At 47.4% G+C, this 115,343-nt stretch carries 101 protein-coding genes, 11 tRNA genes, 6 rRNA genes, 1 other RNA gene and 1 riboswitch (2 of these 120 only partly in view); of the genes, 14 read left to right on the plus strand and 105 right to left on the minus strand.

Translation table 11 applies throughout. The features are described from left to right. From ppaX to rpoE, 32 genes are all read right to left on the minus strand, one after another. Positions 1 to 496, minus strand: the 5' portion of a protein-coding gene (ppaX, locus tag MKY28_RS25365) for a pyrophosphatase PpaX (protein ID WP_340937351.1). Its footprint begins 161 nt before the window's first position; the window shows 496 of its 657 coding nt (coding positions 1-496); the start codon lies at positions 494 to 496; the stop codon falls past the left edge of the window. A gap of 6 nt (positions 497 to 502) precedes the next feature. Next, positions 503 to 1,528 carry a prolipoprotein diacylglyceryl transferase gene (lgt, locus tag MKY28_RS25370; protein WP_076320055.1) on the minus strand — a complete coding sequence of 342 codons (1,026 nt, stop codon included), beginning with the start codon at positions 1,526 to 1,528 and terminating at the stop codon, positions 503 to 505. A gap of 121 nt (positions 1,529 to 1,649) precedes the next feature. Next, on the minus strand, positions 1,650 to 2,588 hold the full coding sequence (gene hprK, locus MKY28_RS25375) for an HPr(Ser) kinase/phosphatase (protein WP_017691278.1): 939 nt from the start codon (positions 2,586 to 2,588) through the stop codon (positions 1,650 to 1,652). A gap of 418 nt (positions 2,589 to 3,006) precedes the next feature. After that, entirely contained in the window at positions 3,007 to 4,134 is a 1,128-nt protein-coding gene (locus MKY28_RS25380; protein ID WP_017691279.1) for an ABC transporter ATP-binding protein, read from the minus strand. 103 nt (positions 4,135 to 4,237) lie between these two features. Continuing rightward, positions 4,238 to 5,431, minus strand: coding sequence for a PucR family transcriptional regulator (locus MKY28_RS25385; RefSeq protein ID WP_340937352.1), 1,194 nt, complete (start codon positions 5,429 to 5,431; stop codon positions 4,238 to 4,240). A 144-nt stretch (positions 5,432 to 5,575) separates the two neighbouring features. Further along, positions 5,576 to 5,648: transfer RNA gene (locus MKY28_RS25390), tRNA-Lys, on the minus strand. A 7-nt stretch (positions 5,649 to 5,655) separates the two neighbouring features. After that, a tRNA-Tyr gene (locus tag MKY28_RS25395) sits at positions 5,656 to 5,741 on the minus strand. Between the two features lie 12 nt (positions 5,742 to 5,753). Beyond that, positions 5,754 to 5,826, minus strand: a tRNA-Phe gene (locus tag MKY28_RS25400). 21 nt (positions 5,827 to 5,847) lie between these two features. Further along, positions 5,848 to 5,925: transfer RNA gene (locus tag MKY28_RS25405), tRNA-Asp, on the minus strand. A 9-nt stretch (positions 5,926 to 5,934) separates the two neighbouring features. After that, positions 5,935 to 6,010: transfer RNA gene (locus MKY28_RS25410), tRNA-Thr, on the minus strand. 5 nt (positions 6,011 to 6,015) lie between these two features. Then, positions 6,016 to 6,091: transfer RNA gene (locus MKY28_RS25415), tRNA-Val, on the minus strand. 9 nt (positions 6,092 to 6,100) lie between these two features. Further along, positions 6,101 to 6,177: transfer RNA gene (locus tag MKY28_RS25420), tRNA-Met, on the minus strand. A 43-nt stretch (positions 6,178 to 6,220) separates the two neighbouring features. Continuing rightward, a tRNA-Ser gene (locus MKY28_RS25425) sits at positions 6,221 to 6,312 on the minus strand. An 81-nt stretch (positions 6,313 to 6,393) separates the two neighbouring features. Next, positions 6,394 to 9,319 (minus strand): 23S ribosomal RNA (locus tag MKY28_RS25430). A 207-nt stretch (positions 9,320 to 9,526) separates the two neighbouring features. After that, positions 9,527 to 9,602: transfer RNA gene (locus MKY28_RS25435), tRNA-Ala, on the minus strand. 22 nt (positions 9,603 to 9,624) lie between these two features. Next, a tRNA-Ile gene (locus tag MKY28_RS25440) sits at positions 9,625 to 9,701 on the minus strand. Positions 9,702 to 9,737: 36 nt separating this feature from the next. Next, positions 9,738 to 9,854: ribosomal RNA gene (gene rrf, locus MKY28_RS25445) — 5S ribosomal RNA — on the minus strand. Between the two features lie 105 nt (positions 9,855 to 9,959). Next, positions 9,960 to 11,512: ribosomal RNA gene (locus MKY28_RS25450) — 16S ribosomal RNA — on the minus strand. The 16S, 23S and 5S rRNA genes sit together here with 10 tRNA genes alongside, the layout of an rRNA operon. Before the next feature lie 348 nt (positions 11,513 to 11,860). Beyond that, a complete protein-coding gene (locus tag MKY28_RS25455; protein WP_036607241.1) occupies positions 11,861 to 12,130 on the minus strand; it encodes a pro-sigmaK processing inhibitor BofA family protein in 270 nt (89 codons plus the stop codon). A gap of 34 nt (positions 12,131 to 12,164) precedes the next feature. After that, positions 12,165 to 12,392 (minus strand): DUF2508 family protein, encoded by a 228-nt coding sequence (locus MKY28_RS25460; RefSeq protein WP_051447031.1) that lies wholly within the window; start codon positions 12,390 to 12,392, stop codon positions 12,165 to 12,167. Between the two features lie 233 nt (positions 12,393 to 12,625). Continuing rightward, positions 12,626 to 13,225, minus strand: coding sequence for a recombination mediator RecR (gene recR, locus MKY28_RS25465; RefSeq protein ID WP_036607246.1), 600 nt, complete (start codon positions 13,223 to 13,225; stop codon positions 12,626 to 12,628). 36 nt (positions 13,226 to 13,261) lie between these two features. Beyond that, positions 13,262 to 13,573 carry a YbaB/EbfC family nucleoid-associated protein gene (locus MKY28_RS25470; protein WP_036607248.1) on the minus strand — a complete coding sequence of 104 codons (312 nt, stop codon included), beginning with the start codon at positions 13,571 to 13,573 and terminating at the stop codon, positions 13,262 to 13,264. A 41-nt stretch (positions 13,574 to 13,614) separates the two neighbouring features. Next, entirely contained in the window at positions 13,615 to 15,360 is a 1,746-nt protein-coding gene (gene dnaX / locus MKY28_RS25475; RefSeq protein WP_036607251.1) for a DNA polymerase III subunit gamma/tau, read from the minus strand. A gap of 174 nt (positions 15,361 to 15,534) precedes the next feature. Further along, an RNA gene (ffs, locus tag MKY28_RS25480) (signal recognition particle sRNA large type) lies at positions 15,535 to 15,802 on the minus strand. A gap of 147 nt (positions 15,803 to 15,949) precedes the next feature. Then, complete coding sequence (gene rpmE, locus MKY28_RS25485) at positions 15,950 to 16,147, minus strand: 50S ribosomal protein L31 (RefSeq protein ID WP_036607255.1); 198 nt, start codon at positions 16,145 to 16,147, stop codon at positions 15,950 to 15,952. Between the two features lie 102 nt (positions 16,148 to 16,249). Then, positions 16,250 to 17,524 carry a radical SAM protein gene (locus tag MKY28_RS25490; protein WP_036607256.1) on the minus strand — a complete coding sequence of 425 codons (1,275 nt, stop codon included), beginning with the start codon at positions 17,522 to 17,524 and terminating at the stop codon, positions 16,250 to 16,252. 97 nt (positions 17,525 to 17,621) lie between these two features. Continuing rightward, on the minus strand, positions 17,622 to 18,947 hold the full coding sequence (rho, locus tag MKY28_RS25495; protein WP_036607258.1) for a transcription termination factor Rho: 1,326 nt from the start codon (positions 18,945 to 18,947) through the stop codon (positions 17,622 to 17,624). Positions 18,948 to 19,412: 465 nt separating this feature from the next. Further along, the gene (locus tag MKY28_RS25500; RefSeq protein WP_036607261.1) at positions 19,413 to 20,666 is read right to left on the minus strand and encodes a UDP-N-acetylglucosamine 1-carboxyvinyltransferase; all 1,254 of its coding nucleotides are present in this window, start codon (positions 20,664 to 20,666) and stop codon (positions 19,413 to 19,415) included. A 147-nt stretch (positions 20,667 to 20,813) separates the two neighbouring features. Continuing rightward, the gene (gene fba / locus MKY28_RS25505) at positions 20,814 to 21,668 is read right to left on the minus strand and encodes a class II fructose-1,6-bisphosphate aldolase (protein WP_036607263.1); all 855 of its coding nucleotides are present in this window, start codon (positions 21,666 to 21,668) and stop codon (positions 20,814 to 20,816) included. A gap of 260 nt (positions 21,669 to 21,928) precedes the next feature. Then, entirely contained in the window at positions 21,929 to 22,315 is a 387-nt protein-coding gene (locus MKY28_RS25510; protein WP_017691292.1) for a response regulator, read from the minus strand. A 228-nt stretch (positions 22,316 to 22,543) separates the two neighbouring features. Then, complete coding sequence (locus tag MKY28_RS25515) at positions 22,544 to 24,148, minus strand: CTP synthase (RefSeq protein WP_036607266.1); 1,605 nt, start codon at positions 24,146 to 24,148, stop codon at positions 22,544 to 22,546. 453 nt (positions 24,149 to 24,601) lie between these two features. Further along, positions 24,602 to 25,171, minus strand: coding sequence for a DNA-directed RNA polymerase subunit delta (gene rpoE, locus MKY28_RS25520; RefSeq protein ID WP_036607268.1), 570 nt, complete (start codon positions 25,169 to 25,171; stop codon positions 24,602 to 24,604). A 461-nt stretch (positions 25,172 to 25,632) separates the two neighbouring features. Between rpoE and MKY28_RS25525 the strand changes: the two genes are divergently transcribed. Continuing rightward, positions 25,633 to 26,787, plus strand: coding sequence for a S8 family peptidase (locus MKY28_RS25525; RefSeq protein ID WP_036667694.1), 1,155 nt, complete (start codon positions 25,633 to 25,635; stop codon positions 26,785 to 26,787). 289 nt (positions 26,788 to 27,076) lie between these two features. Here the strand turns inward: MKY28_RS25525 and argS are convergent, their stop codons facing one another. The 5 genes from argS to MKY28_RS25550 form a co-directional block, all read right to left on the minus strand. Beyond that, positions 27,077 to 28,756 (minus strand): arginine--tRNA ligase, encoded by a 1,680-nt coding sequence (gene argS / locus MKY28_RS25530; protein ID WP_036667693.1) that lies wholly within the window; start codon positions 28,754 to 28,756, stop codon positions 27,077 to 27,079. Beyond that, complete coding sequence (locus MKY28_RS25535) at positions 28,753 to 29,178, minus strand: DUF1934 domain-containing protein (RefSeq protein ID WP_017691299.1); 426 nt, start codon at positions 29,176 to 29,178, stop codon at positions 28,753 to 28,755. The genes argS and MKY28_RS25535 overlap by 4 nt, the downstream gene beginning before the upstream one ends. A gap of 266 nt (positions 29,179 to 29,444) precedes the next feature. Continuing rightward, positions 29,445 to 29,711, minus strand: a complete 267-nt coding sequence (locus MKY28_RS25540; RefSeq protein WP_036667692.1) for a DUF6171 family protein — start codon at positions 29,709 to 29,711, stop codon at positions 29,445 to 29,447. A gap of 3 nt (positions 29,712 to 29,714) precedes the next feature. Next, positions 29,715 to 31,196, minus strand: a complete 1,482-nt coding sequence (locus tag MKY28_RS25545) for an alpha-N-arabinofuranosidase (RefSeq protein ID WP_036667691.1) — start codon at positions 31,194 to 31,196, stop codon at positions 29,715 to 29,717. Between the two features lie 218 nt (positions 31,197 to 31,414). After that, on the minus strand, positions 31,415 to 32,602 hold the full coding sequence (locus MKY28_RS25550) for a WD40/YVTN/BNR-like repeat-containing protein (RefSeq protein WP_340031590.1): 1,188 nt from the start codon (positions 32,600 to 32,602) through the stop codon (positions 31,415 to 31,417). Positions 32,603 to 33,230: 628 nt separating this feature from the next. Between MKY28_RS25550 and MKY28_RS25555 the strand changes: the two genes are divergently transcribed. Beyond that, positions 33,231 to 33,362, plus strand: coding sequence for a hypothetical protein (locus MKY28_RS25555; protein WP_017691304.1), 132 nt, complete (start codon positions 33,231 to 33,233; stop codon positions 33,360 to 33,362). Positions 33,363 to 33,670: 308 nt separating this feature from the next. Here the strand turns inward: MKY28_RS25555 and speB are convergent, their stop codons facing one another. Together speB and speE are read right to left on the minus strand one after the other, a co-directional pair. Further along, complete coding sequence (gene speB, locus MKY28_RS25560; RefSeq protein ID WP_036607280.1) at positions 33,671 to 34,540, minus strand: agmatinase; 870 nt, start codon at positions 34,538 to 34,540, stop codon at positions 33,671 to 33,673. Positions 34,541 to 34,555: 15 nt separating this feature from the next. After that, entirely contained in the window at positions 34,556 to 35,383 is an 828-nt protein-coding gene (speE, locus tag MKY28_RS25565) for a polyamine aminopropyltransferase (RefSeq protein WP_036667687.1), read from the minus strand. 421 nt (positions 35,384 to 35,804) lie between these two features. Between speE and MKY28_RS25570 the strand changes: the two genes are divergently transcribed. Continuing rightward, the gene (locus MKY28_RS25570; protein ID WP_036667686.1) at positions 35,805 to 37,883 is read left to right on the plus strand and encodes a transglycosylase domain-containing protein; all 2,079 of its coding nucleotides are present in this window, start codon (positions 35,805 to 35,807) and stop codon (positions 37,881 to 37,883) included. A 196-nt stretch (positions 37,884 to 38,079) separates the two neighbouring features. Here MKY28_RS25570 and MKY28_RS25575 read toward each other — a convergent pair whose 3' ends face one another. Then, the gene (locus MKY28_RS25575) at positions 38,080 to 38,583 is read right to left on the minus strand and encodes a YwhD family protein (RefSeq protein ID WP_017691308.1); all 504 of its coding nucleotides are present in this window, start codon (positions 38,581 to 38,583) and stop codon (positions 38,080 to 38,082) included. A 101-nt stretch (positions 38,584 to 38,684) separates the two neighbouring features. Between MKY28_RS25575 and MKY28_RS25580 the strand changes: the two genes are divergently transcribed. The 5 genes from MKY28_RS25580 to MKY28_RS25600 all read left to right on the plus strand — a co-directional run bounded on the left by MKY28_RS25580 (position 38,685) and on the right by MKY28_RS25600 (position 43,751). After that, entirely contained in the window at positions 38,685 to 40,676 is a 1,992-nt protein-coding gene (locus MKY28_RS25580; RefSeq protein WP_340937358.1) for a M1 family metallopeptidase, read from the plus strand. Positions 40,677 to 40,686: 10 nt separating this feature from the next. Then, positions 40,687 to 41,538 (plus strand): hypothetical protein, encoded by an 852-nt coding sequence (locus MKY28_RS25585; RefSeq protein ID WP_340018861.1) that lies wholly within the window; start codon positions 40,687 to 40,689, stop codon positions 41,536 to 41,538. Positions 41,539 to 41,783: 245 nt separating this feature from the next. Then, positions 41,784 to 41,921: riboswitch (cyclic di-AMP (ydaO/yuaA leader) on the plus strand. A 3-nt stretch (positions 41,922 to 41,924) separates the two neighbouring features. Further along, entirely contained in the window at positions 41,925 to 42,395 is a 471-nt protein-coding gene (locus tag MKY28_RS25590; RefSeq protein ID WP_017691311.1) for a C40 family peptidase, read from the plus strand. Positions 42,396 to 42,749: 354 nt separating this feature from the next. Beyond that, the gene (locus MKY28_RS25595; protein WP_100528569.1) at positions 42,750 to 43,244 is read left to right on the plus strand and encodes a GNAT family N-acetyltransferase; all 495 of its coding nucleotides are present in this window, start codon (positions 42,750 to 42,752) and stop codon (positions 43,242 to 43,244) included. Positions 43,245 to 43,394: 150 nt separating this feature from the next. Beyond that, complete coding sequence (locus MKY28_RS25600; RefSeq protein ID WP_036607288.1) at positions 43,395 to 43,751, plus strand: c-type cytochrome; 357 nt, start codon at positions 43,395 to 43,397, stop codon at positions 43,749 to 43,751. A gap of 74 nt (positions 43,752 to 43,825) precedes the next feature. Here MKY28_RS25600 and rbsK read toward each other — a convergent pair whose 3' ends face one another. Genes rbsK through MKY28_RS25620 form a run of 4 tightly spaced genes read right to left on the minus strand, consistent with a single transcriptional unit; the run spans position 43,826 to position 45,695 of the window. Next, a complete protein-coding gene (gene rbsK, locus MKY28_RS25605) occupies positions 43,826 to 44,821 on the minus strand; it encodes a ribokinase (RefSeq protein ID WP_445670910.1) in 996 nt (331 codons plus the stop codon). A 33-nt stretch (positions 44,822 to 44,854) separates the two neighbouring features. After that, on the minus strand, positions 44,855 to 45,151 hold the full coding sequence (locus MKY28_RS25610) for a 4a-hydroxytetrahydrobiopterin dehydratase (protein ID WP_017691315.1): 297 nt from the start codon (positions 45,149 to 45,151) through the stop codon (positions 44,855 to 44,857). A 30-nt stretch (positions 45,152 to 45,181) separates the two neighbouring features. Further along, complete coding sequence (locus tag MKY28_RS25615; protein WP_340937359.1) at positions 45,182 to 45,400, minus strand: hypothetical protein; 219 nt, start codon at positions 45,398 to 45,400, stop codon at positions 45,182 to 45,184. 1 nt (position 45,401) lies between these two features. Continuing rightward, positions 45,402 to 45,695, minus strand: a complete 294-nt coding sequence (locus MKY28_RS25620; RefSeq protein ID WP_036607290.1) for a hypothetical protein — start codon at positions 45,693 to 45,695, stop codon at positions 45,402 to 45,404. Between the two features lie 233 nt (positions 45,696 to 45,928). Between MKY28_RS25620 and motA the strand changes: the two genes are divergently transcribed. After that, positions 45,929 to 46,729, plus strand: a complete 801-nt coding sequence (gene motA, locus MKY28_RS25625; RefSeq protein ID WP_036607291.1) for a flagellar motor stator protein MotA — start codon at positions 45,929 to 45,931, stop codon at positions 46,727 to 46,729. Then, positions 46,716 to 47,534 carry a flagellar motor protein MotB gene (motB, locus tag MKY28_RS25630; RefSeq protein WP_036607292.1) on the plus strand — a complete coding sequence of 273 codons (819 nt, stop codon included), beginning with the start codon at positions 46,716 to 46,718 and terminating at the stop codon, positions 47,532 to 47,534. The genes motA and motB overlap by 14 nt, the downstream gene beginning before the upstream one ends. A gap of 211 nt (positions 47,535 to 47,745) precedes the next feature. On the opposite strand, the gene MKY28_RS25635 is transcribed toward motB, so the two are convergent. Together MKY28_RS25635 and MKY28_RS25640 are read right to left on the minus strand one after the other, a co-directional pair. After that, positions 47,746 to 48,447, minus strand: coding sequence for a pseudouridine synthase (locus tag MKY28_RS25635; RefSeq protein ID WP_340937361.1), 702 nt, complete (start codon positions 48,445 to 48,447; stop codon positions 47,746 to 47,748). Positions 48,448 to 48,465: 18 nt separating this feature from the next. Beyond that, entirely contained in the window at positions 48,466 to 50,805 is a 2,340-nt protein-coding gene (locus tag MKY28_RS25640; protein WP_340937362.1) for an ATP-binding protein, read from the minus strand. 332 nt (positions 50,806 to 51,137) lie between these two features. Here MKY28_RS25640 and tadA point away from each other — a divergent pair, with 332 nt between their 5' ends. Continuing rightward, entirely contained in the window at positions 51,138 to 51,644 is a 507-nt protein-coding gene (gene tadA / locus MKY28_RS25645; protein ID WP_051449508.1) for a tRNA adenosine(34) deaminase TadA, read from the plus strand. Between the two features lie 43 nt (positions 51,645 to 51,687). Further along, positions 51,688 to 52,257, plus strand: coding sequence for a GNAT family N-acetyltransferase (locus tag MKY28_RS25650; protein ID WP_036667681.1), 570 nt, complete (start codon positions 51,688 to 51,690; stop codon positions 52,255 to 52,257). Between the two features lie 261 nt (positions 52,258 to 52,518). Here the strand turns inward: MKY28_RS25650 and MKY28_RS25655 are convergent, their stop codons facing one another. From MKY28_RS25655 to MKY28_RS25715, 13 genes are all read right to left on the minus strand, one after another. Beyond that, entirely contained in the window at positions 52,519 to 53,613 is a 1,095-nt protein-coding gene (locus MKY28_RS25655; RefSeq protein WP_036607295.1) for a hypothetical protein, read from the minus strand. Between the two features lie 235 nt (positions 53,614 to 53,848). Next, complete coding sequence (locus tag MKY28_RS25660; RefSeq protein WP_036607296.1) at positions 53,849 to 54,001, minus strand: small acid-soluble spore protein P; 153 nt, start codon at positions 53,999 to 54,001, stop codon at positions 53,849 to 53,851. A 21-nt stretch (positions 54,002 to 54,022) separates the two neighbouring features. Next, complete coding sequence (locus MKY28_RS25665) at positions 54,023 to 54,199, minus strand: hypothetical protein (protein ID WP_017691325.1); 177 nt, start codon at positions 54,197 to 54,199, stop codon at positions 54,023 to 54,025. Positions 54,200 to 54,228: 29 nt separating this feature from the next. Next, positions 54,229 to 54,567, minus strand: a complete 339-nt coding sequence (locus MKY28_RS25670) for a hypothetical protein (RefSeq protein ID WP_036607297.1) — start codon at positions 54,565 to 54,567, stop codon at positions 54,229 to 54,231. 192 nt (positions 54,568 to 54,759) lie between these two features. After that, a tRNA-Ser gene (locus tag MKY28_RS25675) sits at positions 54,760 to 54,848 on the minus strand. Between the two features lie 198 nt (positions 54,849 to 55,046). Then, positions 55,047 to 56,330 carry a serine--tRNA ligase gene (gene serS / locus MKY28_RS25680; protein ID WP_340937364.1) on the minus strand — a complete coding sequence of 428 codons (1,284 nt, stop codon included), beginning with the start codon at positions 56,328 to 56,330 and terminating at the stop codon, positions 55,047 to 55,049. 273 nt (positions 56,331 to 56,603) lie between these two features. Next, positions 56,604 to 57,194: a pyridoxal 5'-phosphate synthase glutaminase subunit PdxT gene (gene pdxT, locus MKY28_RS25685; protein ID WP_036671585.1), complete on the minus strand. Its 591-nt coding sequence runs from the start codon at positions 57,192 to 57,194 to the stop codon at positions 56,604 to 56,606. Between the two features lie 217 nt (positions 57,195 to 57,411). Continuing rightward, positions 57,412 to 58,800 (minus strand): D-alanyl-D-alanine carboxypeptidase family protein, encoded by a 1,389-nt coding sequence (locus MKY28_RS25690; protein ID WP_036671584.1) that lies wholly within the window; start codon positions 58,798 to 58,800, stop codon positions 57,412 to 57,414. 416 nt (positions 58,801 to 59,216) lie between these two features. Next, entirely contained in the window at positions 59,217 to 60,674 is a 1,458-nt protein-coding gene (gene guaB / locus MKY28_RS25695; RefSeq protein WP_036607306.1) for an IMP dehydrogenase, read from the minus strand. 367 nt (positions 60,675 to 61,041) lie between these two features. Next, a 5S ribosomal RNA gene (rrf, locus tag MKY28_RS25700) occupies positions 61,042 to 61,158 on the minus strand. Positions 61,159 to 61,231: 73 nt separating this feature from the next. Next, positions 61,232 to 64,157: ribosomal RNA gene (locus MKY28_RS25705) — 23S ribosomal RNA — on the minus strand. Positions 64,158 to 64,467: 310 nt separating this feature from the next. Further along, positions 64,468 to 66,020, minus strand: a 16S ribosomal RNA gene (locus tag MKY28_RS25710). 438 nt (positions 66,021 to 66,458) lie between these two features. Continuing rightward, entirely contained in the window at positions 66,459 to 67,010 is a 552-nt protein-coding gene (locus MKY28_RS25715; protein ID WP_036606096.1) for a hypothetical protein, read from the minus strand. Positions 67,011 to 67,090: 80 nt separating this feature from the next. Here MKY28_RS25715 and MKY28_RS25720 point away from each other — a divergent pair, with 80 nt between their 5' ends. Further along, complete coding sequence (locus MKY28_RS25720) at positions 67,091 to 67,687, plus strand: TetR/AcrR family transcriptional regulator (RefSeq protein WP_340937366.1); 597 nt, start codon at positions 67,091 to 67,093, stop codon at positions 67,685 to 67,687. A gap of 85 nt (positions 67,688 to 67,772) precedes the next feature. On the opposite strand, the gene MKY28_RS25725 is transcribed toward MKY28_RS25720, so the two are convergent. The 37 genes from MKY28_RS25725 to pth form a co-directional block, all read right to left on the minus strand. Then, on the minus strand, positions 67,773 to 69,110 hold the full coding sequence (locus tag MKY28_RS25725; RefSeq protein WP_036606097.1) for a TrkH family potassium uptake protein: 1,338 nt from the start codon (positions 69,108 to 69,110) through the stop codon (positions 67,773 to 67,775). Between the two features lie 204 nt (positions 69,111 to 69,314). Next, on the minus strand, positions 69,315 to 70,826 hold the full coding sequence (gene lysS / locus MKY28_RS25730; protein ID WP_036606098.1) for a lysine--tRNA ligase: 1,512 nt from the start codon (positions 70,824 to 70,826) through the stop codon (positions 69,315 to 69,317). Between the two features lie 116 nt (positions 70,827 to 70,942). Next, a complete protein-coding gene (gene greA, locus MKY28_RS25735; RefSeq protein ID WP_036606099.1) occupies positions 70,943 to 71,422 on the minus strand; it encodes a transcription elongation factor GreA in 480 nt (159 codons plus the stop codon). Positions 71,423 to 71,673: 251 nt separating this feature from the next. Further along, positions 71,674 to 72,693: a tRNA dihydrouridine synthase DusB gene (gene dusB, locus MKY28_RS25740; protein WP_036606100.1), complete on the minus strand. Its 1,020-nt coding sequence runs from the start codon at positions 72,691 to 72,693 to the stop codon at positions 71,674 to 71,676. 96 nt (positions 72,694 to 72,789) lie between these two features. Next, complete coding sequence (locus tag MKY28_RS25745) at positions 72,790 to 72,984, minus strand: helix-turn-helix domain-containing protein (RefSeq protein ID WP_036668438.1); 195 nt, start codon at positions 72,982 to 72,984, stop codon at positions 72,790 to 72,792. Next, on the minus strand, positions 72,945 to 73,493 hold the full coding sequence (gene folK, locus MKY28_RS25750) for a 2-amino-4-hydroxy-6-hydroxymethyldihydropteridine diphosphokinase (protein WP_047844503.1): 549 nt from the start codon (positions 73,491 to 73,493) through the stop codon (positions 72,945 to 72,947). Before folK ends, MKY28_RS25745 begins: the two co-directional genes overlap by 40 nt. Before the next feature lie 9 nt (positions 73,494 to 73,502). After that, positions 73,503 to 73,865: a dihydroneopterin aldolase gene (gene folB / locus MKY28_RS25755; protein ID WP_036606103.1), complete on the minus strand. Its 363-nt coding sequence runs from the start codon at positions 73,863 to 73,865 to the stop codon at positions 73,503 to 73,505. Between the two features lie 117 nt (positions 73,866 to 73,982). Then, positions 73,983 to 74,846 carry a dihydropteroate synthase gene (gene folP, locus MKY28_RS25760; protein WP_340937367.1) on the minus strand — a complete coding sequence of 288 codons (864 nt, stop codon included), beginning with the start codon at positions 74,844 to 74,846 and terminating at the stop codon, positions 73,983 to 73,985. Further along, the gene (locus MKY28_RS25765) at positions 74,843 to 75,727 is read right to left on the minus strand and encodes an aminotransferase class IV (RefSeq protein ID WP_340937369.1); all 885 of its coding nucleotides are present in this window, start codon (positions 75,725 to 75,727) and stop codon (positions 74,843 to 74,845) included. Before MKY28_RS25765 ends, folP begins: the two co-directional genes overlap by 4 nt. 1 nt (position 75,728) lies before the next feature. Beyond that, positions 75,729 to 76,304, minus strand: coding sequence for an aminodeoxychorismate/anthranilate synthase component II (gene pabA / locus MKY28_RS25770; protein WP_222215853.1), 576 nt, complete (start codon positions 76,302 to 76,304; stop codon positions 75,729 to 75,731). A gap of 60 nt (positions 76,305 to 76,364) precedes the next feature. After that, entirely contained in the window at positions 76,365 to 77,978 is a 1,614-nt protein-coding gene (locus tag MKY28_RS25775; RefSeq protein WP_340937370.1) for an anthranilate synthase component I family protein, read from the minus strand. 139 nt (positions 77,979 to 78,117) lie between these two features. Then, positions 78,118 to 79,056, minus strand: coding sequence for a cysteine synthase A (gene cysK / locus MKY28_RS25780; protein ID WP_036606108.1), 939 nt, complete (start codon positions 79,054 to 79,056; stop codon positions 78,118 to 78,120). 344 nt (positions 79,057 to 79,400) lie between these two features. After that, entirely contained in the window at positions 79,401 to 80,351 is a 951-nt protein-coding gene (locus tag MKY28_RS25785; RefSeq protein ID WP_339284954.1) for a peptidyl-prolyl cis-trans isomerase, read from the minus strand. Positions 80,352 to 80,374: 23 nt separating this feature from the next. Next, complete coding sequence (hslO, locus tag MKY28_RS25790; RefSeq protein WP_340937371.1) at positions 80,375 to 81,265, minus strand: Hsp33 family molecular chaperone HslO; 891 nt, start codon at positions 81,263 to 81,265, stop codon at positions 80,375 to 80,377. Between the two features lie 103 nt (positions 81,266 to 81,368). Then, a complete protein-coding gene (locus MKY28_RS25795; RefSeq protein WP_026081372.1) occupies positions 81,369 to 82,139 on the minus strand; it encodes a type III pantothenate kinase in 771 nt (256 codons plus the stop codon). 6 nt (positions 82,140 to 82,145) lie between these two features. Beyond that, the gene (nadC, locus tag MKY28_RS25800; RefSeq protein WP_340937372.1) at positions 82,146 to 83,012 is read right to left on the minus strand and encodes a carboxylating nicotinate-nucleotide diphosphorylase; all 867 of its coding nucleotides are present in this window, start codon (positions 83,010 to 83,012) and stop codon (positions 82,146 to 82,148) included. Then, on the minus strand, positions 83,009 to 84,649 hold the full coding sequence (nadB, locus tag MKY28_RS25805) for an L-aspartate oxidase (protein WP_340938048.1): 1,641 nt from the start codon (positions 84,647 to 84,649) through the stop codon (positions 83,009 to 83,011). Before nadB ends, nadC begins: the two co-directional genes overlap by 4 nt. A gap of 35 nt (positions 84,650 to 84,684) precedes the next feature. Beyond that, positions 84,685 to 85,623 carry a quinolinate synthase NadA gene (gene nadA, locus MKY28_RS25810; protein WP_017691350.1) on the minus strand — a complete coding sequence of 313 codons (939 nt, stop codon included), beginning with the start codon at positions 85,621 to 85,623 and terminating at the stop codon, positions 84,685 to 84,687. A gap of 299 nt (positions 85,624 to 85,922) precedes the next feature. Beyond that, a complete protein-coding gene (gene ftsH / locus MKY28_RS25815) occupies positions 85,923 to 87,968 on the minus strand; it encodes an ATP-dependent zinc metalloprotease FtsH (protein ID WP_100528131.1) in 2,046 nt (681 codons plus the stop codon). Between the two features lie 100 nt (positions 87,969 to 88,068). Beyond that, positions 88,069 to 88,608 carry a hypoxanthine phosphoribosyltransferase gene (gene hpt, locus MKY28_RS25820; RefSeq protein WP_017691352.1) on the minus strand — a complete coding sequence of 180 codons (540 nt, stop codon included), beginning with the start codon at positions 88,606 to 88,608 and terminating at the stop codon, positions 88,069 to 88,071. A 52-nt stretch (positions 88,609 to 88,660) separates the two neighbouring features. Then, positions 88,661 to 90,100, minus strand: coding sequence for a tRNA lysidine(34) synthetase TilS (gene tilS, locus MKY28_RS25825; RefSeq protein ID WP_340937373.1), 1,440 nt, complete (start codon positions 90,098 to 90,100; stop codon positions 88,661 to 88,663). A 44-nt stretch (positions 90,101 to 90,144) separates the two neighbouring features. Beyond that, positions 90,145 to 91,092, minus strand: a complete 948-nt coding sequence (locus tag MKY28_RS25830; protein WP_036668459.1) for a serine/threonine protein kinase — start codon at positions 91,090 to 91,092, stop codon at positions 90,145 to 90,147. Beyond that, the gene (locus tag MKY28_RS25835) at positions 91,076 to 91,828 is read right to left on the minus strand and encodes a VWA domain-containing protein (protein WP_036668461.1); all 753 of its coding nucleotides are present in this window, start codon (positions 91,826 to 91,828) and stop codon (positions 91,076 to 91,078) included. Before MKY28_RS25835 ends, MKY28_RS25830 begins: the two co-directional genes overlap by 17 nt. 85 nt (positions 91,829 to 91,913) lie before the next feature. Further along, entirely contained in the window at positions 91,914 to 94,421 is a 2,508-nt protein-coding gene (gene spoIIE / locus MKY28_RS25840; protein ID WP_340937376.1) for a stage II sporulation protein E, read from the minus strand. A 473-nt stretch (positions 94,422 to 94,894) separates the two neighbouring features. Next, a complete protein-coding gene (locus tag MKY28_RS25845) occupies positions 94,895 to 95,425 on the minus strand; it encodes a S1 domain-containing RNA-binding protein (RefSeq protein ID WP_017691357.1) in 531 nt (176 codons plus the stop codon). A gap of 198 nt (positions 95,426 to 95,623) precedes the next feature. After that, positions 95,624 to 95,959 carry an FtsB family cell division protein gene (locus tag MKY28_RS25850; RefSeq protein ID WP_017691358.1) on the minus strand — a complete coding sequence of 112 codons (336 nt, stop codon included), beginning with the start codon at positions 95,957 to 95,959 and terminating at the stop codon, positions 95,624 to 95,626. A gap of 11 nt (positions 95,960 to 95,970) precedes the next feature. Next, entirely contained in the window at positions 95,971 to 96,540 is a 570-nt protein-coding gene (gene yabQ, locus MKY28_RS25855; RefSeq protein WP_017691359.1) for a spore cortex biosynthesis protein YabQ, read from the minus strand. Beyond that, complete coding sequence (gene yabP / locus MKY28_RS25860; protein ID WP_036606119.1) at positions 96,537 to 96,821, minus strand: sporulation protein YabP; 285 nt, start codon at positions 96,819 to 96,821, stop codon at positions 96,537 to 96,539. Before yabP ends, yabQ begins: the two co-directional genes overlap by 4 nt. Before the next feature lie 172 nt (positions 96,822 to 96,993). Then, complete coding sequence (locus tag MKY28_RS25865) at positions 96,994 to 97,272, minus strand: RNA-binding S4 domain-containing protein (RefSeq protein ID WP_017691361.1); 279 nt, start codon at positions 97,270 to 97,272, stop codon at positions 96,994 to 96,996. Continuing rightward, a complete protein-coding gene (locus MKY28_RS25870) occupies positions 97,272 to 97,544 on the minus strand; it encodes an HU family DNA-binding protein (protein WP_017691362.1) in 273 nt (90 codons plus the stop codon). The genes MKY28_RS25865 and MKY28_RS25870 overlap by 1 nt, the downstream gene beginning before the upstream one ends. Before the next feature lie 310 nt (positions 97,545 to 97,854). Beyond that, positions 97,855 to 99,348: a nucleoside triphosphate pyrophosphohydrolase gene (gene mazG, locus MKY28_RS25875; protein WP_340031569.1), complete on the minus strand. Its 1,494-nt coding sequence runs from the start codon at positions 99,346 to 99,348 to the stop codon at positions 97,855 to 97,857. 149 nt (positions 99,349 to 99,497) lie between these two features. After that, positions 99,498 to 101,246: a putative polysaccharide biosynthesis protein gene (locus tag MKY28_RS25880; protein WP_340937379.1), complete on the minus strand. Its 1,749-nt coding sequence runs from the start codon at positions 101,244 to 101,246 to the stop codon at positions 99,498 to 99,500. Positions 101,247 to 101,412: 166 nt separating this feature from the next. After that, on the minus strand, positions 101,413 to 101,955 hold the full coding sequence (gene spoVT, locus MKY28_RS25885; RefSeq protein WP_036606123.1) for a stage V sporulation protein T: 543 nt from the start codon (positions 101,953 to 101,955) through the stop codon (positions 101,413 to 101,415). Positions 101,956 to 102,285: 330 nt separating this feature from the next. Further along, on the minus strand, positions 102,286 to 103,446 hold the full coding sequence (locus MKY28_RS25890; protein WP_036668467.1) for a peptidylprolyl isomerase: 1,161 nt from the start codon (positions 103,444 to 103,446) through the stop codon (positions 102,286 to 102,288). After that, a complete protein-coding gene (gene mfd / locus MKY28_RS25895; protein ID WP_036606125.1) occupies positions 103,430 to 106,957 on the minus strand; it encodes a transcription-repair coupling factor in 3,528 nt (1,175 codons plus the stop codon). The genes MKY28_RS25890 and mfd overlap by 17 nt, the downstream gene beginning before the upstream one ends. A 272-nt stretch (positions 106,958 to 107,229) precedes the next feature. Next, on the minus strand, positions 107,230 to 107,460 hold the full coding sequence (locus MKY28_RS25900; protein ID WP_017691368.1) for an anti-sigma-F factor Fin family protein: 231 nt from the start codon (positions 107,458 to 107,460) through the stop codon (positions 107,230 to 107,232). Between the two features lie 97 nt (positions 107,461 to 107,557). Continuing rightward, on the minus strand, positions 107,558 to 108,118 hold the full coding sequence (pth, locus tag MKY28_RS25905; protein ID WP_036606126.1) for an aminoacyl-tRNA hydrolase: 561 nt from the start codon (positions 108,116 to 108,118) through the stop codon (positions 107,558 to 107,560). A gap of 139 nt (positions 108,119 to 108,257) precedes the next feature. On the opposite strand from pth, the gene MKY28_RS25910 reads away from it, so the two are divergent. Continuing rightward, the gene (locus MKY28_RS25910) at positions 108,258 to 108,458 is read left to right on the plus strand and encodes a hypothetical protein (protein WP_024633712.1); all 201 of its coding nucleotides are present in this window, start codon (positions 108,258 to 108,260) and stop codon (positions 108,456 to 108,458) included. A 105-nt stretch (positions 108,459 to 108,563) separates the two neighbouring features. Here MKY28_RS25910 and MKY28_RS25915 read toward each other — a convergent pair whose 3' ends face one another. The 9 genes from MKY28_RS25915 to yabG form a co-directional block, all read right to left on the minus strand. After that, the gene (locus MKY28_RS25915) at positions 108,564 to 109,517 is read right to left on the minus strand and encodes a ribose-phosphate diphosphokinase (RefSeq protein WP_017691370.1); all 954 of its coding nucleotides are present in this window, start codon (positions 109,515 to 109,517) and stop codon (positions 108,564 to 108,566) included. Positions 109,518 to 109,618: 101 nt separating this feature from the next. Beyond that, entirely contained in the window at positions 109,619 to 111,010 is a 1,392-nt protein-coding gene (glmU, locus tag MKY28_RS25920) for a bifunctional UDP-N-acetylglucosamine diphosphorylase/glucosamine-1-phosphate N-acetyltransferase GlmU (RefSeq protein WP_260633062.1), read from the minus strand. Positions 111,011 to 111,087: 77 nt separating this feature from the next. Then, positions 111,088 to 111,282: a hypothetical protein gene (locus MKY28_RS25925; protein ID WP_124118801.1), complete on the minus strand. Its 195-nt coding sequence runs from the start codon at positions 111,280 to 111,282 to the stop codon at positions 111,088 to 111,090. A gap of 83 nt (positions 111,283 to 111,365) precedes the next feature. Continuing rightward, on the minus strand, positions 111,366 to 111,650 hold the full coding sequence (gene spoVG, locus MKY28_RS25930; protein WP_017691372.1) for a septation regulator SpoVG: 285 nt from the start codon (positions 111,648 to 111,650) through the stop codon (positions 111,366 to 111,368). 188 nt (positions 111,651 to 111,838) lie between these two features. Next, positions 111,839 to 112,666 carry a pur operon repressor gene (gene purR, locus MKY28_RS25935; protein ID WP_017691373.1) on the minus strand — a complete coding sequence of 276 codons (828 nt, stop codon included), beginning with the start codon at positions 112,664 to 112,666 and terminating at the stop codon, positions 111,839 to 111,841. 97 nt (positions 112,667 to 112,763) lie between these two features. Continuing rightward, a complete protein-coding gene (gene ispE / locus MKY28_RS25940; RefSeq protein ID WP_026081373.1) occupies positions 112,764 to 113,618 on the minus strand; it encodes a 4-(cytidine 5'-diphospho)-2-C-methyl-D-erythritol kinase in 855 nt (284 codons plus the stop codon). A 149-nt stretch (positions 113,619 to 113,767) separates the two neighbouring features. Further along, positions 113,768 to 113,944: a small, acid-soluble spore protein, alpha/beta type gene (locus MKY28_RS25945; protein WP_017691375.1), complete on the minus strand. Its 177-nt coding sequence runs from the start codon at positions 113,942 to 113,944 to the stop codon at positions 113,768 to 113,770. Positions 113,945 to 114,201: 257 nt separating this feature from the next. Continuing rightward, positions 114,202 to 114,477 (minus strand): biofilm formation stimulator Veg, encoded by a 276-nt coding sequence (gene veg, locus MKY28_RS25950; protein ID WP_017691376.1) that lies wholly within the window; start codon positions 114,475 to 114,477, stop codon positions 114,202 to 114,204. 153 nt (positions 114,478 to 114,630) lie between these two features. After that, positions 114,631 to 115,343 carry the 3' portion of a sporulation peptidase YabG gene (yabG, locus tag MKY28_RS25955; protein ID WP_017691377.1) on the minus strand. Its footprint extends 184 nt past the window's final position, so only the last 713 of its 897 coding nucleotides appear in the window; the start codon falls outside the window, past its right edge — the gene reads right to left on this strand; the stop codon is at positions 114,631 to 114,633.

The following is a 115,343-nucleotide window of genomic DNA, read 5'->3' on the forward strand; positions in this document are numbered from 1 at the left end:
GACTGTCACCTATCATCAGCGTTTTGGCAGGGTCTGCACCCAGTTCCGTCATCGCTTTCAGTACAGGTTCAGCGTGCGGCTTCGGATTCGTCACATCGGTCACTGTTACAATTGTCTTCATATATTTCAGTAGGTCAAAACGTTCTAGCACCTTTAATGTAGATGGACGAATTTTGGTTGTGACCACACCCATCACAATGCCAGCCTGATGCAGCGCCTCTACTACCTCAATAACATGTGGAAATGGTCTAACCATCGCTTCATGATGGATATCATTATAAGCACGGTAACCTTTCACGTACTCGGAGACTTCCTCCTGGCCAGAGAAGGTACGCATTTGCTGCTCCAGTGTGCCACCCATATGTGGAATGATCTGTTCCCGAGTCCATGGAGCTGAATGCTTCCATTCCCCCATGACATGCTGGAATGAGCTGATAATCAACTCATTGGTATCAATAATCGTTCCATCCAGATCAAACAATACCGTGTCAATCATGTTGCATTACTCCTTTTTATCATCAACTTGCTTGGATTCATCTTTGGCTGGAGGTGTTACCTTATTCTCTTTGCCAGCAACTGTTCCCGTATGCTCCATATCATCTGAGGTAACTTTGGACGATACAATCGGATCACTGTAACGAACATCTGCTTTACCTGTCACTCTTCTCACCACAATGAATACAACAGCAACAATAATGATGCCAATCGCGAGCAGTTGCGAGATTCTTACGTTACCGTAAGCAGGATCAAGATATCCTTGTTCAAAGCCCATTGCAGTCATTGGAGACCACAACCCGTTCACTAGTGAAGCAACCCACTGCGGAGCCTGGAAGCCCAGACTGTCCGTACGCAAAGCTTCAATGAAGAAACGACCGATAGAGTACCAGATGAAATAAGACATGAACAGTTCACCAGAACGCAGAAACTTCTGACGACGCAGAACCAGCAGCAAGACCAGACCAACGAGACTCCACATCGATTCATACAAAAATGCAGGATGGTGGAATACGCCTTCTACGTTCATTTGATTCACAATAAAGTCCGGCAGATGAAGCTTGTCTCTCAAAAATGATTCTTCTACAGGTCCGCCGTAGGCTTCCTGATTCACAAAGTTCCCCCAGCGTCCGATCAACTGTCCAACGAGCAGTCCAGGCGCACAGATATCGGCCATACGCCAGAAGTTATATCCTTTACGACGGAAGAAAATAACTGCACAGATAATAGCACCAATAAGGGCACCATAGATGGCTATACCGCCATTCCATATTTTAAAGACATCCCAGAAATTATCCTTATAATCTTCCCACTTAAATGCGACGTAGTAGATGCGGGCACCAATGATGGCAGAAGGCACGCCCAGCAAGACCATGTCCATGAACACTTCCTGTGGAATATTGTATCGTTTGCCCTCCCGGATCACGAGCAGGAGTCCTATAAGTGCCGCGGCACCAAGAATAAGCCCGTACCAGTGAACCTTTAACGCTCCAATAGAGAACGCAATCGGGTTCAACAGTAATAATGTATCCATTCATTCACACTCCTATTTATTCAATCAATCGCACGCATGACGAATGGTTGGCATACACTGCGCCTTAAGAGAAGCAGTACATGTCAACCATTTATCTTCATTTCCTTGTATAAAATGTTTCTTAATCCATGTCTTCCATATCTTCCGAGATGGTTGCTGTCAGCTTGTTCGTGAATTGCAGTGCAGCATTCAGACCCATCTGTTTCAGGCGATAGTTCATACCTGCCACTTCAATAATAACCGCCAAGTTCCGTCCCGGACGAACAGGAATCGTAACGAGAGGTACATCCGTATCAATGATACGTGTAGTCTCCTCATCCAGACCCAGACGATCATATTGTTTATCCTGCTGCCATGCTTCCAGACGTACAACCAAAGTAATCCGTTTGTTATTCCGAACCGCACCAGCCCCGAATAATGTCATGACGTTGATAATACCGACACCTCGAATCTCGAGCAAGTGGCGGATCAATTCAGGTGCAGTACCGTGCAGCTGAAAATCTGACGTTTGGCGGATCTCTACCGCATCATCGGCAATCAATCGGTGTCCACGTTTCACCAGTTCAAGCGCTGTTTCACTCTTACCAATACCGCTGCTACCTGTGATCAGCATACCTACGCCATAGACATCACAAAGTACACCGTGAATGGTTGCTGTTGGTGCCAATTTCTTTTCCAGGAATCCCGTGATCCGGCTGGATAGAATCGTAGTAGCCATGTTGCTGCGAAGTACAGCCAGATTCTGCTCTTCACTGATATCAATCAGCTCTTGCGGAACTTCCAGTCCACGCGTGACAACGATACAAGGTGTCTCTTCCGTACAAAGACGTTGCATACGATCACGCCGCTCTTGCTCAGGTAACATTGCAAAGAAAGCTAACTCCGTTCTTCCAAGCAGCTGTACCCGTTCTTGTGGATGGTATTCAAAATAACCGGCCATTTCCAGACCAGGACGGTTCAGGTCATCTACCGTAATGACTCTTTTCAATCCGTGAGATCCAGAAACAACCTCCAACTGAAATTGCTGCACCAGTTCAGATACTTTCACTTTTTTCGCCATTTGTCTCTTCCTTTCAGCATTAGCTGTCCCTCTATGTACATCAGATCGTGTATCAGTTATTTCCATTATTAGCGCATTCACAACATGGGGTACAGAATGCATACCCTTCCAACAGTCGATTCTCTCAAATAAATGAAGACAGACCTTCAAATAATCTTAAATGAATTCCGGGATGAATGCAATCGCAGCCTCCGACAACCATTAGTAAGAAAAGTCTTCTGATCGAAGCACCTTCTAGGATACTACATTCGTAGTTCAAGGGGTGTTTTTCTTACGATTATTAATCCTTCAACTCTGCCGAAACTTATAAATTCATTAATCTTAAAAAAGCCCCTTCCAGCAATAACGGAAGGGGCTCTCATTACAATGTATAATTGCGTTAACTGTCAGGTTCCATCGTCACCGAGGAATCCCAGTATTATTTGTCTTGAAGAAGTACGTTCACTTCAGTCTCTTTGTCAAAGATATGAACTTTGTTCATGTCGATGGCCATTTTAACTGTGGAACCATCACGAGTGTTAGAACGTCCGTCTACACGTGCGATCGTTGTATCATTACCAACACCGCTCAAGTAGAGGAGCATTTCGTGACCCAGGTTCTCTGTAACATCTACGTGTGTAGAGAATACAGAGTTCGGGGATGCTTCCAGGAATACTGGCTCTTCGTGAATGTCTTCTGGACGAACACCCAGAATCACTTCTTTACCAATGTATCCTCTAGATTTCAACACTTGTGCTTTACCTTGCGGGATTTCAACATCCACACCAGGAGCTATGAAATGCATGCTAGTACCTTGCTCAGCGAGTTTACCCGAGATAAAGTTCATTGTCGGGGAACCGATGAAACCAGCTACGAACAGGTTAGCCGGCAGGTTGTACAACTCTTCCGGAGAAGCTGCTTGTTGGATGATACCATCCTTCATAACAACGATCCGATCACCCATCGTCATAGCTTCGATTTGGTCATGCGTTACGTAGATAACAGTTGTTTCCAAACGTTTCGCAAGTTTAGTGATCTCAGCACGCATTTGACCACGCAGTTTGGCATCCAAGTTGGAGAGAGGCTCATCCATCAAGAACACTTGTGGATCTCGGACAATCGCACGTCCCAAAGCGACACGTTGACGTTGACCACCGGACAATGCCTTAGGTTTACGCTCAAGCAAATGTTCGATATCCAGGATTTTAGCTGCTTCACGTACACGTTTGTCGATCTCATCTTTTTTAACCTTACGCAATTTCAAACCAAACGCCATGTTTTGATATACGCTCATATGCGGATACAAGGCATAGGATTGGAATACCATCGCGATATCGCGGTCTTTAGGTGCAACATCATTAACGACACGGTCACCGATATAGAGTTTACCTTCAGAAATTTCCTCAAGGCCTGCGATCATACGAAGTGTTGTTGATTTACCACAACCGGACGGACCTACCAGTACCAGAAATTCTTTATCTTTAATGTCCAGGTTAATGTCAACTACAGTTGCTTTATCAGAACCCGGGTATTTTTTGAAAATATGCTCTAAACGTACTCCAGCCATGATTGTTGCCTCCTCAGAGATCATTTTGTAATCGAATACAATTTGTATTTTTATAATACCCTATCTACGTGAGGTTTGACTATTCGCAAACTGCACAAAAATATCAATGCTTTTTCGTCACTTTGTACATTAGTAGTAAAAACTGCACTAGAACAGCACTTTCGAAGTGCCTCACATCGTAACCAATCTCCTGTTTTATCTTGTCCAGACGATAAACCAACGTATTACGATGAATGAAAAGTCGTTTCGCTGTCTCGCTGACATTACAGTCCAGGCTAAAAAAGGTCTCCAGCGTAGCAAGTGTCTCACTGTCATTGAAGATTATCGTGTCTTTACCAGTTTCCTTTATAAAACGTATACGTTGATCATCTGGAATGCTCGCTACCAACCGCTCCAGGTGAAGATCCCATGGGAGATGAATATGCTGCGTAACATGGAATGCTCTCCCTAAGTGAACACTTTCTTTAAGAAGAACTGTGACCGATACAAGTTGTTGCGCAGGAATGCATGGCAGAGATGCAGACAGATGGAACACTCCAGCCCACTCACTGGCAACCAATTCATGTAACCCCAGACAAAAAGCGTTCAGTGAATCCTTTTTGGCTTCCGTTGTATCTTCCTCGGCTTCTTCTGTAACAATTTCTTTATCACCCATGAAAATCCACTCTTGCTCCCCCAAAGGAATCAAGACTATCTCCTCGCCAAAGTAACTCTCAAGCAACTTGTTGAGTTCCTTGGATCGTAAACGATGTGCATCCGGTGTATCCCCTTGCAGCAAGAAGAGAATCTTCTCAGCATTTAATCCTGCGGGCACCACAAAGCGATCAGGAACCGCTTCAGATTCCTGCTTGGTTGGTTCTTCGATCTGCTCTTTAAGCCAGAGACCCAATTCAGTCAAATACTGCTCCCTATCATTCTCATATACAACAGGTTGTACCTCATCGGGTAGAGCCGTGTTAGTACGGATCAAAAGCTCAATCAATTGTCGTGTCTCCACGGTAATAGATTTTGCAGGGCATCCCCAACACACGACAGTCTCTTCTTGCTCATTCATCCGAACCTTAAAAAATATACGCTTTCCCGTATTCAAACTGATCACATCGGATGAAATTGGAGATGCAGATTGATCAGATAACTCCTGATGCTCACCCTCATCACCAAAGGTCTCTGAATTTTCATGTCGACCAACCAGATTCGCAACGGATTGCATCCATTCTTCTATTGTAATTTCATATTCGTCCAAATTTGTGCCTATAATGACTTCAATTTGCTGTTTTAGATCAGGTATGAGCTTCATATAATGAACGTCACCACTCTGCATGTTTTCTATTAGTTTATCATATCTTGCCCAGCATTAATAAATATCCATATTGAGCTAAAATTACATAACAAAAAAAGAGCAACTAATCAAATTAATGATTAATCACTCTTTTCTTAAAGATGAGTCATGAAGGGCTCGAACCTTCGACACCCTGATTAAAAGTCAGGTGCTCTACCAACTGAGCTAATGACTCATAAAACTGGTGGAGGATGATGGATTCGAACCACCGAACCCGTACGGGAGCAGATTTACAGTCTGATGCGTTTGGCCACTTCGCTAATCCTCCAGGGATTAAAGGTGGCTCGGGACGGAATCGAACCGCCGACACGAGGATTTTCAGTCCTCTGCTCTACCGACTGAGCTACCGAGCCATATTTAATTTTTAGGATTAATGGCGGAACCGACGGGATTCGAACCCGCGATCTCCTGCGTGACAGGCAGGCATGTTAGGCCAACTACACCACGGTTCCAGGCATTAATGGTGCCGGCGAGAGGACTTGAACCCCCAACCTACTGATTACAAGTCAGTTGCTCTACCAGTTGAGCTACACCGGCGTATATGGTGGAGGCTGAGGGGATCGAACCCCCGACCCTCTGCTTGTAAGGCAGATGCTCTCCCAGCTGAGCTAAGCCTCCTGGGTAATATGGTAGCGGCGGAGGGGATCGAACCCCCGACCTTACGGGTATGAACCGTACGCTCTAGCCAGCTGAGCTACACCGCCATATTAATTGTGTCTTGATTGCTTGTCCATCTTTAGGTAAAGATGGCGGAGAGAGAGGGATTCGAACCCTCGCACCGCTTACGCAGTCTAACCCCTTAGCAGAGGGTCCCCTTATAGCCACTTGGGTATCTCTCCAAATAACAATCATCAACATCATTCAAGGATTGCTCCCTGAAAACTAGATTCGAAACGAAACATGCGAATGACAACTTGCTATTGGATAAGCCCTCGACCGATTAGTACTGGTCAGCTCCATGCATTGCTGCACTTCCACCCCCAGCCTATCTACCTCGTCGTCTTCAAGGGGTCTTACATACTGGGAAATCTCATCTTGAGGGGGGCTTCACGCTTAGATGCTTTCAGCGTTTATCCCGTCCGTACATAGCTACCCAGCGGTGCTCCTGGCGGAACAACTGGTACACCAGCGGTACGTCCATCCCGGTCCTCTCGTACTAAGGACAGCTCCTCTCAAATTTCCTACGCCCACGACAGATAGGGACCGAACTGTCTCACGACGTTCTGAACCCAGCTCGCGTACCGCTTTAATGGGCGAACAGCCCAACCCTTGGGACCTACTTCAGCCCCAGGATGCGATGAGCCGACATCGAGGTGCCAAACCTCCCCGTCGATGTGGACTCTTGGGGGAGATAAGCCTGTTATCCCCAGGGTAGCTTTTATCCGTTGAGCGATGGCCCTTCCATGCGGTACCACCGGATCACTAAGCCCGACTTTCGTCCCTGCTCGACTTGTAGGTCTCGCAGTCAAGCTCCCTTATGCCTTTGCACTCTTCGAATGATTTCCAACCATTCTGAGGGAACCTTTGGGCGCCTCCGTTACTCTTTAGGAGGCGACCGCCCCAGTCAAACTGCCCACCTGACACTGTCCCCGCACCGGATTACGGTACCAGGTTAGAACCTAGATACGATCAGGGTGGTATCCCAACGTTGCCTCCACGCAAGCTGGCGCTCACGTTTCAAAGGCTCCCACCTATCCTGTACAGATCGTACCCAAATTCAATATCAAGCTGCAGTAAAGCTCCATGGGGTCTTTCCGTCTTGTCGCGGGTAACCTGCATCTTCACAGGTATTAAAATTTCACCGGATCTCTCGTTGAGACAGCGCCCAAGTCGTTACGCCATTCGTGCGGGTCAGAATTTACCTGACAAGGAATTTCGCTACCTTAGGACCGTTATAGTTACGGCCGCCGTTTACTGGGGCTTCGGTTCACAGCTTCGGATTGCTCCTAACCACTCCCCTTAACCTTCCAGCACCGGGCAGGCGTCAGCCCGTATACTTCGCCTTACGGCTTCGCACAGACCTGTGTTTTTGCTAAACAGTCGCTTGGGCCTTTTCACTGCGGCCCCCTCGTGCTATTCACACTACCGGGGCACCCCTTCTCCCGAAGTTACGGGGTCATTTTGCCGAGTTCCTTAACGAGAGTTCTTCCGCGCGCCTTAGAATACTCTTCTCGCCTACCTGTGTCGGTTTGCGGTACGGGCACCATCACCTGGCTAGAGGCTTTTCTTGGCAGTGTGAGATCATGACCTTCGCTACTATAATTTTCGCTCCCCATCACAGCTCAGCCTTACAATGTGCGGATTTGCCTACACATCAGCCTTACTGCTTAGACGGACATCCATCAGTCCGCGTCACTACCCTACTGCGTCCCCCCATTGCTCATAACGGCTTACGGTGGTACAGGAATTTCGACCTGTTGTCCTTCGACTACGCCTTTCGGCCTCGCCTTAGGTCCCGACTTACCCTGAGCGGACGAGCCTTCCTCAGGAACCCTTAGGCTTTCGGCGGATCAGATTCTCACTGATCTTTTCGTTACTCATACCGGCATTCTCACTTGTATAATGTCCAGCGCTCCTTACGGTACACCTTCAACCCTTATACAACGCTCCCCTACCCCTGATGCAAAGCATCAAGCCATAGCTTCGGTGGTGTGTTTAGCCCCGTTACATTTTCGGCGCAGAGTCACTCGACCAGTGAGCTATTACGCACTCTTTCAATGGTGGCTGCTTCTAAGCCAACATCCTGGTTGTCTGTGCAACTCCACATCCTTTCCCACTTAACACACACTTGGGGACCTTAGCTGATGGTCTGGGCTGTTTCCCTTTTGACAATGGATCTTAGCACTCACTGTCTGACTCCCGGAAGTAAGTCTATGGCATTCGGAGTTTGACTGAGCTTGGTAACCCTTGCGGGCCCCGCACCCAATCAGTGCTCTACCTCCACGACTCTGTTTTCCGAGGCTAGCCCTAAAGCTATTTCGGGGAGAACCAGCTATCTCCGAGTTCGATTGGAATTTCTCCGCTACCCCCACCTCATCCCCGCATTTTTCAACATGCGTGGGTTCGGGCCTCCAGTGCGTGTTACCGCACCTTCACCCTGGACAGGGGTAGATCACCCGGTTTCGGGTCTACGTCCACGTACTACATCGCCCTATTCAGACTCGCTTTCGCTGCGGCTCCGGCTCTTCACCTTAACCTTGCACGGGAACGTAACTCGCCGGTTCATTCTACAAAAGGCACGCCATCACCCCTAAAACGGGCTCTGACTTTTTGTAAGCACACGGTTTCAGGTTCTATTTCACTCCCCTTCCGGGGTGCTTTTCACCTTTCCCTCACGGTACTGCTTCACTATCGGTCGCTAGGAAGTATTTAGCCTTGGCAGATGGTCCTGCCGGATTCATACGGGGTTTCACGTGCCCCGCACTACTCGGGATCCGTCTCGGAGGGAACAGACTTTCAACTACAGGGCTTTTACCTTCTTTGGCGGGCCTTTCCAGACCTCTTCGCTTAACCGGTTCCTTTGTAACTCCATGTGAGACGTCCCACAACCCCAAAGAGCAAGCTCTCTGGTTTGGGCTTCTCCGCGTTCGCTCGCCGCTACTGACGGAATCACTATTGTTTTCTCTTCCTCAGGGTACTTAGATGTTTCAGTTCCCCTGGTATGCCTCTACATAACCTATGTATTCAGTTATGAGTAACTGGAAATTACCCCAGCTGGGTTTCCCCATTCGGACACCCCCGGATCAAAGCTTGCTTACAGCTCCCCGAGGCAGTTTCGTTGTTCGCCACGTCCTTCATCGGCTCCTAGCGCCTAGGCATCCTCCGTGTGCTCTTAGTAGCTTAACCATTTTGTTCCGGTTTCGGTCGCTCGCTTCCCTTGTTTTGCTTGCGCAAAGCCAAAAGTCGCTCTCACCCGATACCATCACAAAAGCAATTTGACTACCGTTTTTATTGAAACTTGTTTAACACAAGTTCAGCTAAAAAGGAATGTTCTAATTCGCGTTTGTTTCGTTTCGATATCTAGTTTTCAAAGAACAAACTTGTAAATCATTTTGGTGGAGCCAAGCGGGATCGAACCGCTGACCTCCTGCTTGCAAGGCAGGCGCTCTCCCAGCTGAGCTATGGCCCCATATAAAGTTTAAAGGTATAGATGGTGGGCCCTGGTGGACTCGAACCACCGGCCTCACCCTTATCAGAGGTGCGCTCTAACCAACTGAGCTAAGGGCCCACATTACATATACTATTTGAACCCAAAATGGGTTACGCTTGGCGGCGTTCTACTCTCCCAGGACCCTGCGGTCCAAGTACCATCGACGCTGAAGGGCTTAACGGTCGTGTTCGGGATGGGAACGTGTGGAACCCCTTCGCTATCGCCACCAAACGTTTGAGAGTTTAAGCTCTCAAAACTGAGCAACGAGTGAGTAACTAGCCGACCTGGCTAGATTTTGTATTTGAATGTTTCCACTCGGGAAACGATTCTCCATAGAAAGGAGGTGATCCAGCCGCACCTTCCGATACGGCTACCTTGTTACGACTTCACCCCAATCATCTATCCCACCTTCGGCGGCTGGCTCCTTGCGGTTACCCCACCGACTTCGGGTGTTATAAACTCTCGTGGTGTGACGGGCGGTGTGTACAAGACCCGGGAACGTATTCACCGCGGCATGCTGATCCGCGATTACTAGCAATTCCGACTTCATGCAGGCGAGTTGCAGCCTGCAATCCGAACTGAGACCGGCTTTGTTGGGATTGGCTCCATCTCGCGATTTCGCAGCCCGTTGTACCGGCCATTGTAGTACGTGTGTAGCCCAGGTCATAAGGGGCATGATGATTTGACGTCATCCCCACCTTCCTCCGGTTTGTCACCGGCAGTCTATCTAGAGTGCCCACCCGAAGTGCTGGCAACTAAATATAAGGGTTGCGCTCGTTGCGGGACTTAACCCAACATCTCACGACACGAGCTGACGACAACCATGCACCACCTGTCTTGAATGTTCCGAAGAAAAGGTACATCTCTGCACCGGTCATTCAGATGTCAAGACCTGGTAAGGTTCTTCGCGTTGCTTCGAATTAAACCACATACTCCACTGCTTGTGCGGGTCCCCGTCAATTCCTTTGAGTTTCAGTCTTGCGACCGTACTCCCCAGGCGGAGTGCTTAATGTGTTAACTTCGGCACCAAGGGTATCGAAACCCCTAACACCTAGCACTCATCGTTTACGGCGTGGACTACCAGGGTATCTAATCCTGTTTGCTCCCCACGCTTTCGCGCCTCAGCGTCAGTTACAGCCCAGAGAGTCGCCTTCGCCACTGGTGTTCCTCCACATATCTACGCATTTCACCGCTACACGTGGAATTCCACTCTCCTCTTCTGCACTCAAGTCACCCAGTTTCCAGTGCGATCCGGGGTTGAGCCCCGGGATTAAACACCAGACTTAAATGACCGCCTGCGCGCGCTTTACGCCCAATAATTCCGGACAACGCTTGCCCCCTACGTATTACCGCGGCTGCTGGCACGTAGTTAGCCGGGGCTTTCTTCTCAGGTACCGTCACCTTGAGAGCAGTTACTCTCCCAAGCGTTCTTCCCTGGCAACAGAGCTTTACGATCCGAAAACCTTCATCACTCACGCGGCATTGCTCCGTCAGGCTTTCGCCCATTGCGGAAGATTCCCTACTGCTGCCTCCCGTAGGAGTCTGGGCCGTGTCTCAGTCCCAGTGTGGCCGATCACCCTCTCAGGTCGGCTACGCATCGTCGCCTTGGTGAGCCGTTACCTCACCAACTAGCTAATGCGCCGCAGGCCCATCCCCAAGTGACAGATTGCTCCGTCTTTCCAGTTTCCTTCAGGCGAAGAAAACAATTATTCGGTATTAGCTACCGTTTCCGGTAGTTGTCCCAAACTTGAGGGCAGGTTGCCTACGTGTTACTCACCCGTCCGCCGCTAACTATCAGAGAAGCAAGCTTCTCTTCAAGTCCGCTCGACTTGCATGTATTAGGCATGCCGCCAGCGTTCGTCCTGAGCCAGGATCAAACTCTCCAATAAAGTATTGAAAAGAGCGATAAGCTCATTTTGAATCTGACGAGATTAAAAATCTCAATTGTGCTCCAGTCGATTCAAGCCAAGGCTTGTCTCAAACTTTTGCGTTCATTCTGCAAGCAGAATGTTTACTCACTCGTTGTTCAGTTTTCAAAGATCAAACTCGTTTTTTCGTCACCATTTTCTCTCAGCGGCGACTTTTATAATATATCATACTTCGTTTGTTTTGGTCAAGTGTTTTTTTGAAATTATTTTTCGAAGTTCGTAATGAACTCCTTGATTTCATCTAAAGCATCTAACCAAGCAAGCAAAGCAACGAGATATAATGTACCATATAAATATCCTGCGAGTCAACTATCCGAACAAAGAAATTTTCAGCCCTAATAATAGCCCCACACCTGGCAATCCCAAAACAGTTACAGTCCCTATCGTTGCAGGGTTCAGCGGGATGTAGGTTCCTGTAATCCAGCCGGAATAATTCACGATATATATCCCTACTGCAGCCAGCACCAGATGAATTCCAAATGACGTGAAAAACGATAACCCTATCCGCTTTCTGAATAAAATAACGATAAGCCCCAGTAACGATATAACCAATACACTTCCCAGTATAATACTCTTCATATGTTTCACCTCCGTGTTTAATGTAAACGTGACTCTACATACTAACCCCTCGCTGTGATGTAACATCATCATTAGCTCTGGCTCGCTTTGCTCTTCTCAAGTGGATCTGGTACTTCCGCTCAGCTGCCTCCAATACATAAATAGCATAATCAATCTCATCCTGTCCCTGTGCATCTTCAAACTGTCTCATAGCCCGTTCCCATTCCTGCTTAGCCATCTGAATATCTGCATAGATCTGATCCGCCTCAAGTTCCTTCAACATTCTGTTGTGTTTCTCTACCGAGTTCCGTGTGTTTCGCCACAAAAACATAATCTCTCCCCCTCCTGATCAGCACAGCATATTCTCATACTTATCAGGGAAAGGACAAACTTAGAACTCGGGCATTCATTTTTTCCATAAAAAAAAGAGAGCCCTAAGGCTCTCTTTGCATATCGAAACTTATTTAGCATCCGAAGTTTCCAAGGAAGTCCGCTACGTAATACAAATCGATCACACTAACGCATCTCCCTGCGACCTTCCAACGCTTTGGAAAGGGTCACTTCATCCGCATACTCAAGATCGCCACCTACAGGCAATCCATGCGCAATACGAGTCACACTGATCTCAAACGGACGCACCAACCGGGAGATATACATCGCTGTAGCCTCACCCTCAATGTTGGGGTTCGTTGCCAAGATGATCTCTTTTATACGTTCATCACTTAATCGAACCAGGAGTTCCTTCAAACGAATATCGTCTGGGCCAATTCCCTCCATAGGTGAAATCGCGCCCTGTAACACATGATAGTACCCATCGAATTCCTTGGTGCGCTCCATGGCCACCAGATCTTTCGAATCCTGAACTACACAGATAACAGATACATCCCTGGACTTATCCTGACAGATGCGACATGGGTCCGTATCAGTAATATTACAACATACAGAACAGTAATGAAGATTACGCTTCACACTAACGAGCGCTTTGGCAAAATCGATAACGTCATCTTCCTTCATGTTAAGCACATGAAAAGCTAAACGCGCTGCCGTCTTGGGACCCACACCCGGCAACCGGGTGAAGGCATCAATCAGCTTGGCTATTGGTTCGGGATAATACAATCGATTGTGTCTCCTTTGACAGGATCAATTTTTTAATTAAAATAATCCCGGAATATTCATGCCGCCTGTGAACTTGCCCATATCCTTGTTGGCAATCTCATCGGCTTTGGCCATAGCATCATTAACAGCTGTCATAACGAGATCCTGCAACATTTCAACATCTTCCGGATCTACCGCTTCAGGTTTGATCGTGATAGCAAGCAATTTCTTGTGTCCGTTAACTTCAGCCGTCACTACACCGCCACCAGAAGTACCTTGGACTGTTTTGTCCGCCAGTTCCTCTTGTGCTTTCAGCATTTGCTCCTGCATTTTCTTCACTTGTTTCATCATTTGGTTCATGTTGTTCATAATTGTTCATCTCCTTTGTTATGGTTATCGCGCTATGCGCATTATTCTTTGATCACTACAAGATCCTCACCAAAGAGCTGGATGGCTTCATCAATCCAAGGCTGTTTGTTGCCTGAACCGCCGTCTTCATGCTCAGGTTCAAGCTTAAAGTCCTCCTTTGGCGCTTCAGAAGCTCCCTCCATTGCTCCGGTCCAATCTTTGAGCATCATCGTCACCAATCGTGCCGAACGCCCAAGATGTTCCGACAACACCCGCTCAATGACTTCGCGGTTAGCCTGCTTCTCCGTCGTTTCACGGTGAATATTGTTTTTAAAAGCAACCAACACATTGTCTTCAAGCAATGATACCGGCTCACCATCCACAAACCAGGCGTGAACGGTAACCCGCTCTTCCTTCACTCGTTGCAGGATCTGACTCCATTTTTTGCTGATCTCTGCGAACTCAGGGGCTCCCTTGCGCGCAACATACTGATCCAACTGTGCAGGAAGCTTCGCAGGTGAATTGCCTCTCGATACCGGCGCTCTTGTTGCCGGGCGAGATGGAGCACTCGATGAACCTTCTCCACCAGACAAACCACTTTTCAGTGCACGATCCAACTTCTTCTCCAACTCAGCAAGCTGCTGCTTCAAGCGGTTGATCTCTCCCCCATCAGCAGGTGCTGCATGAGCTGAAGCTCCCACCTGAACAGAAGCCTCACCTTGAGCTGGAATACTACACAGTTTAAGCAATGCAACTTCAAATAATGTCTGTGGTTGTACTGCATATTTCATTTCACTCTGGTACCGATTAAGGGTGTCAATCATGTGGAACAGTTGTTCCTTGGTGAATGACTCCGCCATATCACGGAAAGACTCCGGATTAAGTACCCGGTCCGTCAGTTTATCTGCATCAGGTACCATCTTAATCATAAGCAAATCACGGAAATAATACAGTAAATTCTCCATGCACTTGTCTGCACTCTTTCCTTCATGCATGAAACCTTCAATCATCTGCAAAATATGACCAACATCACCTTTGAGCAGCGAAGCAGCCAGTTTGGCAAATTGCTCTGAAGCAATTCCACCCGTCATGTCCATAACCTGCTGGTACGTTACTCGTCCATCCGTAAATGAAGAGATCTGATCCAGCACACTAAGTGCATCCCTCATTCCACCGTCCGATAAACGGGCAATGTATTGGAGCGCATCCTGGTCAGCTTCCATGCCTTCCTGTTCACAGATCAGTGTAAGTCTCGCTGTCTGCTCTTCCAGGGACACCCGACGAAAATCAAATCGCTGACAGCGCGATATAATGGTAGCCGGAAGGCGGTGCGGTTCCGTTGTTGCCAAAATAAACATCACATGTGGTGGTGGCTCTTCCAATGTTTTGAGCAAAGCATTGAATGCCTCCGTTGTCAGCATGTGCACTTCATCAATAATATAGACTTTCTGCCGGACTTCGGTTGGCGCATATTTAACCTTTTCCCGAAGATCACGTATTTCCTCAACGCCCCGATTGGATGCAGCATCAATCTCTTGCACATCCATCACAGCGCCAGTCGTAATTCTGCGGCAAGCTTCACACTCGTTACAAGGTTCAGGCGCAGGCCCACGTTCGCAGTTCACAGCTTTGGCCAAAATCTTGGCGGCACTTGTCTTTCCCGTTCCTCTGGGCCCGCTAAATAAGTAGGCATGGGAAGTCCGCTGTTCACGAATCGCGTTCTGCAAGGTCTGAATAATATGCTGTTGCCCCACCATATCTTGAAACGACTGGGGACGCCAAGCCCGGTATAACGCGATATGCTCCATGATGCGTTACCTTCCTTCCACTTCGCATTCGAGTCCTTTGTCGTTCCCCTATTATACTATATTCCAGGGTGAATCCAAACTTTATCTGACTCATTCATGCGTGGTTTATTAAGACATATCAAAAAGACCTCTGCATACATACAACTGCAAAGGTCTCTACATTTAAAAGGTAAGCCGTGCACCTGCTATCGATATTTGCGATCCAAGTGGCACCCCTGAACAATAGCTCGGGCTAGGCAACCCTCCGGCACAAGAGTGATCTCACTTATGGCTGCTTCCTTCCGGACCTGACCAGGTTCATGAGTACTCATTGCGGAGGACCCAACCGTCAACACCACGTTTAGGGACCAAACCTCACATCGGCAAAACCTCTAGCAGGAATTCAACCTCGCTATAGCGGATTGCGAGTTACAGGGCACCGCTACCTCCCCATCTAGCACGGTAAGAAATAGTATAACGTAAGGTTATCCAAATTGCAACCAGAGGAACGTGAATGCGATTATGCTTAACATATAACATATAAAAACCCCTGCCAGATCAGCAGGGGTGTGTTGGATGCAATTAGCAGACAACTCCAAGAATTGTCCAATTAGATTCCGTATTTCTTTTTGAAACGATCAACACGGCCGCCAGCATCGATAAACTTCTGTTTACCTGTGAAGAACGGGTGGCACGCGGAGCAAATCTCTACACGAAGTCCGTCTTTAACCGAACCTGTCTCAAAAGTATTCCCGCAAGCGCAAGATACTTGACCAATCGTGTAATTAGGATGAATTGCTTCTTTCATTACCTTTCACCTCTTTCCGCCCTGAGCCTCAAGCGGACCCAGAGTAAATGGCACAACCCTGAGATTATAACACGACCTTGCGCCTGTTGCAATCCATTATTGTTAAGAGGTAATCAACCGTTTTGGACGTGCCATTCCAGCGGGTGGAACATGAGTATACGATCCAATCACAACACCAGGCAACTCGTCTTCAAAGATCTCAATCATCTGCTTCATGCCCAAGATATCACCTTGAGCAGGAGGAATTAATTCCAGATAGCTCTCTGGATCAATATTGAGATTACGCATCTGAATCAAGCGTAGATCGGTTCTTCTTGCAAACTCAATCATCGCCTCAATCTCTTCTTCACGATCTGTTACGCCTGGGAAGATCAGATAGTTAATGGACGTGTATACACCCTGCTGCGCTGCGTATTTCATCGACTTCTCAACATTGGCTAAGGTATAACCACGTGGTTTATAGTAAGCGTTATAATGGTCATCCAGTGCACTAATTGTACTTACGCGCATCAGATCCAATCCAGCATCTACAATACCTCTAATGTGATCATTCAGACCGGCATTGGTATTAATGTTGATATACCCCATGTCCGTTACGGAACGCACTTCGCGAATCGCTTCAATAATCAGCTTGGCCTGCGTGGAAGGCTCCCCTTCACAACCTTGTCCAAAACTAATGATGGACTCCGGCGTCTTCAGGTGTTCCAGCATAACCTCCACAATCTCATCCACACGTGGTCGGAAGTTCATACGTGTCTGCGGGGAAACAAAGCCGCTATCATCCGGTTGCTCGGAGATACACCCGAAACAGCCCGCATTGCAAGAATAGGATACCGGCACTCCACCTTCCCAACGATTCAGGAACGTGTTTGATGAAGTTAGACATTCATATCCAAGCGCACAGTTGGATAGATGGGTGTAAAGACGGTTCTCGGGGTATTGCTCCGTCAATCGTTTGACCCCGGAACGCACATCGTCACGATCACAGTTGAGTGGATTCCATTTTTCAGGACTATCCGACTTCGAAGCGGTGACATAGAAACCGCCATCTTTCCAGACTACTGCGGAATAGCCGAATAACGGCAATTTATACTCTTTATCCGTCTTCACATAACCAGGGAGACACAAACGAGTGAATCCCTGTGGAAGCAATGCACCTACAGCCTGTGTGTCTGATGGCATCGGCAGCATCTCACCGGTGTCCGGGTCCATACCAATGGGCCGGGTACTCGGGAGTCCAACCAACGTTGCACCTTCTGGCAGAGGAATCAACTCATCCTCCATAATCTCCACGATCATATCTCCACTGCGGGCAAGCCCGTACAGGGAAGGATGATCAAATACATTACCTTTTTCATCTGCGTATACTAAATACATGATGTTCTCCTCACATCTAATGGGTTAAACCTAACGACGAGTGTATTGTAACATTCACAGCAATGCTGCAAAAAGAAAGTGATTAGTCGAACGACACTTACGTCGATGTACCTGACGTTGCTGTCTGTCTAGGTGAGCGACGAGTTGTTGTTGTACCCGAATTGCTTGTCGGGCTGTTACCAGCCGAATCAAATGCCGCCAAAAACTCTGCATTTGTCTTGCTGTTACGAAGTTTTTTCAGGAATCCTTCAACAAAGTCATGGGAATCATTCATGTTTTTACGAATTGCCCAGATTGTATCCAACTCTTCCTTGCTAAGCAACACTTCTTCACGACGTGTACCCGAACGACGAATGTCGATCGCCGGGAATATGCGGCGTTCTGCCAGACGACGGTCCAGATGGAGCTCCATGTTACCTGTACCCTTAAACTCTTCATAAATGACGTCATCCATACGTGAACCAGTATCAATTAATGCCGTTGCCAAGATAGTCAGGCTTCCGCCTTCTTCCACATTCCGAGCAGAACCAAAGAAACGTTTCGGACGATGGAATGCAGCTGGGTCAATACCACCACTAAGCGTACGACCGGATGGGGGAATAACCAGGTTATATGCACGGGCAAGACGTGTAATGCTATCCAGCAGGATAACGACATCCTTTTTGGCCTCAACCAGACGAAGCGCACGCTCAAGCACCAATTCCGCCACCTTGATATGATTCTCAGGCAGTTCATCAAATGTCGAAGCCACAACTTCCCCTTTTACCGAACGCGACATATCCGTTACTTCCTCTGGACGTTCATCAATCAACAGGACAAACAGTTCAATTTCAGGATTGTTAGTTGAGATGCTGTTGGCAATTTCTTTGAGGAGAAGCGTTTTACCCGCTTTGGGAGGTGCTACGATCAATCCGCGCTGTCCCAATCCTACCGGGGCGAGCACATCCATAATGCGTGTGGACAAATGGTTGGGGGATGTTTCGAGAACCAGTTTTTTCTGCGGATACAGTGGGGTTAGTGCCGGGAAGTGAAGTCGCTCTGCAGCCGCCGATGGATTCTCACCATTTACAGCGTTGACTTGCAACAAACCGAAGTATCTCTCGTTTTCCTTAGGCGTTCTACACTTACCAGATACGAGGTCACCTGTTCTTAGGTCAAACTTGCGAATCTGAGAAGCTGAGATGTAGATGTCTTCCGTACTTGGCAAGTAGTTGATAGGTCTTAAGAATCCGTAACCTTCAGGTAAAATCTCGAGTACGCCTTGCATGAACATCAGGCCACTCTGTTCAGCTTGTGCACGTAGTATAGCAAAGATTAATTCTTTCTTTTTTAACGTACCATAGTAAGGTATCTGATATTTTTTGGCCAGTTTGTAGAGGTCCGTTAGTTTCATTTCTTCCAAATCGGAAATTTGTAGATCCATATAATAACCACCTATTCAATTAATAAGTCCGTGTGAAATGGATAGTTTCGCTAGATGTTCCGGCTATAGAGAGTGGCGTCTGCCACAATCCCTTCTGTCCATTGTACGGAATGTAACCGTTATAATGCAAATACTTGTCTTTGAGTGTAAGTTTCCGGGTGGGATGGCCAACATTCGGCAAGATCCGCTATTGAGTGAACGATGCATTGAGGCGATCAATCCGGATAGACCGGCTATGGAGCGCAGTTCAAACAAAACCGGGGGTTGGGGATGAGAAATGATGTTCTTACAGCCATATGAAGTTTATTTCAAAAAAAGACCCTCCGGTAAAGGAAACAGAAACATTTCGTCTTATGCCGGAGAGACTGAGAACTCTATTAAAACAGGTTTACCTAATCATCAAAAAGATATGCAGTTCAGTTAAAATAAACATGTGTAGGACTGAATCATGCATAATGCTTCCTATTAATCAGTTTCCCGCCATACATCTGCACCGAGCAGGCGCAGATTAGTCACCAGATGATCATAACCGCGGTCGATATATTCGACCCCCGTTACTTCAGTCACACCTTCACTGACGGTGAGACCTGCAATCACCAGCGCTGCTCCAGCGCGAAGATCGGATGCTTTTACTTTGGCCGCGTTTAATGCACTGCCTTCAATAATCGCTGACCGTCCTTCTACTCGAATCTTTGCACCCATCCGCACTAACTCAGGCACATGCTTGAATCGATTACTGTATACAAAGTCGCTCAGGACGCTCACACCGGTTGCCTGTGTCAAAACACTGGTCATTGGTGACTGTAGATCCGTTGGGAAACCAGGATATACAAGTGCCTTCACGTCCACATGGTTATAGCTTGGTTTACCAATGACACGTATACTTTCATCCAATTCCTCAATGCCAACACCCATTTCTAGCAGCTTTGCCGTTAAAGCTTCCAGATGTTTGGGAATCACATTGTCAATCAGAACATCTCCGCGCGTCGCCGCTGCAGCGATCATATACGTACCTGCTTGGATACGGTCCGGAATGATGGAATGACGGCAGCCTTTAAGCTCCGAGACCCCTTCAATACGGATCGTTTCGGTACCTGCACCCTTGATGCTGGCACCCATGGAATTCAGAAGTGTTGCTACATCTATAATCTCAGGCTCTTTAGCCGCGTTTTCGATAATTGTAGAGCCTTTGGCACGAGTAGCCGCCAGCATGATATTAATGGTTGCGCCGACACTGCTTACATCAAGATAGATTTTTGCTCCCCGCAGCTCTTTGGCATGCAAATGGATGGAGCCATGTTCGTTTGTTACGGTTGCGCCAAGCGCTTCAAACCCTTTGATATGTTGATCAATTGGACGAGGCTCAAAATTACAGCCCCCTGGTAAACCTATGGTCGCTTCTTTGAAACGCCCTAGCAATGCACCCATCATATAATACGAAGCACGAAGCTTCTTCACGGGACCATTCGGCATAGGAATGGATTTGATGTCAGAAGGGTCAATCTTCATCTGACTGCCTTCCCAAGTCACGTGTGCTCCGAGTTCCTCCAAAATTTCTGCATAAACCGCCACGTCACTCAAAAGCGGCAGATTGTCCAACACGACTTCTGACTCGGCAAGCAATGCTGCAGGAATAAGCGCAATGGCGCTGTTCTTGGCGCCGCTTATAGTTACAGTTCCCTGTAACGGACGTCCGCCACTAATCATCAATTTTTCCATAAAGCTTAATGTCCCCCTACGTGTTTTGCAGCCGATGAACGGCAATACGTGCTGTTGGCTTCCGATGTAGAAATAAGGTGTGAAAATGGAAAGACACCGGCTAGGCGGTGTTTTTCCATTTCACAGTATGGAACTGGTAAAGATAAATTACGCTTTGTTGTTAGAACCAAACTCGCGGATTTTACCTTTAACGGTTTCTTTAATTGCTTCACGGCCTGGTACGATGAATGTACGTGGATCGTAAGCGTCTGGTTTAGCTGCAAGCACTTCACGAACCACTCTTGCAAAAGCAATTTGGTTCTCTGTGTTTACGTTGATTTTGGACGTACCCAGGGAAATGGCTTTGTCGATGTCGTGTTTAGGAATACCTGTACCACCGTGCAATACGAGTGGAACTTGTACCGCGTCACGAACTTCTTCCATTTCTTTGAAGCCCAGGTTAGGCTCGCCATGGTAAGGACCGTGTACGGAACCAAGAGCTGGTGCCAATGTATCGATACCTGTTTCTTTAACGATACGGATACACTCGTTCAGGTCAGCGTACATGATACCGCCAATAACGTCGTCTTCTTGTCCGCCTACAGTACCTACTTCAGCTTCTACAGAAACGCCTTTAGCGTGTGCATATTCAACAACTTTTTTAGTCATTTCGATGTTCTCATCGATAGAGTGGTGGGAACCGTCGATCATTACGGATGTGAATCCAGCGTCGATCGCTTCTTTACACTTGTCGAAGCTTGAACCGTGGTCCAGGTGAATTGCAACTGGAACAGTGATTTTCATGTCGTGGATAAGTCCTTCTACCATTTTAACTACAGTGTAGAAGCCACCAATGTGACGTGCTGCGCCTTCGGATACACCCAAGATTACTGGGGATTTCTCTTCTTCAGCAGCACCAAGAATCGCTTGAGTCCACTCAAGGTTATTGATGTTGTATTGACCAACTGCATATTTTCCTTCAAGTGCTTTGTTCAACATGTCTGTCATAGATACTAATGGCATGGTTTCAATCCTCCTAGGGGTTTGGGTTGTGTCTATGGTTTTTAGCCGAAATCACATACGGGCTTATTATACCACATCCCATGTCAAATACTAAACAAGCATTTGCAAAAATGCTGTGCTTTGCAGCACAGTTTTCATAGACACCGCTTTATAACTTCCCCATTTCCAATATTCCCCGGATGAAGGAGTGAAATACCTCATTTTCCCACCAAGTACCTTCTATGTTCTCCACACGCAAAAAAATCCTGTATCAACAGGATTCAGCTGCATTTATTGGCGGTACCGTTGCGAAGTTGCATATTCACAGCCACTCGCATCTCGTCGATATCAAACGGTTTCGTAAAGTGCATGAGCGCTCCGAGATCCGTGGCTTCCTTAATCATGTCCAGTTCACCATAAGCGGTCATCATGATCACCTTGATACCCGGATCAATTTCTTTAATATGCTTCAGGATTTCCAGACCGTCCATCCCAGGAATCTTCATATCGAGCAATACCAGGTCAGGCTTGTCATTATTCACAATCTCCAGAGCAACCTTGCCGTTGGGTGCTTGAAACGTGTTATACCCCTCACTGCTGAACACTTCCATTAACAGGATTCGAATACCATTCTGGTCATCAACAATCAAAACTTTTTTATCTTCCACTCTGTAACCTCCTAGAATTAGGAAAGCATGCACACCTTCGAATCTGGATAACTATCCCATAGTCGTCATGATAAGTATTCTACCTCTTCCATTAAAATCCTGCTACCTTCACAAAATGACAAAAAAGCATTCCCACCTGCTCTTTACGCAAAAAAAGGGATGTTCAGGCAGCCGCTATGGTTGCCAGGAACATCCCTAATATCTATTACGTTAACACAAAAAAATTTATTACTTCTGCGCATTCACCAGAGAAGCTTTTACAAAATCACGGAACAAAGGTTGCGGACGGTTCGGACGGGAAGTGAATTCCGGATGGAATTGTACCGCCAGGAACCATGGGTGTCCTGGAAGTTCCACGATCTCAACCAGACGTCCATCCGGGGATGTACCCGAGATAACCAGTCCTGCTTTTTCGATCGTTTCACGGTATTCATTGTTGAACTCATACCGGTGACGGTGTCTCTCATACACCAGCTCGTCATCATAACAAGCCATCGCCAAAGAACCTTCCTGAAGCTTACAAGGATACAGACCCAGACGCATCGTGCCACCCAGATTCTCAATATCTTTTTGCTCAGGCAACAGGTCGATCACAGGGAATTCCGTAGCCGGATTAATCTCGGAACTGTTCGCACCATTCAAACCAACAATGGAACGTGCATACTCAATAACGGAAACCTGCATACCCAGGCAAATACCGAAGAACGGAATTTGTTTCTCACGAGCATAACGGATTGCCGATACTTTACCTTCAATACCACGATCTCCGAATCCACCAGGAACAAGGATACCCCCAATACCATGTAACAGGTCGCCTACATTCTCATCCGTAATATCTTCAGAAGGAACCCAGCGGATTTTCACATCAGCATTGGATGCAAATCCTGCATGAGACAACGACTCAACAACACTCAGGTATGCATCATGCAACGCTACATATTTACCAACAATAGCGATCTCAACTGTATGCTCCAACTTGTTGATCCGGTCAACCAGCCCTTCCCACTCGCTCATATCCGGTGCAGGAGTAGTCAGTTTCAGGTGATTTACCACGATCTCATCCAAGCCTTCTTCACGCAGGTTCAAAGGTACTTGATACAACGTGTCTGCATCACGACATTCAACCACGGCATTCTCATCAATGTCGCAGAAGAGAGCGATCTTGGCTTTCATGTCTTTAGACAATTCATACTCCGTACGGCATACAATCACATTCGGTTGAATACCGATGCTGCGTAATTCCTTAACACTATGTTGCGTTGGTTTTGTTTTCACTTCACCAGCTGCTTTGATATAAGGAATAAGTGTTACGTGGATGTACATCACATTGTCGCGACCTACATCACTCTTGATCTGACGGATAGCTTCCAGGAAAGGCAAACTCTCAATGTCGCCCACTGTTCCACCAATTTCCGTAATAACCACATCCGAACCCGCTTCACGTCCAGCGCGGAATACACGCTCTTTGATCTCGTTCGTAATGTGTGGAATAACTTGTACCGTTCCGCCCAGATATTCCCCGCGCCGCTCTTTGCTGATGACGGAAGAGTATACTTTACCAGTCGTGACGTTGCTGTTTTTGGAGAGATTGATATCAATAAAACGTTCATAGTGGCCAAGGTCCAGATCCGTTTCCGCGCCATCATCCGTTACAAAAACCTCGCCGTGCTGATAAGGACTCATTGTTCCCGGGTCGATGTTAATATATGGATCAAATTTCTGGATCGTTACCTTAAGCCCTCTGTTTTTCAGCAATCTGCCCAGAGAAGCAGCCGTAATCCCTTTGCCCAGGGAGGACACAACTCCGCCCGTCACGAAAATATACTTTGTCACTGTTATTACCCTCCTAATATAAGTACAGAAATTCAGGCGATATATGGTGTTATCGTAACCTGTTTCCCAGGTAATCATCGTTAAAAAGAGCAATGGCAGAAATTCCCTGCATCTGCGAACTGCTCTTTCTGCGAAGACGGTTTAAATACACGTTGTTCTACAGCAAAAAATGGTGCAAATATTCCGATGGCCTTCATTCCATTTGGTGTTTTTGATATACAAAAACGGGCCACGAAATGTTGGCCGGGAGCATACGGAAAAAAATCATTTTTGCAAAATTATGCCTCTAAAAATACAAAAAAAAGTACTCCCGCAGGACGGGGCACCTTCTATAAAAAACATAAATATATTGTCGCTCATTCATAAGCCCATGCAATAGTTTACCCGTTACCCCGTCTGCTGTCAAGGCTGACTATTCCGGGGAAACGGGTAAATTATAGACGTCAAAAATGACTACCGATTATCAGAATCGTCGTCAAATTCATCCTCGTTTTCGGACTCTTCTTCGTCTTCTTCGAGGTCTTCATCTTCCAGATCGTCATCTTCAACCAGCACTTCTTCTTCGCTGTCTTCTTCGTCAAAGATGTCGTCTTCTTCTTCCTCTTCTTCGTCTTCTTCTTCCTCTTTATCCGTGCTGTCGAAGCCTTCATCGCTGCTATAGCTGTCTTCTTCTTCACCGAAGTCTTCATCTTCCAGATCATCGTCTTCATCGTTGATGATACGCGGACGCTTCGCACCCGTCATGGAATCTTCTGTTCCAGCTACCGGATACCAGCGCTTTAAGCCCCACAGACTTGTACCGACGCAAGCAAAACGGCCATCGATATTAATCTCGGTATATAGCTGGGCGATAAACTCGTTGATTTCTTCATCAGTCATTCCGCGCTGCTTCGCTACCTCATTCATTAAGTCACGATAGTAATACGGCGTATTAGCCGCTTTCAGCACCATAAAGGCAAGGTCCACCAAAGGGATCTCTTTTACCTTTTCTTTATCAATTTTCAAATTGAGCGAGGTACTCACTGCAGACACTTCCTCTCACACAAAATTCACTTTTTAACCCCTACGAACTGGACTGTTACGTATAACATATCCATTAACAAACCTAAGTAAAACCTATTTAGCGTTAAAAAGCAAGTTTTTATGTACGGATGTGACGCAAATGCGGAGAGCAGCAACAATATGTCCACATATTAAACGTGAAGTGACATCAAACCCACAGGAATATCCTCTTTGCCAAAGAGACAACTCCATAATAAAAAAGACGGAGTCCCCTCCGCCTTCTGACTGTATACCCTTGGAGGATTACTCCTCACCAGGTTCCCCGCAAGAGCCCTCTAGCTCTCCATCCATCATATGTCCCTGCGCCCGTTTTGACACGAAGAGAATGTGTTTTTGTAAAAAAAGGGCAAGTTCCCCATGCGGCGGGATGAGCGCATTCATAGAATACCTCAGCATGTTCATCCCGAAGGGGGCTGCCCATTATGGACTATACTGGTTTATTGCATCAATTGATTGACGGAATGCGACGCCCTGAACCAGAACAGGGAGGGCGATATTTGATCCGATTTGCCAAACCGCAGCAGTACGAGGCCTGTCTCGTAGAATTGTCCCGAATGCGGAATGAATTCACCGACCTTGGGGCTGTCCGTTCCTCGCGACTAGCTCGTTCCATTATCGCTCCAGTCCAACGCCCGGAGGACCTATACCGCTATGGGGATGAAATTACGATTGAAGAAGACGTTCCCATCTCCCTTCATGCCAACGCACTCCACAGCAAACCAAGCAATGCTCAAGGCATACCCTGGGGAGTGAAGCAGATTCGGGCGCCCAAAGTATGGTCTGTGTCTACCGGACACCGGATTAAAATCGGTGTGATTGATACAGGTGCTGATTATCACCATCCTGATCTTCGTTATTCCCTGGCACGCGGAATCAATCTGTTAAACCGCAGCCTGCTTCCTCATGATGATAACGGACACGGCACCCACATAGCAGGGACTATCGCTGCTGCCAACAGTACCGCAGGCATGATTGGTGTAGCTCCACGCTCCCTGATCTATCCGGTGAAAGCATTTGACCACAACGGATCGGCTTATGTATCCGATATTGTACTTGGCATCGACTGGTGTGTGCGCAACAAGGTCGATATCATCAATATGAGCTTTGGCATGAAAACACGCAGCAAGGCGCTTCTTGACGTTGTCAATCGTGCATACCATGCTGGAATCGTTATTGTTGCTTCGTCAGGAAATGACGGCAAACGCCGCAGTATTGATTACCCTGCACGGTATCCCCAGACCATATCTGTTGGGGCAACCGACAAAAACAGACGTATTGCGTCCTTCAGCAATCGTGGCGCATATGTGGATGTCTATGCACCCGGTGATAAAATCGTCTCTTCCTGGGTACAAGGCAAGCATCACGAGATGAGCGGCACATCCATGGCGACGTCCCATGTGAGTGGCGCTATCGCCTTGCTGCTCTCCAAACATCCGGGGTTATCCCCTAGTGAAATCAAGACACTCGTCAAACGTGCTACGATCCCGTTGCGCGCCCGCAAGACTACCACAGCAAAGAGCAAGGTGCGTGGTGGTGAGATTGATGCCCTGAAGCTAATGCAGGAGGGCGGGGAGTGAGCCAGCTCTGTCAGCCGTCAGCCGAACTTGATTGAGGCTTCGTGGCGAAACGCAGTAGCCCGGCCCAGGCAGTACGCACGAGGGAGTATTACGTAGCGGCTGAAACTCTAGGTTACACCCACTGTGATGTCAGAGCAGGCTAGTGTGCCTTGGATGGGTCAGGCATTTCGTTTTCTTCAACTCCGGGTACACAATAAAAAAAGTCTCCATGTACCACGTTGAAGTTGCAACGTGGACTTGGAGACTTTTTTTGTTAGGCAGAGCGGCGGATGTGCCGCTAGCCTGGAACTTACATTTTGTCAGGAGCGGTTACGCCTACCAGACGAAGCGCTGTTGCGATAACGGTACGTACAGCACCGATCAGTGCCAGACGTGCTTGAGTTTGCTGCGTGTCTTCCGTAATGACACGTTCTGCACGGTAGTAGCTATGGAACAGGGATGCCAGCTCGTATACATAACGGATGATACGATGAGGCGCATATCCTGTTGCTGCTGCCGAGATTTCCTCAGGCAACTCTCCCATTTTGCGGAGAAGGTCATACTCGTGCTCTGTTGTCAGCTTGGACAGGTCAATCTGTGCCAGTGGCAACAGTTCAATACCTTGTTCTTCAGCCTGACGGTATACGCTACATACACGTGCATGCGCGTATTGTACGTAGAATACCGGATTCTCATTGGATGTCGAAATCGCAAGGTCCATGTCAAAGTCCAGATGGGAGTCCATGCTGCGCATTGTGAAGAAGTAACGGATGGCATCAATGCCGACTTCATCCATCAGATCTTCCATCGTTACAGCTTTACCTGTACGCTTGGACATCTTCACTTTTTCACCGTTCTGGAACAAGCTCACCATCTGTGCAATCAAGACCACCAGTTTCTCAGGGTCATTACCCAGTGCTTGCATCGCGGCTTTCATCCGTGGAATATATCCATGGTGATCGGCACCCCAGATGTTGATCATCGTATCGTATCCACGAGCATATTTGTCGCGGTGATAAGCAATATCTGGCGTCAGGTAAGTATACGTGCCATCGTTCTTGATCAATACACGTTCTTTGTCGTCACCGTACTGCATCGTTTTTAACCAAGTTGCTCCATCTTGCTCATAGATCTCATTGCGGTCACGCAATTCATCAAGCACTCGCAGCACTTCTCCGTTGTCGTACAGGGAAGTTTCGCTGAACCAGATGTCAAAGTTAACACGGAAGCGATTCAAGTCACGTTTGATCTTGTCCAGTTCCTTCTCCAGACCAAAGTCACGGAAATAAGCCGCACGGTCACCCGGATGCATGGACAGCAACTCGTCACCCTTTTCAGCAACAAGCTGCTTGGCGAATCCTTTAATATCTTCACCGTGATAACCGTCTTCAGGCATCTCAGCATCCTGACCCAGCTCTTGCAGATAACGAGCTTCAATGGAACGAGCCAGATTAAACACCTGATTACCTGCATCATTAATGTAGTATTCACGGGTTACATCATATCCTGCGTAGTCAAGGATGTTACATAGTGCATCACCTACAGCTGCTCCACGGGCATGACCCAGATGCAGGCTGCCTGTCGGGTTGGCACTGACAAACTCCATCTCGACTTTGCGTCCTTCTCCGATGTTAATTCTTCCGTAATCTTTACCCTGCTCCTGCACAAGCGCAAGTACTGGATAAAGGTAACTCTTGTCCAATTTGAAGTTAATGAATCCTGGGCCCGCAATCTCAGCCTTCTCGATTCCGGCTTCAGCCAGATTCAGATTGGCAATGATCTCTTCAGCAATCTGACGCGGATTGCGCTTGGCAATCTTGGTCAGCTGCATGGCAGCATTGGTCGCCAAGTCCCCGTGTGTCTTCTCACGTGGCACTTCCAATGTGATGGCTGGCAATTCGTCCTGCGTAACAATTCCGGCCGTCACAATGGCGTTGCCGATGGCCGTACTTACCCGTTCGTTAATCGTATCTAGTGGATTACGTGTCATGAAATTGGTTCCTCCTGTATATGCAAACTAATCGCGAAATGTCCAGATTCTTCATCAAAGCGGTAAAAGTCGTAGCTCCACGCTGCGCGTGCGCTCAATCCCTGAATGGAAAGTTCCAGCTTCTGTGTATGCGTGGACAGGGCAAACGACATGTATGGTGATCGGTAGAAACCAGGAAGCTTCCGATTCAACTCAAAAGTCTGCTCCGATTCCACCTCACCATGACGTATAATCTTGATGGATTGTCCGCCCAGCTTCAATGTTGTACGGGTTGTACCTCCCTCAGGTCCAACCTGCGGTTCTTCATAACGAACATAAAGAACAGACCCTTTTAACACGGCTTCACCCTGCATTTCCTGCAGCACATCTTCACCTTCATAACGGCTGTGCAGCCGGATGTGTACCGGTCGCATGTTCGACATGAATGTTAACCTCCATTATATTCGAGGCGACGCAAAATCAGGCACGGCTGGTGAGAACAGCCCTTCCCGTATTGTTGTGTCGCTATACGCGCTCATATTCCCGGATAGCTCGCTATCCTACACTCTACTGTATAACTATATCCAGTTCCCTCGCTCAATTCAAATCCAAATTCAGAGTTTTTTCCTCATCAAGCCAAAAAAAGAAGAGCCGCACCGGTAAAGTGCAACTCCCTTTTGCTTCATTATAATAAGATTCGTTCCTCCGATCAGGCCCATTGGGATTCATAAGGAAAAGGACATGTCGACTCACTCAGCTTCGCTCGCACCTGTACGAGACAACCACAATGCCGACAAGTTGTGCCATATTGCAATCCCGGACAAGCAGAGCAGATGGATAGCCGACGTTCATATTCCTCATCCTGTACCGTCGGACGCGAACGTGAGGCAATCTCCACAAGTCTGGCCATTTTGGCATCGCTAATCTTCACATCGTACTGATCATTACAGCCTTTGCAAGGTTCCTGCCTTTTCATGCATTAACCCTCGACAGCGAGCACCCCAACCGATGCTGGTGGAAGGACAAAACGCAGTGTGTTATTCTCCAGTGTGATTCCATCCCACGCCACAGGCTGAACATGATTCGGCTGTTCAAAGGTATTAAATGCACCAAAATCAGTATGGTGCAGAATCTGCCCGTTTACTTTAGCCGCTTGAGCTGCGTCCAGCTGACACACAACTTCCAACTCATCCGTGTGACTCAGATTACAAGCTGTCACATGAATGACCCCATCCTTGTTGCGGGAAGCTGATAAGCTGAGCTGCGGAATGGTCTCTTCTCCGAATGTGTATCCTGGGCTTTCATAATTCAAATCCAGTCGCTGTGCATCCATATGGACCTGATACATATCAAATACATGGTACGTAGGGGTCAGGAGCATTTTGTCCCCTTCCGTGAGCACAAGCGATTGAAGCACATTGACGATCTGCGCAAGATTTGCCATGTGTACCCGTTTGTTATGTTGGTTGAAAATATTCAGGTTAACACCTGCAAGCACAGCATCCCGCATCGTATTCTGTTGATACAGGAACCCTGGATTGGTTCCCTGCTCAACGTTATACCACGTGCCCCATTCATCCACAATAATGCCGACTCTGCCCTCTGGATCATATTTGTCCATAATCTCGGAGTGCTTCACCAGTAATTCATCCATATGGAGCGTCTTTTTCAAGGTAGTGAACCATTCAGCCTCACCAAATCCTGTAGCTGCGCCTTTATCATTCCACTCTCCTGTAGGGATAGTGTAATAATGAAGACTGATTCCATCCATAAAGCGAGCAGCCTCCCGCATCAGGACTTCCATCCATTCATAGTTGCCTTCGTTGGGCCCACAAGCGATTTTATAAATCTCGTTCCCGGAATAGTTACGTACATATGTAGCATACCGACGATATTCATCCGCATAATATTCAGGACGCATATTGCCGCCGCATCCCCAGTTCTCATTTCCCACGCCAAAATACTTCATTTTCCACGGTTCTTCCCTACCATTACTCTTACGCCAGTTCGCCATCGGGGATTCGCCGTCAAATGTGATGTACTCCACCCATTCCTGCATCTCCTGCACTGTACCGCTACCCAGATTGCCACTGATGTATGGCTCCGTGCCGAGCAACTCACATAATCTCAAGAATTCATGTGTACCAAAGTGATTGTTCTCTTCCACACCGCCCCAGTGTGTATTGATCATACGAGCACGCTCACTCTTCGGACCTACACCATCTTTCCAGTGATATTCATCGGCAAAACAACCGCCTGGCCAGCGAAGTACTGGAATATTAAGCTTCTGCAAGGCCGTCAATACATCATTTCGAATCCCATCCGTATTCGGAATAGGTGAATCTTCTCCTACCCACAGCCCCTCATAAATACAACGTCCCAAGTGTTCGGAAAAGTGACCATATATATTGCGATTTATTAATCCTTTATCAGAATCCGCCTTTAAAATAACATCAACCATGATTTCAACCTCCATATAATGTATTGTTATCGCTTACAATAACTCGTTTTAGAGTAGGTTTCAACCGTTTTTATTTCTACACAAACAAGCCTCTTCCTGTGTAATTGATTAGGAAGAGGCTTGTTTATTATAGAAATTCATACAGAGACTTACCAAATTGATTTTTATACATTTCTAATTTGGATTTGCCCGTTTATTATTTCAGAATAACAGGCTACTTAATCCTGCTCTGAAGGCAACAACATTTTTTGTGTCCACGTCGTTCCACCATCTATAGTCTGATAGATCGCAGGAGAGTTATCACTTGTGACTACGAGCCAACCCGTCTTGGCCGATGGGAACGAGATACGGGAACTGTATCCCGGATCTCTCAGGTCAATATTTTTCCACGTGGAACCTGTATCATAAGAACGTCCAATACCCACTTTGCCAGCTGCGGGTGAACCTGCAGACAGATACGCCGTCTGATTACCAATCAACGCCATGTTGCCGGGATGACCACCCGGGTTGGCTGGTCCGTTTCCTTTGCCCGTACTGTTTGTACCCGGTGCAGGACCTCCCCCTGCTGTGGATTGTGCAAATACTTGGGTCCAGTTCTTGCCTTGATTATCGCTCGCATAGAGGGAGTAAGATTGTTGGGACATGCCTGCATCACCATACAGAAGGGCCCATACTTGTTGGCCATGTGCATACAGATCCGCTCCGCTCCATGTGTCTGAGACAACTCGAAGAGAGGTTGTCCAGTTCTTGCCGCCATCACTCGTTTGCTTCAGATGATATCCCGATCCAGGTACAACCACGACGGCATACCCTTGTTTCTCTGTCGCAAAGGCAGCTGCACGCGTGTTGGCAGGTGTATTCAATTTACTCCAGGTTACCCCGCCATCCTTCGTCTGATATGCACCATTATAGGTGTAACCATAACCTACATCTTTATTGCGAAAATCAATTCGCTTGAATTGAATGCCCGGCGTATCGAGCCGCGTCCAGTGCGATCCCCCATCATGGGTACGGATCAGATAGGTTGCAGGTGAATCCTTCACTCGCGCCAGCGCATATCCGTTCACATTATTCGGAAAATCAAGCTGAGTGAATTGCCACTGCCCGGTATATATGGACTGCCACGTACATCCTGCATTCGAAGTACCGATCAGGAAGCCTTCACCCCCAGCTCGTCCAGTCGTATCATTAAGAAAATCAATGTCAGTAAATTGCAGGTGTTGCTCTTCCACACTGCTGCCCTTTTTTAATGTAGCAGATAGTCCATGATCTCCCTTTCCACATGCCTGTGAGGATGCAGCGTTAGCACCTGATAGCGTATGTACCGGACCCATCCCCCAAGCCAGCGTTAACGATAATGCGAGTGCACCAATCCGTTTCCATGTCATTGTACTCTTGGTTGTCATCGTAACACCTCCTTCTATGGTTTTACCCAAATTTGATAGTTCTAACGTAACAATCTGATTAACCCTGATGACAATTTTGCAAGAAAAAAACCACCTTTACCCATGATTGGATCATGTAGGCAAGGGTGGTTCATCACCAAACATTGTGTACTCTAAGTTAAATGGGATACGTCACCACAGCAAGGATAACAAAACTGATACTTAATAAAAGGCATAAACTAAAATATATTTTGTTGTATTTATATTCCCGAATACTATATGCAGCAAAAAGCATAGCCAGATCAGCCACCATCAACGTAAAGTTGAGAAATATCGTCACTGCTAATACAAAATTGATGACAAACACTATAAAAACTGCAGTCAGCCACTTGGGATACATACTCAATTGAGTCCGAATCACACGCATTCACATCCACCTTTCCCTTCCTCTATTTCCATATTATACACATATATTAAGATAGAGTCATACCAAGGCACGATATCTGCGTAAGAGGAGAGTCCATACTAACACATGAAATAAATGGTAGAGGCAAGGGAACATACGTGCTATAATTAATGTTATGGACTTTTGAATATCGGTGGATGTTTTCCAGACCACGGCGCAGCTTCCCGAAAGGGGGTGACGTCGTTGGTCAAACTTGTGGCGTTACTTGATGTAATCCGATGGATTGCTGCGATCCTCAGTATTGTACTGAGTGGGCGAAAGCTTTACCGTTGGTTGCGCAAAAAGTTTCGTAGCAAGCGAAAACCCACCTCATAAGGTCGGAAGCCTGACGGTGGGTTTTGCTTGAATAGCATTATTTAGTTCATGCGCGCCGTGGCAATCCACAGCCTTTCGGGTCCTAAGAGTCTTTACCGTTGGCAGCGGTAAAGGCTCTTTTTAGTATATGACCGAACCCGATCACCATATACTTCACGAATGTAATATATCAATTAATATACTACTGAATACTTATGTAGTCAGTATAGCACAGCTCTGTACAAAAGTTAACAATACAAAACGCCCTCCCCTGCGCAAAGTTGAACCCGCGCAGACAGAGAGCGTTATACTTATCGATTATTCAGTAATTATTTCACAAATCCAAGCAGCATTTCACGAATCAGCTTCGCAGCTACAATCTGTGTCTGTTGTGTTGGATCATAGATTGGTGCAACTTCAACCAAGTCACAACCAACTACATTTACATCAGATCCTGCGATCATATGAATGGCTTCCAGCAGTTCCTTGGACGTAATGCCGCCCGCTTCTGCTGTACCTGTTCCTGGTGCTGCTGACGGATCAAGTACATCGATGTCGATGGTCACATACACCGGACGGTTGCCCATCTTCGGAAGAGCTTCCTTCATCGGAGCTGCCACTTCAAATGGATAGAAGTTGATGTTCTCGCGACCATACTGGAACTCCTCACGGGAACCGGAACGGATACCGAACTGATAGATGTTTTTGCCACCCATCAACTCAGCTGCTTTACGCACTGGTGTGGAGTGGGACAATGGCTCGCCTTCATAGTTTTCACGAAGGTCTGCGTGTGCATCAATATGAATCAGAATAAGATCCGGGTATTTCTTGTACATCTGTTGGATGACTGGCCAAGTAACCAGATGCTCGCCACCGAGACCAACTGGGAATTTGTCGTCAGCGAGCAGACTGCCGATGTATTCATGAATTACTTCAAGGCTGCGTCCCGCGTTACCGAAAGGCAAGAGCAGGTCTCCAGCGTCAAAGTATGTCATGTCTACAATGCTTTTGTCGAGATATGGGCTGTACTCTTCAAGTCCAACCGATGCTTGACGGATATGAGATGGGCCGAAACGGGAACCCGGACGGAAGCTGACGGTGTAATCCATCGGCATACCATAGATAACCGCTTTGGAGTTCTCATAATCCTCAGAGCTGCAAATAAATACGTTTCCTGAATAAGCTTGATCCAGTTTCATTAATGATTTCCCCTTTTATTTCGTTAAATCTTCCACGAATTTAGGAAGTACAAATGCTGCTTTGTGCAGACGCGGAGAGTAATACTTGGTATCCATCTCCGGGATTTGAGTCTCATCCACTTCGAGCGGGTCATGTTTCTTGCTACCCATAGTGAATGTCCACAAACCACTTGGATAGGTTGGAATATTACAGCCGTACACATGTACGATCGGGAAGATTTCTTTGACGTCTTTGTTCACCTTCTGGATCAGATCCGCCTTGAACCAAGGATTGTCCGTTTGGGCAACGAAGATTCCGTCTTCTTTCAATGCTTCGTAGATGCCTTGGTAGAACCCACGCTCAAACAATGGCGCAGCCGGCCCTACAGGCTCCGTGGAGTCTACGATGATCACATCGTATTCATTTTTATGTTCAATAATATGCATGTAGCCGTCGTTCACGAGCACTTCAACATTAGGCTCGTCCAACTTGCCGGCGATTTCAGGCAAATATTTTTTAGAGTATTCAATAACCTTACCGTCGATTTCGACGAGAACTGCTTTTTCTACAGCATCATGTTTAACGACTTCACGAATGACTCCGCCATCGCCGCCACCGACAACCAGAACTTTTTTCGGATTCGGGTGAGTGTTCAGCGCAGGGTGTGCCGCCATTTCGTGATATACGAATTCGTCTTTTACAGTCGTCATCACCATGCCATCAAGAAGCAACATGTTACCGAATTCTTCGGTCTCTACCATGGCCAAATCTTGAAAATCCGTTTTCTCTGTAACATAGGTCTGCTTAATCTTCGCGGTGATCCCGAATACCGGGGTCTGTTTCTCCGTAAACCACAATTCCATAATCTCTACCTTCTTTCCGTAAAGTTAATGATCAGCCATACCCGACCAAGTGCTGTGCACTATAATCGGTTCGCCCAAGCACGTCCAGCGTTCGGCGCCATATCGCGTTATCATTGCTGGCCTGCGGGAAAGGTCCGCGGTTCACTTCATTATATAGATTAAATTGACCAGAGCGTGCAGAGCGTGCAGAGCGTCTGACTAATCAATGAATCAATGACCATTCGTCTGTTCGTCCTTACGCGCTTTAGTATCTTGTGCCGAATCTTACCTTTTCATTACCCTTTTGCATTATACGCGATTGACGTTTATACTGCAAAACGGTTTTTAAGGTGAAAATGCTACATTTTGTTTGCTTATGCACCCGATTGAATATCCCTGCCAATCAAGTCCCATACTGGAAGAAAAGGGAGGAGCCCGTTCCATGACCAAGCCAAATCAAAAGACCCGCAAACGCGGGTTCCCTGTACGAAAATTCATTAAAAACCTGTCTCTGCTCGCTGTGCTCGCCATACTTGCTACCGCTGCAGGATTGGTCTATCTATACGCAACCAGCCTGCCCCTAGCAGACTCTGACCGGAATTCCAGATTACTGGACAGTCAGGGTGAAGTCATCGCTACCTTCTCCGCAGGTGGCAAAGACTCTGTACCCGTTCAACTGGAGGATATCGCTCCAGATCTGGTCAATGCCACTCTGGCTGTAGAGGACCGCAAATTCTATAATCACTACGGGTTCGACGTGCAAGGGATGGGACGGGCTGTGCTCGTTAACCTCGAACATATGCAGATGTCGCAAGGTGCAAGTACATTGACTCAACAGCTGGCGCGTAACCTGTATCTATCTCATGAGAAAACATGGACTCGCAAAGCCAAGGAAGCCATGTACACGGCGCAATTGGAGATGAAATACAGCAAGGATGAAATTTTGCAGATGTATCTGAACGAAATCTATTATGGGCATGGTGCGTACGGAATTGAAGCGGCTTCACGAATGTATTTTGGCAAATCAGCCAAACAGCTGGATCTCGCAGAGAGTGCCATGCTGGCAGGAATCCCGAAAGGACCTACCTACTATTCACCCTATAACCATATGAAGAATGCCAAAGACCGACAGAAGATTGTGCTGAATGCCATGGCTGATATCGGCAAGATCACCCAGGCCGAAGCGGATAAGGCCTATGAGAAAATGCTTTCGTTCAAACCGGAAAGTGAGCGTAAAACGGTGGAAAGCGCCCCGTATTTCCGTGACTATATCCGGAATCTGGCCATCAAAGAGTTGGGAATCAGTGAAGCGATGCTGGACCATGGGGGATTGAACATCTACACCACCCTGGATCTGCGTGTACAAAAAGCAGCGGAAGACGCCATAGCGAAGGGTATGGATGCCAAAAGTGAGCTGGAGACGGCCCTTGTGTCCATCGACCCTCGTACGGGTTACATCAAAGCCATGGTAGGCGGCAAGAATTACCGCACCAATCAGATTAACCATGTACTGGCGACAACGCGCCAGCCAGGTTCGGCGTTTAAACCGATTATGTATCTGGCAGCCCTAGAGTCCAAGCAGCTTACCAGTGCATCCATATTTAACAGTGAACCTACCCTGTTTCACTATGACAATGACCGCAAAACCTATAAACCCGGCAACTTTGGAGACAAGTATCTGGGTGAGATTGATCTAAGACAGGCGATCGCCGCTTCAGACAATATCTATGCGGTGAACACCATTATGCAGATCGGTCCTGAGCAGGTTGTGAGTATGGCAAAAAACCTCGGCATTACAAGCAACCTGAGCGCCGTACCTTCTCTTGCACTGGGAACGTCACCTGTCAGCCCGTTGGAGATGGCGTCCGCCTTTTCCGTCATTGCTGCTGGTGGACAACGGACGCCACCTGTCGCCATTCTGCAAGTAACAGATGCCGCAGGACGTGTGCTCTATGAATCGCCTCAGACGAAGGCTGAGACCGTTGTGGAACCTGCGGCAGCTTATGTACTGACTCGTTTAATGGAAAGTGTCTTCGAAAATGGAGGAACGGGTAACCGCGTGTCTAAGGCGATCAAACGTCCGGTAGCGGGAAAAACAGGAACAACCAACACGGATGCCTGGCTCGTTGGATTCACACCGGAGCTTTCCACCGCTGTATGGGTTGGTTACGATCAAGGCAAATCCATCTCGACTTCGGATGGCCGCCGGGCAGCGCCGATCTTTGCCCAGTTCACAGAGCAGGCCCTTGCGAGCGTACCACCCAAAATCTTCACCGTGCCTGATCATGTCGTAAGTGTATATATTGATCCGGAATCCGGCAAGCTGGCAGGCAACGGTTGTGAAGAGAAACGATTGGAAGTTTTTATTGATGGTACTGAACCGACAGAGGTATGCCATGGCACAACGGATGATTCGGATTCTGGAGAAGATGAGAAGACCCGTCAGGTACAGAATCAACAAGGCATACAGGAAGAGAAACATTCTTGGTGGGGAGATTTCAAACGTTGGTGGGTAGAATGACGTAAATGCGCAATGACTTAGTTACGTCACCTATAACCCCTGGTTATATTGAACAATTGGTAATTCACTTCGGATGAAAACTCATAATTATTCAGATCGATGAATACGATTAAGGCACAAGCAAAAGACCCCCAACCTAACTTTCCGGTCAAGGGGCCTTTTGCTTTTTTTTTTAGACTGTGTTGAAAGATCTGCCTTAGGCGAGTGCTTCCTTCAATACATCTGGAGAAGCATTCCACCAGTCTTCGTTGTGTGAGATCAGCAGTGTCTTAAGTGCAGCTCGAGCTTCAGGTCCAAGCTCATCCAACATGAAGCGACGCTTCAAGGCATAATCCATGCGATTCACATGTTCCGCCAGCAGTTTCCATCCACGTCTTGCTTCCGTATCAATCCACATCTCACATGCCGTTGCTCCACCATACAGTTGGCCTTCCTCCGTGCGATCGACAGCTACCCATACCAGCCATACCTGGCGTCCGTTGGGCACATCCTCACGATTGGTAGAGAACTTGATATTGCGTTCCACTTTGCTCTTCGCATGCATCGCACCAATATCGATTTTGGCTTCGCCATTATCAATAATGACCGGGGAAAGGTTATTCAGCTCAATGGAGCCTGCACCGAAGCCTTTATGCTTGCTTTTTGCACTAACGATATTCAAGGCAATCTGTTTTTTGCCGTTTTGCTCGTTTTGGTCCATGTTTATAACCTCCAAGGGTTGATACAAATATTTTAACTAATAATTGTCCCATTGCAAACATATACATGCTGTAGATGCTTGTCAACGGGAGGTATTTAACGATGATTCCACGACGCGCCAAGAGCTGGCTCACTGCATCCCTGGCCCTGTGTGTACTTGCCGGAGGGATATGGATCACTCTGGGTTATAATCGCTCAACTCATTCCGAATTGCCAGTACTCGCCCCCGAATCGGGCAAGCCTAAGGCAATAGCCCCAACGCCAGCACCTCCAGAAAGTGTACAGACCCCTACTGCCGAAGTGTACAGCAACCGTGTTGTGGAATATCACATGGATGTAAAACTGGTCGAAGGGAATGTACTGGAAGGGACTCAGACGATTACCTGGACACATCCAGGTAAAAAAACCGTCAGCGAGCTTTACTTTCATATGTATCCCAACGCCTTCTCTTCTGCTGACACCACCTTTATGAAGGAATCCGGTGGAAAGCTTCGGGGTGATGTCATGCCTACCAATGGTTATGGCTCCATGAACATTACCGAAATGAAAACGGAGGACGGGCTCTCTCTGCTGCATCGGATGCAGTATGTGCAACCAGATGACGGAAATATCAAGGACACCACCCTCATTAAAGTACGCTTGCCCAAACCCGTCAAAGGCGGGGAAAGCATCACGCTCCACACCCGATTTGAAGTGAATCTGCCGAAGATTTTTGCCCGGATGGGAACTGCTGATCATTTTGTCATGGCAGGTCAATGGTTTCCAAAATTAAGTGCCTATGAACCTGTGGGCAGACGTGGACGAACAACGGAAGGCTGGAATCTGCACCAGTACCATGGCAATTCAGAGTTTTACGCTGACTTCGGTATATATAGTGTGCGTATTCGGGTGCCTGAAACATACAAAGTAGCTGCTACCGGATTTCCGACACAGCAAGCCGTGGTGAAGAATGGAGAAAAGGTCTATCAATTTTACGCCGATGATGTGCATGACTTCGCATGGGCAGCTTCACCGGATTTTGTCTACGCCGAGGAACCCTTCTCTGCACCCAATGTGCCTGGTGTACGAATCAAGTTATATCTGGACCCTGCTCATCAGGATCTGAAAGAACGTTACTTCTACGCCGCGAAGGCCGCTCTAGCCAATTATAGCAAATGGTTTGGCCCATATCCTTACGCTACCTTATCCATCGTAGTTCCACCCAAAGCGGGGAACGGCGCTGGAGGTATGGAATACCCTACGCTAGTTACGGCCTTTGGAGCCGATGATACTACTCCGGGTTATGACCTGGAACGTACCGTAGTCCACGAGATTGGACACCAGTACTTCTACGGCATGGTTGCCAGCAACGAATTCGAGGAAGCCTGGCTGGATGAGGGATTCACCTCTTATGCAGAAGACAAACTGATGGAGCAGGAATACGGATTGATTCCGAATCTGCCGGTACAATCGGGACTGATTACGTCTCCTTCATCCTTAACACAAGAATCCTGGAAGTTCGATTCACAGAATGAGTATGCAGCCAATGTCTATACACGTGGCAAACTTGTATTGCTTGGTATCGAACATCAAGTCGGCGCAAAAAAGATGGAACGTATTCTCTCTACCTATGTGAAGAAGTACCGTTTCAAACATCCCACTTCGGCTGATTTCCAGAAAATTGTGGAACAAGTGACCCGCACTTCCTGGTCTGATTATTTTGACCAATATGTCTATGGTAACGGGATGGCTGACTTTGCTGTAGAGAAGATTCGTGTTACGCCCGTACAGAAAGACGGTCAAACATTGTACGAGTCATCCGTGACAATTGCAAAAAAAGGCAGTGATTACAGCGCCGTTCCTGTTCGTATTGCTTTTGAAGACGGACATATCCTCACCAAGCAATGGAATGGCAAAGAAGATCGCATCACGTATAAATTAACTCACACATCCCCCGTATCCTGGGCCATGACCGATCCCCTGTACTCGATCGTGCTGGAGAACCGCCATATGAACAATTTCCTGAAATCCGGACTGGATGAGCGGGCGAAGTCCCGCTGGAGCATGAGTGTAACCAAACTAATAGAAGCCATATTTGGAGGTCTGTCATGGTGAGGTGGAAACGGTGAAAGCGAAAATACGTGAAGGCTGGTTTCTCGTCCGTCAGCATATGTTCATTGCCGCACTCTTATTTCTTTATCAACTCATTTGGGGATATTTCTTCTATCGAATGGTACAATCGGCGGTCATCCCACTACTCCTTCGCTATCCAGATGCTGATGCCGGTGAGCTGAGTACACTTTTGTTCAAAATGGAAAGTCAACTTAACCTGTCTACCCATCCGGAGGTTCATCGTTATCTATGGATTCTAGGGGGCATGCTGCTAGTTCGCATGTTGATCAGCCCCCTCATTCAGGCAGGACTGCTCTACTCACTTCAGCACTTTAATTCTACAGAAGAGCGTATCCCCTTTGTCCGCGGAATCAAAAATCTGTGGAAACCGATGCTGCTGCTCCACACCATACGTACATTATTGATACTTCTGCCCGCCTACTGGCTCATACCGAAGCTCTACTCGATTCTCATGGACGGATTTCATTCCCTTCAATTACTGTTGCCTGGTATACCTTATGTTGCTGCCTGGGTTGTATATGGTTGGATCATCCACCATGTCATACTCTACATGCAGTTCGGTGTTTCGGCACCAGAAGGAGAAGGCGGGGCTCACGGTACCCTCAAAGCCCTCTGGATTGCACTGCGTCATCTCATCGCTGTAATCGGCATTGCATTACTGCTGGGCGGAGTACACCTGCTCGTCTTTGGGGCATTCACTACAGCCTCATGGTTATTAACAGGACTGACCGGACTTATACTACAACAGACGTATCCACTTGCCAGATGTCTATTGAGTCTGTGGAAAATATGCAGCCATTTCCGATTATGGCAGTCCAAAATATCCAAAGGTGAGAGCAGATAGTTTAAAAATTGTTACCATCACATGTTAAACTCATGGCCTAATATGTACTTATAAATAGGCAAACCTCAACCTTTCCCCGTCAAAGGTCGAGGTTTTTTTTGCTAATTTTGTTGCTAAACGTTGCCAAAGCCGTACTCCTCTGTTACAATAATCGCAGTGAGTTTTTAGTAACAACTTTGTAATCTTTACATTCATATTTGTAACTACTTAAAATTAAATCGTCATTTCTTGATTTCGCAGGTGCATAACTAGCATAGCCAAATTCCTGGCACCTGGGAAGCGGGGGAACCAGTTATGGGTGAATTGATCTTGCTACAGAGGGATCATAGGGGACCTTCAACCGAATCCTTAAGCTAACCTCGCAGGCATTGGAAGGGGAATATCTCTTGTTCAAGAAGAAATTAACCGCAGCTGTACTTAGCATCACATTCGCTTTATCGCTTGGTGCAGGTAGCGCATTCGCAGATTCAAAGATGGACAAAGTAATTGATTCAGCAATGGGAACTACATATCAAAGTGGAGGAACAACGCTCAACGGCTTTGACTGCTCCGGATTTACACGGTATGTATTCGACAAGTTGGGTATTGATTTGGCACGCCAATCCAGTTCCCAATTCGACATGGGCGATTCCGTATCCCGCATGGAAATGAGAGCTGGCGATCTGGTGTTCTTTAATACAACAGGTAAAGGCGTATCCCATGTAGGAATCTTTGTAGGGGATGGAAAGTTCGCACACTCCTCTTCTTCCAAAGGCGTTACGATCAGTGCATTGAGTGAAAACTATTGGGCCAATCGTTATGTTGGCGCGAAACGGATTATGAGCACGGACGCATATGAATCACTGGCCCTTGACTAGGGACAAGCTGAGCAACATGATGCTGTAACCATTAACCATACTGGAACGAAGCAAGAAGCATAACAGAACCGCCCGGTACATTCTCCGCAGGAATGTATCCGGCGGTTTTTTTGTGCTTCAATCCTTATTCATGTTGCAAGTTATACTCGGGGCATATCCTGCGACATCAACAGGTTCATTTTGCGTTCGTTCGTCCGTGCCCTTATGATGTTTTTACCCATCCCGTTATAATATAAACGAAATTACCGGAACTTTTGTTTCATTTTTTTTCTTGGAAGGAAGACTTGCTAAATGAACATCTCTTTTGTAGAGTGGACAAAGAGTTCTGTTTCAAGGAAAGGAGCATGCAGGTGTATGAAGGAAACCCCTGTGACGTTTCACGTTGTACCCATGCGAGAAGAACATGCGGAGCTTATCTGCAGTTGGCAGTATGATCCGCCTTACAATATCTACAGCTGGCTCCCCTGGGAGCAGATGAAGGCTCTGGAAGTGGAATTCGGAGATGCACAGCTGCGGCAGGAGCAATATGCAATCGTCCTGGATCAGAACGATCGTATATGTGGGTTTGCTCAATACTTCCCACTTCAAGGGGTAACCCGGATTGGCCTTGGCATGCATCCAGAGCTGTGTGGTCAGGGTCAAGGGACAGCTTTTGTCTCTGCCATTGTACAGGAAGCTATTCGCCGAAATCCCACGAATGAGATTGATCTGGAAGTACTCACTTGGAATGCTCGTGCCATTCAAGTCTATCTGAAGAGTGGATTTATCACCCAGGATACATACGAACGACAGACCCCAAGCGGCTTGAAGCCCTTTCACTGTATGGTTTATGAAGGGCCTCGCGGTTAGAATCCATTGCAAAACAACCAAATTTGCCCCTTGTTATGTGATTAGTTCAAAAAATTCCCACAAAATGCTATGATGTCAGTACAGGTTCCGTTATAATGATATGGATAGTTTCAGGTTAGATGATCTTTCATTCTGGAGGGGACATAAGGGATGCACAAATGGATCATGAGCGGAGTATTTTTTGCAGCATGCGCTTTAGCTATTGTTTTAATGTTTACGCTTCCAGGGAAAGAAGAAGTGGCCGAAGAAGCCAAGCCAACCATGCCGGAAGTAACATTGGATGCCGGACAAGCTGAAGCACTGGTCAAAGCCAATTGTATTTCCTGTCACGGGGATCAGCTTCAAGGTGGCGTAGGACCTGCTCTGGCAAACATCGGCAGCCAGGATGATCTGGAGAAGATCTATTCTACGATTGTCAAAGGTAAAGGTGGCATGCCTTCCTTCAAGGGCAAACTGCAGGACGAAGAGATTGCAAATATCGCCATGTGGCTGTCAGAGAAGAAATAATCTCTGCACACGCATAACAAAGAGGCGCTTAGTCCCCTTTTGGGAGAATAAGAGCCTCTTTGTTATATCAATTATTAAGCCTCTGCGGCATGCTCAGCCAGAAAGGCCTCAACTTCACGTGCGGACGGCATCCCGGACTGGGCGCCGAGCTTTGTCACGGATAACGCGGCCGCACCCATGGCAAAGCCTACGGCCGCGTCCAAAGTCTCACCGCGCGCGAGGGCTACTGCCAGCGCGCCGTTGAAGCAATCGCCAGCGCCGGTCGTATCGACGGCGCTTACGGCGTAGCCGGGCGCACGGCACGCGCCGGCACGCCCTGCTTGTACGCGGCCGCCAGGCGCCGCCGCGTAGACAGCCCCCTCGGGGCCGAGCGTCGTGACGACAGCGGCCCCGAGGGATGCGGCGAGCTCTGCGACCGCCGCATCCAGGTCTTCCGGCCGGAGATGATCCCGGCCGGTAAGCACGGCAAGCTCACTGCGGTTCGGCGTGACAACGTCGACGCACCGCAGAAGCTCCTGGGGCAGACCCGGCACCGCGGGAGCCGGGTTGAGCACCACCAGTGCGCTGCCTTCAGCCGCCAGTTGGGCGGCGCGGGTAACCGCTGGCAGCGGGATCTCCAGCTGCAGCAGCACCGCTGCGGCTGCAGTCAGGCTTTTTACCGTATCCGCCTCTTCCAGCATCTCAGGCACCACTTGCCCATTCGCACCAGGAATAACGATAATCCGGTTGTCTCCCCGAGAGAGCCAGATGGAAGCCGTCCCTGTAACCGTGTCTTCCAATATGCGAACCTGCGAGGCATCTGCACCACTTTCCGTCAGACTGTGCAGCAGACGTTCGCCAAAACCGTCCGATCCCACCGCACCAATCATCGTAGTCTGTCCACCCAGACGCGCAGCAGCAACAGCCTGGTTCGCCCCTTTGCCACCAGCAAGATAATGCAGCTCCTCACCGCTCACCGTCTCTCCCTCTTCCGGAATCGTGTCTGTCTTCACCACAAGATCCATATTGAGACTGCCTACGACAGCAATAAGAGGTTGTTTCTGATTATAGTCTGACATGTATTGGTTCACTCACTTCTGGCCGCGTGATAATAACCGACCTCGTTATTGCGACCTCATTTTGTCATAAGCTTCGTTATATTGCCCTGCTTCCTTGATATCTACAGATGTGATACCCCCCGCATCCCATGATGTGAGACGCAGTGTAACCGTTGTATAATCAATTGTAATAAAAGGATGATGATTGAATGCTTCCGAGATCGCAGCGACCTCATCCACAAATGCAATCCCTTTCATGTAGTTGGAGAACACGAATTTACGTACAATCCACCGTCCCTCTTCCAGTTCCCAGCCTTCCAGCCTTCCCAGATGAGCTTCGACTTCCTCTTGCGAAAAAACCATGCGTTATCTTCCTCCCCATAGGATGGTACATTACAGACGTGAGTCCGTATAACCACCGACACCTTCGGCGCGATCAACAGCAACCTCAAAGGCCAGGCTCACCGCCATGCGGTTGGCCCATTTCACGACTAACATCTTACCACGGACAAGCTTCAAAATCCAATCAACTACATGGCTTAGAACCAATAACCATAAGGCTTTGAGGGGAATAACAATTCCATTTACACCCCTGAAAATGCAAGTAAACACACTAAATTAAAGGTACAAATGTCAACTCTTCTTCCCCGATCAAAATATGAATGCGGTGCTGTTCCTTATCATGGATGACCACGCCACTTCCAACCGGAATAACGGACTCCTCGCCCAGCGCATAGAACAAATCCTCCGCCAATGCCTCATCCACTTCAAGTTGGTCAGATGCAGCCAGTCTCCCCCACTCTTCCGCGTCCATTTCAAAGAAAACATACCGATCCGGTATGCGTCCGATTGCCGTTGTCAGATCTGTCAAAATTCCTTCATAATCCCGTCCATGCTTTACGCCCATTGGCTTTTCACTCCTATTCGGCCCCTAAGGAGCGGATTTGATCTTATTATACCTGAAAATAGCCCTTAAAAAAAAAGGCCTTCTGGTCGATAAATACATATATGACCGTTTTAACTGTTTTAGCAACCGTAAGGAATGCCTAACATTGAACGGATTGCGGCCAAAAATTCGTCCGGAAGCCCGAACACAGCCGCTTGAAAGGATTCAATTTTATCTCATGGATGAGGTGTATGATGAACATTTCAACGATTATTGGACTAATTTTGGGGCTGGTCTCCCTTGTATTTGGTATGTTCTTGAAGGGTGCGCCCTTAATCAACCTGGTTAACAATCCCGCAGCCTACATTATTATCTTTGTTGGTACGGCAGGAACCATCTTTATCGCATTTCCGATGTCTGAAGTTAAGAAAATCCCTAAGCTTTTCGGGATTGTTTTCAAAAATCAAGTACTTATTGATCGCGTATCCCTGATCGGCACATTTATGGATTGGGCTTCCACTACCCGTCGTGAAGGTTTGCTTGCACTGGAATCAAAAGTAGAAGAGATTGACGATCAGTTCCTTCGTGGCGGTATGCGTATGATTATAGACGGCAACGATCAGGAATTTGTGAGTGATGTACTCATGGAAGATATTCATGCTACAGAGGAGCGCCACCGTGGCAGTGCCTTGATCTTCGCTCAGGCGGGGATGTACGCACCAACGCTCGGGGTTCTCGGGGCCGTTGTAGGTCTCATCGCAGCACTTGCCGATCTCAGTGACATGGAGAAACTCTCCCATGCGATTGCGGCAGCATTTATCGCAACACTCCTTGGTATATTTAGTGGTTACGTGTTATGGCACCCGATGTCTAACAAGCTGAAACGGATGTCCAAGCAAGAAATGGAGATCAAGCTGATGATGGTTGAAGGACTGTTATCCATACAATCCGGTGTCTCCACCATCGCCATCAACCAAAAGTTATCCGTATTCCTGACACCTTCCGAACGTAAACAACTGGAAGAGAAGGAGGGATCACCAGGTGAAAAAGGCTAAGAAGCACGAACCACATGAAGAGCATATAGACGAGAGCTGGTTGCTTCCCTATTCCGACTTGATGACCTTGTTGCTCGCTCTGTTTATTGTATTGTTCGGTATGAGTTCAATCGATGCAGCTAAGTTCGAGCAGATGGCTTCCGCACTAAACAGTGCATTAAATGGAGGTTCCGGGATTCTGGACCATTCGTCCATGAATCCGGATACGCCAGGTGCTGATTTGGGTAAGAACAAACAGGAACCTACAGAAATCACCAAGAAAACACCAGCTCAGATTACAGATGCACAGATGGCTAAGAAAGAACAAGAAGACCTGGAGAAACTCAAAGAGCGACTCGACAAATATATCTCGAAGAACGGACTTTCGGACCAGCTGAACACCAAGCTGAATCAGTCTGAATTGAAGATCACCATCAGTGATAACGCCCTGTTCTCCTCAGGCCGAGCAGATGTGAAGCCTGAATCACGATCCCTGGCCAAAGCAATCTCAAGCATGCTGCAGGAGTTCCCTGAATATGAAGTGGTTGTATCCGGTCATACCGATAATATTCCCATTTCGAACAACCAATATAAGGATAACTGGGATCTAAGCGCAGATCGTGCGCTCAACTTCCTGAAAATCCTGTTGCTGAACTCGCAATTGGACCCTTCCAAATTCACACCAAGTGGTTATGGAGAGTATCACCCAATTGCCAGCAATGACACCAATACGGGACGGGCACAGAATCGCCGTGTAGAGGTATCTATCATTCGGAAGTATCAAAGTAACAATACAAATGTAAAAGCCGTTGGCGGAGGAAACTAGAGGCCTGCAGCGATTCATTAACCAAAGACCGTTCTCCAGGTACAAGGAGAACGGTCTTTTTGATTTATATAAGGCTTATGCCTGGTTCATCTACATATTTCCGTACTATTCGGTATTATTGACTAGTCTTCATTAAATCTGCACCAAAAAGCCCTGCGCTCCTTTTCGGAAAGCAGGGCTTCAATCAGTTAATTAGTGGAACTCGAATCAACTATTCCAGTGAATAGCCTAACAGACCGCCCAGCTCCGCTTTTTCAGCAGGGGTAAGCTCTCTCCATGAACCTGTCGCCATTTCTCCAAGATGGATGTTCATGATCCGAATACGCTTTAACTTACGAACCTCGTAACCAAAGGCACTACACATCCGCCGAATCTGACGGTTCTTTCCTTCAGTCAGGATGATACGGAATACTCGATCCGTCATCCGGGTCACTGTACAAGGCAGGGTCATTTCACCCAGGATCTTCACCCCAGTGCTCATACCTCTAAGGAAACTCGGGGTTACAGATCGATCAACAGTAACGATATACTCTTTCTCATGGCGCCCTTCTGATCTAAGAATCCGGTTAACGATATCACCATCATTGGTCATCAGGATCAAACCTTCCGAGTCCTTATCCAGGCGCCCAATTGGAAAGATACGTTCATCGTGCCCGACAAAATCAACGATATTCCCCTGAATATGCTGCTCAGTTGTACTTGTGATTCCAATCGGTTTATTCAGCGCGATATATACATGTTTTCTCTTTTCCTTGATCGGTTTGCCATTAATTCTTACATCGTCGCCTTCTTCTGCCTGACTGCCCAGTTCAGCCTTAACTCCATTAATGGTTACCTGACCACTATCCACCAACTTGTCGGCTTCACGCCGGGAGCAATAACCTGTTTCACTAATAAATTTATTAATACGCAAAAGGTAATCTCACCTCATCTATTTCTCTTCATCTGTAAGTGTGTCATCTGTTACCTGATCTACCTCAATAACTTCCGGTTGTTGCTCGGATGCAGGCAGTTCAATAATAACCGTTGTTCCCTTGTTCATGACGCTTTTAATATCCATCATGCCCTTATGTGATTGAATAATGCGCTGACTGACCATCAGGCCAAGCCCTGTTCCAGACTCTTTATTCGTAAAGAAAGGCTCCCCAAGCTTGGGCATCATCTCTTCCGGGATACCGATCCCTTCATCCCTGATCTCAATTCTGACGCGTTTCGATTGCTCGTCATGCTTGAGCTTGATATGGATGTTTCCTCCATTTGGCATGGCCTCCATACCATTTTTCAGCAAATTGATGAATACCTGCTTCAATTGGTTCTCTTCACAGTGTACCATAGCCGAATCGGATGAGGCACGCAGTACAAATTCTACACCATGCAGATGCGCCTGACTATCCAGTAACGAGATGACATCGCCAAGAATAAAACGAATATCCCGATTCTGAAAATGAACCGCCTGCGGTTTCGCCAGAATCAGAAATTCACCAACGATAAGGTTGATGCGATCCAGCTCCGATAACATCAGATCCAGATGACGATGATTCAGCTTATTGCTCTCTTGCTGTAACTGTAGGAACCCGCGCAGCGTGGTCAGTGGATTACGAATCTCATGTGCCACACCTGCTGCAAGCTGACCCACGGTTGTTAGCTTCTCAGAACGTCTGAGCAGCTCTTCCATCCGATTACGACTTGTAATGTCCCTGGAGACGCTAATGAGTGCGGTAATCTCTCCAGCCTCGTCTCGTACCGGAGCTGTACTGACACTGACCTCTACTCGGGTCCCGTCTTTCTTCATCCAGGTAGTTTCGTTGGACGTAATGGACATCCCCTCAACGAGTTGGGCATGCTGACGTTTCATTTCTTCTTCTGCCTCTGGCGGGATGATCTTCAGATTACGACCTTCCACCTCACGACTTCGAAAGCCATATAATTGTTCAAATGCGCGGTTAACCCGAAGCACTTTTCCTTCAAGATCCGTAATGTGAATGGCATCCGCTGTCTGATTGATAATGGACTCCAGATGTTCTTTCACCGCCCGATTCTCTTCATACATCTGTTTCAGACGACTCGTATAATGGCCCAGATTACGTATCATGGCATTAATACGATTGGCCAGTTGGCCAAGTTCATCCTTCCTCCGTACTTTCAGACGGAAATCAAAGTGCCCATCCGCTACATCATTCACTTTGCCCAGTATGGATTGGATCGGACGTGTAATATACCCTGCGAGCAAATAGCTGCCAAAGATCACAATCTCCAGCAAAACCAACGATATGGAGGCATGGCTCACCAACTGCTCAGATACCATGGAGGATATTTGCTTATAGTCCATGACAATACTGATCACATAGGAAGACTGATTGGGTGTGAAAATGGGAATAAAACTCTTCAGTACCTTCTGTTCGTGCGTTTCACTGACAAAAGATACATTTTGCCCTGTTCGAATGGCGCGCACCACAGCACGATGATCCTCATCCGTAGAACCATACTGGTATGTACCAAAACGAATCGGTCTGTTATTCAACTTGCTAAAGTTCGAATCTCTTCCGTCATCACTCATGTTCGGGCTACCAAAAGTCAACGGATTGATGCCTGTAATCTCCAGAATGGAGGGATTGACCTCACGAATTTTATTTAAAATCTCATCCGGACTAGAGATTTTCACATAGTCATCAACTTCCGTATTATTATAGAAGGGATTGATTATGTAGTTTCTCTTTCCATCATGGTAGTAACCCCAGATATCAATATCCGAAGGACTGGATGTCGAATATTCGAATCCATCTGACCAGAAATGCTCCAACTTCTGTCCTTGGGAAATCGTCACCTGTTGTTTTTCAAATAATTGCTTAAAGGCCTGATACCAATAAGTCATGGATTTGGTGGACAGCCCGATTTCTCTCGGATCTGAGGAGCGGTTAACAACGATGTCATCATCCGTCTGTTCCATTAACGAAATATGTGAGACGCCGACCTTTTGGCTCAAGCGTACAAGTTCTTCATTTGTGATATTATTAATATCCGGGTCCAATTCTTCTGCTGCCATGACAGCAGCAAGCCACAGATTGTTTCCAATCTGCCGTTTTACATAATCCGAACTGTATTGATTCTGTTCGACAGCAATTGCAATCTGCTTTGCAGTGAGCACCATCTTGGTTTCACTGTCCTGCCTCAGATTCTCTTCTGTAGTATAATAACTCAGTGCGATATTCAACACTAAAATAACGAGCACTGAGCACGACATAATCATGGATAATTTCGTTTTAATAGACAAGTTTTTTTGTTCACCTCTCGGCTTGTACCCTCTGGCGATATATGGCAAAACCTATCTCCATCATAACGCTTGTATGTCTTTTTGAAAAGGATAATTGACCTGTGTCCAAAAGTTACCGAATGACTGAAAAGCTCGAAATTCGTTGTTTTTTGCATTTTCGAACTCTACAATGAAATTAATCACTATATTTATCCACATACCCACAGGCTTGTGGATAGTTTGTTTATAACTATGTGAGCAACTACACGGTTATCCACAATTCTATACACAACATGTTAACAACCCGAATATTTGTTCGCTGAATAAACGATTTTGGAAGGAGTTATATAGTAATGACTGACCATTTTCTTCAGACCGATCTCGCGCATTTATCTGAGGAAGCTCAGCATGAGCACTGGATGCGAGAGGCCATTGCCGAGGCCTACAAAGCTGAGGCTCTTGGGGAAGTGCCGATTGGAGCTGTAATCGTACAAAATAACCAAATTGTTGGTCGGGGATACAATCTACGTGAAACTACACTGGATTCCACCGCCCATGCAGAGATGGTGGCTATTCGTCAGGCCAGCGAGACCATCGGAGCTTGGCGTTTGTTGGATTGTTCTCTGTACGTCACATTGGAACCTTGTCCAATGTGTGCAGGTGCAATTGTACAATCCAGAGTTCCACGAGTTATCTATGGTACGGCTGATCCCAAGGCTGGCTGTGCAGGTACACTGATGAACCTGCTACAGGAGCCTCGTTTTAACCATCGTACGGAGGTGATTCCGGATATCCTTCAGCCTGAATGCTCCACGATGCTAACTCAATTTTTCAGAAGTCTGCGCCAAAAGTTAAAGTAGTCACCGACTACGAACATCCCAATTAGAAAGGAAGTGTGCTGTAATGGCACTAACACTCTATGATACAGCCAATGGCATAAGCCTTCGGTTGCTTACACCCCAGGATACACAGTCCTATCTGGACCTGATTCAGATCACACGCGTCCCTTACCAGTCTGTAGAACCCGTGCGAGACGATGAATTCTATACACTGGATGCTCAGACTCGGCGGATTGAGGATCGGGTCAAGGCAGCAGAAGATGGTACAGGATATCAATTTGGAATCTATACCATTAAAGACAGCCTGCTAATTGGACAAGTAAGTATCAACAATGTCGTATTGGGCGTTGCCAATTATGCGGATATGGGTTACTTTATCCATCCAGATTATCAGGGTGGCGGACGAATGACAGCAGCGGTTAAACTGGCCGTAGCTTATGGCTTCCGTGCGCTGAAGTTAAATCGGATTCAGGCTGCAGTATTGCCCTCCAACAAAGGTTCACAGCGCGTTCTGGAGAAGAACGGATTCCAGTTTGAAGGTACTGCTCGCAAATACCTCAAGATCAACGGCAAATATCAGGATCATCAGATCTATGCTGTACTTGCTGAAGACTTGGACGAACTTACGAATTAATTGATTTAAAAGCTTCCCAATAAAGCTGTCTGTATTCCCAATTCAACAATATACAAGTTTAATGTACAAAACCGCACTACCCTAGTTATGTAGGAGAGAGTGCGGTTTTATTTGTATATATCACCAGCCACGATTCAACTTCAAAGATCAATTATTTTACGGATATCCCCTCTTACGCTGTCTAACAAAAAAAACCGCCTGTACCCAAGCGGAAGGAGATTATCCTTCACTTGAATCACAGACGGTTTGAACTCAGCGAGATTAGTATCCGTATGAAGCGTTCATCAGTTCTTCGAACTCTTGCATAGTAATTACGTCATCGCCAGTAGGGATGTTGATTTTGAATGCTGCTTTTTCGTTAATCTTAGTGTACGTATTGGAACCGGTAAATGCCAATTTCACTTCGTCTTTTGTACCTTCTGGCTTGATCAGCACATCAGCGACCATCTTTTGATATACAGGGAAGTCGTTTTTGTCCAATGCGAAATCGATGTTGAATTGGTTGATTGTCAGAACATCTTTCAATTTATCCAAGTCTTTAGCCATTTCAGCCTGATCTGCTTCAGTGATCTTCAGATCTTCTTTAGCTTTGTCGATATCAGCCTGATCCATTTGCAGCATTTCACGATATTCCTCTTTGGACAGAATATCCAATACTTTAGGCATAGCTTTTGTTACCAGTACAGTAACTGCTTCTTTAACATTGTCATTATTCACTGAGAATTGTACAACTTGCTTCGCATCTACACCTTCAGGAAGTTTTGCATCTTTGGTGTCTAGATTTTTGAAGAATTTAGCTTGATCGTACTCGCTCAGCACTGCGTCCATGACTTCGTTGCTCAGCTTTTGAGTTTTGGCTGCGTCCATAGCATCAGGGTTCCATTCCGTACCCTCTTGCTCAGCCAGTTCTTTCAGGTCCAACTCTAGGAACTTGTTAACAACATTCTCCGGAATCGGGAAGAACGGAATATTCGGCACTTTCACATAGAGTTTCTCTGCCGTCATCACCATTGGGATGTTAAAGGTCATACCCATGTCGCCTTTAAGCTCGATGCCAAGAGTCATCTCTGTCTGCATTGGCTCACTTTGGTATACACCTGTTACATTCAACTGAGCATCCTTCAGCATGCTCATAAACTGAGTCATAGTAGGATCAGTTTGTGAAGCATCCCCAGGTTTATAGCTCAATTCATTAATAGTGAAATTAGAACTCATTTCATACGAAGTCAATTTGGAAGCATTGGCCGCAGCCGTCTTCAATGCCTCTTTTGGTTCCTGCTTGCTGCTACATGCTGTCAATGCCATAGATACGGTCAACAGCAACGTGAGAAGAAGCGCTCCCATACGTTTAGTCATTTGTTTCTCTCCTCTCGTGATAACCCCAAAAAAAAGTAATTCAATATCAATGATATACCATATCACCAGATACCGAAACCTAATTTGGGAAAAATGTGATCTTTCCTCTTTAAAATGGCTACAAAGACCTATGTCAGCTTTGGGAATAACCATGTGCCTGTCTTTATATATGTATGAATACGCAAAAGCCCCCTGTTAGGTAACAAGGGACTTTTGCGTGAATCTGTTTCTTCTATTAACCTTGGGGATTCAAATGATCCACATGATTTTGATTTTTTACTTTTTTGGAACCGGATAATGGTTCCTGCATGGAAGAGCGTTTGGATGAATGACGATGCTGTTCGGATGCTTGCGCTTCCGGTACGGGAATTGTTTTTGGTTTGCTCATATTATTGCCCCCTCATCATTGTTAGGAATGGGATGGGTCCCTATCTTCCGTTTTGTCATGATTCAGTGCATCCTGATGACGGCGATCATTAATATCTTGCTGAATTTGCTGGGCATGATGACTGTTTACGGCAGGCTGCTCCAGATCATCGACTACATTTTGCAGGTTTTTGTCTACTCCCGCTTTGGCTTTAGTCAATTGATTTCACTCCTTCAGATTTCAGGCTATTATCTCGTCTGGGATTGTAACGACTGGGCGCATTCATGAATGTGCCGTGTATAATCGTGAGCCAGTTCCTGAATCGGTTCTGTACGCTCATCCGTCGTTCGTCCATCCCGTTCCACATCAATCAGCTGTACGCTGACTTCACGGGAATCGACATATGCACATTTGAAATCAAAAGAGTACATCTCGTGCCCTGCTGTAGCAATGTGTATCCGAATCGCCTGCTGATCGGCTTCATCGGCCATTACCTGAGCCTGGTCTCCAACATTCAGGACTTGAGGCAAACGTTCTTGCCAAGCCCCTACAAGCTCTGTCTGATCGATGTTTAACTCGCGGTTCATCTTACCACCTCCACTCCTATAAAGTGCGGCGATGAAGATGTTTTTATACATATTAGCCTTATTCAAAATATAACGTTGTACTATGCAACATATACATCGGTCACCAACCTGTATGCTCACTACGCTGGACAAACTCATAACGCAAAAAAGGACCCGAGCGATCTCGCTCGAATCCTTGTTATAAGTGTAGTATGGCGGAGAGGGTGGGATTCGAACCCACGTGGAGTTGCCCCCTAACGGTTTTCAAGACCGCCCCGTTATGACCGCTTCGGTACCTCTCCAGGGAAATTAACTTTTATAAACTTGCCACAAAAAGTATCATACCACATCTCGACATAATAATGCAACCTTTTTATATTAAAATTGATAATCCCGTATCAGACAACTGCTTCAGTTATACAAAACACTCCAATCCGCCATTCCAAAATGACGGATTGAATTAGTATTCCCCTTGATGAGGATGGCTAGCTAACTCTAACTTAAGAGCGACGTGCAATCACACTTGCACCGCCCATATAAGGAAGCAATGCTTCAGGAATGACAACCGTACCATCTTCCTGTTGATAGTTCTCCAGGATAGCGGCTACCGTCCGTCCAACAGCCAATCCTGACCCGTTCAATGTATGAACAAATTCCGGTTTGGCTTTTGGCTCTCTGCGGAAACGGATATTGGCACGACGTGCCTGGAAGTCCTCACAGTTGGAGCACGAAGAAATCTCACGATAGGTATTGCTCTCAGGTAACCATACTTCAATATCATACGTTTTAGCTGAAGTGAAGCCCATATCTGCCGTGCACAAAGTCAGGACGCGATACGGCAAGCCCAACAATTGAAGCACACGCTCCGCATTTTGAGTCATTTGCTCCAGCTCTTCATACGAAGTCTCCGGAGTAGATAGCTTGAGCAGCTCTACTTTGTTGAATTGATGCTGACGAATCAAGCCGCGTGTATCCCGTCCAGCCGAACCGGCTTCAGAACGGAAACAAGAGCTGTATGCCACAAAGTGCTTAGGCAATTGATCTACATTCAGAATCTCTTCGCGATGATAGTTCGTTACCGGAACTTCAGCAGTAGGGATCAGATAATATTCAGTATCTTTCAACTTGAACAGGTCTTCTTCGAACTTAGGCAGTTGACCTGTTCCAAACAAGCTGTCCCGATTAACAATGTATGGAGGCAGAATCTCTTCATATCCATGTTGATCGCTGTGCAGATCCATCATGAAGTTAATCAATGCACGTTCCAGACGGGCACCCAGACCTTTATAAAAGGTAAAACGGGAACCTGTTACTTTGGCAGCCGCCTCAAAATCAAGAATATCGAGATCCTGCGCAATTTCCCAGTGTGCTTTTGGTGCAAAAGTAAATGACTTCGGCTCTTCCCAACGACGAATCTCAACATTGTCGTCTTCAGAAGCTCCAATCGGTACGCTTTCGTTAGGAATATTAGGAATCGCCATTGTGAGATCATTGATCTTCACTTCCAGTTCCCGAACTTCCTCGTCCATGGCTTTGATTCGATCAGAGACTTCACGCATCTCCACAATCAGATCATCAGCATTCTCACGATTCTTCTTCAGTCTAGCAACTTCCGCGGAGACTGTATTCCGACGACTCTTCAGTGTTTCACTCTCTTGAAGCAACTCCCGACGCTTGGCATCCATCTCGGTAAATCCAGCGATAAGATCCAGCGATTTGCCACGTTTAGTCAATGCTTCTTCTACACGTGCATACTCATTCCGCAATATTTTCACATCAAGCACGATATACCCCTCCTAAATAACCTCACAACGTGAAGCCTTATGTTAAATCCATTCTCAAAACTCTACTGTATACACCTTACTATATACTTATCGGAACCTGTAACCCAAAAAACAACCTATATCCCCCTTGTCACCCTCCGCTGCGATTCCCGCTATGAAGCAGATACAGGCAACATCAGGCATCCGTTCAGATGCAACTGCCATCCAGCGGCCTTACACGGCTTCTGGGGAAGTGATCCGATGAGCGGGAGATCATAGGTTGTACATCATGCATTATTTAGAGTCTACCGTGTGTTTGTAGGATCTGGCCATGTCTACAAAATAAGTATGCAGACGATAGTCATCCGTCAATTCCGGATGGTAGGAGCAAGCCAACAAATGTCCCTGACGAGCCGTAACAATCTCATCCTTGTATGTGGAGAGTACCTCCACCTGGTCTCCGACACTCTCGATCAAGGGCGCCCGTATAAATACAGCCCTTACCGTCTCCTCAATGCCTTTGACTGGCAAATCCGTCTCAAAACTCTCTCTCTGCCGTCCAAATGCATTTCGGGATACTGTCATATCCATTAGCTCCAAATGAGCTTCTTCTTGCCCTGCAATGTGTTTAGCCATAACGATCAAGCCAGCACAGGTACCAAATACCGGTTTGCCCTCAGCAGCAAACGCCCGAATGGCATCCATAAACCCATACTTGCGCATCAGTTTACCGATCGTCGTGCTTTCCCCGCCAGGAAGGATAAGACCATCCAAGTCCTCCAATTGCTGAACCTGTTTGATAGCTATACCTTCTGCTCCAGCACGTTCAATACTTCGAATATGCTCTGTGACAGCTCCTTGAAGTGCTAAAACGCCGATCTTCATACGCTCATTCCCCTTCTCTTACCAGCCACGATCTTGCATACGGTAAACGAACATTGTACTTTTTTACTTCATCATACGTGAATTCTAACTTGATATTTTACCGGAAAAATTGTAAATATACAATCCATCCGGTCGGAATAACTTGTATTTTGTCAATGATATGACCATGTAAACATTAAAATCATGATCATACTCTCTCCATGAAGTTTGTTATGGACTAAAACAGGTTTTTAATCCCGTCAAAAAGATCCACAAAGAAATCCTTCACAGCACGGAAGAACAAACGGAACCATCCGCCTTTTTCAGCCTCTTCAGCAGTGATCAAGTTCACTGTTTTTTCCTGTGGCTCAATTCCATCTGCTTTATACGTGTACGTTACCGTACCAACCTTCGTACCTGCCTTGAGTGGTGCTACCAGCTTGTCAGCCTCAGTTACGTTGGCTTTGAATGTCACATCCAGGTTCTGAGTACCTTTGGGTACAACAAAACTTACCGCATTATCTGTTACAACAGGAACGGTTGTTTCTTTCCCTTTTTTCAAAGGTACCGCTTCCCAGCCCGTCACTTTGGTCTTGCCTGCAACAGCCTGTTTCACTTCAAAGTTGTTAAATCCATAGTCCAATACCTTTTTAGTTTCTCTGAAACGTGCGGATTCCGAATCTGTGCCCATAACAACACTAATTAGACGCATACCGTTACGTTCTGCTGTACCTGTAAAGTTATTACCTGCGTTCGTGGTATGGCCTGTTTTCATTCCATCCAGACCTTCATAGGCATAGCTTTTGAAATTGGTTATATTTTTATTCGCTTCCAGCATCCAGTTGTAATTGATAATTGGAGCTTTATCATTGGGACGGAACTTGTAGGATTGAATCGTTGTAAATTCTGTGTAGTCCGGGTGATCCATAATGATGTATCGGCATAGAATTGCAGCATCCAGAGCGGACATCACTGTTTCCTTGTCTTCAGCTGGACGGAAATCAGCAGGCATATCTGCTCGATCCAGACCAGAAGAGTTGATGAAGAACGTATCCTTCATGCCCATACGCTTCGCTTCATCATTCATCATTTTCACGAAAGCTTCTTCCGAACCGGCAACATGTTCAGCCAAAGCAACCGTAGCATCATTGGCAGAGCCAACAGCCATAGCAATATAGAGATCCTTAACTGTGTGCTGGTCACCTTCCGCGAGGAAAATTCGCGACCCGATACTTTGTGCAGCATTCTTTTTAACAGTTACAATATCGTCCCAACCGAATTTACCTTGTTTGACCTGTTCTGCAACAATGTACTCTGTCATCATCTTGGTCATACTTGCAGGTGGCATCGCTTTATCCGCATCAACATTTAGTAGAATCTGTCCCGTCGAGGCTTCCATTAGTACCGCTGATCTAACCTCAAGCCCAAGTGAGTCTACCCCAGGCACCTGTACGGCTTTTTCCGTCTTTGTTGTTGTTGCCGCAGCAGTCAGAACCTGACCGGAGTTGTCCGCAGCAGCCATGACCGGCATTACTGCAGACATGCAAAGCATGTTAATTAGCATTACCGAGGCTACGCTCTTTTTGAGCATTTGGCGTTTCTTTTTATTCATGTGTTTGGCTTTCAATGATGAATACTCCCTTCGATCCAAAGCATTATTAATTGCTTCAGTGCAGCTTATGCTGCGATTTTCTTGTTCCCTAATCTGTGTGTTTGATGTATGAGATGTGTGCTATATGCGCTGTATCGAACGAGCAATATTATTGCTCCTAAAGTTCGTTATCGATTGTCACTTAGTCCGCATTTTGCAAATGCTTATGTAAAAGGACGTCCGCGCTTCTGTTTACCTGACAGCCTTTTCTGGCACTGCATTTGCTTTTCAAAACCATATTCATAGATTTACGTCAAAAAGCCGCCGCAACGCCTTAATCCATCCATGGATCGTCACCGCTTGTTCTATTCTATCACAGGGGTATCTGCAAAAAAAGACAGACCCGGTGAAAATCACCGAGCCTGTCCTGGAAATGATTAACTCTCTTCCGATTACAACGAGTAGTTAGGTGCTTCTTTGGTAATCTGTACATCATGGGGATGACTTTCGCGCAGTCCCGCACCTGTAATTCGGATAAAGCCTGTATCGTTACGAAGTTGCTCCAAGTTACTTGTACCACAGTATCCCATACCCGAACGCAGACCACCAATCAGTTGGTGGATCGTATCAGACAATGGTCCTTTGTAAGCGACACGACCTTCGATTCCTTCCGGAACCAGTTTCTTGTCATCATCTTGGAAGTAACGATCTTTACTACCTTGTTTCATTGCAGCCATTGAACCCATACCGCGGTATACTTTGTAGCTACGTCCTTGGAAGATTTCAGTTTCTCCCGGGCTTTCTGCTGTGCCGGCAAACAAACTTCCCAGCATCACCGCGTGTGCGCCTGCAGCCAGTGCCTTCGTAATTTCACCAGAATATTTAATTCCGCCATCCGCGATAATCGGAACTCCATATTCACGTGCCACCGTTGCACAATCGTACACTGCAGTTACTTGAGGTACACCAATACCAGCAATAACACGTGTTGTACAAATCGAACCTGGACCAATACCCACTTTGACTACCGAAGCCCCTGCTTCGATCAGGTCACGAGTGGCAGCGCCAGTAGCGACGTTACCTGCAACGATGGTCAGGCTAGGGAAACGTTCACGAAGCTGACGTACAGCTTCAATGATATTGATGTGGTGTCCGTGAGCCGAGTCTACCGTAATCAGGTCGACACCAGCTTGTACCAAAGCATCTGCACGTTCAAATGTATCTTTGGAAATACCAATCGCTGCACCAACCAACAAACGTCCTTGAGCATCTTTGGCTGCATGAGGGAATTGAATGGCTTTCTCAATATCTTTAATCGTGATAAGACCTTTCAACGTGTTTGTCTCATCAACTAATGGAAGTTTTTCTATCTTGTGCTTCTGAAGGATACCTTCAGCTTCTTGTAGTGTAGTGCCTACAGGAGCGGTAACCAGATTCTCATGAGTCATGACTTCGCTAATTTTGATGCCGTAATCATGAATAAAACGCAAATCGCGGTTGGTCAAAATACCAACCAGCTTCTGATCTCCTTCAATAATAGGTACACCGGAGATCCGATATTTCGCCATTACTGCTTCCGCATCAGATACCAGATGATCTGCCGTCAGTGAGAACGGGTTTGTAATAACACCACTCTCCGAACGCTTAACACGATCTACTTCTTCTGCCTGTTGTTCAACCGACATATTTTTATGGATAATACCGATACCGCCTTCACGTGCAATGGCAATAGCCAATGTCGCTTCAGTTACTGTATCCATACCCGCACTGATCAAAGGAATATTTAGCTTTACAGTATCACTCAAACGAATAGATACATCTACTTCTTTAGGCAGTGTCTCGGATTTCCGTGGCACTAGCAATACATCATCAAAGGTGAGGCCTTCCTTACCAAATTTATCTTCCCACACGCAAGTGTTCCTCCTTATGTTTGCTCAGCTTTACGGTCCAAAACCCGAAGATTCCAGGCTGTATTTTACGCCGAAAATACGTTTTCTGAAAAATTTATTATTGCCATCTTAGCAAAGCGATATTTAGACTGTCAAGGAAAAGTACTTGGTTATATCAGGTGTATTGCCTGATGAACACAACTGTTTTTCCAGAGCGGACAAGTCTAGTTATTACGCAAAAAAACGTCAATTCGTATCGAATAACGTTACCTGTATACATCCTATTGTGCTGAGAAATCACCAAATTCAATCTGTATTTTAATCCCATACTGCATAATAAAACTATATAATAAAAACCACCACCGAATAACATCGGCAGTGGTTCTTTGCTTGGCGGCGTCCTACTCTCCCAGGACCCTGCGGTCCAAGTACCATCGGCGCTAGAGGGCTTAACGGTCGTGTTCGGGATGGGTACGTGTGGAACCCCTCCGCCATCGCCACCAAACGCGTAGCTTACATTTCAGAGTTGTTCTCTGAAAACTAGATTCGAAACGAAACATGCGAATTACAACTTGCTATTGGATAAGCCCTCGACCGATTAGTACTGGTCAGCTCCATGCATTGCTGCACTTCCACCCCCAGCCTATCTACCTCGTCGTCTTCAAGGGGTCTTACATACTGGGAAATCTCATCTTGAGGGGGGCTTCACGCTTAGATGCTTTCAGCGTTTATCCCGTCCGTACATAGCTACCCAGCGGTGCTCCTGGCGGAACAACTGGTACACCAGCGGTACGTCCATCCCGGTCCTCTCGTACTAAGGACAGCTCCTCTCAAATTTCCTACGCCCACGACAGATAGGGACCGAACTGTCTCACGACGTTCTGAACCCAGCTCGCGTACCGCTTTAATGGGCGAACAGCCCAACCCTTGGGACCTACTTCAGCCCCAGGATGCGATGAGCCGACATCGAGGTGCCAAACCTCCCCGTCGATGTGGACTCTTGGGGGAGATAAGCCTGTTATCCCCAGGGTAGCTTTTATCCGTTGAGCGATGGCCCTTCCATGCGGTACCACCGGATCACTAAGCCCGACTTTCGTCCCTGCTCGACTTGTAGGTCTCGCAGTCAAGCTCCCTTATGCCTTTGCACTCTTCGAATGATTTCCAACCATTCTGAGGGAACCTTTGGGCGCCTCCGTTACTCTTTAGGAGGCGACCGCCCCAGTCAAACTGCCCACCTGACACTGTCCCCGCACCGGATTACGGTACCAGGTTAGAACCTAGATACGATCAGGGTGGTATCCCAACGTTGCCTCCACGCAAGCTGGCGCTCACGTTTCAAAGGCTCCCACCTATCCTGTACAGATCGTACCCAAATTCAATATCAAGCTGCAGTAAAGCTCCATGGGGTCTTTCCGTCTTGTCGCGGGTAACCTGCATCTTCACAGGTATTAAAATTTCACCGGATCTCTCGTTGAGACAGCGCCCAAGTCGTTACGCCATTCGTGCGGGTCAGAATTTACCTGACAAGGAATTTCGCTACCTTAGGACCGTTATAGTTACGGCCGCCGTTTACTGGGGCTTCGGTTCACAGCTTCGGATTGCTCCTAACCACTCCCCTTAACCTTCCAGCACCGGGCAGGCGTCAGCCCGTATACTTCGCCTTACGGCTTCGCACAGACCTGTGTTTTTGCTAAACAGTCGCTTGGGCCTTTTCACTGCGGCCCCCTCGTGCTATTCACACTACCGGGGCACCCCTTCTCCCGAAGTTACGGGGTCATTTTGCCGAGTTCCTTAACGAGAGTTCTTCCGCGCGCCTTAGAATACTCTTCTCGCCTACCTGTGTCGGTTTGCGGTACGGGCACCATCACCTGGCTAGAGGCTTTTCTTGGCAGTGTGAGATCATGACCTTCGCTACTATAATTTTCGCTCCCCATCACAGCTCAGCCTTACAATGTGCGGATTTGCCTACACATCAGCCTTACTGCTTAGACGGACATCCATCAGTCCGCGTCACTACCCTACTGCGTCCCCCCATTGCTCATAACGGCTTACGGTGGTACAGGAATTTCGACCTGTTGTCCTTCGACTACGCCTTTCGGCCTCGCCTTAGGTCCCGACTTACCCTGAGCGGACGAGCCTTCCTCAGGAACCCTTAGGCTTTCGGCGGATCAGATTCTCACTGATCTTTTCGTTACTCATACCGGCATTCTCACTTGTATAATGTCCAGCGCTCCTTACGGTACACCTTCAACCCTTATACAACGCTCCCCTACCCCTGATGCAAAGCATCAAGCCATAGCTTCGGTGGTGTGTTTAGCCCCGTTACATTTTCGGCGCAGAGTCACTCGACCAGTGAGCTATTACGCACTCTTTCAATGGTGGCTGCTTCTAAGCCAACATCCTGGTTGTCTGTGCAACTCCACATCCTTTCCCACTTAACACACACTTGGGGACCTTAGCTGATGGTCTGGGCTGTTTCCCTTTTGACAATGGATCTTAGCACTCACTGTCTGACTCCCGGAAGTAAGTCTATGGCATTCGGAGTTTGACTGAGCTTGGTAACCCTTGCGGGCCCCGCACCCAATCAGTGCTCTACCTCCACGACTCTGTTTTCCGAGGCTAGCCCTAAAGCTATTTCGGGGAGAACCAGCTATCTCCGAGTTCGATTGGAATTTCTCCGCTACCCCCACCTCATCCCCGCATTTTTCAACATGCGTGGGTTCGGGCCTCCAGTGCGTGTTACCGCACCTTCACCCTGGACAGGGGTAGATCACCCGGTTTCGGGTCTACGTCCACGTACTCATTCGCCCTATTCAGACTCGCTTTCGCTGCGGCTCCGGCTCTTCACCTTAACCTTGCACGGGAACGTAACTCGCCGGTTCATTCTACAAAAGGCACGCCATCACCCCTAAAACGGGCTCTGACTTTTTGTAAGCACACGGTTTCAGGTTCTATTTCACTCCCCTTCCGGGGTGCTTTTCACCTTTCCCTCACGGTACTGCTTCACTATCGGTCGCTAGGAAGTATTTAGCCTTGGCAGATGGTCCTGCCGGATTCATACGGGGTTTCACGTGCCCCGCACTACTCGGGATCCGTCTCGGAGGGAACAGACTTTCAACTACAGGGCTTTTACCTTCTTTGGCGGGCCTTTCCAGACCTCTTCGCTTAACCGGTTCCTTTGTAACTCCATGTGAGACGTCCCACAACCCCAAAGAGCAAGCTCTCTGGTTTGGGCTTCTCCGCGTTCGCTCGCCGCTACTGACGGAATCACTATTGTTTTCTCTTCCTCAGGGTACTTAGATGTTTCAGTTCCCCTGGTATGCCTCTGCATAACCTATGTATTCAGTTATGAGTAACTGGAAATTACCCCAGCTGGGTTTCCCCATTCGGACACCCCCGGATCAAAGCTTGCTTACAGCTCCCCGAGGCAGTTTCGTTGTTCGCCACGTCCTTCATCGGCTCCTAGCGCCTAGGCATCCTCCGTGTGCTCTTAGTAGCTTAACCATTTTGTTCCGGTTTCGGTCGCTCGCTTCCCTTGGTTTGCTTGCGCAAAGCCAAAAGTCGCTCTCACCCGATACCCTCACAAAAGCAATTTAACTACCTTTATACACTTGACTTGTTTGCACAAGTTCAGCTTAAAGGAATGTTCTAATTCGCGTTTGTTTCGTTTCGATATCTAGTTTTCAAAGAACAAGCTCCATGCAAAAGCAAGCTGTTTTGAGAGTTTGAGCTCTCAAAACCGAACAACGAGTGAGTGTTTTGCAGCTAAGCTGCATATTTGAATGTTTCCGTTGCAGGAAACGATTCTCCATAGAAAGGAGGTGATCCAGCCGCACCTTCCGATACGGCTACCTTGTTACGACTTCACCCCAATCATCTATCCCACCTTCGGCGGCTGGCTCCTTGCGGTTACCCCACCGACTTCGGGTGTTATAAACTCTCGTGGTGTGACGGGCGGTGTGTACAAGACCCGGGAACGTATTCACCGCGGCATGCTGATCCGCGATTACTAGCAATTCCGACTTCATGCAGGCGAGTTGCAGCCTGCAATCCGAACTGAGACCGGCTTTGTTGGGATTGGCTCCATCTCGCGATTTCGCAGCCCGTTGTACCGGCCATTGTAGTACGTGTGTAGCCCAGGTCATAAGGGGCATGATGATTTGACGTCATCCCCACCTTCCTCCGGTTTGTCACCGGCAGTCTATCTAGAGTGCCCACCCGAAGTGCTGGCAACTAAATATAAGGGTTGCGCTCGTTGCGGGACTTAACCCAACATCTCACGACACGAGCTGACGACAACCATGCACCACCTGTCTCCTCTGTCCCGAAGGAAAGATACATCTCTGCATCGATCAGAGGGATGTCAAGACCTGGTAAGGTTCTTCGCGTTGCTTCGAATTAAACCACATACTCCACTGCTTGTGCGGGTCCCCGTCAATTCCTTTGAGTTTCAGTCTTGCGACCGTACTCCCCAGGCGGAGTGCTTAATGTGTTAACTTCGGCACCAAGGGTATCGAAACCCCTAACACCTAGCACTCATCGTTTACGGCGTGGACTACCAGGGTATCTAATCCTGTTTGCTCCCCACGCTTTCGCGCCTCAGCGTCAGTTACAGCCCAGAGAGTCGCCTTCGCCACTGGTGTTCCTCCACATATCTACGCATTTCACCGCTACACGTGGAATTCCACTCTCCTCTTCTGCACTCAAGTCACCCAGTTTCCAGTGCGATCCGGGGTTGAGCCCCGGGATTAAACACCAGACTTAAATGACCGCCTGCGCGCGCTTTACGCCCAATAATTCCGGACAACGCTTGCCCCCTACGTATTACCGCGGCTGCTGGCACGTAGTTAGCCGGGGCTTTCTTCTCAGGTACCGTCACCTTGAGAGCAGTTACTCTCCCAAGCGTTCTTCCCTGGCAACAGAGCTTTACGATCCGAAAACCTTCATCACTCACGCGGCATTGCTCCGTCAGGCTTTCGCCCATTGCGGAAGATTCCCTACTGCTGCCTCCCGTAGGAGTCTGGGCCGTGTCTCAGTCCCAGTGTGGCCGATCACCCTCTCAGGTCGGCTACGCATCGTCGCCTTGGTGAGCCGTTACCTCACCAACTAGCTAATGCGCCGCAGGCCCATCCCCAAGTGACAGATTGCTCCGTCTTTCCAGTTTTCTTCAGGCGAAGAAAACAATTATTCGGTATTAGCTACCGTTTCCGGTAGTTGTCCCAAACTTGAGGGCAGGTTGCCTACGTGTTACTCACCCGTCCGCCGCTAACTATCAGAGAAGCAAGCTTCTCTTCAAGTCCGCTCGACTTGCATGTATTAGGCATGCCGCCAGCGTTCGTCCTGAGCCAGGATCAAACTCTCCAATAAAGTATTGAAAAGAGCGATAAGCTCATTTTGAATCTGACGAGATTAAAAATCTCATTTGTGCTCCAGTCGATTCAAGCCAAGGCTTGTTTCAAACTTTCGCGTTCATTCTGCAAGCAGAATGTTAACTCACTCGTTGTTCAGTTTTCAAAGATCAAACTTATTTTGTTACCGAATGTCGTTCTCTTCAGCAACTTTTATATCTTATCACATCCGAACCAACTTTGCAAGCTCTTTTTTTAAGTTTCTTTCGAATCTTATTTCATTTGCTTGCCGCACCGTGTAAACCGTGTTTTCTTGGCCGGAATTAGAATATACCATGTACAGATATTGAATGCAAGTCTTTTTTTAAAACTATAATAACAATCGGTTTGATCTAATACGGACGTACATATGGTATTCTCCCAACTTAGCAAGTTCATACACACGTCCATTTTTACTTTAACGTTTAACATTCCTAGCAGGAACCTTTCTTGGCCATAAACTGTAACTAAAACTTATCAGAAAATCGATACCGAGTATCATTCCCCACACTCTGATCAGATTATTGAAGACAGCTGTACGTTCAGCATCTCCAATCCACCATATCATGGCCAATAAAAAAGCACTTCCTATAGCCCAAGCCAATAGATGTCTAAACCATCCACTACGCTCACGACTCGCATGTTCTCTACCATATAACTTGTTACTACGAGGGTTTTCTCCACCTTTGAACCAATATAGGAAATATCGATCCGCCCAAGCGATCATCTGGTGACCATAGGCAATGCTTACTCCTATATACACCGCAGCTATACCATGAATCATACTTGCTGTAGCTCCTCGCTGTAGATCCATAACTGTAGCTACCAGCAATAACAGATCGATAACCGGCGTCGCCATTAACAAACCGATGCCTATTCGCTTCATGCCAAGGAGATACCTGACACTCAGACCTGCGAACACAAACACCCAAAAGGCAATCTCACAACCTATAATGAAATAACCAATCATTTCAGCCTCTCCTTTTTTGATACAAATGTATTAAATATAATTTAGCACGTGTGTACTATAATAATCAACAGTGATATAATATGCCTATGCCTAAACTTGTTGATCACGATAAACAGCGCGTGCTCGTGGCCGAGGCAGCTTGGCGTATTATACGAAGAGATGGCATGGAACAGGCCTCTGTTCGGAATATTGCTGAAGAAGCTGGAGTTTCGGTTGGTTCGATGCGTCACTACTTTTCTACTCAATCGGAACTACTACGATATGCCATGAATTTGGTATCTGAACGGGTGTCTCATCGAGTCCAAAAAATGTCCTTCACCGGCTCTCCCATGGACAATATGAAATGCCTATTGCTCGAATTCTTACCAAACACAGAAGAAAAACTGGCCGAAATGGAGGTGTGGTACGCTTTTACAGCCAGATCGAAAACCGATCCTAGACTCAAAGAACTTGCTAATACCGTATATGATGAACTCAGACAAGCTGTAGGCTCTGTTATCACCTACCTGATAAAGCTCGACCTCTCCAGACCCGATCTGGACAAAAAACTGGAGATCGAGAGATTGTATGCACTGGTAGATGGCTTAGGCATACATACCGTGCTTAGACCGGATCAGATGAATGCCAAGCTCATGGACGATGTTCTCACTTTGCATCTTGCTTCCTTGTGCCGTTAAACCAAAAAAACCGCAGCACATTCGTTGTGACTAAGGCCCGTTACGATAACAGGAGTTAGTTCTGAATGTCTGACGGTTTTTCTTTTTATCCGATAATGATCCGGCCCTCCGGATGACGATACAGTTTCTTCTCTTTGCGCGGACGAAGGGCATACGCGATGGTTAATGGCCCGATCCGACCTACAAACATGGTAAAGGTAATGATGATTTTTCCCCAATTGGTCAACTCATCAGTCACTCCCACAGAAAGACCCACGGTACCGATTGCGGATGCAGCTTCAAACATCAGTGAAAGGAATGGCGCATCCTCTGTCGTAAGCAGAAGCATCACCACGATCATGAATATGATCAGAGAAACCATAATAATGGTCAACGCCCTCATCAGCAGTTCTTTCGGAACACGCTGGCGGAAAAACACAATATCCTTATTTCCCCGAATCATGGCATACACCGCACCAATCATGATCAGGAATGTAGTCGTCTTGATTCCGCCCCCGGTCGATCCTGGGGAAGCCCCGATAAACATCAGCAGAATGAAGAAGAATTGGGTAGCCTGCCTCATCTCCGTGATATCGATTGTGCTCGTTCCCGACGAACGTGTAGAGACAGACTGGAAGAAGGACGCATAGATCTTCTCGCTCCATGTGAGTGAAGCCAGTGTATGTCCATTGGTGAATTCGAAAACAAACAAGACAATCGCTCCTATACCGATCAGCGCTCCGGATACAGACAGCACCAGTTTGGACTGAAGAGATAAACGGCGGCGTTTGCGATACTCAAACAGGTCATTCAATACAACAAAACCCAGTCCACCAGAGACAACGAGCACAGAAGCGGTCACATTGAATATCCAATCTCCAGTGTAGTATTGGAAGCTGTTACCAAACAGATCAAATCCACCATTATTAAACAATGAAACAGAGTGGAATATTCCATAGTATACGGCCTGACCCAATGGCATCTCCGTCGCCCAGCGCAGCGCTAGTATGACAGCCGCCACCCCTTCAATGGTAAAGGAGAAAATCAACACCTTGCGAATAATGCGTACTATCCCTTCCATACTGTCTGCATTAATGGCTTCTTTGAGTAATAACCTGTCCTTGAGTGAGATTCGCTTGCCCAATACAAGTGCAAAGAGGGTAGCCATGGTCATGAATCCGAGTCCACCAAGCTGCATTAATACCATAATGACGATCTGACCAAACAAATTAAAGGTCGTCCCTACATCCACAACGACAAGTCCAGTTACACATGCGGCAGAGGTTGATGTAAAGAGCGCGTCAATAAACGCCAAATGCATACCGCTTTGGTTGGAGATTGGCAACATGAGAAGCACCGTTCCAATCGCAATGATAAGCAGAAAACCACCGACCAGAATTAACGGAGGAGATAAGAATTTGGCAAAGTGAAGCCTGAACTTCATGAAGGGCACCTCTTTTAACAAAAATACGAACAGGTTAATCTAACAATTTCAAGACGCGGTGTTACCCTAATGTTGTGCTGTGAGCAAGGGCCTTCTGACAAACTTTATTTTTAGCGTCTATGTAAACCTAAAGAGGAACTTGCCCCAGCATGATACTGAACGGCAGGTTCCTCTTCTATTATGAACGTATCCTACGTTCCTTATTTAATCTTGCGTACGAGGACGCATGTGCGGGAAGAGCAGTACGTCACGAATCGACGGGGAGTTGGTAAGCAGCATGATCAGACGATCAACCCCGATTCCCAAACCGCCTGTTGGTGGCATACCATATTCGAGCGCACGGATGAAGTCGTCATCCATCTCATGAGCTTCATCGTTCCCATGTTCTTTCTCCAGCATCTGTGCTTCAAAGCGCTGACGCTGATCGATTGGATCATTCAGCTCTGTGAAGGCATTGGCATGCTCGCGTCCAACGATGAACAATTCGAAGCGATCCGTGAAGCGCGGATCTACATCATTTTTCTTCGCCAGTGGTGAGATTTCAAGAGGATGTCCCATAATGAATGTCGGTTGAATCAACGTCTCTTCTACAAATTCTTCAAAGAACGCGTTCAGAATATGACCAAATGTCATATGTTTTTCAACCGGAACCTTATGTTCCTTCGCCAAGTTGTGTGCTTCCTCATCCGTCATGTGTACGGAGAAGTCTACGCCTACAACTTCCTTAACTGCATCCACCATCGTAACACGGCGCCACTGTGGCGTAAGATCTACTTCATAATCTCCATACTGGATCACTTGCGTACCCAGTACTTCCTGTGCAATATGAGCAACCAGGTTCTCCGTCAATTGCATAATATCCTTGTAATCCGCATATGCCTCATACAATTCAATCATTGTGAACTCTGGATTGTGACGTGTGGACATACCTTCATTCCGATATACACGGCCGATCTCATATACCTTCTCCAGCCCGCCAACAATCAGACGTTTCAGGTGAAGTTCAATCGCAATCCGCATGTACAGTTCCATATCCAGCGCATTGTGATGTGTGATGAACGGACGTGCTGCCGCTCCTCCTGCGATGGTATGCAACGTAGGTGTTTCCACTTCCAGATATCCAAGGGAATCCAGGTAACGACGCATCGATTGAATGATTTTGGAACGTGCGATAAAGGTCTGTTGTACGTCCGGGCTCATAATCAGGTCAACATAACGCTGGCGGTAACGCAGCTCTACGTCAGTGAGACCATGGAATTTATCCGGAAGCGGATAGAGCGATTTGGACAGCACTTCAATATCTTTCACTTTGACAGAAGTTTCACCTGTTTTGGTCTTAAAGATCACACCCGTTACCCCAACGATATCGCCAAGGTCCAGCAGGCTAAATGCCGCATACTTGTCTTCAGGCACGCTATCCTGACGAACATAGATCTGGATTCTGCCGCTCAGGTCCTGAATATGTGCGAAGCTTGCTTTACCCATTCCCCGCTTCGCCATAATCCGTCCGGCAATACTGACTTCGATGTGCTTCTCTTCCAGCTCTTCCTTGGTCAGTTCTTCATACTTCTTCAGAATGGAGCCGGCTTCTTCGGTACGTACGTATTTTTGGCCAAAAGGGTCGATTCCCAATTTGCGGAGCTCGTCCAATTTGTCACGGCGAATTTGTAAAAGCTCGCTAAGTTCGGTTTCCTGATTCAAGACTTCATCCGTCATGATCTGTATTCATCTCCTTATTTACATTCCAGGCATCGCGAGAGGACGTTTTTCCTCTAATGTTGAAAAAGCTTCCCTAAGGAAGCTTTTGTTTACCGCGCCCAACTGCTTCGTTGCTATAGCTTTTTAATGTCCATAATTTTATATTGAATTACGCCAGCAGGCACACTTACATCAACAACTGTACCTTTTTTCTTGCCGAGAATCGCTTTACCTACAGGGCTCTCGTTCGATATCTTGTTCTGAAGCGGATCTGCCTCCGCAGTACCTACAATCGTATATTCCGTGATGTCGCCAAATTCCAGATCTTCTACAGTGACGGTTGCACCCACGCTTACGGCATCGGTATCGATCTCGTCGCTGTTAATAATCCGCGCGTTACGAAGCAATTTCTCCAACGTGATTACACGTCCTTCGATGAAAGCTTGCTCATTCTTCGCGTCTTCGTATTCAGAGTTTTCACTGATATCTCCATACCCGATGGCTACCTTAATCCGTTCAGCCACTTCGCGGCGCTTCACTGATTTCAATGTTTCCAATTCTTCTTCCAGCTTCTTGAGTCCTTCTGGTGTAAGGATAACTTCCTTGTCGCTCATCTCAACCGATTCTCCTGTCATGGGAATAAATTTGATTGTACGGCAACGGAATCAGTGCTTGTTACAGAGCTCCGCTCGCATACATCTTCAAAACTATATGAAGTTCTCCAGAGGAATAGAATATTCCTCCTGATGCTATATCCTTATTAACGCACATGGCGAATTTATACTGAGAAATTATAGGGGAACGATCTCGAAAAGTCAATGTTACGCCCCCTATAGGTGTAAACGTTTTACAGATGCGTTTATAATTAAGATGCATTTCCGGCGATTACCGGTTCTGACTCCAAATTACCTTCGCTTTTTAGCTGACTCACAAAGTTCTCCAGAATCTGTACCATCTCGTCCCGCTTGGTTCCTTCCATAATAACGTCTTTGATGCGGGCAGATCCTTTCAAACCTTTCAAATACCAAGCCAGATGTTTGCGCATCTCGCGTACAGCAACTGTCTCATTCTTCAATGCGATCAGGCGATCCATATGCAGGATGGCAACACGGATCTTCTCTTCGCCATTCGGGTCAGGAAGCAATTCCCCCGTGCTTAAGTATTGAATGGTACGATACAGCATCCATGGGTTACCCAGGGCAGCACGACCGATCATAACTCCGTCACAACCCGTTTCATCCAGCATACGGCGTGCATCCTCTGGTGTATGGACATCACCATTGCCGATCACTGGGATAGAGACAGCTTCTTTTACATCTTTGATGTGTGACCAGTCAGCTGTGCCTGTATAGAGTTGCTCACGCGTGCGGCCGTGTACACTTACCGCCTGTCCGCCAGCACGTTCAACCGCGAGCGCATTCTCCACCGCGAAGATATGCTCGTTATCCCAGCCGATACGCATCTTGACCGTCACCGGCTTCTCCACCGCGTCCACAACAGCGGATACCATCTCATAGATTTTGTTCGGATCAAGCAACCAACGTGCACCGGCATCACATTTCGTTACCTTTGGCACAGGGCATCCCATGTTAATATCGATGATGTCTGCATTGGTTTCTTTGTCCACGATTTTGGCTGCTTCTACAAGGGAATCACGATCTCCCCCAAAAATCTGAAGGCTCAGCGGTTTCTCACGCTCATCTACAAACAACATCTCACGCGTACGCTGGTTGCCATGGACAATGGCTTTGCCACTCACCATCTCCGCGCATACGAGGCCTGTTCCGAATTCTTTTGCGATCAAACGAAAAGCCGGATTACATACGCCAGCCATCGGCGCAAGTACGACCTGGTTTTTCATTTCAATGCCACCAATGTTAAGCACGGTAGTCGTTCCACTCCTTTTTTAATTCTGTATATATCACGATATAAAGTTTGATCGGTGTCTTGGTTGTTGTAACATGGCGAAACCGAAACGGTCCTAGTTGCCCCGCAACTCCTCGATACTGATTGCCAGCACACCAGCAATTCGATCGAGTTCTTGCTGTGATACCTTACGGTTTCCCCGTTCAATGGTTCCCAGAATGGCCAGCGAGATGCCGGTCTCGGCCGCAAGTTCATGTTGTGTTAAACCTTTCAGCTTCCGGAATGCCCGGATTCGGTTGGCCAATTGCATGTTTTCCAAAGCTGTATTCCATCCTTTCCATCCAGTACAGACAACGATGAGTGTACAAAGGTATACAAACCTGAAATCTCGCCCTCCGGTACGATATCCGACAGTGGTACCAGTACAAAAGCCCGTTCTCCCATGCGGGGATGAGGCAATTGAAGCAATTCGGTATCTCGCGTCTCACCGTGCATCCAGAGCAGATCCAGATCAACGGTGCGCGGTCCCCAGCGAATATCACGAACACGACCGAGACGGTTCTCGATATCCAATAATTCCGTGAGCAACTGCTCAGGTGTCAGCATCGCCTGTACGGCGACTGCCATATTCAGAAATGCAGGCTGATCTACATATCCTACAGGCTCCGTCTCATATAGTGCAGAACAACGCAGAACGGATATATGAGGGTGTTCATCCAGCAAAGACAATGCTTCAAACAGCGTCTGTTCCCGGTCACCCAAATTGGCCCCTAAAGCAATATAAGCCTCTGAAGATTCAGAGGTCGAATGTGCAATCATGATCGGTTCTCACTTTCTTGTGCGGCGAAGCTCTACCGTTACGCCCTCAAAATGAATATCAAATGGCGGATGTGGCTTCGTCACCTTGACTGTCAATGCATTGATAATAGTATAAGTGTCTAGTAAAGAAGATGCAATATGTTCGCCCAAAGCTTCAATTAACTGGAATGATTTATTCTCTACAATCTGTTTTACCAGCTCATGGATCTCCGCATAATTAATCGTTTTGGTCAGATCATCGTTACGTCCGGCCTCACCCAGGTCCATATCAATCTCCAGATCAATATAGTACCGCTGCCCAAGCTTCCGTTCTTCTGCAAAAACACCATGATATCCGTAATACTCCATACGATGCAATACCATTCTATCCATACGATCCGCCTGCCCTCTATATATATTGAAATTTTAATCTATTTGAAGTTATGCCTTAGCTTCGCCTTTGAAAAACGCTGCGCTTCCACTGGACGGGTCACCAGGGACCCGCCAGCATTATTTCCTCCGTATACCCGGAGAAGCATACAACATGGCATCACACATGTCTGCCGTCCGCCGAATCGGCTTCACATCATGAACCCGAACCATCTGGCAGCCTTGGGCAATGCCAAATGCAACGGTCGCAGCCGTTCCTTCCAACGCATCATCCGCCCCGACATCCAGAGTGTTCTGGATGAATCTTTTGCGTGAGGTGGCTAGCAGAACGGGATACCCCATTTCATTGAGCAAACCGAGCGATGACATGAGCTTCAGATTTTCTCCGAGATCCTTCACAAAACCAATGCCCGGGTCCAGGATAATCTGGTCTGCTTTCACGCCGGCTGTTAATGCAATGTGTATGCTCTCCTGCAAATCGCTCACGACATCACTCAGATAATCAGTATAGTTTCGCTCCTGCCGATTATGCATCAGAATGATGGGACACCCCAGCTCTGCTGCCGTGCGGGCCATATCTGCATCTGCCTTGGCACCCCACACATCATTAATAATATGGGCACCTGCCAGAATAGCCTGACGTGCAACATCGGCTTTATACGTGTCTACCGATATCGGAATGTCCGGGGCTTGCTGATGCAATGCTTCAATAACCGGAATAATCCGGCTAAGCTCTTCATCGGCGCCCACAATATCTGAACCTGGCCGGGTGGACTCCCCGCCGATATCAATCAGGTCCGCCCCATCCTCCATCATCTGCTTGGCATGGGCAACCGCCCGCTCCACGTTGGTATAACGTCCACCATCCGAGAACGAGTCAGGCGTGACGTTAAGAATGCCCATAATCTGTGTTCTTGTACCCAGCTTCAATTCAGCTGGCCCCCATGCATAGTTCCGTTCATAGATGACAGGTGTAAGTGTCATGAAGTATACCCCGCTTTCTGCCGGTACATACCCAGAAGGACTGCTGTAACCGGGCCAATATGTCCGTTGCTAATTATCGTTTCGGCTTCGTCCTGATCCCGCAGAGTTGTCACCGGAACCAGTTCGGCCACCGAGCCGGTTAGAAATATTTCATCTGCTTGCAGGAGATCCTCCCAGGAAGCTAACGTTTCTATGCAGGGGATTCCTTGCTGCGAGGCAATCTCCATTACCACAGCTCTCGTGATACCCGGCAGAATGCCGGTTGAGAGTGCTGGCGTGTAGAGAACATTTTCCCGTACCCAAAACACATTGCTGACGATCCCTTCCGCTATATGACCATCCCGGGTTAATTGTAGCCCTTCTGCACCCTGCACATGCTGCCCGTATCCATTAAGCTCCCGTTTCGCCAGAATACTGTTCATGTAATGCAGCGACTTGAACCGAACTTCTCCTTCGGGCGTGTTGCGAGGTGTAGACAACCGTTGGAGCATTTTGCCGCTCTCATATAAAGAGGGAGAAGGTTCAGGTAATGCTTTTGCCAGTAAAATATGATTTGGCTTTGAATAATCACCAGAAGGTAAGCCTAGCGGTGCTTCACCGGCTGATACCGTGTATCGCACATACGCATCCCTAAGTCCGTTCGCATCCATCAAACGTTGAAGCCCACCTGTCACCTCTGCCGCGGTCGTTGTAAAAGGAATGCCAAGTTCCTTACACCCCGAAGCCATGCGCTCCAGATGCCGTTCCAAAAGATATGGGACACCTTGATACGTCCGGAACGTCTCAAACAGTCCAAGTCCGTACAAAAAGCCGTGATCCGTTACAGGAACCACGGCCGCCGCCATATTGACCAACTCTCCGTTTATCGCGGCATATTGCATGTTAAACCTTCACTTGTTGGGACAAAAAGTTACGAAGCATCTGATGACCATGGTCTGTAATAATGGATTCCGGGTGGAATTGAACCCCTTCAATCGCATATTCTTTGTGGCGCAAACCCATAATTTCACCTTCAGCTGTCTCCGCTGTAACCTCCAGGCAATCAGGCAAGCTGCTGCGCTCGACAATCAGGGAGTGGTAACGGGTAGCTGTAAATGGAGATGGCAATCCGGCAAATACCGATGTTCCATTGTGGTGCATCTCGGATGTTTTGCCGTGCATCATGCGCTCCGCACGAATGACATTGCCACCAAACGCTTGTCCAATGGACTGATGCCCAAGACAAACACCAAAGATCGGAATGCTTCCCTTGAAATGATCAATGACTGCCAGACTAATGCCCGCTTCATTCGGTGTACACGGGCCCGGAGAGATCAGAATATGATCAGGTGCCAGTGCCTCTATGCCTGCCAGATCAATCTCGTCGTTGCGGCGAACTTCCACCGTCTCGCCCAGTTCACCCAGATATTGAACCAGGTTGTACGTGAAGGAATCGTAATTATCGATAACCAGTATCATATGCCTGCTCCTCCTCATCATCCGTCAACACAAGTGACGGTTGCTTCGTTTTATTTTAATTTAATTTAGTTTAACAGCTTCTGTTCGCTCCGCTTGTTCTTGTTCAATAGCTCTGCTTGCTTCCGCCTCTTCGCTGTAATTCACAGCTCTCATCATGGCTCTTGCCTTGTTGCGGCATTCCTTGTATTCCCGATATGGATCGGAATCAATAACAATCCCTGCCCCGGCCTGTACATAACCAATATCGTCCTTAATGGCAAGTGTACGAATGACAATGTTCAATTCCATATTTCCACTGTAATCCATCCACCCGATGGAACCCGTATAAGGCCCACGCCGCACAGGCTCAAGTTCCTCGATAATCTCCATGGTGCGGACTTTCGGGGCTCCTGTAATCGTTCCACCCGGGAATGTCGCAGCGATCACATCAAATACGGATAACCCTTCTGCCAGCCTGCCTTCCACCTGGGAAACGAGATGCATGACATGGGAATACTTCTCGATGGTCATCAATTCAGGCACATGAACCGAACCATAGGCTGCAATCCGTCCGATATCATTCCGTTCCAGATCAACGAGCATAATATGCTCCGCCCGTTCCTTCTCACTGCTGAGCAGTTCATCCGCCATAGCTTTATCCTCTGCTTCATCCCGGCCCCTTCTTCGGGTCCCTGCGATGGGACGTGCACTGACTTTGCCATTCTCCACCTTCACCAGAAGTTCGGGAGATCCGCTTACCAGTTGAAAGTCTGGACTACGCAGCATTCCCATATACGGTGATGGATTCACAAGGCGCAGCCATTCATAAATATGCTCAGCGCTCGAATGAAGCGGCTTCTCCTGTCTTAAGGACAGATTCACCTGGAACACATCGCCCTGCCTGATATATTCCTGTACCGTACGCACAGCTTGTTCAAAGTCCTCCTGGGGAAAGGAGGTTTCCCATCCTTCCGATTCCCTTTCCGCATCTTCAGGCTGCGGTGTACGATTGACCTGCTTGTTGCGGCGTTCCAGTGCCTGTTGTTGTTCCTCAGCCTGTGCAGCCCCCATAATATGAAGCCAACGTTTCTGCATCGCTGTCGCTCGTGCTTCTGCCGCTGAATATAGACTACGGATATCAGTTTCGTTCCGGTTAGGCTCTATAGCCAGATGAACCATGCAGAAAAGTGCCTGCTGCTCATGGTCATACGCCCATATTTCTTCAAAGCGCATCCACCAATAATCCGGCAGAGCCGGGTTATCCTCAGCCAAATCTGGGAGCTTCTCCAATGATCTTGCTACATCGTAGCTGAGATAACCTGCGTATCCACCCCCAAAGTCTGGAGCCCCATTAACCTTGGGTGCACTATACGGGGCAGTCCATCTCTTCAATACATCAAGCGGCTTGCCGCTGTCCGTCGAGGTGGTTCCTTGCGTCACATCATGAATAATCGCTTCTTGACCTTTACCGGAAATAACGGATACGGGGTCTAACCCCAGAAATGTATATCTCCCGCCTTTGCCATTCTCCAGCACAATTGCGTATGGTGATGCCTGCTCCCAGGCTGCCTCCCACGATAACGGTAAACCGCCATGATACGGTCCCTCATCCGACTTTGTGATATAGGGCATCATGGTCCAGCCTTGTTCAGCCCACTCCATCCAGTCAGCGTATGTTGTCATCAGGTGTGTCATTGCGGTGTGCCGCCCTCCATCTGTCGCTAGTTCTATTGTCTGATAGTATACTAAAGCGCCGCCCCTTTTAAAAGCATTACGCCAAAAATCCTCCATACCCGTTAACGGGCAAGGAGGATTGGTTTTGTCATTTGTAGACTTAGCCTTCGAAGTTGTAAAGAGGTGTGCTGAGGTAACGTTCGCCGTTACTTGGCACGATTACGACCACGCGCTTGCCTTCACCCAACTGTTTCGCAACCTGAAGACCTGCACGGATCGCCGCACCGGAAGAAATACCGGACAGAATGCCCTCTTCCTTCGCTACCTGACGAGCCGTCTCGAATGCATCATCATTCTCAATGTGAATGATCTCATCATAGATTTCCTGATCCAGAATCTCAGGGATAAAGTTGGCACCAATCCCCTGGATCTTATGTGGTCCTGGTTTGCCGCCCGCCAGAATTGGCGAAGCTGCTGGCTCAACCGCAACAATTTTAATACCAGAGAAAGCTTCTTTCAGCACTTCCCCTACACCTGTAATTGTTCCACCTGTACCGATTCCTGCAACGAAAGCATCCAACGTACCGCCTACAGATTGAATTGCTTCAACAATCTCAGGGCCAGTCGTTTCACGGTGGATCTTCACGTTGGCTTTATTTTTAAATTGCTCAGCCATGAAATAGGAAGGGTTTTCTTTCAGCAGTTCTTCGGCTTTTTTAACAGCACCATTCATACCTTCAGCTCCAGGTGTAAGCACAAGCTCAGCACCATACGCACGAAGCAAGTTGCGACGCTCCAAGCTCATCGTCTCAGGCATTACAATAACGGACTTGTAGCCTTTGGCTGCAGCCACCATCGCGAGTCCAATTCCCGTGTTACCACTTGTTGCTTCGATAATGGTATCACCTGGTTTTAGCTTGCCTTCTTTTTCCGCTTCTTCCACAATGCTAATTGCGATACGGTCTTTCACGCTTGAACCTGGATTCTGGTACTCCAGCTTCACGAATACTTCAGCACTGCCTTCAGGTACGATACGGTTCAGACGAACAAGCGGAGTACCTCCGATGAGTTCTGTTACGTTATTAACTACTTTAGCCATATGAATGCCCTCCTTAGTGGATGAATAAAACTTGAGTCCTGTTAACCTATACTGTGCGGCCGGTAGCCTCTAGCTGTTATAGAAGAACTGCGGAAATCCTGTTGATCCTATCCCTTACTGCCAAGATTTCTAGCAGGGCGGAGGTTTCCGAAAGTTTCTTTGTTCATAAATAAATCTTTTATATCCGAGTAAACGAGTAGGTATTTATTATTTTCATCTTATCAACGTTAACCCTTATTGTCAATATGAGTACTCAAAAAAAATACTCTGCCTTTGGCCCTAAGACCGCAGACAGAGTATTTTTATCAAGATGCAACAGTACGAGACAATCTTTTCCATTGCATTCAGGAGGCAGGAATCTCGGACAGGATTACGGCTTCATACTTGTTACGCAGCATTTGCTCTACCTGCGGCAACGGATCAGCCTGACTCAGAGCCAGTTCCATTCGAATCTCCTCACGGACTTCTTCGGCAGATTGCACCTGGCGTTCTTCTTTATCATTAAGTCTGATAATCACATAACCTTCTTCCACTCGAACCGGTCCGGCAATATCACCTACATCCAGCCCGGCAGCAAGTTGAAGGATTTCTTCTGACTGGAATGGATCATTCTGCTCAATCCACCCCAGCCTCCCACCAGCATCACGAGAGAAGCTGTCTGTCGATTGCTTGCGAGCAGCTTCTTCAAAGTCCTCCCCCTTCTCCAACGCATCCAGTAAGGAATCGGCTTCATCTTCTTCCTTCACTACGATGATGGACAAGTCATATTTCTCGGGGGAAACGTAATCCTCACGGTGTTCAGTCCAGTAATGCTCAATATCTGCATCCTTGATCTGTATGCCGATCGTTGCGATTTTCTCAAGCAGCAGCCTGTAGCCGGCTTCCAACTCAAGTTCCTGTTTCGACAGGCCCAATTGAGACTTCATTTCGTCAAAATATGATTTCTCTGAATCGTACCCATCCATCGCGGCGGCAAGTTCTCTTGCAATCTCTTGGGGAGTGACGATCAGCTTGCGTTCAATTGCTTCGGCAAATACTGCTTTACGGTTTAACATCTGGAGTAATAACTCGCTGCCATAGCGTCTTTTCAGCGCATCGGTCCACTCTTTGTCCGTGATAACTTCTCCGTTGATCGTCGCTACGGTGCTTCCTTCTTCCGTATTAGCATCATGGGATGCATCTGCCTCGTCTTTGCCCTGTCTGAGACCATGCATAGCCATCACACTACCCATGACCAGCATACCTAGCGTCAAGACAATTACAGCCGTCCACAACCCTTTTTCCTGTCTTGTCATTCCGCATCCCGTCCCCGCATAGATCAGTTCTTGGCTTGCTCTAGGATGGTCTCAAGTTGTTCTTTGTTAAAGTCATAGGCTTCATTACAGAATTGGCAGACCACTTCAGCCTGGCCCTCTTCTTCAATTAATTGCTCCATCTCCGTTTGGCCCAGGCTGATTAGTGTCTTCTCTACCCGCTCACGTGAACACTCACAGCTAAAATGAATATCCAATCCTTCCATCACTTGTACATCTGGCAACAATCGGCGAAGCAACTCTTCCAATTCAAGTCCCTGCTCCAGCAACGTCGTCACTGGCGGCAACGTACTAATGGCGTTTTCGATCGCCGTGATCTCTGGATCTGTCAATCCCGGCAACAGCTGCATAATGAATCCACCTGAGACAATAACGGAATTATCCTTATCAACGAGCACACCAACGCCTACAGCAGAAGGGGTTTGCTCCGATTGCGCAAAGTAGTACGTGAAGTCTTCGCCCAGTTCTCCTGAAATAATAGGCACACTGCCACGATATGGTTCTTTCAGTCCCAAATCCTTCGTTATGTTGATGAAACCTTCCGTTCCAACCGCGCCTGCAACGTCCAGTTTACCCACACTATTGCTTGGCAAATGTACATGCGGATTAGAAACATATCCTCGTACTTCGCCTTTCGCATTGGCATCAGCTACAATCTGTCCAATGGGCCCATCACCGTTGACTTGTACCGTTAACTTCTCTTCACCTTTGAGCATTGCACCCATAATGGCTGCTGTTGTAACCGTACGCCCCATGGCAGCTGTAGCCGTGGGAAACGTATCGTGTCTTCTGCGTAGTTCCTCAACCAGTTCCGTAGTCTGGATAGCAAAGGCTCTTACCTTTCCATTCATTGCTGTACCACGAATTAACCGGTCATGCTTGTTGTTGTTTTCCAAGTCATTCAGCCTCCTTTGGCGTATCGCCATAATAGTCGTAACACAGAAAAAACGGCACAACACTTAAGCTGTAATCTCAGCCCGCTGTATGCCGTCACTATGCTCACCTTTCCCGGTTCCGCTCATATATAATACGCAGCCCTTCAAGCGTAAGCAGCGGATCAACTTCCTCTATACTACGGGTTTCTTCTGCGATAAGTGTAGCGAGACCACCCGTCGCGATAACTCGGGGCTTCGCCCCCATCTCCTCGCGAATACGTTCTACAATACCATCTACCTGCCCTGCATAGCCAAATATAATACCCGCTTGCATGGCATGAATAGTATTACGGCCAATGACCTTTTTAGGTTTCTCCAGCTCTATACGAGGCAACTTGGATGCCCGCTCATAGAGCGCTTCAGTGGCAATCTGAATGCCAGGTACAATAGCTCCCCCCAGGTAGTGACCTTTCTCGTCAATACAGTCAAAGGTCGTTGCAGTACCGAAATCGACCACGACGAGAGGGCCGCCATACTTCTCAACGGCTGCCACTGCATTAACAATACGATCTGCACCCACTTCACGAGGGTTCTCGTATCGCAGATTCAAACCAGTTTTGATACCAGGCCCAACGAGCAAAGCTTTTTTGCCTACATACTTCTCACACATCGCTTCGATTACATTCACCAGTGGCGGAACCACAGATGAGATGATGACACCTTCGATGTCACTTGCCCTGATGCCGGACATATGAAATAAATTATAAATCAATACGCCGTATTCATCCACTGTAGACTGACGTGATGTACTCAGACGAAAGTGGTGCAGCAATTCCCGGCCTTGATATACGCCGAGCACCATATTGCTGTTCCCCACGTCTACAACTAAAATCAAAGAGGTTCACCCCTCTTTCTTTTCATTTAAATCCAGACTAATATCCAGGCTCTCAAAGGAATAGGTTAACCTGCCAACCGAAATTACATCCACACCACTCTCTGCAATACCACGAATGGTCTGAAGAGACACGTTACCGGATGCTTCAACCTTCACATGAGGAGCCTGTTCACGAATAAGTTCAACCGCTTCACGCATCCGCTCTGGATGCATGTTATCCAGCATAATGATATCTGCCCCGGCTTGCAAGGCTTCTCTCACCTGCTCCAGATTTTCAGTCTCCACTTCAATCGTCATCGTATGTGGGATAACGGTTCGCGCACGCTGTACCGCCTCGGTGATTCCGCCTGCACCCTTGATGTGGTTATCCTTAATCATAACGGCATCGTACAGTCCAAATCGATGATTCGCTCCGCCACCCACGCGCACCGCGTATTTCTCAAGTAGTCGGTGGCCCGGCGTTGTCTTACGTGTATCCACAAGCCTGGTCTCAAGACCATCCAGCACATCCACGTAGGCACGCGTACGCGTAGCTATTCCGGACATACGTTGCAGCAAGTTAAGTGCCAGTCGTTCCCCCGTAAGTAGTGAATGTGTACTTCCCTCTACCTCGGCCAAAATCGTGCCATGGGTAACCTTGTCTCCGTCTGTTACCTTCGGTGTAAATACAAGATCAGGATCAACGACTTGAAATACAAGTTTAGATACGGTCATGCCTGCAATAATACCATTGTCTTTGGCGTGTATAATGGCCTTGGATTGGTTGCCTGCCGGGATCGTCACACTCGTTGTAACGTCACCTGCACCAACATCTTCACGAAGCCAGTTTTTGATCGATTCGATAAGCCCTTCATTATATCCATTCAGTATCATGACATCAATTCCTCCACAATCGCTTGTTCTCGCTGTTGCAGACTATGCTTCTGCCACACGATATCATCACGCGCCGGGAAATCCTCACGATAGTGAGCCCCCCGACTCTCCTCGCGGTGTAATGCCCCGCTGGTAACTAACCAGGCACAGGTCAGAAGGTTGGCATACTCCAGCTCTTCCTTATGAGTGAGTGTCTGATCAAAAAATTGCAATTCCTGTTGCAGCTTGTCCATGGCCTTCTGCAGGTCCTCACCATTCCGGCGCAAGCCGACCTGACGAACCATCATTTTCTGTAATCGTAAGCGTCTTTCGGATACCGGCTTTTGCTCTTCCGTGATCTTATTGATCTTGTTATTCATGTCCACAGATGAATGCGCAGCCCCTCTTACTTGTAATGAACCGAGCGGGGAAAGTGATTGAATGCGATCAACAATTCTCCGGCCAAATACAATCGCTTCTGACAAGGAGTTGCTTGCCAGACGGTTGGCTCCATGCACTCCTGTAGAAGACACCTCGCCACAAGCAAATAATCGGGAGATGCTGCTCTCTCCACTTAAATCCGTTTTCACTCCACCCATCATGTAATGGGCAGCAGGTGCAACGGGAATCCAGTCCGTTGTCATGTCCAATCCATAACGCATACAAGTCTCATATATGGTAGGGAACCGATGCTTGATCATCTCTGGCTGTTCATGTGTAATGTCCAAGTACACAAAGGTACTGTTGGTGGACTCCATCTCACTAACAATCGCTCGTGCCACGATATCTCGTGGGGCCAGTTCAAGCTGGGCATGATAACGATCCATGAAGCGCTCACCCTTCACATTGCGCAAATATGCTCCTTCGCCGCGTACGGCTTCTGACACAAGGAAACGCGGGGCCCCAGGGTAACATAGAGAGGTGGGGTGGAATTGGATAAATTCCATGTCACGAACAATAGCCCCAGCCCGATAAGCCATGGCTACACCATCGGCAGTAGCTACATCGGGATTCGTCGTGTATCGGTACAGTTGTCCTGCCCCACCAGAGCAAAGAACGGTTGCCTGTGCCTTCACGAACACTTGCGATCCGTCATCCTTCTGAACCAGAGCGCCAATGCATTCCCCTCGATCTCGATCCGTAATTAGGTCAACAACAAAATGCTCATCCCAAACTTCAATCCCGGGATGCTCATTCACTTCAACAGCAAGCGCACGTACAATCTCATATCCTGTTGCATCTCCGTTGGCATGCAAAATACGGCGGTGGCTATGCGCACCTTCCTGCGTCAACGCCAACTCGCCGTTCTCCAGATCAAATAAAGTACCCAAACGAATCAGTTCCTTCACTCCGTCCGGACCCTCATTCACCAATACCTCTACCGCTTCGGAGCGGCATAAGCCCGCTCCTGCTACAAGTGTATCCTGCAAGTGGTAAGCAGGTGAATCATCCTCAGCAATAACCGCAGCGATGCCTCCCTGCGCATATCTGGTGTTACTTTCAAGTAATGACTTCTTCGTGATCATTAATACACGTTGTTGTCCACTTGCCTTAATGGCAGTAAACAAACCAGCAATCCCTGAGCCTATAACCAGTACATCCGTCTCTACCATGGGTAGCGCAGACAGATCAAAATCAACTAAATATTGCGGTATCATGTTATTCACCTGTCTTGGAGCAAGAGTAGCGCATCCTACTTTACCAACAACATGCGCTCTAGTGATTCTCTGGCTTTGTCGGCAACGGCCGGTGGCACGTAGATTTGCGGCTTCATCGTTTCCAGGCATTTCACCAGTTTCTTCAAGTTGTTCACCTTCATGTTGGGACATACGAGGAACTTGGTAGCAAAGTGGAACTGTTTATCCGGACTATCCAGACGAAGCTGATATCCTGTACCATCTTCGGTACCTACGATAAATTCCTTCGCTGATGAATTTTTGCAATACTCCAGAATAGCTGTTGTGCTGCCTACAAAATCACCCATTTCTACGACCTCAGGGCGACACTCTGGATGGACAACAAACTCTGCATTTGGATGCTTGGCTCTCATCTCTACCACATCTTTGACTGTAAGCATATCGTGAGTGTTGCAGTAACCTTCCCAGATAATCATTTTCTTGTCTGTATGCTGCTGCACATAATGTCCCAGGTTTTTATCCGGTACCCAGATAATTTCGTCGGAATCCACCGATTGAATAACCCGTACCGCATTCGCTGAAGTACAGCAGATGTCAGTCTCTGCTTTGATCTCAGCCGAGGAATTAATATACGTAACGACCTTGGCATTAGGATGTTGTGCTTTTAATTTGCGTAGTCCATCCACATTCACCATATCTGCCATTGGGCAGCCCGCACGTTCGTCCGGGATAATAACTGTTTTATTTGGCGCCAGAATTTTAGCGCTTTCACCCATAAAATGAACACCACAGAAAACGATCACATCCGCATCTGTTTGTGCTGCCTTCTGGGCTAACAGAAACGAATCTCCACGGAAGTCGGCAACCTCCTGTACTTCGTCACGTTGATAATAATGGGCAAGAATAATGGCATTACGTTCCTTCTTCAACTCCATAAGCCGCTCACGCAGCTCGCGGTTCATCTCAGCCTTGCGCTCTAAAGCCAGAGCTTCCACCTGTGATCCTCTCCTTTATCGGGACAGCGTCATGCGCTGTTTCGTGGGCTAACCTAAGTCGTTATCTTCGCTTGAGAAACGAATCACAAGCGGTTTAACAACTAATTTACACAACGTTCACGACTCTGTCAATAAATGAAAAAGGCCCGGGACAGCGCTGTAATCACCTGTTTGCTAACTGGTTCGCCATCTAACTCCCGTTTATCTTTATCTATCCTTATTTAAAATAATGGATAAAAAAGAGAGCCCCGAGGGCTCTCTTGATTTCACCTGCTATCATTAGCCAGATGTATTGTGCATTAAGACGTTGGCTTCGTTCCGCCATCATCCGGGTTATTGTTATTACCCTTTTCCAGATTCGGAGCTTCGTTTGGAATATCTCCGGCTGGTGGCTCAGGCGTTTCATCTTTACCTTGAATACGAACACGCACATCACCGATGGTGTCGATGATTGGCTCTCCGCCTTCAGTTGGTGTACCTTCACCATCATTGTCATTCTCTGCTTTTGGAGTCAAAGAACCTGTTTCGATCAATTGCTTGATCTGATCCATTTCCAAAGTCTCTACCTCAAGCAAAGTTTGAGCGATCAGGTGCATCTCTTTTGAATGTTTAACAAGCAAGTCCTTACACTTCTCATAACAGTCATTGATAAATCGTTGCATTTCCTGATCAATCTCGTAAGCAATGGAATCCGAGTAATTCTGTTCATGACCGATATCCCGACCAAGGAATACCTGTCCTTGTGAACTTCCGAATTGCATAGGTCCCAATTTCTCACTCATACCGTATTCCATAACCATGCTGCGAACAATACCTGTCGCTTGCTGGAAGTCACTGTATGCACCAGTACCAATTTCTCCGATGAACAATTCTTCAGCTACACGACCTCCGAGAAGGCCGGTTACTTTATCAAGCAACTCGTTTTTGGTAACCAGCATACGGTCTTCTTTAGGTAACATGATTACATATCCACCCGCACGTCCGCGCGGAATGATGGTCACTTTATGTACCATATCGGCATGTTCCAGGAAGTATCCTACAATGGTATGACCTGCTTCATGATAAGCAACAATGCGTTTCTCGCGATCACTGATGACACGGCTTTTCTTCTCCGTACCAACAATAACACGGTCAATCGCTTCGTCAACTTCTTTCATGGAAATATCTTTACGGTTACGACGTGCTGCAATCAGCGCCGCTTCGTTCAAGAGATTTTCCAAATCTGCACCGGAGAAGCCCGTTGTACGTTTCGCGATAATATCCATCTTCACATCGTTGGTCAGTGGTTTATTACGGGAATGTACTTTCAGGACAGCTTCACGACCTCTTACATCAGGGCGGTCAACCGTAATTTGACGGTCAAAACGTCCAGGACGCAACAAGGCAGGGTCCAAAATATCTGCACGGTTCGTTGCGGCTATGATGATAATACCTTCGTTAACTCCGAATCCGTCCATCTCAACGAGCAACTGGTTGAGTGTCTGTTCACGTTCATCGTGACCACCACCGAGACCAGCACCACGCTGACGTCCTACAGCATCAATCTCATCGATAAAGATGATACATGGGGCATTTTTCTTCGCATTTTCAAACAAATCACGTACACGTGATGCACCGACACCGACGAACATTTCAACGAAGTCGGAACCTGAAATCGTGAAGAATGGTACACCAGCTTCACCGGCTACGGCACGAGCGAGCAATGTTTTACCGGTACCTGGAGGCCCTACGAGCAATACGCCTTTAGGAATCCTTGCACCTACTGCTGCGAATTTACGAGGGTCCTTGAGGAAGTCTACAACCTCAACAAGTTCTTGCTTCTCTTCGTCAGCACCCGCAACATCTTCAAATGTAACCCGCTTCTTCTCTTCATTGTAGAGACGAGCACGGCTTTTACCAAAGTTCATTACTTTACCGCCGCCGCCTTGAGCCTGATTAAACAGGAAGAAGAACAGCAGGAACATAATGATCAAAGGAATAAAGGAAGTCAGCAACGTCAACCAGATGCTGTCACCTTTCATTGGCTCCTGATGATATTGGAAATTGTTAGTTTCACTTGCAGCTACAAGCTCACTAATTGCCTCATCCGTAGGAGGAATATACGTTGAGAAATTTTCTGATTTGGCGCCATCAGGTGCCTTCTTGTATTGACCGGTCACGAGATACGTTTGACCGTTGAATTGAACCGTCAATTCAGAGACATTGTTGGCTTTGATCGCTGCACGCAACTGATCATATCTAGGATTATCGGTGGCTTCGCCGCCATTGCTGACGAACTGGACTATCCCCACCACAACTAAAAAAAGAATCAAATAAAAACCAGAATTCCGGATGAACCGATTCATCCCCTACCTCCTCTCGAGACACTTTAATTATTTTAACATAGCCCGACATGGCTTCTCAACAGAAGCCAAGAACAGCTCAAGGCTTGGGTCGGGCAGGATATTAGCTACTATAGACTTCCGGCTTCAAAATCCCGATATAGGGCAGGTTCCGGTACTTCTCCGCAAAATCCAAACCGTAACCAACGATGAACGCGTCAGGAATGTCAAAGCCTGTGTAATGAGCTTCCAACTCAACTTTACGGCCTGAAGGCTTGTCGAACAGCGTAACCACACGCACCGACTCGGCACCGCGGTTTTCTAGCAGTTCAATCAGGTAGCTGAGTGTAAGTCCGCTGTCGATAATATCTTCGACAATCAGAACTTCCCGTCCTTCAACGGATACATCCAGATCCTTAATGATTTTGACAACACCTGATGACTTGGTAGAAGCGCCGTAACTGGATACCGCCATAAAATCCATTTCAACAGGTACCGTTATGTTTTTAACCAAATCAGCCATAAATATAAACGCACCCTTGAGCACACAAATGACCAAAGGATTGCGATTTGCATATTCGGCACTTAGTGTTGCGCCTAATTCCTTGACTTTACTCTGAATTTCTTCTTCACTGATCAATACTTCCTGAATGTCGTTCTGCAACTGTGCGAACCTCCTAAGTTATACTATGAAAGCCTTACCTGAACCATAACCACTACCCCTGAATCGCTGAATCGCCTACAGTCATGTACAGGATTGCGGAAGTGTCCTCCCTGACAGGGGCCACATTGGACCGTCGAACACCCGGTAACCAGATGATATGACCTGCTCCATCACATACCACAGGAATACGTGGACGGACAGATGGGGGGATTTTCTCATCGATGAAAATATTTTTCACCTTTTTGCTTCCGTTTAATCCCATCACTTTCATGGTATCTCCAGGTAACCGTGAACGCACAACCAGCGGCATAAGCAGTTGATCCGCATCAAACGCGGCTTGATCCGCCGATTCCGGTACATGATAGTCCTCGGGACTCACCGTCATCAACCGAATATACCGGTTAATTGGGGTGAGTGAAAGCTCATAAGTTCCACTCCATTGCGCAAGACGATACTCGTAAGATTGATCCTGTACGTCCGTCCGTATGCCAAAAGAAATCAGATTATACTCCCGAGTGCAGGCGAGTGTCTGTCCTATATCCAGGCTCCAGGTCGTCACATGGGTCTCTATGACCTTGCGCCGAATGGTTTCTATACGGGTAAAGTCGACAAAATCACTGTCCAAAGGCAGATAATTCAATATTAGTTTAATCAACCTTCGTTGTAAAGCGACATGTAACTTCAAGAAGGAAGGCACCTCAAAGGTTTGCCTTCCGCCGTTCACCTGCACTAGACACCTGTATGTGTCATATGCACTCTGCTCCATGAAATCGTCTTCATCACCCACAATTTCGGCAAGCCGATTCAATGACGGCGTGAGTTGTCCATTATACTGCCCCAAAAAAGGAAGCACATCCAAGCGAATGGCATTACGCCGATATTTACGCAGGGCGTTGCTCTCATCATTGAAATACATAAAACCCTGGGTATTACAAGCTTCTACAAGGTCTGTCTTGTTTATACGAAGGCATGGACGAATAAGTTCCACATTTTTTTCTCGTCTTTTAAACTTCATTCCTGAGAGTCCCGACAAGCCGGTTCCACGAAGCAAATGAAGCATGACCGTCTCCGCCTGATCATCGGCATGATGTGCCAAAGCGATGCTTGCCGCATTATATTTGGAAGCCACTTCGTGCAAAAAGGCATATCGCTTGTTGCGGGCTGCTTCCTGTGGTCCTTGACCCGTCAGCTCCATATATGAAGGTACATCGGCCTTGGTCCATTCAAATGTAATACCAAGCTGCTGTGCCAGTTCCATCATTTTCTCCGCTTCATCATCAGATTCACTCCGGAAGCCATGATGCACGTGGGCACAGATCAATTCAAGTGGCACATGCCGCTTGCTGATCTCGTGCATGATATGCAAAAAAGCTACCGAGTCCGGCCCGCCCGATACTGCGACGACAATCCGATCCCCGGGAACCCATAACTGATGCTCTTCCGCTGCATCCAGCACGTTCTTCACCAGCATGTTCCAGCGTAAAGCCTCCATACCTGTTCCTCATTCCTTGCGTTATGTATATGCACTCTCACAGATCAGAAAAGTAGTGCATAGATGAGCACTCCAATAAGTAATATCACAGATACAGCAAATGCGTTTTTAAGCCAGCGCGGTGTGGTACTTTTGGAACGACGACGAAGAGGCGTGGGGCGTGCCATCATTTCCTTCCACCCTTGTGCCGCATGACCTGCATCACGAAACTGACCTCGTAATGCCTGAGTTGTCCAATTGCGAAAAGGACCCAATCGTTCACTGCGCTCCACCAGCGCTACGAGCTGATTCACACTTCGCAGTTGCGGTAATCCTTCGGCTGCCAGTGCCTTGAGCGCGTCTGCTTCAAGTACATGAATCAACAATAATGCAAATGCAAATACATCATAGGTACCATCTGCCGTACGGCTGCCTGCATTCCAGAAGCCCCGATCATACCATTCGGTGAACTGTTTGACGCTTCGACCAATCGACGTAACTCCGCCGTAGTCGATCAATTCCACCTGCCCATAGTCGGATACCAACACATTCTGAGGTTTGAGATCACCAAACACCCATCCCGCCTGATGCAATTGTGCCAGCTTCTGCAAGAGTCTAAGTCCCACCAGAAGTGTCCAGTCTGTCCCCTGACGCCGAATAAAGTGATGAAGTGCCTCACCTCTAACGTAACGCATCACATAAAAGGGAATATCCCGGCCACGAACGGCATAATCATCCACATCTTTAAGATAGGAAGGAATGCCGCTCTGCCGAAGGGCCTCATGATTACGCTGTAGTTGAAAAGATTTGAGCACATTAACTTCCGATTGCAGATCAACCGGATCAAATCCCATTTTTAGCGCATAGTGTTTGCCATTTTCACCCCGTTGGACAAGAAAAACGATGCCATTAGCTCCTTTGCCCAGTAGCTTCCGAATCGTGTAACGACTGCGATTCCATTTCCCTGTAACCACTGTTCCTGGCGGGAAAGAGGCGTCAGACAACGTTGTCACCGAGCATCCCTTCTCTTTCAATGCGATAGTTCCCTTCTATTTCCTGCTGTTTCTCCAGTGTACCATAACGGTAAAAATCAATCACCTTCTGAATTGCAGGACCTGTCGGCGTTGCACCCTTCATCTGCAACCTTCCAAACAAGGACCGAACACGGCCTGGATCCGTTGTCCAGTCAATATCCATTACCGCATCTTCTCCGCTGTGTCGTCCGGGAAAATGAAATACGGAAAGCTTGCTCTGACCTATACGCGCCTGCAAACTTAACATTAAATCACGGATGCCTTCTTCTACCGCAGCCAGTTTGGGCTTCATGCTGGCACTGACGTCTATTAACAATATAACCTGTAAGGCTGTAGTTTCAGCCATATCATCCATCACTTCCACGACCCGGGCGCGTTGTGCAGGCTCCAGATCCGTTACCGTTTTGGGCTCCTTCTCTCCCAAAATTTGTGTTAACTCTCTATTAACCGCCTGCTGAATGGTCTGAACCACCGTTTTTCTTGTCATCATCTGCATCGTATGTGCAAGCTGACGTGTACCTACAATTTGGCTGATTCCACCTCCGGCTCTGGCAATATCCTCAATCTCCCGGCTACCCAGCTCACCAATGGTTCCATAATCAATCACGCCAACCACATTAACCGTAATCCCCTCTTCCAGCGCTTCGGCCGCTGCCAGCACCGGACTTGGTCCTACATTGGAACAACCGTCGGTGATCAATAAGATTTGCTTCATCCGATATCCCTCCGTTATTCGTTACTCTCCAACTCTATGACTAGCATTGCCAGAATGAAGAGACTTCAAACAGAAGAATATGCAATTAACTGACGGTCCGTGGACGCTCCATCCGGTTGATGCCAGGCACACGCAGTGTGGCCCATTCAGGGCGGAAATGCTCTACTTTTCCAACAACGACGGTCATATCATCCAATATCTCATGCTGCTGATATCTTATGACACTTTCAAGCAGGCAATCGGCCAAATCTTGTGGATCATCTGTATCAATCTCTTGAATGAGCCGTTTCATCCATAACTCTTTGTTCACCGCATACCCCGGTGCATCATAGATGCCATCCGTCATCATAATGAGGATATCCCCCGGCTGAAGCTGTACCGTCACCAGATCCACTTCAATATCCTTAATAATACCGATTGGCAAATTGCTGGCCGAAACCTGAATAACCTCCTGTCCTCGTTTGATAAAACTTGGCGTCGATCCGATTTTCATAAACGTGGTTTCTGCCGTATATTCATCGATCAGTGCCATATCCACTGTGGCATACATCTCTTCAGGGGAGCGCAACATCAGAACGGAATTTACGGATTTGATGGCCAGTTTCTCGTCCATGCCGGACTGTAACAACTGTTCCAGTATGTTCAGCGCTGCGCTGCTCTCCATGCGTGCCCGTTCTCCATTGCCCATTCCATCACTGAGCGCCACCGCAAATGTACCGTTGCCTAACTCAACCGTACTGAAGCTGTCACCTGACATCACATCTCCCCCTTTTGCGGCGGCAGCAACACCCGTCGTAACCTCGAAGGTTTTGGCCGAACCAAACGTAACGGTCGCCAATCCCTGACGAGGATCGGTCATGGTCTCATGCAAGACGGCAATATGCTCGTCCAGTACATCCGAGATCAGCGGAGCAATCATTTTCCGGCACTCATCGAATCCACGTGTATATGCATGTACAATCTCAATCTCTACATTGCCCGCTTCCAGATTGATGATCTCAATGGAGTGAATGGATAAGCCCAGTGAATCCAGCGCGTCCCGAATCTGCTCCTCCTGCTGTACCATCTCATCACTTTCCCGCTGAATTTCTTTGGCCAGGTCCTCCATGACCTGAGATACACCAGATAATTGCTCTGCAACCAGCTGCCGGCTATCAATAATTTGACGCTTCCACTGCATGTTATGTTGATGCAGTCCATACTGGGCACGCATGACTTCAAGGACCTCTTCCGGTTTCGCACACACCCTGTTCCAGTCGACTGGAATCTGCTTGCCTGAGATCTCAGGGTTTCCTTCAATCGTACTCATCACGTCCGTCATATATTTGTAGGTTTGAATAAACTTCGCATCCCAGCATTGTGTACGCTTGAAACAGCTTGCACATGTGCCCTCGGCAACCGCATTCATGAAATGGTCCATTCCACCTTCTTTCTGTACCTGCTCCCCTGCACCGGACATCTGATCAAAGCTACGTGACAATTGACGGAATACCTGTGAGAACCGGGTTACCCGTTCTGCCGTGATATCCCGTATTCGTTTGGCATACTCATGCTGCGATTTGGTATGATCCTGCGTACCCGGTACATATTTGGATATCGCCGTCATCAGGCTTTTAGGTGTTAACATGAATAGTACGATAGCTGCACACGTCTCCCATAATGAGTTCATCACATCGCCCGGTCCGCCCAGATATATGGATAGAATGGACGAACCCAGCAGCATGCCCAGTGCAACCGCCGCACGTTTGCCTTCTCGAAGCATACCCGCCAGCATCCCGGCAAAAGCAAGCAGGCTCATCTGATACACCGCTGACATGTCAGCAAGACTCAGAATCAAGCCGGTAATGACCCCAACTGAGGCTCCAAGGGGGGCTCCGCCCACCAGCGCAAAGATTAATATGAGATAACGGGAGAGCATATGCTCGACGGATAAAGACTGAATGGTCCACCCTACGGCTCCCGTCATAACGGAAGCGAGCAATATGATCAGGCAGAGGATCTCCTCGTTCTTTAGGCTGAACTTTTTTTTGCGGTAGGTGAAGATCGGTATTGCTTGTATAAAAACAAGGGTGAGCACGAAACTTAATACCGAATCCATCGTGAGCATCAGCATCGCGTACCAGCTGAAGGATGGTCCAATCACAACCGCGAATAACTTGACCATAAATGTAGTCGTAAACACCATCGTTGGTGCATAAGATAATTCAGCACGATCATATGACTCCAGACCGCGGAAGAGCAGATAAAAGATGGCGATCTCCGATGCAACAATGAGTGGTACCGGAAACGGTGCAAAGAGACTGCCTGCGAGAAGTGCAGCGCCTACCGGAATGATGTAATCCCTGCGCATGAAAGCAATTACGGCGAAGTAAGCAATGGCAAAGGGAGATAACTCATTCAGGATCATTGCCTTTCCGAGCAGGAACCCCATAAACGTAAGCAGCAGTACCCATTTGCGGGAAGCAACCATCTGGACAGCCTTGCGGGAGCCAAGCCATTGTTTCAGACGTACCGACAGCTCCTCCCGAGCTTCCGTACCTCCTTTACCTGCTTTCATTCCCGGAAATTGAATGACATTCCACTTTTCCATCATCCTCAAGGCACCCCATTCGATTAATTTGAATTTTCGTGTTTCGTTCTCGATGGTTCTGATTATAGATAGATTAGAAGACGTAGTTTGTCAGAATAGGTGGGCAGGGTCCAAAAAGTTTACGACAAAAGAAACAAGGCTGGCGCGGTGGAGCGAAACCCCCGGCCTTATTGTGGTTTCATTCATTCTCCTACTTGATTCCGACAATCGGAATGTCTGATTTTGAACCGGAGATGGTTTGGTCTCGCCACCATTTGAGCAGGATAACTGTGGAATGCCACGGAAACCTGTCGGTAAAAAATGGTAGACGACAAATGTTCTTATGGTTTCATTTTGCCGTGCAGAAAAACTGGGGATATGGAGCTTCACCTTACAAAAAAAGCTATTCAACTACTTATCTGTGAAAGAAACGCAAAAAAACCGTTAGCCCATGGGCTAACGGTTTTACTTATATGTTTAGATCAGGTTGTGACAGATTACACACGCTTGGCTCCACGGCCTCCGCGTTTGCCTTCTGTGTTCTTCTTAAGCGAAGAGATCCGCTCTTCACTATCTTTCAGGAAGCGTGACATTTTATCCTCAAATGAAGGTTTGCCTGCTGCGGGCTTGAAAGAACGGCCTCCGCGGTCACCACGGTTAAATCCACCGCCGCCACCACCACGACCTTGGCCACCACTTGGGCCTCCGCCGCTGAATCGTTCGCGATCTCCTCCACTGCGTTCCGGTCTAGGAGCTCTCGGGGGTCTAGATTGGGTTTGTTGCTCAACCGGTTTGTCAACAGCTTGCTTAATGGAAAGTCCGATCTTGCCATCCTTGTCAACGTTGATAACCTTCACTGTAACGAGGTCATTCAGCTTCAGGTGGTCGTTGACATCTTTGACATAATTGTCGGCGATTTCCGAGATGTGAACGAGACCCGTGACACCTCCTGACAGATCCACAAATGCTCCAAAATGCGTGATTCCTGTCACCTTGCCCTCTAACTTGGTGCCCACTTCAATTGCCATAGAATAAAATGATCCTCCCTTAAAAATATACAACCCGATTTTTTGAATGCCAAAATCAATGCTGCGCTAATGTAATTATACCTTATGCCATAAACCAAGGTCAACTGAACACTACCCCATCAGAGAGCCTATTTTTTCCGGTTTAACGGCTTGAGACACACGGATAACAAACCTAGCTCGGTAATAGACCGAATTCCATCAGTTCCCTGACTCTTCAACCTGGATCGGCGTTTCCTCAGGAAGATAATATCCTTTTTTCCGTGCCAGCTGTCCTATGTATTCAGGGTCATTCAACCGGCTGACTTCGTACTTCAACTGTTCCAGCTTCTTCAACGTATCTTCCTTTGAAGCTTGCTGAGTGGCCAGATGAGAACTCTTGTCCGAAATTTGTGCAGTCTGCACAAGGAATGTATATCCTGCCCATATTACAAATACAATCATAAACGTCATCCAAAGCATGAGGCGCCTTTTTGCACCGGCAGATTTTCCTTGGTTAGTTGGAGCCTTTGATCTGCCCACAGGTGTTTTACCCATTACGGACCTCCTTAAAACCAGCGTTTCCACATCGCTGCAATTCTTGTACCCACACGGATCATGAAGCGTGGCGTTACCCAATGTTTCAGGAGCGGCCTAAACATCCAGCGGAACAACTTGCCGAAAGGTACCAAACACTGTAGCACCAGCCTGCCCAGGAATAATAGTATCGCAATTACAAAACCGAATAATACGCGAATTAACTTATAAATTCCTTTAGCCGGCATAACGATCAGGATGTTAAGGATATGTCCACACCAATGAATCAGCGTTCTTGCGAGTTTAATTAACATTACCACAAAACGCTGGGTTGTAACACTTAAAAGCCAAAAATAGAAGCAAACCCCTATAATCAGCCCCAAAAAGACATAAAACCGCAACTGTCCGTGGTTTCCGGCGTATAGCATCCGAAAAACGAACAGCGCGGAAGCAACCCAGTACAACAGATCGAGCGTGTGAATACTCCATCTCGGAAACCGCAGCTGTCCGGACAGTACCCGGTAACTGTCGTAGGCCATTCCCATCACGACCCCCGAGGTGAGCATCCACATCAGTGTGATCCATTGAGTATCCGGACTCATCGGAACATCTTGCCAAACAGGCCTTTACCATTTTTGGACTGGGAACCGGGGTCCAGATATTGGAGCGAACTGACTGTGCCTTCAATGGATAACAGACCTTCCTCCAGGCTCAGGTTTTTGATATGTAAATTGTGCCCCCGGATGGTCAGATGCCCAAGTTCAGTCTGCAGCAAAAATTCCTCACTGTCGAAGCTCTCCACGTTGGAGACACCCGTCAGATCCAGCAGTTTCCGATTCTGCATGCTCAGATGATGCTGTTTGGCCTTACCGTGCTCAACCATGGCATGTACCCCTCCTTCTTACACCTAGCTTATGGATGTGGAGGTTGGAATAGAACCAGCGTTGTTGAACAAATAACCCGGCATCCAGTAAAAACAAAAACGCCCTTCCCTGTTACAGGAGGACGTTTCGATTCAACTTGCATTGAATGAATATTTAATACCAGATGTACTGTTACCAGTTCATTCCGTTATCCTTGGCGATCGGCTCTTCCTTCACCAAGGTGTAGAGGCTACTCGCCTCATCCTTCTTGGTACTCTCGGCAATTCGTTCCACCCTCACAGTGACCAGTTTCTGACCGAACTGAACCGTCAGCTCATCGCCCACTTTGACAGCGGCGCTGGGCTTAGCTTCACGTCCGTTCACCAGAACACGTCCCTGTTCAGAGACGTCCTTGGCCACAGTGCGGCGTTTGATTAGCCGGGAGACCTTCAGGAATTTATCAAGACGCATTATTTTACGGCTTCTTTAAGTTTGTTGCCTGCTTTGAATGCAGGAACAGTGGACTCAGGAATCACGATTTCATTCCCTGTTTGTGGGTTACGTCCGGTACGACCGGAACGTTTGCGGGTCTCAAAAGTGCCAAAGCCGATCAATTGTACTTTGTCTCCGCTGGCAAGTGCATCTGTAATTTCTCCCAAAAAGCCGTTCAATACGGACTCAACGTCTTTTTTAGTCAAACCACTTTTGGTTGAAATGTTGTTAATCAGATCTGTTTTGTTCATTTTTAAAAGCCTCCCAAATTGAAAAAAAAGTATCTGCGATTCCTGACAATACATCGATTGCCACTGGTTTCGCGTAAGGTTACTACACATGTATTCTGGCTTGGCATCTGAAATCCTGCCTTGGTCCGCGACTTTTTTTAGCTTTTTGTCGATGGTCCGCAGGCAACAGTCTAAGACCAGTACCCGAAACCATCCGTCGCTAAACACCAACCCCAGTTTACACAGATGAACACATGTTCGTATTATCATAACACACTGCATAGCATGAATGGAATAAGGTTATCTGGCTTTTCCCAGAAAATTGAACCTGTTATAATCCTGCCTTCTTCGCATCCTGCCAGAATTGCTCCATCTCTTCTACATTGCTTTCTGCTGGTGTTCTTCCCTGTTCGCGAAGACGCTCTTCGATGTACTGGAACCGCCCGATGAACTTGCGGTTGGTCGCAGCAAGCGCCTCTTCCGGGTCCGTATCGATGAATCTTGCAACGTTTGCGGCTGCGAATAATAAATCACCCAGTTCGAGCTTCCGTTCTTCCGCAGACTGGCCTTGTTGCACCGCTTCTTTTAACTCCGCCAGTTCTTCCTCGATCTTGGCAAATACACCTTCAACATCATCCCAGTCAAAGCCTACTTTGGCTGCTTTCTTCTGTAACTTGTATCCCTTCATCAATGCAGGCAAGTCACGCGGTATACCATCCAGCACGGAAACCTTCTGCTGATCCTGGCCTTTGCGCTTCTTCTCCTCTGCCTTCATCTGTTCCCAGTTCTGAAGAGCTTCATTCGCATCTTCTGCCTGATTATCGCCAAAAACATGTGGATGGCGGAAGATCAGCTTATCATTCAAACCTTCGATGACATCATACACATTAAATGTGCCCACTTCTTCTTCCATCTGGGAATGCAATAAAATCTGCAGCAGCAGATCACCCAGTTCTTCTTTCATATGGTCGGGGTCATCCTCATCGATCGTCTCAATGACCTCATAGGTCTCTTCAATCAGGTTTTTGCGAATGGACTGATGTGTCTGCTCCTGATCCCATGGACAGCCACCCGGACTGCGAAGAATATTGACGATCTCATGCAAACGCGCAAAGGAACGGCGACGCATCGCATCATCAGTGTTCTTCGGTACATAGATCAGTGACAGATTGCCGTACCCTTCGATCCGGTCCAGTTCGTGCAATGGAATCTTGTGAATGACCTCCTGGCCCTGTACACCCAACGCGTGACCCACAAATACCGGATAATCATCCGGGTAAACCTCCATCAGGCATAGCTTCACATCCGAAGCAGTAAACACATCGTAGACTTGTCCAATCAATGTATGTAGCTGTGGTTGTACCAATTCCGTGTTCAGGCTGCTGGCATCCAGAAGTTGAAACCCTTCAATCGGGTCGAATCCAAGCCGTATAAAGGCTTCGTCCAGGAAACTCTCTCCGCCCATGACACGCAGTGAAATGCCCATCTGCGGACAACGTTCTTTGAGCAGGCGTACACTTGCTTCTGCCACCATCGGATGACCAGGTACGGCATACACAATCTCCGTTCCAGCCTCACCCTTGCGAGCAGCTTCTATCAGTTGGTTCGCGATCTCATCATATACTTCGGGGAAGGAGGACTTCGCCTCATAGATGGCATCAAATGATGTCATCTCCAGCCCCTCTTGCTTCAGATCATTCAATACGGGATGATCCAGGGTACGTACATACAGCGTAGCTGCATGTTTCATTTTTTTGATAATACCTACGGTCAGTTGGTCTGCATCTCCAGATCCAAGACCCACTACGGTTAAAGCTGCACTCATTACGTAAACCTCCATCCGGACTATCCTGTCCAGGCTCACTGATTCATCATGCCTGAAGAGGACTAATTACACGTATTATACCAGAATCATTCGATATCCTATAATTGCATATTAGCTGTGATGGGTGTAGAAGCACCGTGAGCATGGAGCTAGCGCAGCACACGCAGTCTGCGCAGCAGCTTGGCAAGGCGAGGCCCCAACTTGGGCACAGCCGCCAGCTCCGCGGCGGTCAGTAGCCCTGTCCAGGCCGCCGCCAGCAAGAACACGGCCGAGCCTGCGGCAATGCCCAGCAGGCTCACGCCCATCGCGGCCAGCCGGCGGTCGGCCGCGATACCCATGCCGCCGAGCATCGCTTCGGCGGCCCAGGCAGTGCCTAACGCCGCCAGACTCATGGCGGCGATCACCAGCGCCGGCTTCGCCAGGACGGCGCCAGGGGCAGGGCGCAGGGCGACAAGTCGCGCCAACAGCGCCACATTCAGGCCAGCCGCCAGCATGTAGGCGACTGCGCCTGCCAGGGCCGCGCCGCTGATGCCCAGCGCCGGCACAAGCATGACGTTCAGCAGCGCCTTGACGCCTGCGGCGGCCAGCATGCTGAACGCGGGTGCGCGCACGGCGCCGAGGCCTTGCAGCAGCGCCGCCGCAATAATGCTGACGGTGCTGCCCGCAGCCGTCAGCGCCATGTACCGCAGTGCTTCGGTGCCTGCGGCATCTCCGTACAGCATGCGGTTAATCGGCTCCGCCAGCACCGCGAGACCCGCGGATGCCGCCAGGCCGATCAACCAGAACCAGCGCAGCGCGAGGCCTGCTTGCTGCCGGACGGCTTCTGGCCCGCCCTTTAACCGTGCTTCCGCCATCGCCGGAATAAACAGCACAGATAGTGACGTGGCAAGCATCGTCACCAGTTGAACCAGCGGCAATCCACGGTTGTAGATGCCGAAGGAAACCATCGACTGAAGCTCGTCCAGTCCTTCTCCTCGCAGCAATCGGGGCACAGTGAAGGTATCCACCAGATTCATCAGCGGTACAGCCAGCGACCCGAGACAGACGGGAATGGCGTACATGAGCAGCGTCTTGATCCACTCACCATTGGATCGTGATCTTTCTGCCAGAGCCGGGTTAATAGCACTCACCGTTTTCTTCAGCGGCGTAACCGGTGTATTTTCCTGACGCTCATGACGATCTGATCCAACCTCTCCACTGTTACTGCTCCATTCCGAATCCAATTGCCCGTTGACCACTTCCCTGCCTTTTCGCCGATGACGGACCATGTAACCTAACATGGTTAACAGCCCAACCATTCCACCAGCAACGGAGCCCATCATGGCACCAGCGGCAATAGTCTCAAGCGAAGCGTACCGTCTCATCAACCACAGAAGCAGAACAATCATGACGGTGACACGTATCGTCTGCTCCACCACTTGTGATACCGCTGTTGGAACCATCTGCTGTAATCCCTGAAAATATCCACGCAGCCCTGTCATCACCGGTACAAACAATAACGCCCATGAAGCAGCACGAATCGATGGAACAACATGGCGGTTGCCAATCATGTCAGCGATCAGCGGCGCACCTGCATACATCAAAAGCGCCATTATAATTCCAATTCCCCCGAGCAGTAGGGAAGATAGTCGAATAATTCTTCTGCTCTCGTCTGGTCTTCCGAGTGCGTTCTGTTCTGCTACGAATTTGGATACGGCCAGCGGCAGCCCTGCAGCAGCAAGCGTGATAATGAGCATATATAACGGATACACCGTATTGTAGATGCCAAATACACCGTCTCCCCCCAGATTCTGCAGCGGAATCTTCTGAAAAGCACCAATGATTTTAGAGATAATGGCAGCAAGCCCAAGTATAAATGCACCCTGTAGCAGCCTTGAGCCTGTAGACGGCTGTTTCATAAGTCCCTCCCGCGTAATCCTTTTAAGCATACCTTGCTATTATAACTGCCTGAAGGCACGCAGACTAACCCTCCCCCATCACAATCATCCGGATTAACTTCGTTGTCCCTTAAAATGCAAAAACTCCCGTATGCCCAAGACAGGGCACCAGGAGTTAATCTGCGGTCTATTGTTCCATTTGCTTGCCAAGGAAACCAGCAGCTGTCTCGGACATCTTCACTTCCATCTGAGACATCTTCACCGATTCATCCTTATTAAACAGGATAACCGTTCCGATGGGGTCACCACCTGAAATAATCGGCGCAATAACAAAAGAGGATAACGTCTCGTCATGATCTTTGCTAAGTTCATAAGAACCATTGTTTGTTTCCAGAATGGTCTTCCTGTTTTCCATACATCCCTCTAACAGTTGACCTACCTGCTTGTCCAAATATTCTTTCTTGGAGCCGCCTGCCACCGTGATAATGGTATCCCGGTCAGAAATCATCGTTACATGTCCTGTACTCTCATACAGGGATTCTGCATATTCTTTGGCAAAATCACCAAGTTCGCCAATTGGCGAATATTTTTTAAGGATAACTTCTCCATCACGATCCACGAAAATTTCCAGTGGATCACCTTCACGAATACGTAACGTACGGCGGATTTCTTTTGGAATGACCACACGACCAAGGTCATCTATACGGCGGACAATACCAGTAGCTTTCATTTCACATGTTGCCCCACTTTCTCGAGAAGATTTTTCAACTACTGTTCCTTAATGGGTAGAGGAAAGTCCCAGAACGTTTAGTGTGATATCTTGACCATAGTATTCATCTGTTCCCATTTCCTTATACATGCTTCGGAGAATATAGTTGTGTAACTTTCGAAGAAGGCGACCATGTACCCATACGGCTTGAATGTATACAAGAAGAAGCAAGAAGGAGGTCCTAAGTCCTCCCCTTGCTTCTCTGCATGGTTGTCCATATTTACGAAGTACAAGGCATTCATTCGGGCGAATTCAACCCTGAACGTATGCTAACACAGCAATTTTACCAGCTTACTTGCTGCTTGTACCTTCATCTGTAGTTGCATCTTTGTCTGTTCCAGTCGTACCTTGGTCAGTCTTGGTATCCGTACCTGTGGAGTCATCCGTTTTTGGTTCGGTTGTTTTTTCTCCTTCAGTTCCTGTACCCGTAGTGCCTTCAGTTGTGCCTTCAGTCTTACCTTCTTCAGCTTTTTCTGTTTTTGGCAGTTTAACTTCTTTTACGATTTTGTCCAATTCATTTTGCATGAACGTATCGATTTCGGCTGCAGCCAATTGGCTCTTCAGACTTTCTTTTTGTTCAGCCGTCAATTTGGCAAAGTCAGCTTCAGTACGAGCTTCCACTTTCATGACGTGGTAACCGTACTCTGTCTCTACTGGATCACTGATCTTATTCAGTGGCAATGTTTTTGCAGCTTCCTTAAATGCTTCCACCCAGCTACCTACAGGTGTATTTTCATACAGTCCACCCTTTTCAGCAGAACCTGGATCTTCGGAATATTTTTTTGCAATTTCAGCAAAATCAGCTCCGCCATCCAGCTTGGTTTTTACTTCTTTTGCAATTTTAAGTGCATCTTCTTTTTTACGCTCTTTTTGCGTTTTTGGATCTGTGAAGTTAATCAGCACGTGACGAACGGAAGCCGTTGTGAACTGATCTTTGTTTTTCTCAAACTCAGCCTTGATTGCATCGTCCGTAACGCCTGTTTCTTTATCTTTGATTACTGTCATGATCCGAGTCATGTAGTCTTTAATGTTGTCGTCAGTCAGTTTCTGAGCTTTGAGCATTTCTGTCCATTGATCTGCCTGAACAGAAGCTTTCATTTTATCGAATTGCTCAGTTGCCGCTTTTGTACCTGCTGTTTTGGCTTCTTCACTTGCTTTGCCACTCAGATATTCATAAGCAACTTCCTGTTTCACCAGATACTCTTTGAAATCGTCCATATCCATCATTTGTGCATACTCCGGATAGAGGAATTTCATGACACGTTGCTCCATATCGAATTCATTGGCTGTAATAGTACCACCATCATACGTAGCGACTACAGCACTTGTATCCGTCGATTCCGGTGTTTTTGCTTCTTCTTTCTTGCCACATGCAGCAAGCAGTGATAAGGATAGTACTGCGACCATGCTCACAGACAGTACTTTTCCTACTTTTTTATACTTTGGTAACATCCTTTAGTTCCCCCTTTGATTTAAAAGCAGTTTTCATGGACTCCAGAATTTTCTCTACCAGCTCCATCAGTTGCTTATCCCCAAGCCCCTTGCCTTTAGCGTGAATCAGCATATGGGGTCCTTGTTCAAATTGTACACGTCTTTCGAACTGATTTCCAATGTGCGCGATTTTCGAGAGTTCAAAGGCATGTTCACGCCCTTCATAGAACTTCACGGTAATGTCCTCACCACGTTGGGAAATGGACTCAATACCGTAGATTTTGCCGTATACTTTCATCCGCGCAACAGCCAGCAAGTTAATGACGGCTTCCGGAAGATCACCGAATCGGTCAACCAATTCGTCTTCCAACTCCATCGCATCGTCGAAGGATGCAATGACCGCCACTTTTTTGTAGATCTCAATCTTCTGAATACTGTCATAGATATAATCGGACGGCAAGTAGGCATCGATACTGAGATCCAGGGTTGTGTTCCACTGGTCTGAAGGTACCGGCTCTTCGCCAAGCATCGTAACTTTGCGTTTGTTGATCTCCTCTGCAAGCATCTGGGAATACAGATCAAACCCGACGGAAGCGATGAAACCATGCTGCTCCGCTCCTAGCAGATTTCCCGCACCACGAATCGACAAGTCACGCATGGCAATTTTGAATCCTGAACCCAGTTCGGTAAATTCTTTGATTGATTGCAGACGTTTCTCAGCAACTTCAGTAAGCACTTTATCCCGTTGGTACGTAAAATAGGCATACGCAATACGGTTGGAACGACCCACACGTCCGCGCAGTTGATACAGCTGGGAGAGTCCCATTTTATCCGCATCATGTACGATCAGTGTATTTACGTTCGGAATATCTACCCCGGTCTCGATGATACTTGTGCTCACAAGCACGTCATATTCACCATCCAGGAAGTCCAGAATCGTTTTCTCCAGCTCTGTTTCCGACATCTGACCATGTCCTACACCAACTTTGGCTTCAGGCACAAGTTCAGAAATTTCGGCTGCCATCTCCTGGATTCCCTGAACACGGTTGTAGAGGTAATACACTTGCCCACCACGGGCAAGCTCACGCTCAATGGCTTCACGAACAAGCGCCTGGCTGTGTTCAACCACATAGGTCTGCACCGGGAAACGATTCTCTGGTGGAGTCTCAATAACGGACAGATCACGCACACCCAGCATGGACATATGAAGCGTACGCGGAATCGGCGTTGCCGTCAGTGTCAGCACGTCTACATTGGTTTTCAGCTTCTTCAGTTTTTCCTTATGGGTTACACCGAAGCGCTGTTCTTCATCAACAATGAGCAGTCCCAGGTCTTTGAACACCAGATCCTGCGACAGCAATCGATGTGTCCCGATGACAATATCCACTGTACCTGCCTTGATGCCTTTCGCTGTTTCATTCTGCTCTTTACGGGAACGGAACCGGCTAAGCACATGAATGTTGAACGGATAACCGGAGAAGCGCTCACGGAACGTCTCAAAATGCTGCTGTGCCAAAATGGTTGTTGGCACGAGTACAGCCACCTGTTTGCCTTCAATAGCTGCTTTAAATGCAGCCCGAATAGCCACCTCGGTTTTGCCGTAACCAACATCCCCACACAATAAACGATCCATTGGACGGTTTTGTTCCATGTCTTTTTTGATTTCTTCGATCGCACGCACCTGATCACGTGTCTCATCGTAAGGGAACATGTCCTCAAACTCCTGCTGCTCCGCAGAATCCTTGTCGAATCCAAACCCTTTGGAGGTCTGACGCTCTGCATACAGCTTAATCAGATCATCAGCAATATCCTGTACGGATGTGCGAACTTTATTTTTAACCCGTGTCCACTCATTGCCGCCCAGCTTGTATATTTTCGGTTCTTTCTCTTCGGAACCAACATATTTCTGAATCAGATCGATCTGCTCAATAGGTACAGACAGTTTGTCTCCACCCGCATAGAGAATATGCATGTAGTCCTTATGAATACCGCCAACCTCGAGGGTGCCGATCCCCAGGTACTTACCAATCCCGTGGTTCTGATGAACGACATAATCGCCCACTTTTAGCTCGCTATATGATTTGATCCGTTCAGCATTATCCACATTCCGAATCGGTTTGCGTACTTTACGCTGTTTTTGCGAGAACATCTCGCCCTCGGTCACAACAGCCAAATGAATGGACGGCATTTCAAATCCCGTTTGCAAATTACCAATCATCATCTCTGGCTCTGGAATATCATAGTCCATCAGTACCCGGCGCATCCGCTCGAGTCGCTCCTCACCGTTCGCCAGCATGAGCACTTTGACTCCGGCCTTCTGCCAACGCTCCATCTCTGCCTTCAGTACGTTCATCTGTCCATGGAAATCCTGCATGCCACGACTGATGAAGTTCAGAATGTTTTGTGGTTGAGTGTGTGGAACTTGGCGCAAAAAGATCGACATAAACAGCGTCTGGAATGGACGCTCATACAAGAGTTCATCACCGTCTGCGGATAATGGAAGATCCGGAAGTGTTTTTCCGTTTTGCATCAAATGCAGGTTCCACTCTGATTCATCACGGTCCAGCTGTTTCGATGTCTCCGATAGTCTGGCAGGCTCATCAAGAACCAGCAGGGTATCTTCTGGCATATAGTCGTAGATCGTTTTGTTCTCCGGATAGAGCGGAGAAATATATTTATACATTTCGGAGAAATACACGTGTTCCCGCAAAAGCTCGATCTCCCGGTGAATTTCCTCACGAAGACGCAGCTTCGCCTGCCGGTCCGTCATTTTCTCCAGCTGTTGCTCCAGCAAAAGAGCAGCCGCATCGGCAGCCTTTTCCATACGTTCACGATCTGCAATTAACTCCTTGCATGGTAAAACCGTAATTTCTTCAATCCGTTCAATCGAACGCTGATCCGCTGGATCAAATGTCCGAATGGAGTCGATCTCATCATCAAATAACTCCACCCGATATGCGATCGATGAAGTAACCGGATAGAAGTCGATGATACCTCCGCGTACACTCATCTCACCACGAGATTCCACGCGTTCCACACGCTCGTATCCGAGCTTTACCATCTCCAGTAGGAAGGAGTCCAGTTGAAGTGTGTTACCCTGTTTGATCAAAATTCGAGCATTGGCCATCACTTCCGGAAGCGGAACATAACGTCTTACCCCGGAAAAAGGAATAACAACAACGCCCCTGAATCCCTGGGCGCAACGGACCAACACATCAATACGCTGACCCAATGTTTCCGGGCTGGAAACAGCAGCTTCCGCAGCGACAAGCTCGTTGGCAGGATAGATCAACACCTGATCAGGTGAAAGCGCTTCCTGTAAATCTTCTGCAATTTTTTGAGCTGAAAACATATTATGTGTTACTACGAGCAATGGTCGGTTCATTTCCTGATGCAGAGCAGCCAGCATAATCTGACGCGCCGAGCCGGATAAACCCGAAACCAATTGTTCCTTCATGCCGGACTTGATTCCGGCTGTAATGGATCCGAAGTCCGGATCTTTGGAAAAAGCCTGTATAAGTGCTTGTAACAAAAGGGGCACCTCTCTTATAACTTACTTGATTATCTCACGCATACGCGTAGCATCACTATTAAAATGGATACAAATTCCTTTTTGTCCTGTTTCATCATATCGGATTACTCGCAACATTGCCACATCTGTTGATGCGGCTGAGCCTGATTTCGAGATAGCCATGACTTTCATGCCAACTGAAAAGAAGCCTCAGCAGGCTGCCAAGGCTATAAAAGGTGGAGCGTTATTACGCAACCGCCCTCAACTGTCATTCGATCCTGTACAGGCGATGTCTACTGAAGCGGACTCGCGAGCAGGCTAAGCTCCGGATTGTGCTCCAGGGCTTCCTTACAGTAATCACATGTAATCCGAACGGTAATGTCACCACCGGAATTATACGCTATTATATCCCTCCGCTCGTCGGGGGTCAAGAAATGAAAGCCGAGCTCTACTTCCGTTATCCGGGCAGAATCGATTCGTCCAATAAAGGTACGGCAATGCCTACATACGTAATTCACTGACATGTTTATGCCTCCTGAACATGGTTTATACATCCAGTATGTCCAGTATGGCTGAATCGAACCCGTCTTTATGATCATTTTACCAGTATGTCTTACAAAATTAACCGTTAAACTTCGCCATTGTTTGTTCAAACGTATGAGTCAAGCTATGCTCCAGGGCATCACATGTTTGCTCAATGGTCTGATCAAGGGCTTCCTTTTCTTTCTTCATAAATGTCGACAGTACATAATCAACAATGGCATGTCCTGGTTCAGGCCGGGATATTCCCATGCGCACCCGGTTAAACTGCTGTGTACCGGTATGCTGAATAATGGACTTGATTCCATTATGTCCGCCTGCACTACCTTGGTAACGTAATCTGACTTTGCCAATCTCTGTATCCATGTCGTCGTACACAACAATCAGATCTTCAAGACTAACTTTATAAAAATCCATATATGCTCGAACCGATTCACCAGACAAGTTCATATAGGTCATTGGTTTGATCAGTACGGTTTTCACACCGCCAATATTGCCTTCTCCAATCAGCGCTTTACATTTATTCTGTGTAATGGAGATATTATGACGATCAGCCAACCGATCCAGTGCCATAAAACCGATATTATGACGGGTTTTGGCATAGTTCGAGCCTGGATTTCCAAGTCCGACAATCCACTTCATCTTGTTCCCTCCTTCGGATTAGCCTGAGGTGAGGCATAGACTTCGAATCTTATATTTCATATAATATCAAGAAAGTAAAGATCGATTTACTGTAGTGTTCACAGTTAATATTTTATCGACCCAGGAAGGTGAGCGGGTTTTGCGCGAAGACAATGGACAACTGACTCAACATAGCGATTTTATCTATCATCTCGAATATCACGTACCTGTACAGGTATACGACCGCGACACCCATATTGAGATTGGTCTAATCACACGTTTCGATAATCAATTCGTCGAAATTGCCGACACGCTTTTTCATCGGCGTCGTTTCCGATTTATCTCCCGCCCGGGGTATTAGCTGACCAGCGTCTGTTTCACTTTTAATAAAACGGCACGCCGACAGGGGTTACATTTTCCATTGAACCGGAAAACGTAACCCCTCTACTACTTTATGCAGACATCCTTATTCAATTTCAAACAGCTTGCTGATTGACAATTCCTCATGAACCCGGATAATTGCTTCTCCGAGCAAAGGCGCTACAGACAACACTTTGAGTTTGCTTGTCGGATTAGCATGCGTAATTGGAATAGTATCCGTTACGATGACTTCCTTCAATGGTGCATTCTCCAAACGTTCCATCGCAGGTCCGGACAATACCGGGTGAGTACAGCAAGCGTATACTTCTTTTACGCCGCCTTCCATCAAAGCATTCGCTCCCAGTACAATCGTTCCCGCCGTGTCAATAATGTCATCGATCAGGATAGCTGTTTTACCCTCGATGTTACCGATAATGTTCATCACTTCGCTCACATTGGGCTCAGGACGACGTTTATCGATAATCGCCAGGGGTGCATTCAGGAAATCAGCCAGTTTACGTGCGCGCACTACGCCACCGTGGTCAGGCGACACAACAACCGGATTTTCGATCTGTTTCGACCGGAAATATTGAGCCAGAATTGGCACGCCAAGCAAATGGTCGACTGGAATGTCGAAGAATCCCTGAATCTGCATTGCATGCAAGTCCATCGCGATGACACGGGTTGCACCCGCTTTTTCAATCAGGTTAGCAACCAGTTTCGCTGTAATCGGGTCACGCGAACGCGCCTTGCGATCCTGTCTTGCATAGCCATAGTAAGGAATAACGACGTTAATCGTCTTGGCAGATGCCCGTTTGAGTGCATCAATCATAACGAGCATTTCCATCAGGTTATCATTAACCGGCAAGCAAGTGGACTGCACGATATAAACGTGACAACCCCGAACACTCTCGGAGAGTTTCACTTGAATCTCGCCATCACTAAAGCTGGTTGTGTGAGATTCACCCATAGGGATCCCGATATAATCAGCAATTTGATGGGCAAGCTTGGGGTTAGAATTGCAAGTAAATATTTTTAATTTCGAATCAAAATAAGTCATAAAATAAAAACCCTCCGTGCTGGTTCATTGGAATCAATAAGCGTCTGCGACATGTCGGCACCTCCCCGATCTTCGGGAGGCAATCTTGTTATCAAAACCCCTTATTGGGGTTTGGCATTTTGTTTCTTGGCTTTGGCACGTCCGCGAATCTTCTCCGCATAACCAGGTTTATTCTCCTGACGTGGACGAGCAATGGCCAGATCATTCTCGGGAACGGAATGGGTAACGGTGGAGCCAGCAACCACATAAGCGCCTTTTCCTACCGTAATCGGTGCAATCAGATTGACGTTGCTGCCTACAAAAGCATCATCTTCAATCGTTGTCACAGCTTTATTATAACCATCATAATTGACAGTTATTGCCCCGCATCCAACATTTACGTTTTTCCCTACTTTGGCATCTCCAATATAGCTGAGATGAGATACTTTGGAACCTTCATCAATTGTAGCATTTTTCACTTCAACAAAGTCACCAATTTTTACGTTGCGACCCAGCTTAGTCCCTGGACGCAAATTAGCAAATGGACCTACCGTTGCATCAGAACCAACCTCGGCATTGGATACTACCGAATGTTTAATTGTAACTCCGTCCTGAATAACACTGTCTTCCACATCTGCCTGAGGACCAATATGACATGCTTCACCAATGGAAGTTGTGCCTTTGAGGATTGTCCCCGGATACAAAACTGTATCTGATCCAATCGTAACATCCGCTCCGATATATGTCGATGACGGATCAATGATTGTCACACCGTTCAACATATGGCGTACGGCAAGACGTTCACGCATGAAGGCTTCGGCTTGCGAAAGTGCAAGTCGGTCGTTAACCCCGATGGATTCTGCGATGTCATCCGACATGTAAGCTTCAACTACTTCTCCATCATTGCGGAAAATGCCAACTACGTCTGTGAGATAATACTCTCCCTGAGCGTTCTGGTTCGTCACTTTTTCCAGGGCAGCGAACAATTTTGCATTATCGAAACAGTATGTGCCTGTGTTAATCTCATTCACAGCATCTTCCTGCTCTGTGCAATCCTTTTGTTCCACAATCCGTTGTACAGATCCATCTTCTCCACGAATAACGCGGCCATAACCTTTGGGATTGTCCAACTGAGCCGTAAGAACTGTCGCTGCTGCTCCGCTGCTCTCATGCAGCTTCATCAGACCTTCCAACGTCTCACTGGTCACAAGCGGTGTATCTCCACAGACCACAATTGTAGAGCCTGTTTCGCCGCCAAGCAAAGATTTAACCTGCTTCACTGCATGACCTGTACCCAATTGTTCTGCCTGGAGTGCATACTCTGCTCTCGAACCCAAAAATGACTGCACCGCTTCGGCACCATGACCGACTACAACTACACTGCGTTCAACGCCTGCACTGAGTGCCGCATCCAGCACATGTCCAACCATAGGTTTACCGCATACGGGATGCAGTACTTTGTACAATTTTGATTTCATTCGTTTTCCTTGCCCTGCGGCAAGAACGATTGCCATTCGTTTCAAAATTAACGACCTCCTGTTCTGAAAATCCCATTGAAATGCATTGCTGATCTATATCCAATGAGTATCGTTCAGCCGGCTTCAAGCCGGTCCTGTTCATCGCCTGCTGTCTCTGTAATCACACGTAACAACGCGGACACCAACGAATCGTGACCTATATGTATACGCCGTGTACCTGCGAGCTTAACCGAATCCCAATGATTCCTAAGATGCCGCCCTGCCACCAAGCGCACGATGCGCTTTTTGTTCTCTGCTAATAAACTCAATACTGAATATATCTTATTCCGGTCAAAAAGAAAAGAGAGCCATAAGACATGGCTCTCTTTTCCTTCGAACCCCAATAATGTTCTCAGGCACCTTCTTCAATGACTTCTTCCTCAGTTGCCGCACGATCGTATTCAGTCAAAACTGCTGCCTGAATCTTCTCACGCGTACCGGAAGAGATCGGGTGGGCGATATCACGGAACTCTCCATCAGGAGTACGTTTGCTCGGCATAGCAACAAACATTCCGTTGTTACCATCAATGACACGAATGTCATGAACGACGAATTCGTTATCGATGGTAATGGATGCGATAGCCTTCATTCTCCCCTCCGAGTTAACACGGCGGAGTCTGACATCCGTAATTTGCATGTGTGTGTTCACCACCTTTTTCCATCAGAACTTGGTGTATAATTCCACACAGCATATACGAACTCCTTCTTTTTATAACCACAAAAATTTCCTAATTTCAGGAATTTTTTTATTTAATACACAATTCGACAACGTTCATGCCAGGTCGATGGAAAAGACCTTTTAACGACATAACATTCGTCATCTTTCTACAGGTCAAAATAGTTGCCAGGCTTGACGGAAATCTGTCTGCTCTTGGCATCAACCGCTGTCAGTTTTGCCAGAGATACGTAATCTGTTAACAGGCGTTCTTCTGAATCTACAGAACCAGATTCCACCAGTACCCCTACCCCGGCAACTGTAGCATTAAACTCGGCCAAAAGATCGATCATTCCTTGCACCGTACCCCCGGCCTTCATGAAGTCATCCACAATAAGTACTCTGGAATGCTCACGCATCGCCCTGCGGGACAGGGACATGGTATGCAGACTTTTGTGGGACCCGGATACATAATTGATACTTACGGCCGATCCTTCTGTAGCCTGATGGTCCCTGCGTACGAGCACGACAGGCAGGTTGAGCTGAGCACCGGTCGCATAAGCCAGTGGAATTCCTTTGGTTTCTACCGTCATAACCACATCAATATTCATATTGCCAAAGGCCGTTGCAAAAATCTTGCCGGCTTCATTCATCAATGCGGGCTGACCAAGCAAGTCGGACATGTACAGGTATTCTCCAGGCAAGATCCGATCAGGTTGCGCGAGCTGGGTCGAGAGCCGCTCCGCAAATGCCAATGCCAGTTCTCGGGATACCTTCGGAATCCATCTTACTCCCCCGGCTGCTCCAGCCAGTGTATGCAGTTCTCCTGACCCACCTTCTTCGAACACTTCCTTGATAATCGCCAAATCTTCACTAATTGAAGACTTTGCGGCACCATAACGTTCGGCAAATGTGGTCAACGGAATAACCGTATGCGGTCTGGACAATAAGTATTGCGTCATTTCAACCAGCCTTGCGCTTCGTTTTAACTTCTTCACAGAGATCCATCCTCACGATCACGGAAACATCCAAATCCGAATAATTATTTAAGAATATAACACCTTTATACGTGTTTGTACATTATAAAAGCGAATTTTACGTTAACATACGTACAGCATACACTTCTTTACAGAACCCACGCAGACCATTGTATATCCGGGCAACCTTGGATTCTTTGGAAACCAGACCAAATACCGTTGGACCGCTACCAGACATTAACACGCCGTCTGCACCCAATCGAATCATGGCATCCTTCAGATGCTGAACTTCCGGATACAGCTTCAACGTTACATCTTCAAGCACATTGCCCATCTGGTCACAGACTTCCGTAAATGATTGATTGCGAATAGCCTGCTCCATTTTAGCTGCACTCGGATGACGAACAATCTTGTCACTGCGGAACCTTCCGTACACATCGGCTGTAGACACATTAATCGGAGGCTTGGCCAGAATTACCCAGCATTGCGGCGGATTAGGAATGGGAGTTAACTTCTCACCACGGCCTGTAGCGAGTGCAGTCCCTCCTGTGATACAGAATGGAACATCCGACCCGAGTTCAGCCCCAAGCTCCTGAAGTTCGTGATCCGGTATATTCAACCGCCACAGACGGTTCAATCCACGCAGCGCTGCTGCTGCATCACTGCTGCCGCCGGCGAGTCCGGCTGCAACTGGAATCTTTTTATCCAGATGAATATGGACACCCGTACGCACGTTATAGCGCTCCTTAATGAGTCTGGCTGCCTGGAAAGCCAGATTCTTCTCGTCGAGCGGGATATAACCCGCCTGACTGGAGATGAAAATAGTATCTCGCGGCAGCTCCGACATTTCCAGCCGATCAGCTAGATCGACCATGGTCATGATCATTTCAACTTCATGGAATCCATCGCTTCTTTTATGTAAAACGTCCAGCATCAAATTAATTTTAGCAGGCGCTTTTTCGTAAATTTTCAAGGCGTTCACCCGTCCTCACCTTTTCCCTAAGACAACTTAACATATTATATCAAAATGGGGCTGTCAAGTCATTTGTATTCCGCATCTAAGGGGAAAAAGCGGGGTTGTTCCTGACGGATTTCCCCGCTTTTCAGTCTGCTTGAAACGGATTAAGATTTGCGCGCAGCCTGTTCAGCAAGTTGAATTGCACGTTTTACCATGTTTCCTGCATCCTTGGCTTTAATTCCGCCCCAGCCTTCCTGTTGCACAGTATCATAGAAGCCCAGATCTTTCGCGAGCTCATTCTTCAGATCCTCTGACATGACACTTCTTCTTCTGCGACTCATGAACCATCCTCCTCCAAAGTATCCTTCATAATGTGATGAGTTCGTTGTTCGTTCACGTTTTGGACATTTTGTCACCAGGCTATATTCAGTTTCCTGCATTGCTTAAGAAACTGTCCCTTCACCTGTCCATATAGTATGCCGCGACCGTTCCTCGCTCATTCCTGAGTATGTATGGGTTACGATAGAGGGTGAATTGATGTTTAAAGAAAATAAAAAAGCGATCCGCCTTGTGGGGCGAATCGCCTGTAAATCGATACTTACGTCTCCATATAGGAGCTATGCGTCTGGCTGCCCGGGTCATAAACCATGACTTCCACCGATTCCGTAAGTATATCCGCATAACTATAAGATACTCGCTTGAAGGTTTCTTGCTCCTCATCAAGCTTAACAATAAAAACAGAAGGGTACGTTTCTTCCAATACACCCGTACGCTCAATGGTCTTACGGCGGCCACCATTAGCCCGCAACATAATTTTCTGACCAATATGTGCATCGAGATTGCGTTTGATATCCAACAGCGTGTTTTTAGCCATTGTCGACGACCACCTCTTTTCTTGTCCATTATACCGGATTTTACAGTCATTGTCAAATCAAAACTAATTATTATATCAGCATCAAAAAGTTGTTGTCAATGAATTTTTTTGCAAACAAAAAAAGCCCCAAATTGGGACTTTAAATGGCCTACATCAGACTGCCGACGGGTTCACTTTTAGCGTAGATAAATCATTCAGCCCAGGCAGACCTACCCGGTAACTCCCCCGTGTCTCGACACCACCCACACCCTGGCTACCACTGATGGTATTGTGCAGAACATCACTCATGTTGACCGTATCACGCACAGAGGTAAAGGAAGCCTTGGCTGCCACATAGACCGGATCAAGTGCATGAATGAGAATTCTGCCTGGAGAACTGGCAAAGTTCGCTCCAGCGCGCAGCAGTGCCTCAAAATGGGACTGACAGGCCCCTGCCACAATAGTGAGTGCGTCCAGATGGCGTTCATATTGTCTGGCCACCTGAATGGCCGACACAAAATTTTGCGAGTTCTTGTAGCTACCAAGACTATATAAGTCATAGGGCTGACGTGTCTTTAACACCCCATCATGACCCGTAATAACTACGATATCCGGACGTACTTTGGGTAATAAGCGGTATAAGGTATCTGCCATTGCCGATTCATGGACATACTGTCCCTCTGCGGGCACACGAAGTTGCTCATAGAGATCCATACTTTTTTTCAAATAGTTCGGATCTCCATCCAGATGAAGCACCTTTCCAGGCATTTCAAAATAAGCTGGTTCCTGCTGGGCAGACCAATCCTGTACCAGACCTTCACGATTCCGCTCAGCCTGTTCCATACGATTCTGCTGCAGACGGGACAGGGTCTGATGTGCTTTAATAT

It is taken from the genome of Paenibacillus sp. FSL R5-0473 (genome assembly GCF_038004565.1).
In the GTDB taxonomy this organism is placed as follows: domain Bacteria; phylum Bacillota; class Bacilli; order Paenibacillales; family Paenibacillaceae; genus Paenibacillus; species Paenibacillus amylolyticus.

Excerpts from the sequence above, each read along its gene's own strand:
- lgt (WP_076320055.1), bottom strand. The coding sequence starts at position 1,528 with ATGGATACATTATTACTGTTGAACCCGATTGCGTTCTCTATTGGAGCG.
- hprK (WP_017691278.1), bottom strand. The coding sequence starts at position 2,588 with ATGGCGAAAAAAGTGAAAGTATCTGAACTGGTGCAGCAATTTCAGTTG.
- MKY28_RS25380 (WP_017691279.1), bottom strand. The coding sequence starts at position 4,134 with ATGGCTGGAGTACGTTTAGAGCATATTTTCAAAAAATACCCGGGTTCT.
- MKY28_RS25385 (WP_340937352.1), bottom strand. The coding sequence starts at position 5,431 with ATGAAGCTCATACCTGATCTAAAACAGCAAATTGAAGTCATTATAGGC.
- MKY28_RS25455 (WP_036607241.1), bottom strand. The coding sequence starts at position 12,130 with ATGAAGAGTATTATACTGGGAAGTGTATTGGTTATATCGTTACTGGGG.
- MKY28_RS25460 (WP_051447031.1), bottom strand. The coding sequence starts at position 12,392 with ATGTTGAAGGAACTTGAGGCGGATCAGATCTATGCAGATATTCAGATG.
- MKY28_RS25470 (WP_036607248.1), bottom strand. The coding sequence starts at position 13,573 with ATGAACAACATGAACCAAATGATGAAACAAGTGAAGAAAATGCAGGAG.
- dnaX (WP_036607251.1), bottom strand. The coding sequence starts at position 15,360 with ATGGAGCATATCGCGTTATACCGGGCTTGGCGTCCCCAGTCGTTTCAA.
- rpmE (WP_036607255.1), bottom strand. The coding sequence starts at position 16,147 with ATGAAAGAAGCAATTCATCCTAATTACACGATTGGTCAAGTATCTTGC.
- MKY28_RS25490 (WP_036607256.1), bottom strand. The coding sequence starts at position 17,524 with ATGTATTTAGTATACGCAGATGAAAAAGGTAATGTATTTGATCATCCT.
- rho (WP_036607258.1), bottom strand. The coding sequence starts at position 18,947 with ATGGATCTACAAATTTCCGATTTGGAAGAAATGAAACTAACGGACCTC.
- MKY28_RS25500 (WP_036607261.1), bottom strand. The coding sequence starts at position 20,666 with ATGGAAAAATTGATGATTAGTGGCGGACGTCCGTTACAGGGAACTGTA.
- fba (WP_036607263.1), bottom strand. The coding sequence starts at position 21,668 with ATGCCATTAGTATCTATGACAGACATGTTGAACAAAGCACTTGAAGGA.
- MKY28_RS25525 (WP_036667694.1), top strand. The coding sequence starts at position 25,633 with ATGGACTATACTGGTTTATTGCATCAATTGATTGACGGAATGCGACGC.
- argS (WP_036667693.1), bottom strand. The coding sequence starts at position 28,756 with ATGACACGTAATCCACTAGATACGATTAACGAACGGGTAAGTACGGCC.
- MKY28_RS25535 (WP_017691299.1), bottom strand. The coding sequence starts at position 29,178 with ATGTCGAACATGCGACCGGTACACATCCGGCTGCACAGCCGTTATGAA.
- MKY28_RS25540 (WP_036667692.1), bottom strand. The coding sequence starts at position 29,711 with ATGAAAAGGCAGGAACCTTGCAAAGGCTGTAATGATCAGTACGATGTG.
- MKY28_RS25545 (WP_036667691.1), bottom strand. The coding sequence starts at position 31,196 with ATGGTTGATGTTATTTTAAAGGCGGATTCTGATAAAGGATTAATAAAT.
- MKY28_RS25550 (WP_340031590.1), bottom strand. The coding sequence starts at position 32,602 with ATGACAACCAAGAGTACAATGACATGGAAACGGATTGGTGCACTCGCA.
- speB (WP_036607280.1), bottom strand. The coding sequence starts at position 34,540 with ATGAAACTGGATCAAGCTTATTCAGGAAACGTATTTATTTGCAGCTCT.
- speE (WP_036667687.1), bottom strand. The coding sequence starts at position 35,383 with ATGGAATTGTGGTTTACGGAGAAACAGACCCCGGTATTCGGGATCACC.
- MKY28_RS25570 (WP_036667686.1), top strand. The coding sequence starts at position 35,805 with ATGACCAAGCCAAATCAAAAGACCCGCAAACGCGGGTTCCCTGTACGA.
- MKY28_RS25575 (WP_017691308.1), bottom strand. The coding sequence starts at position 38,583 with ATGGACCAAAACGAGCAAAACGGCAAAAAACAGATTGCCTTGAATATC.
- MKY28_RS25580 (WP_340937358.1), top strand. The coding sequence starts at position 38,685 with ATGATTCCACGACGCGCCAAGAGCTGGCTCACTGCATCCCTGGCCCTG.
- MKY28_RS25595 (WP_100528569.1), top strand. The coding sequence starts at position 42,750 with ATGAAGGAAACCCCTGTGACGTTTCACGTTGTACCCATGCGAGAAGAA.
- MKY28_RS25600 (WP_036607288.1), top strand. The coding sequence starts at position 43,395 with ATGCACAAATGGATCATGAGCGGAGTATTTTTTGCAGCATGCGCTTTA.
- MKY28_RS25610 (WP_017691315.1), bottom strand. The coding sequence starts at position 45,151 with ATGGTTTTTTCGCAAGAGGAAGTCGAAGCTCATCTGGGAAGGCTGGAA.
- MKY28_RS25620 (WP_036607290.1), bottom strand. The coding sequence starts at position 45,695 with ATGGGCGTAAAGCATGGACGGGATTATGAAGGAATTTTGACAGATCTG.
- motA (WP_036607291.1), top strand. The coding sequence starts at position 45,929 with ATGAACATTTCAACGATTATTGGACTAATTTTGGGGCTGGTCTCCCTT.
- tadA (WP_051449508.1), top strand. The coding sequence starts at position 51,138 with ATGACTGACCATTTTCTTCAGACCGATCTCGCGCATTTATCTGAGGAA.
- MKY28_RS25650 (WP_036667681.1), top strand. The coding sequence starts at position 51,688 with ATGGCACTAACACTCTATGATACAGCCAATGGCATAAGCCTTCGGTTG.
- MKY28_RS25655 (WP_036607295.1), bottom strand. The coding sequence starts at position 53,613 with ATGACTAAACGTATGGGAGCGCTTCTTCTCACGTTGCTGTTGACCGTA.
- MKY28_RS25660 (WP_036607296.1), bottom strand. The coding sequence starts at position 54,001 with ATGAGCAAACCAAAAACAATTCCCGTACCGGAAGCGCAAGCATCCGAA.
- MKY28_RS25670 (WP_036607297.1), bottom strand. The coding sequence starts at position 54,567 with ATGAACCGCGAGTTAAACATCGATCAGACAGAGCTTGTAGGGGCTTGG.
- pdxT (WP_036671585.1), bottom strand. The coding sequence starts at position 57,194 with ATGAAGATCGGCGTTTTAGCACTTCAAGGAGCTGTCACAGAGCATATT.
- MKY28_RS25715 (WP_036606096.1), bottom strand. The coding sequence starts at position 67,010 with ATGATTGGTTATTTCATTATAGGTTGTGAGATTGCCTTTTGGGTGTTT.
- MKY28_RS25720 (WP_340937366.1), top strand. The coding sequence starts at position 67,091 with ATGCCTATGCCTAAACTTGTTGATCACGATAAACAGCGCGTGCTCGTG.
- MKY28_RS25725 (WP_036606097.1), bottom strand. The coding sequence starts at position 69,110 with ATGAAGTTCAGGCTTCACTTTGCCAAATTCTTATCTCCTCCGTTAATT.
- lysS (WP_036606098.1), bottom strand. The coding sequence starts at position 70,826 with ATGACGGATGAAGTCTTGAATCAGGAAACCGAACTTAGCGAGCTTTTA.
- greA (WP_036606099.1), bottom strand. The coding sequence starts at position 71,422 with ATGAGCGACAAGGAAGTTATCCTTACACCAGAAGGACTCAAGAAGCTG.
- MKY28_RS25745 (WP_036668438.1), bottom strand. The coding sequence starts at position 72,984 with ATGCAATTGGCCAACCGAATCCGGGCATTCCGGAAGCTGAAAGGTTTA.
- folK (WP_047844503.1), bottom strand. The coding sequence starts at position 73,493 with ATGATTGCACATTCGACCTCTGAATCTTCAGAGGCTTATATTGCTTTA.
- folB (WP_036606103.1), bottom strand. The coding sequence starts at position 73,865 with ATGGATAGAATGGTATTGCATCGTATGGAGTATTACGGATATCATGGT.
- folP (WP_340937367.1), bottom strand. The coding sequence starts at position 74,846 with ATGACACTTACACCTGTCATCTATGAACGGAACTATGCATGGGGGCCA.
- MKY28_RS25765 (WP_340937369.1), bottom strand. The coding sequence starts at position 75,727 with ATGCAATATGCCGCGATAAACGGAGAGTTGGTCAATATGGCGGCGGCC.
- pabA (WP_222215853.1), bottom strand. The coding sequence starts at position 76,304 with ATGATACTGGTTATCGATAATTACGATTCCTTCACGTACAACCTGGTT.
- MKY28_RS25775 (WP_340937370.1), bottom strand. The coding sequence starts at position 77,978 with ATGACACACCTGATGACAACATACGCTGACTGGATGGAGTGGGCTGAA.
- cysK (WP_036606108.1), bottom strand. The coding sequence starts at position 79,056 with ATGGCTAAAGTAGTTAATAACGTAACAGAACTCATCGGAGGTACTCCG.
- MKY28_RS25785 (WP_339284954.1), bottom strand. The coding sequence starts at position 80,351 with ATGACAAGACAGGAAAAAGGGTTGTGGACGGCTGTAATTGTCTTGACG.
- nadC (WP_340937372.1), bottom strand. The coding sequence starts at position 83,012 with ATGATACTGAATGGATATAATGAAGGGCTTATCGAATCGATCAAAAAC.
- nadB (WP_340938048.1), bottom strand. The coding sequence starts at position 84,649 with ATGATACCGCAATATTTAGTTGATTTTGATCTGTCTGCGCTACCCATG.
- ftsH (WP_100528131.1), bottom strand. The coding sequence starts at position 87,968 with ATGAATCGGTTCATCCGGAATTCTGGTTTTTATTTGATTCTTTTTTTA.
- tilS (WP_340937373.1), bottom strand. The coding sequence starts at position 90,100 with ATGGAGGCTTTACGCTGGAACATGCTGGTGAAGAACGTGCTGGATGCA.
- MKY28_RS25835 (WP_036668461.1), bottom strand. The coding sequence starts at position 91,828 with ATGAAGCAAATCTTATTGATCACCGACGGTTGTTCCAATGTAGGACCA.
- spoIIE (WP_340937376.1), bottom strand. The coding sequence starts at position 94,421 with ATGATGGAAAAGTGGAATGTCATTCAATTTCCGGGAATGAAAGCAGGT.
- MKY28_RS25845 (WP_017691357.1), bottom strand. The coding sequence starts at position 95,425 with ATGGCAATTGAAGTGGGCACCAAGTTAGAGGGCAAGGTGACAGGAATC.
- MKY28_RS25850 (WP_017691358.1), bottom strand. The coding sequence starts at position 95,959 with ATGGGTAAAACACCTGTGGGCAGATCAAAGGCTCCAACTAACCAAGGA.
- yabQ (WP_017691359.1), bottom strand. The coding sequence starts at position 96,540 with ATGAGTCCGGATACTCAATGGATCACACTGATGTGGATGCTCACCTCG.
- yabP (WP_036606119.1), bottom strand. The coding sequence starts at position 96,821 with ATGGTTGAGCACGGTAAGGCCAAACAGCATCATCTGAGCATGCAGAAT.
- MKY28_RS25865 (WP_017691361.1), bottom strand. The coding sequence starts at position 97,272 with ATGCGTCTTGATAAATTCCTGAAGGTCTCCCGGCTAATCAAACGCCGC.
- MKY28_RS25870 (WP_017691362.1), bottom strand. The coding sequence starts at position 97,544 with ATGAACAAAACAGATCTGATTAACAACATTTCAACCAAAAGTGGTTTG.
- mazG (WP_340031569.1), bottom strand. The coding sequence starts at position 99,348 with ATGAGTGCAGCTTTAACCGTAGTGGGTCTTGGATCTGGAGATGCAGAC.
- MKY28_RS25880 (WP_340937379.1), bottom strand. The coding sequence starts at position 101,246 with ATGAAACAGCCGTCTACAGGCTCAAGGCTGCTACAGGGTGCATTTATA.
- spoVT (WP_036606123.1), bottom strand. The coding sequence starts at position 101,955 with ATGAAAGCTACTGGTATTGTCCGCCGTATAGATGACCTTGGTCGTGTG.
- MKY28_RS25890 (WP_036668467.1), bottom strand. The coding sequence starts at position 103,446 with ATGTTACCAAAGTATAAAAAAGTAGGAAAAGTACTGTCTGTGAGCATG.
- MKY28_RS25900 (WP_017691368.1), bottom strand. The coding sequence starts at position 107,460 with ATGTCAGTGAATTACGTATGTAGGCATTGCCGTACCTTTATTGGACGA.
- pth (WP_036606126.1), bottom strand. The coding sequence starts at position 108,118 with ATGAAGTGGATTGTCGGACTTGGAAATCCAGGCTCGAACTATGCCAAA.
- MKY28_RS25915 (WP_017691370.1), bottom strand. The coding sequence starts at position 109,517 with ATGACTTATTTTGATTCGAAATTAAAAATATTTACTTGCAATTCTAAC.
- glmU (WP_260633062.1), bottom strand. The coding sequence starts at position 111,010 with ATGGCAATCGTTCTTGCCGCAGGGCAAGGAAAACGAATGAAATCAAAA.
- spoVG (WP_017691372.1), bottom strand. The coding sequence starts at position 111,650 with ATGCAAATTACGGATGTCAGACTCCGCCGTGTTAACTCGGAGGGGAGA.
- MKY28_RS25945 (WP_017691375.1), bottom strand. The coding sequence starts at position 113,944 with ATGAGTCGCAGAAGAAGAAGTGTCATGTCAGAGGATCTGAAGAATGAG.
- veg (WP_017691376.1), bottom strand. The coding sequence starts at position 114,477 with ATGGCTAAAAACACGCTGTTGGATATCAAACGCAATCTCGATGCACAT.